The following is a 115,343-nucleotide window of genomic DNA, read 5'->3' as shown; positions in this document are numbered from 1 at the left end:
GCAATATGGAAAAAGCAAAAGAGAAGACGAAGAGCGATGCGTCCAAGGTCATTGACACGCAACTCGACGGCAAACCGCTAAAAAAGAAGGGTGGAAGCGCCTCCATTACGGGCCTTCTGAAAAAATGTCCAATACAACCATTTTACGTAGCGGTGGAACCGATGCTGGCTACGTTGGTCGATCGACCGTTTGACAGCGAGGATTGGCTTTATGAAGTGAAGTGGGACGGGTATCGTGCGTTGGCGTTCATGGATGGGGCCCAGGTGGACCTAAAATCCAGAAACGGTAAGAGTTTCAACGAAAAGTTCTACCCCATATATGATGAACTTAAGCAGATGAACCTGTCGGCCGTGATCGACGGTGAGGTCGTCGTGCTTCGGGAAAACGGACAGGCTAATTTCGGCGCCTTGCAGAATTGGCGAAGCGAGGCCGACGGTGATCTTGTCTATTACGTATTCGATATTTTGTGGTATGAGGGCAAGGATTTAAAAGAACTTGCGCTGACCGAGAGGAAGGCCGTTTTAAGGAAGATTCTTCCGTCAAGCGACACGGTGCTGATCAGCGAGGAGTTCGACACCTCCGGTACACAGTTTCTGGAAGCTGCGAGGGATATGGGACTGGAAGGAATTATGGCAAAACGGAAGGACAGCCGCTACCGCCTGCACGACCGGACCAAGGACTGGCTAAAGATAAAAGCGAGTAAACGCCAAGAGGTGGTGATCGGAGGATACACCTTGAACGAAGGATCTAAAAAGCTGTTCAGTAGTTTGTTAATAGGTGTCTATGACAACGGTACGCTTGTATATACCGGCAAGGTAGGAACTGGCTTTAACGGAAAGATGCAAGCGGAGATGATCGAGCTTTTTGAGCCTCTCGTCATCGATAAGACACCGTTTTCGGAAGAACCTGATATCAATAAACCCTCTAGGTTCCGTCATGATCCGCCGCACGCAACAGTGACGTGGCTACGCCCCGAGCTGGTGTGCGAGGTCAATTACACCGAGCTGACGGGCGACGGCGTAATGCGTCATCCCTCGTTCGAGGGGATGCGCACAGATAAGCGGGCTCAAGATGTTGTACTCGAGAGAGAAGAACATTCGGCTGGCGTTGTGCCGTCAGCCGGTCCGAACGTAGTGCCCTCACGGGGAAAGGCGCCGCGGAAAACGCTGCTCAATCCCAAGGACAAAACGCAGGTCAGAACGGTGAACAAACACGAGCTGAAGTTCACAAACCTAAATAAAATATTTTGGCCCGATGAAGGGATAACTAAACGTGACCTGATTAATTACTACTACCAGATGGCTCCGTATATTTTGCCTTATCTAAAAGATCGGCCTCAAAGCATGAATCGCTTTCCCGACGGGATCCGCGGAGAGGGCTTTTATTATAAAGATGTCACAGGAAAAGCGCCCGCATGGATGGAAACTTATCTTTATACGAGCGATTCCGATAACCGCGATAGGCATTATCTGGTAGGAAAAGACGAAGCGACGCTTTTGTATATGGCCAATCTTGGATGTATCGAGATGAACCCCTGGACAAGCACAGTGAAGAAACCGGAGCATCCGACATTTTGTGTCATCGACCTCGACCCCGATAAGAATTCTTTCGATCAGGTGATAGAAGCAGCCCGCGTCACAAAGGATATTCTAGACGACATGGGCGCTCCCTGTTATTGCAAAACAAGCGGCTCCACAGGTCTACATATCTATATTCCACTGGGGAATAAATACACATATGAGCAATCTAAGGAGTTTGCACGTTTGATTGTTACGCTCGTACACCATGAACTGCCTGAGTACACAAGTATAGAGCGTATTATAAAAGATAGGAAAGGGAAGATGTATCTGGATTTTCTGCAGAACCGCCCTCATGCGACGATTGCCTGCGCGTACTCGGTACGTCCTAAGCCCGGCGCGACAGTGTCGATGCCGCTTCATTGGGACGAAGTTAAGAAGGGGCTTAAGATAAGCGATTTCACCATTTTTAACGCCGTCGACCGCGTCCGTAGCGAAGGAGATATTTTTAAGCCGGTACTTGGGAAAGGAATCGACCTGAAGAAGATTACTGAGAAATTATCCGCAAAGCTGTAAGGGGTCTAGGGGGCGTCCAGCCCTGACGGAACGGAGGGGCGGTATCAGGACGCAGACACGTACGACGGGCCTCGGGTTATTGGTCATTATGAAGGCAGAGGTCGCGAATAAACAATGAAAAACTCATAAAAAACAGTCCTATGAAAAAATTAATCTATTTACTTGGTGTAACAAGCACGATGTGCCTGGCAGCCGCGTGTAACAACGGTGTCCGCAACGACAAATCGGATGCTGCAGATTCTAACTCGGTGGCAGTAGATAGCGGTGTCGGCGCCAACGCCGATAGCGCCGCGATCATTGCTGGTGATACGACATTTGCAACTAAAGCTGCTATTAGTGGTATGGCCGAAGTGGAGTTCGGGAAGCTCGCGTTGGAAAAAGCAGACCATGCCAAGGTTAAGGATTTTGCGTCAATGATGGTGCGGGATCACGACAAAGCGAATGAAGAGCTTAAAAGTATTGCTGGCGCCAAGCAGATTATGCTGCCCGCGACATTGGATCTGGAGCATAGTAACAAACTGGACCAGCTAAAGACAAAATCCGGTGCCGACTTTGATAAAGCCTATGTAGAAGCGATGGTCGAGGGACACGAGAAGACGTTGTCTTTAATGGAAGAAGGCAGTACAAAGTTAAACGACTCCGCGTTAAAAGCCTTTGCAGAAAAAAATACGCCGATCGTCCGGCATCATCTGGACCTTATCAAACAGATACGTTCCGAAGTAAAATAACTTTATGTCTGGCCAGCCGATCGGCTGGCCGTTTTTTTAATGATCAGGAGGCGGGAAAAAGTTCGGTATAAAGTCTCTTTAAGTGGTAGATGTCATTCGGTTCGATAGGGAAATCGTCCGTGAGCTCACAAAGAAGAGACCGTTGCGAAGCTGCAGCTTTGACAAACGCCAACTTACAGTCGTCTCTATCACTTTCAAACATGCCAACTCCCACCACGTCGCCTCCGAAACTCACCTGATAAATAGTTTTGGTAATAGTGCCGTCCCCACTTTTACTGGCCGACAGCTGCGGTCCAACTCTTTTTAACTCTTCGCGATTCATATTCACCTTTACCACAAAGATACGCAGTAGCTACCTTGAGAGACGAATTTGCCGAGTCTGATAAATACGGTAATAAAAAATATAGTACGCCATCCCGCTACGTATCTTTCCGCGTGTAACGCGTACAAACTAAATACAACATGGATTGAATTTTGCAGTTTATTCCGAAAGAGGAGGACACATCATGGCAAAAATAGCAGCACTAAATGACCTGATAGAACTTAACAATGATCGCGTCGCCGGGTTCGAAAAGGCAATGCAGGATATTGCCGACGAAAATGCCGACCTGAAAGAACTCTTTCAGCGTTACAGCGGGCAGAGCAGACGGTTTTCGGCGGAGCTAAATACGTTGGTGGCAGCCGTCGGAGGCGACATCGAAACAGGAAACACGGTGACAGGGACGCTCCATCGCGTATGGATCGACGTAAAGACACTGTTCGGAGCTAACGACCGGCTTAGCATCCTGCGTGAGGCTGAGCGTGGCGAGGATGCCATTGCAGACGCCTATAACAGCGTTCTGTCGGATGGCGCACTGGGCGGCGAAGCGGTGGCGCTGGTCAAGGAACAGGCGGTCGCAATTAACAACGCACACGATGAAATAAAAAGGCTTCGTGACGAGGCCGATCGGAGCCAAAACGCATAGAAAGGAAGCTTGTCCCAGAACCGGCTTCCTTTCTATAGGAGACATTAATCATGTTGATAAATGGCTCCCGACAATGCCGTTACGGGGAGCTCGCCCTGGCATTGGTGGGGGCTTACGGAACGGCCGCCCCACCTGGCATCAGCACTATCCCAGATCTTGGTCCACTTTCCATGGGGCAGCGGGAAGGTCTGATTACTCGTCGAGAAATTAAGAACGCATAGAAGTACAGAAGCCTCATGCGTCATAGTCAGGACGATTGACTGCTTTTGTGCTTCGTAGTCTATCCGCAGGTCCCGACGGTTGTAGTTCTTTAGTACCTGATTAGATGTGCGCAGCTGGATAAGAGCTTGATAGTACGCTAATATGCGCTTGTGTGGCTCTTCTGCTATCTCGTTCCAGTTCAGTATGGACCGTTCGAACGTGCTTTCCGATTGCGGGTCTGGTACGTCGCCCTCATGGTGGAAGTCGGCGAACTCAGCACGTCTGCCCTCCTGTACCGCTTTGATAAGTTTATTGTCGCTGTGGCTGACAAAATATAAGAATGGCGTCTTAGCAGCCCACTCCTCGCCCATAAAAAGGAGAGGGATGAAAGGGGACACAAGAACAGCCATAGCTGCCAGACGTTGCACGTCGGCGGTATAGAGCATACTGCTTCGCTCTCCGAGCATTCTGTTGCCAACCTGATCGTGGTTTTGTGAGAACACGATAAAGCGCTCACCGGCCAAGCCCTCCGCACTGCTTCCGAAGAATTTTTTGCGATGGGAGGAGAACGTTCCATCGAAGACATAAGCTGTGTGATACGCCTTTGCGAGATGCGACACAGGTTCAAATTCGCGGTAGTATCCGATCCGCTGTTCGCCGATGGATACACGTAGGGCGTGATGAAATTCATCCAGCCACTGCGCATCAATGGCAAACCCGTTCTTCTCCAAGGGCTCCAGGAAGCGCCGGTCATTTAGGTCGCACTCTACGAACAGATAATATGGACGGTCCTTCTGTTTGATGAGGTGATCCGTCGCTCTCCGTATGTCCTGTAAAATATGCGACGGACTGAAATCCCGGATAGCGTGTACAGCATCAAGCCGCAGGGCATCGATGTGGAAATCCCGAAACCACATACGCACGTTCTCCACCACAAAGTCGCGGATACCGACGTTCCAGGCATCGTCGTAGTTGACGGCCTGACCCCATGGTGTTTGATACTTGTCCGTAAAATAAGGGCCAAACGCCGGCAAATAGTTTCCTTCGGGACCAAAATGATTGTATACGACGTCCAGGACAACAGCTATTCCGTGCTTGTGGCAGGCATCCACCAACCTTTGCAAGGCTCCCGCGCCTCCGTAGCTGTACTGAACGGCAAAACTGAATACGCCATCGTAACCCCAGTTGCGCTCCCCCGGGAACTGCGAAACCGGCATAATTTCAATCGCATTGATGCCCAATGCTTTCAAATAAGGAAGACGTTCAATAACGCCATCGAAGTTTCCTTGTTGGGAAAACGTCCCGACATGCAGTTCGTAGATGATGAGATCGCGAGGGTGGGGCGGACGGAAGTCGTAGTCTGTCCAATCGTAGCTTATGTCGAGGACTGCTGATGGTCCATGCACGCCTTCGGGCTGTGAGCGGGAGGCCGGATCTGGTAACATGCGGCCATCGACCCGAAAATGATATTTCTGGCCGTCGTGCAGCTGATCCGATTTGCCGCACCAGTATCCGTGCTCGTCTTTCGCCAGCTCGACCTCAACATCTGGTTGATAGGCGTGTAGCGATACAGCCTCCGCCAGCGGTGCCCATACTTGAATATGGGCTGTTCCGTCACGTAGCGTTACACCTGGTTGTTTTCCTTTCGTAGTGTCCATGTTGCGTGTTATATTTTTTCAGTAGCCATAAGCACGACGATAGAACGGGGGCCGACCTTTACTTTCTGCTCGGCTTCGAATTCTTCCGATCGTTCAATCTTTTCGAAAGCCGTATCGAGTACCTTCACCCATCGTTTACTGTATTTCATGGGCGGCAATGTATACTCAATAGGTTCCCAAAAGGCGTTGAACATGATATAGAAGCTTTGATCCACGACTTTGGTGCCGTCGTCATTGAGCGATCGTATTCCCTGACCATTCAAAAATACAGCCAGAGAGCGGGCAAAGTCGTTTTGCCAGTGAGAGTCCTCCATCTCTGTACCTTCGGGTAGAAACCATGCGATGTCCTCCAGACCGGCACCTTTAATCGGCATGCCTTGAAACCACTTTCTGCGGCAGAATATAGGGTGCTCTTTGCGGAGGGCAATTAGCTGTTTCGTAAAGGTCAGAAGTTTCTCGTCCTGCTCTTTCCAGTTGAGCCACGATATCTCGTTATCCTGGCAGTAGGCGTTGTTATTTCCTTTTTGTGTGCGTCCGAATTCATCTCCTGCGACCAGCATAGGAACACCTTGCGAGAGAAAGAGCGTTGTCAGCAGGTTGCGTTTCTGCTGTGCCCTGAGCGCGTTGATTTCCCCATCGGTCGTTTCCCCCTCCACACCACAGTTCCAGGAGCGGTTGTGGCTATCTCCATCATTATTGTCTTCGCCATTCGCTTCGTTGTGTTTCTCATTATAGGTAACGAGGTCATGTAGCGTAAAGCCATCGTGTGCCGTCACGAAATTTATGCTTGCCGCTGGCGTCCGGTAATCGTCGCGGTACAGGTCTGAAGAGCCCGTGATACGATTGGCGAACTCGCCTAACATGCTATCCGCGCCGATCCAGTAGTCGCGTACGCAGTCCCGGTATTTTCCGTTCCACTCTGCCCAGCCTGGAGGAAATTCGCCCACTTGATAGCCTCCTTCGCCTATATCCCACGGCTCGGCGATGAGTTTAGCCTGTGATATGACCGGATCTTGGTGGATGACGTCAAAGAAAGAGCTCAATTTATCCACTTCATGTAGCTCCCGGGCAAGCGCCGACGCCAGGTCGAACCGAAATCCGTCGACGTGCATTTCCTGTATCCAGTAGCGGAGGCTGTCCATGATCAGTCGTAAAACGTTTGGCAGACGTGCGTTGAGCGTATTTCCGGTGCCAGTGAAGTCCATATAATATCGTGGTTCGTCGGCGAGACGATAGTACGCGGAATTGTCTATTCCCCGGAAGGATAAGGTGGGTCCCATCTCGTTTCCTTCGCCGGTATGGTTGTATACAACATCCAGTATTACTTCTATGCCGGCTTGGTGCAGTGCTTTAACCATCTCCTTAAATTCCCTGACCTGCTCACCGTGTGTGCCCGTGGCGGCATAGCGGACGTCCGGCGCGAAGAACCCTATCGTGTTGTATCCCCAATAGTTGGTAAGCCCTTTTTCCTGAAGATGTCTGTCCGTAATAAAATGATGCACCGGCATGAGCTCGATAGCGGTTACGCCTAAGGACTTTAGATAGGATATAGAGGCTGGATGCGCAAGAGCCGAATAGCTTCCCCGGATCGCCTCAGGGATGTCAGGATGTGTCGCAGTAAATCCCTTAACATGTGTCTCGTAAATAATACTTTTGTGCATGGGAATCCGTAGCGGTGTATCACCCTCCCAGTCGAAAGATGTGTCGATTACGACACACTTCGGTATAAAAGGTGCACTGTCTATCTCGCTGAAACTTAAATCGCCATCTGGATTTCCCACCTCATAGCCGAAAAGGGCATCGTTCCATTGCAGGGTGCCGTTGATAGCTTTTGCATACGGGTCGATTAATAGCTTGTGTGGGTTAAACCGTAAGCCGTTGGTGGGTTCATAGGCTCCATAGACGCGATAGCCATACAGCTGTCCGGGACCGATATCGGGAATGTAAACGTGCCACACCTGATGGGTACGTTCTTTTATACGTATCCGGGTAGACTCTTCGGCATCTGTGGGGCTGTCAAAGAGACATAGCTCTACCGCTTCCGCATTTTCGCTGTAAATCGAGAAGTTGACACCTTTGCCGTCAAAGGTGGCCCCTAAAGGGTAGGGCGATCCCGTGCGTGTTTTTATTTCCATAGTTATATTCTTCTAACGGTTGGGTTAAATCGAGAACAAATAGCTACGCAGCTAAGTTTTTTAAGGAGTACAATTTTTAGCTGCATGTTATCTGTCGTATACGTATGTGTACAGGCGAAGCTCTTTTTGAAGCTTTTTCCGGAACGCGTTCGGTAGCATTCGCCAGGTCCAATTACCAGCAGTAGTTGCGGGACTATTCATACGGTGCTGTTCGCCAAGGCAGAGGATGTCCTGCATCGGAATAATAGCGGTGATCGCAGGAGATGCATATGCCAGCCGTATAAGCGTCGCATTGATATTCATAGCATTTACGTGGTAGCCAACATATTTGGATATCAATTTTTTAGATTGTGAACTTAGCTCATTCTTGTACCAGCCTAGAACGGTATTGTTGTCATGCGTGCCGGTATATACAATGAAGTTCCGATCATGATGATGTGGAATGTTCTGTGAAACGGGCATATCGTCGCCAAAGGCAAATTGTAAAACCTTCATGCCAGGCAGCTGGTATGCATCGCGGAGCTCGTAAACCGGTTCGTCGATGTCGCCGAGATCTTCTGCAACAAAAGGAAGTGTTTTCAGGTCTTCCCGAAGCGCATTAAAAAGGTCCGCTCCGGGGCCATCTTTCCATTGGCCGTTCTTTGACGTATGTTCGGTTGCCGAGACCTCCCAATAGGCTGAAAAAGCGCGGAAATGGTCAAGCCTGGCGGCATCGAACATCCTGCAGTTGTGCCTGACACGTTGAACCCACCACGTGTATCCGCGTTGTTTTAATAGGTCCCAGTTAAAAACGGGCATGCCCCAGAGTTGTCCGTCCTCGTTAAAGTAGTCGGGCGGAACACCGGCTACTGCGCGTAAGCTACCATCCTTATCAATAGAAAAAAGATCTGGATTAGCCCATACGTCTGCTGAATTGTGTCCAACATAGATGGGAATGTCGCCCATAATCTGTATATCGAGTTGGTGGCAGTAGTCTTTCAGCCTTTCCCATTGTTGAAAAAAGACGAATTGCATCCATTTATGCTTGAGGATGTCCCTGCTGTGCGCTGCTTCGACTTCGGCGAGCGCCGTCTTTTTTCGCTTTTTTAGGTTATCCGGCCACGCATACCATGGCTTTTCTCCGTACTTTTCCCTTAAAACAGCGAAAAGGGCATAATCGTGGAGCCATGATTTTTCCGTTTCGCAGAACTGCGAAAACCGGGGAATATCTCTCGTGTCGAGTCGCCCGAAAGCTTTGTCCAGCAAGTGATATTTAACGGCTTCAACCTTTTCGTAATCGACCCGAGGGGAGGGCGTTGAATGCGCAGTTTTTAGATCTTTTTTTGTTAACAGTCCTTCTTCAGAAAGGGCTTCCAGATCGATGAATAGCGGATTTCCGGCCATTGCACTCCATGTGCTATAGGGAGAATAGCACTGCTCGCTCGACAAAGGGCCTAGTGGCAGCAGCTGCCACCATTTTTGTCCACTAGCATGTAGCTGTTCCGCAAAACGGTAGGCCTCCTTGCCGAGGTCTCCGATACCGTAGTTCGACGGTAAGGAGCTGATATGCATGAGGATGCCGGCACTCCTAGAGGTCTTTTTCTTCTGCAGCCGGATAACCGCCAAGGGCAGGTGTTTGAAGACTACGGATAGCATAAGTTCTGAGTCTTCGCCGGACATCGGTTGGAGCAGATGTTCCCACTTCGTGCCTATGCGCTTGGGCAGTACGACACGGGTGTCTGCCCAGGCGAGCTGACTGATATCTTCTTCTCCATCGGCGGAAGCTGCCGCGAGGTGCAGCGGGACGATGATAAGAAGTGCCTCGTCCCCATGTTGCCGGCCGTATGCCAGGACATGACGCCGGTATTTTCCCTTCACATCGATTTCAATATATTCTCCTTCGTTGAATAACGAAGGAGAATCTTTTCGCAGGGTAGCGAGCAGGTGTAATAACCATAATTTGATCTTTCCGCTATACCGGTCGCTCCATAAGGAAGGCAGGCGATCTGCCGGAGCAAGAGCGCGGATCTCATTGAGATAGCGCCGTCGTATATCAAAGTCTACCGGTCTTCTATTGTCGGGATCTACGAAGCTGAAATCCCAGAGCTCGCAACCTTGATATACGTCGGGAATGCCGGGGCACGTGAATTTTAACAGCAGCTGTACTAACGAATTGACAATTCCAAAATCGGCCGTAGATCGCAGGAAATCGTAAAAATCGCCAAAAAAGGTGCCATTTTTGTTTAACAGGAACTTCACAAATCGGACAGTCGACTCCTCGTAATCGGTGTCGGGCTGCGACCAATCTGACCGCTCTTTGCCTTCGCGTAGGTACTTTACGATATATTCCGTAAAGCGTTCCGTGTAAACTTGCCCAGACTCCATATGGACAGGATATGTAGCGTAGAGCATCTGCAAGATGGTATAGACATCATTGCTATGCGGAAGTGTGTCCGTATACTCGTGTTGTATTACGGCACGCCAACGATCTACTGCCGCAAACCATTGTTTAGGACGGGCGGTTAGGACGTGTAGACGGCATCGGGCATCTTCGCCACGTTTGGTATCGTGGGTCGCCGTCGCATTCATAGCTAGCGGCCATTCTTTTTGCCGTCGGCGCATGGCTTCATGAAAGGCTTTCTTTTTCAGACCAAACCGCGACGGATGGTCGCCCACTTCGTTGTGGGCCAGAAACCTATTGTAGGTATACATTAAGGTATCTTCCACGCCTTTAGCCATAGCGGGTCCGGTGAATTGCATACAGCGCAGTATGAAACGCATTGTCCGCTGGCTGAAGTCTTCGTCCTCCAGCCGCTGGGCCTTGGCGAGAATCTCCTGCACAATATCGATCTCTCCGCCGCACGCCGGTAGGTCATCTTTGATTGACGACAGCGTTGACGTAACTAAGGTATATACGTGCCGCGATAGGGGAAATGCGGTCTCGTAGATTCGGTACACAGGAAAATAAGCTAAAAATGCTTCGATGATTTTCCGCAGTTTACCATGGGACAATGGATGTTCGGTAAGCTGTAGCTCATGGAATAACAGGCAAAGATTTTCAATTTCGCCCCGCATATGTTGGGACAGTACGAATCTTTTCTTAGCTACCTGTTGCTGCCGCAGGGGTTCGTTGGCGTTGACGATCCGCTCATAGTATTCTGTAAAGGCCTTTTCGCTTTTTCTGAAGGTTAAGAGGTTGTTGCAGAGCGCAAGAAAATCGTAACCTGTAGTACCTTGTATAGGCCATACGTCAGGGAGGTGTTCGTCTTCTTCCAGTATTTTTTCCGCCACGATATAGGTGTCGGATCCACATAGTTTTCTGAGTTTCCCGACATATGTAGTGGGATCGTACAGACCGTCGATGTGATCTATGCGGAGGCCATCGATGATGCCATCAGCGACGAGCTTTCCAATCAGGTGGTGAAGGTCGTCAAATACGCTTTCGATGTGCGTATTCATACAGATCAAACCGTTCACCGTGAAGAAGCGCCTAAAGTTTATCTGTCCATCCGTCTCGCGCCAGTGGCAAAGTCGATAATGCTGTTGCTCAATAACCTCGAGCAGCCGCTCCTTAGCACTATTGAACTGAGCTGTCATCGCGGAGAGTTCCGTGTCAGCGGCCGCAGTCAGGATATCCGCGAATATCTTACTGCGGAGGTCGTCCCATCGTTTCGGGTCGCCTTCTTTATCGAGCTTCTTGATTTGTCTTTCAGTGCTTTGCGAAAGCTGATAGGTTGACGGTTCTACGACTGCCTTCAGCAAATGAATATAAGAACCGGGACGTATTGGAAAGCGGTTTTCAAAATAGCTAAGATAAAATTGTTCCTTTTCGTATACGATGTTAAGGTCGCCGGTATGTACGGCGTCCGGCAGTTCTTTTCCCAGGATAGGAACCATAAGTTTGTCGGCCGGAACGAAGGAATGTGCGTACAAGGTATCAAAATGGGAGCTGTAGGCAGAATATATACCAAACTGCAGCAGATCCGCGAGCCAAGGGTTGGCCGTGTCAAAGGCCATATGATTCGGAACGATATCTTGTAGCCACTTGAGCCCGCTCGCGGCCAGTCGCTTTTTTAGTGCGTAGAGTGCTTCAATGGTGCCCAGTTCAGGATTAATGACATTGGGATTAACGCCGTCATAGCCATGTGTACTTTCGCGGGCTGCCTGAAAGATAGGAGACGCATAGACCGTGTCGATGCCCAATGTCTGTAAGTAGTCAGTCACCTGTTCTAGATGACGAAACGTAAAATTCTTATGAAGCTGTAAGCGATAGGTTGAGTTTGGTGTCTTCATGGACGATATAAGGCAAAAAAAGGTTCTACATTTCTCATACATGAATAACGCCCCTTCATAAAATAAGTTCATGGAAAAACAATACAAACCTCAAGGTCTATAGCCGGTGTAATAAGCGTACATCGGTCTAGTGGAACCGTCGCAGGGGTGCGAAATTTTATAGAAATAAAAAGCAAAAAAACAAAACGAGTTGCGGCTATCTGCGTTCTATACATACTTGCAGATACAAATGCAACTTCCCGCCTGATTTCGGCGAATATATATCGTGCGTACCGTCATAATCCGATGAAAGTTAAATAAGAAAAATAAAAAGCGAATTTACGATGAAAATAGGAATCACTTTCTCTGCTTTCGATCTTCTGCACGCCGGGCATATCAAAATGCTCGAAGATGCAAAGGAACAGTGCGATTTTTTAATCTGTGGTTTACAGACCGACCCTACCTTGGACCGTCCTGAAAAGAATAAGCCGACACAGACTGTATTCGAACGCTATATGCAACTCAAAGGGTGCAAACATGTAGATAAGATTATCCCTTATGCGACAGAACAGGACCTTGAAGATATCTTACGTTCCTATAAAATACATGTCCGAATTCTGGGCGATGAATACATGTACAAAAGCTTCACCGGACGCGCATACTGCGAAGAGAAGGGGATAGAGCTGTATTTCAACAGAAGGGAGAACCGCTTCTCTAGTTCCTCTTTGCGGCGGATTATTGCGAATAAGCAGGAAGATAAGCAGAGTGGTGTGGTCCACCTAAAAGACAATGCAGAATTTCAGCTGCAGCGTGCTAAAGCATAGTTAGAGAGATAGATAAACAGAATAACTTTATGAGAATCGGAATTACTTTTGGGGTCTTCGACCTGCTGCATCTGGGACACCTGGTGATGCTGGAACAAGCAAAGAGACAGTGTGATTACCTAATTGTCGGTCTTAAAGCAGACTCGGCACATGCAGCTGATGGTGGTCTGCAGCCGGCGCAGACGGTGGTCGAGCGGTTTATAAAGCTGGAGGGATGCCAGTACGTGGATGAGATTATACCGTATGAATCGGATGATGATATTCTGGATATGCTGCAGTCGCTTTCGGTAGATGTCCGGTTTATTGGCGAAGAATACCGGATGATCGATTTCCCGGGAAAGGACTACTGTATTGAGGAGGGCATAGAACTTGTGTACATGAAGCGGAAACATCGCTTTTCAAGCCAGTCCTTACGGCAGGTGGTCAGCAGGAAAGAATCAATGAGACTACAGAAGGTAGAAAGTGATGCCAGGTCGCTATCAAAGAGCTTCCATGAAGAAGCGGCAAAAAGCCTGTATCCGCTGGAAGAATCAAAATGATACTATAATACGGGTGGCTACCTGTGTAGAACGAGCTTCTCCCTGACGGAGTAGCTCGTTTTTCGTATTGGAGCCCGCTGACTTCACTCGCCGGCGATTTGCCGAAATTTCAGTGTTATAATCATTATGTTAACAAAACTATTGATTACCTTCTCCGTTCTCCATAAACAGTTATAAGCTACGTAAACACGACAATTAGGTAAAGCGGATACAGCATGAACACGATCTCAGTCGGTATTATTAGTATAAATAGAAAGCTACGTTTTTGTTATAAGATGCTTCTTAGCCAATGTGCTAATCATTGTGTCCATGTTGTTTTGGAAGGAACGTCCATTCATGAGTTAGGTGGAGAAGGAGGGGCGTGGAAGAAGCTGGACGTACTGCTGCTAGATAGCGATCAGGTGATTGGCAGCAAGATCTATTTCAATTATCTCCGGGATATGTTTGACGGCGTTAAGCTAATCCTACTGTGTGATGATCCTGCGTGCGCGTCAGCCTACGGCAATTTGGTTGACGGAACACTCGACAGGCAATGTTCCGCCCACCAACTGGTGGCCGCCATCCGTAAAGCCGTGGTAGCTCCACCTGTCCCTACAGGTTAGCATGTACCATATTCTTGTCACCGTCGGGGCCGGTATCAAAGCTAGAACCCCCATGTGCTTACCATCCATTTATATCCATAGGGGCCTAGCTCTACACCCTTCTTAGCGGCCACTGGTCGCTTATATTTTTTATCGGAAAGGATAACCGAGTACCGGTCAATGTCATCAAGCTCTACTTTCGCGGTGATCGCTTCGCTGCTGAGATTGTGAACCATCAGAATGCTCCTTTTCGCGAGCTGGTAATGGTAGGCGAGACACTTGCTGTTGTTCGTCTGGATAACGGAAAAAGTCCCTTTGTGAAGACCTGTTTTTTTTCTCAGCTCTATAAATCTGCGGATGGTATGGAGAAGTGAACTACTATCTGACAGCTGTTGCTGTACGTTGATCTTCTTATAGCCGTAGTCCCCACCAGAAATGATATCGTCCTCTATTGCGCCGGTTATGACGTCAGAAAAGCCGCCATTCTCTGTGTCGTTCCATTGCATGGGGGTCCGTACGCTCGTTCTTCCGTCCCTTTCCAGGTCATCGCCCATACCTATTTCCTGCCCGTAGCGTAGAACGGGTGTGCCGGGCAGTGAGAATAGTATACTATACGCCATGGCTAGCCGTTGCCGGTTGTTCTTGAACATCGGCGGAAGGCGCCGTCGGATACCGCGGTCGAAGATGTGCATGTCGGGCTCCGGGGCGAAAGCAGCAAACACTTCCTGACGTTCGTTTTCGTCGAGTTGTCCAAGATCAAGTTCGTCGTGGTTCCTCAAAAAGTTAGCCAGCTGTTCTTCGGGTCCGAGGGATGGTATTTTCTCCAGTGCCAATGCTATGGGAGTTGCCTCTTCCCGGGCGAAAGCTAAGAAGAAGTAATTGTTTAAATAGAAGTTGAATAGCATATGCATCTGACGGTCCTGCTCCAGGAAGTCTGAATAGCGATTCGGGGGGACATCAACCTCGGCCAGAAAGATGGCATGCGGATTAAATTCTTCGACGCACGTCCGCCATTCCCGGAAGATGTCGTGAGGATCGTGCTTAAATCTATAGCTACCCTTTTCCCGTATGATATGAGGAGCAGCGTCGATACGGAAGCCATCCACCCCCAACTTCAGCCAAAATCGCATGATTTTCATGACCTCCTCAACGACTTTCCTGTTGGTCATATTCAGGTCAGGCTGGTCGTTATAAAAGGTGTGGTAGTAGAATGCGCCAGCTTCTTCGTTGTACGTCCAGTTGGTATAGTCCTGCTCTTCCGCAAGAATAGCATGTCGGCCGTCGTCTTTTGGCTTTTCCTTCGACCAGATATAGTAGTCGCGGTATGGCGAATGCGGATTTTTTATCGCATCCTTAAACCAAGGATGCTCCTTAGAAGTATGGTTGACCACCAGATCAATAATAACGTTTAGTCCAGCCCCTTTGGCAGCGTCTATAAATTCAATGAAGTCGCCCAGGTGCCCGAGTCGCCGATCCACGTCATAGTAATTCCGAACATCATAACCACCGTCTTTATTCGGGCTATCATAAAAAGGAAGCAACCAAAGGCAATCAACACCTAATATCTTAAAGTAGTCCAGCGTTTGCTGGAGTCCAAAAAAGTCGCCCCTGCCGTCGGCGTTGGAGTCTTTAAACGCATCAACAGCGAGCGCGTAAATGACCGCGTCTTTATACCATAATTTATTCATATTCCGTTCTGTTGTTTGGCAAATGGGAGAACATGGCTGCCCATGAAATCGATGAAAGCTTCTTGGTTCCGGTTTACATTGTGTACGATGATGCGGTCAAATCCTGCATCGTGATAAAAGCGAAGGGCTTCAATATAAGCCGCGGCGCTGGCGCTGGCCAGTACGGCGTCGCTTACGTGGTCGGTCGAAACGTGCATTCCCGCATGGTCGAAGTGCTGGGGCAAGGCCAGTTCCGCCTGAAGGCTCTGTCCCAGCGTATTGTTACGCCAGGACGTCCACGCCAAGGTCAATGCTTCTTCATCGGTTGCTGCATAAGAAACCTGGAGCTTCAGTGTAAGCTCTCCCTGGGGATTCACCTCCCGGAAGCTATTTACAATCTGCCGCACCGTATCCGTTTTTTGATTAACCGTAATCAGCCCTTGGGCCCAGCTAGCTACCCAGGACGCGGTCGATGGGGTAAGGGCGGCCCCGTAAAGGAGTGGCGGCGATTTCGGTTTGGTGTACAAAGTTGCGTTTTCTACTTCAATATGCCCGCTGTACGTGACCGATTCGCCCGTCCAAAGCCGTTTCATTACCTGTACCGATTCCTCAAGCCGTCTGTGGCGTACCTCTTTAGCCGGCCAGTTCCCGCCGGTAATTTTTTCGTTCAGCGCTTGTCCGCTACCGACGGCAATCCAAAAGCGGTTAGGAAACATATCGTCTAAGGTGGCAACGGCCTGCGCGATGATTGCGGGATGGTAACGTTGGCCCGGAGCGTTGACAATGCCAAATTCCAAACTTGTGGCCTGCATAGCAGCACCCAGCCAGCTCCATGCGAATCCGCTTTGACTTTGGTATTCGCTCCATGGATGAAAGTGGTCGGAAGAAAGTACGGCGTCGAAGCCGGCCTGCTCTGCCATCTGGACAAATGTCAGCAGCTCGCTTGGCGCAAATTGTTCGTGAGAAGCGTGGTATCCTATTTTCATTATATCAATATGCTTGGGAGTAAACTCGTTTTATGAACGGTCATACCCCTTAGATAGTTTCCGCTGAAATCACAAATTGAATGCGCTTGCTGTCTTATGTGCATCCGCCGGCAAAAGCAGTTGTTCCGCTAGATATCTTGAGCAGGTATTTCCATTAACTGAAAACTGTAACAGCTGTGCGCTGTTCATTGAAAGAAATATATAAGCTTTAAGTATTATGCAACGAGAACCTACACTTGAAAATCCCAGAGACAAATATCCTCGTCCGCCATACAAGCGGCAATCGCAACCGTTTCCTGCACTTGCCGGTAAAATGGATCCTATACCGGATAATGGCGAGGACACCTATGTGGGCTCAGGTAGATTGACGGATCGACGAGCCTTGGTTACCGGTGGCGATTCCGGTATCGGAAGGGCTGCCGCCATAGCATTCGCGAGAGAAGGCGCGGACGTCGCGATCAACTATCTCCCAGCAGAGGAGGAGGATGCTAAAGAGGTCATCGAACTGATCGAGCGGGCTGGAAGACGTGCCTTTGCTATCCCGGGGGATATTACAGATAGAGATTTTTGCGAGCAGCTGGTGAAGCGTGCCGTCGAGCAGATGGGAGGACTCGACATATTGGTAAACAATGCCGCTTACCAGCAGACTTACGAAACGATTGTAGACATCCCGGACGAGAGTTTTGACGCAACCATGAAGACGAACATATATGCGCCATTTTGGATTACTAAGGCCGCTGTTCCTCATATGCCCCCGGGCTCAAGCATCATTGTGACGGCCTCCGTACAGGCGTATGAGCCCGAAGCTGTACTGCTGGATTATGCGCAGACTAAAGCTGCGAATGTGATCTTAGTTAAAGCGCTGGCCAAGCAGCTTGGCGAAAAAGGGATACGGGTTAATGGAGTCGCTCCGGGACCCGTCTGGACACCCCTTCAGGTTTGTAGCAAGCCACCGGAGATGCTTGAAGACTTTGGTGCCGATACGGCCTTGGGAAGAGCGGGACAACCCGCAGAGCTGGCCTCCATCTATGTTCAATTGGCGGATAATCGGGCGAGCTATTCGACAGGACAGATCTTTGGCGCGTCGGGCGGCGGCGGACAGCCATAAAGAACGGCCGGTATACAAAAGCGACGGTCGCGACGGAGTAATGAACATATCCGTCGCGACCGTTTTGCCTGTTTAGATAGGCAGCCCGCGTATCAGCGGCCATTATTGCCTGCCGCGTTGCCGGCGATGTCGCCACCTTCGTTTTCTGTCTCCGAACGGTCGGATGTTTCGCGGACATTTTTGTCCACAGTTCTGCTTTCCGTGGAATCGGGGGTCAGATCGCTGTAATTCGCTTTCTCGTTTTCGCCGACTCCGTTTTCAATTTCCTTTTTTGTTTTGTTGTCTTTCGCTGTTCCCATGATATCTACTTTCTTTTTAATAGAACGCACCTTTTTCTAGAAGGTTCATAGACATCCACTTCAGGCAGGCATCGGCCACAGACAGAAGGACATCTGCGTCCCTTACCGCCGCAAAATTTTCTTCGTGGATTTTCCTTTCGCCAGCTCATCTATAAGCTTGTCCAAATAGCGAACCCTTTGCATTAGGGGATCTTCGATGTCCTCAACATTGGGATTGATCTGGGGAGCTTGTGTGAAGAACTGTTCAAAATCTGTCTTCTTGTTTATATGTTCCTGTAAAGCTTCGGCATCATATCCCGTCAGCCAGAAGATGATCTCATCTACTTCCGTTTTAGTACGCCCCTTTTTCTCCGCTTTAGCCATGTAATGCGGATAGACGCTCGCGAATGTCATCCGGTAAACTCTTGTATTATCCATAGTCATAAGTTTTATAGCAATGTTAACGGATTTTTGTGTTTTAAAGTCTAAATTTCAGCGGCGATGGAAGTTAGTATCCTGGGTTCTGCACAATATCAGCTTCGTTGATGTCAATGGCTGCTTGGGGGATAGGACGATATATTTTATCCGCTCCATCAAGTCCCCTAAAAGCCTCCTCAACTCCAACCTGCCTAATGTCGTAATTATAACGACCGCAAAACTCTTTTAATTTTCCTGTTCTCCGTAGTTCGGGCCATCGTATATATTCTCCAATAAACTCTTTGGCGCTCTCGATCAAGTATGCGTCTAGGGCATCACTTTGGCTGGAAGCTGCAGAAATGCTAACGAGCGGAGCCAATGTTTGTCCGTTTTTGCCATTACCCGGCCGTGCCAATACTCTGCCTACGTAGTCGGCAGCAGCTTGGAAGTCGTTAAGGCCAATACAAGCCTCCGCATAAATGAAGAAGCTTTCGGCCTTTCGAGCCAACACGATGTCCCGGACGCTAGCTTGCGTGTGAAAGACGTGTCGTGTGGTAGGGCTGTCAAATTTTTTAATAACAGGTGTGCTCATGTCAATTTGGTAGGCAGCTCTGTATGCCAGTTCATTGTTTCGGAATGGATAAAATCTAAAATTTGTTGGTATCTGATGCTCTTTCCCAGCTACCCACGCAAGAGAGTCGGCTCTTGTATAGTCGCGCCCCCAAACCCGGGGATAATGGGCCCGGATCGGGATAACGCTCTTGTCTTTGTTAGCATCGTAATAATCAAAGTATTGGTCATAGATTGTCAACATGAAAGTAGCGTCGTAGCGCGCATCGTTCTCCGTGTAATAATTGTGGAAACTCCAGGAAGGGATGAGGGCCGAAACCATGTATTTGTGGTTCAGTTCTGCTCCTCCCAAATAGGGACCAAAGAGCGACTGTTGGCTATTACCCGACCCCGTACTCGGGATAGATCCGGCGTCGTATTGAACGGCGAAAATAACTTCGTCGTTCATTTCATTGTTCGGTGCCCATAGTTGTTCATAAGGAATGTGGATAGTGTAGCCATCGATCGCCGCATGGGCATAGGCTTTGGCTTGTGTAAAGTCGTTGGCATTGCCGAGATCCCATCCTCTGGTTAAGTAAGCTTTTGCTAGGTAGTGATTTGCAGCGGTTCGATTGACGCGTGTTTTCTCTGTTCCCAGGTAAGGCAGGGCCGCTTCCAGCTCTGTTATTACGAAATCATAGGAGTCGGCGAGTGTCGCCCGTGGTAAATTCATCCGGGGGCGCTCTAGTGTTGGTTCATTGCTGATTACGATCCCGCCGAACTGCTCAATCAAAAGAAAGTGATAAAACGCGCGTAGGAAGCGTAGCTCCGCTAGCCAGGTCGCCTTTGTCGCGTCATCCACCTCCACAATATCATTATAATATATGCCTACGTTGATTGTCTGGATGGCGTTGTAGCAGTTGGTATAAAAGGTTAACACATCTGCATTGTCTGCATACAGCTGCGTGTACTCCATAAGTGCACGATTAGCCATTTCCCGATTCATCTGATAGGTGTCTGTTCCGGCCAGCAGTAGCCACGGGGTGCCTCCAAATGTAGTCCGAAGAGAACTATACGCAGCGGTCAAGAGCGTATTGTAACCGGCCTGCGTACGATAAAACTCGTCGTTGTTGGTACCTCCACGATTGTCTTCCTCAAGGAACTTAGCACAGCCGCTGAGCGATAATGTGCCGATAAGCAAAATATATAATAGTGTTTTCATGATAGGTTGTCTAATTAAAATCTAATATTTACACCGAGTTGGTAAGTAATGCTACTCGGCCCGTTCCCGTTCTCCAGCGCTGTCGTTGCGTATTCAGGGTCCCATCCTTCATAGTTGGTGAATACGAATGGATTTAGAATGTTCGCATATACGCGCAGCTGCGACATGTTCCATTTGCTAACTAGTGGTTGGGGCAGGGTGTAGCCGAGTATAATGTTTCGGAGCTTAACGAATGAGGCGTCCGTATAGCGGCCATTGTTCCCATAGTAGGGACCTTTATTTTGGGGATGGGGATATTTCGCATTTTCGTTTCCTTGGCCGCTAGTCCCCCATACAGCTTTTGGACTCCCATCGGGGTGTGCATCCCATTGGGTCCAATCATAACGCGGAACACCAGGAGGGATATAATAGTCGTAGTTGATTTTTGGTCGGCCACGTTGCGTATTGTTTGGCCCAAATTCGTCTAAAAATGCATCGCTCACAAAAACGCCTTGTCTGGTGTATAAATTGATGGAGAAGTCCCAGTTTTTAAAACGTAAGTTGCTGGTAAAACTTCCGATCCATTGCGGATCAGGGGAACCTAGTATCACACGGTCGTTTGGTGTAATAGTACCGTTGCCGTCGGTGTCGGCAGCGATAGCTTGTCCAGGCTGCTGCCCGTAGCGCGCCGCCTCCTGTGCTTGATCCATTCTCCAAAGTCCGACGATCCGATAATCATAGATCACGTTTATCGGCTGCCCGATAAACCTCGCTTCAGCTATTACATCTTCTTTTTTTCCGTAGAGGCTTCTGATGGCGTTTTTATTATGCGAAAACATAAAGGATGTCGTCCATTCCCAGTCGCCCCTTTGAATATTAGTGGTTTGTAAGCCTATTTCAACGCCGCGGTTATTAACAGACCCAATGTTGTCAATCATGTAATCAACCCCGGATTCGATGGCTAAAATTCGCCGCATCAACAAGCCGTCCGATAGTTTGTCGTACCACTCTATATTTCCGCGTACCCGATGGTTGAATAGGCTGAAGTCAAGGCCTATATTCAACTCGCGTGTTTTTTCCCAAGTAAGCGCGGAATTAATTGGTCTGCCGGTCGGGAATCCCACGGCGGGCTGCTGGTTAAAGTCATACCATACTAATGTTTCAGTCAAAGGGGTTTGCTGTGTGCCGAAAGGGTGGACACCGTTGTTGTTTCCGGAATATCCCAAGCTTACCCGTGCTTTCAGATCGTTGATCGCCGGGACGTCCATGAAGCTCTCTTCCGAGAGGCGCCATGCAAATGCTGCAGAAGGGAATGCTGCCCATTTATTGCGTAGCTTCGAGCTTCCGTCGTAACGGATGGTTCCCGTCAATAGATAGCGTCCTTTAAAATCGTAGTTGGCGCGTGCAGCAAAGGACAATAAACTTGTTTCATTATAACTGGAGCCCGAGCCGTCGGGAACGAGCGTTCCGCTGAAGAGGTTATACCACGATGACGGATAGGGTAACTCGTTGGACTGAACTTCAAGGTTCTCATATCGGGTTTTGTAAGCGCTTTGAATCAAGGTCAGATCAAGTCTGTGGTCCGGATTAAAATGGGCGTTGTAGTTGACAACGTTGTCCCATGTCCATTCTAGCGCTTCTTCGTTGTTTTGGTAGGCAATATCCTGATTGCGTTGGCCCGGGACGATGCCATAGTATTGACCGGTACGTGTCCTATTAAAGCGTGGTAAGAACGAACTCCGTACGGATAGATTCGGTAACGGCCGTATCTCCGCGAAAATGCTGGACAGGATGTCGTACTGCCGAACTTCCTCTGTACCACTGTTTATCTCGTTGAGGGGATTAGGGGAACTGGTGAAGTTGCCGATACCCTGAATTGAAGCGGCTATCCCCGGCTGCGCTATTAAGTTGCCATTGTCGTCATGTGCTTTCAAAATATTCGGCATGCGCAATATATCCCTATACCCGTATTGACTGCCGAAGTTGTTAATACCGTGAACGAAGTTGATACTTGCACCCGTGCTGAAAAGATCGGATACGCGATGCTCGACTGAAAGCTTTAGCGTGTAACGATCGAGATTCTCTTTAATAAAGTTGCCTTCTTCCTGTTGATAGCCCACACCAAGGTTGTAATTCATCTTTTCGGTTGCTCCGGCAATACCGATGTAATGATTCTGTTGATGCCCCCGTTTAGTACCGAGGGCCAGCCAGTCTTCGTAGTCTTCGTTGTATAGTCTAGACTCGAGCAGCGGGCTATTCTGCAGAATCGTTTGCGGCGTGGGCAAGCTATATTGTCCATTAGCATAGGCGTAAAAGGCGGATGTTCGAAAATCGACCCACGCCCGACCATCCATAAAATCGGGGATACGGGCTAGATCACGGACGCCGTAGAAACCGTCATATGTAACGGTCGTCCGGGTAGACCCCGGCTTGCCGGCATTTTTGGTTTTTACGATGACGACACCATTAGACCCGCGCGAGCCATAAATAGCGGTTGAGGACGCGTCTTTTAATACGTCGATCTGCTCAATATCTGCAGGGTTTAAAAAGTCTATATTGGACGTAGCGATGCCGTCGACGATATAAAGCGGGCTTCCCGACTGCAGCGAATTCTGCCCACGGATCTGTATATTAAAGGAACCTCCCGGACGCGCCGAATTGCTGCTGATGTCTACGCCGGGCACTGTACCTTGGAGTGCTGCCATCGGAGAGGTCGTCCCTCTAGCCTGCAGATCCTTGCCTTCCACTGAGCCGACCGCCCCGGTCAAGTCGGATTTACGAACGGTCCCGTAACCAACTGCTACTACCTCGTCTATGGCAATTTCCTCACTCGGGGATAGGACGACATCGATTCGCAATTCTTCGTTCACTGTTACTTGTTGAGGTCTGTAACCGATTAAACTAAATTGAAGCGTAGTCGCACCACCTTCGGGTATAGAAAGCCGGAATAAGCCGTCTGCACCGGTACTTGTACCTGTTGTTGTAGATCCGGCAATCCGCACACTGACACCGGGCAATGTCATTCCGCTCTCGTCGGTCACTTTGCCTTGGATCTCGCGCGTCTGTGCGTTAAGACCTCCTCCATAGAGCAGGAATACTAAAAGGATGATAAGTTGTCTCATAGGATATATAAATTGTATGGTTAGCGCGGTAACTAAATAAAGAAGAAGCCGTTCTCGATGAATGATATCGTGCGTTTAACAATGCAAAGTATCTGCTCATTTTATTTGTTTATAATGTCTTTCCGAAGCTAGATCGGAGATGATTAGCAATTTGAAAATACATAAAAAAGAGAATTAAGGAATATAATTGGAGCTACAATCTACGCAATCGTTGCCGGAAACTGCGCAGTGCGATGCGGATTGAAAGGCCCGAAATGTCGTCTTTCCGATCAAAGATGACATTACGGGCTGTCTGTCGTGCTTCGGTCGGGGGACGCGAAGCACGACATCCTATTCTAAGCGTTGTTGCCAAACCGGCGCCAACGCTGATTCTTCGGGCGCCACAAAGGAGGACTAGCGCTCTATATCTTTTAGACTACTCATTTTTTTGTATTCGAGGAAGCCTTTTATATCTTCAAAATGTTCGCGGACGCGCTTGTTGCCGAACTCAAATACTTTTTTGGCGAGGCCGTCGAGAAAATCACGATCGTGCGACACGAGGACTAACGTGCCGTCAAATTCTTGCAGCGCATCTTTGATAATGTCTTTTGTTTTCATGTCGAGATGGTTGGTGGGCTCATCAAGAATCAAAACATTGACGGGCTCTAGCAGCAGTTTGATCATCGCTAGACGTGTTCTTTCTCCTCCGGACAATACCTTTACCTTTTTTGTGGTGTCATCGCCGCTGAACATAAAGGCACCGAGGAGATCTTTAATTTTTACGCGGACATCGCCCACGGCAATCTGGTCGATGGTCTCGAAGACCGTCAGTTCTTCGTCCAGCAGGGCGGCTTGATTTTGTGCGAAGTAGCCAATTTTGACGTTGTGCCCGATCTTTAGGGTTCCTTCGAAACCTATTTCTCCCATGATGGCCTTTATCATGGTGGATTTTCCCTCTCCGTTTTTTCCGACAAATGCAACTTTCTCCCCGCGTTCGATGACCATCGATGCTTTCTCGAATACGACATGGTTGCCATACGCTTTTGTCAGGTCCTCGACAATAACGGGATATTGGCCAGACCGCGGCGCGGGAGGGAATTTCAGGCGCAGGGCAGACGTATCAACCTCGTCAACTTCTATAATTTCCAGCTTTTCCAGCATTTTTACACGGGACTGTACCTGTAACGTCTTCGAGTAGGTGCCCCGGAAACGATCAATAAACTCCTGGGTGTCCGCTATAAACCGTTGTTGTTCTTCGTACGCCTTCAGCTGATGCTGCCGACGTTCTTTACGTAATTCAAGGTAATGACTGTATTTCGCTTTATAATCGTAGATCCTTCCCATTGTCACCTCGATGGTGCGATTTGTGATATTGTCTACAAAAGCACGGTCGTGCGAAATGACGATAACCGCCTTTGCAGAATTTAGCAAAAAGTCTTCCAGCCATTGGATACTTTCGATATCCATATGATTTGTAGGCTCATCCAATAAAATAAGGTCAGGCTTTTTTAGCAGAATCTTTGCCAGCTCAATACGCATACGCCATCCTCCTGAAAAAGCAGACGTAGGCCGTGTGAAGTCGCTGCGCTCAAAGCCTAGACCTTTTAGTACTTTTTCGACTTCGGCATCGTAGTTGACTTCTTCGATCGAATAGAACTTCTCACTAAGTTCAGAAACGCGTTCAATTAACCGCATGTAATCATCCGTTTCATAGTCTGTACGCACCTCAAGTTGTTCGTTTAAACTATCGAGTTCATCCCGCATCTTGTAAACTTCTTCGAAAGCCTTGGATGCTTCCTCAAAGACAGTCAGGCCGTCCTGGGTCAAGAGGTGCTGTGGCAGATATGCTATAACGGCATCTTTCGGACCGCTAATGTGCCCGGACGTAGGTTTTCCGACGCCGGCTATTATTTTTAATAAAGTTGATTTACCTGCGCCGTTTTTGCCCATTAGGGCTATTTTATCGTTTTCGTTAATAGAAAAAGAAACGTCGCTGAAAAGAGTGGTGCCTCCGAAAGAAACGGAAACGTTATTTACGTCGATCACAATACTATTAATTTAAGTCGCAAAGATAATGGAATCTCCGCAGTTTCTGCACAGTTATGTCCTTAACGTGACGGGCAAAGAAGTCACCTTCTCATTGTCGTTTGATCTTTTTTAGGTTTAGGATATATTTTAAGTTTAATATTTAATTTCTTAAATTAGGAGTTGAGGTCTGTCCTGTTTGCACAAGCTTCCAGCCAGCGTCCATTATCCCGGCCGCGAAGCCGATGGACCGCCACTTTGTTTTAGATTTTTGATAACAAGAGCTTTACAAGGAATGCCATACTAACATATGCAACAAGAAATATTAGCTAAACTTGAATCATCAAGGAAAGAGCTGCTCGACCTGGGCATGCGTAATACCCTACTAAACTACAAAATGACTACGGCTAAGGGGCTGCATATCGTGCACGAAAAGTCATCTGCAGTATTTGACCTGTTGGTCCGTAAGAATAGAGCTATGACATTCCTTCCCCGAGTTGGGAACGACGGAGATGACGGGCTTCCGGAGCTGACGGAGCCTGAACTGACAGAGGTGCACAACGACACCCGACTTCAGACCGACGAGGTAGAACAAAAGCTCCAGACCCGTCTTTTGAATACGTTTTACTTTGCTCGAACAAGCATTGAGGAACAAGGCGTCAACATCTTGTATCTCGCCTTGGGCATGCTGAAATGGTACGAAAAAGGAAACGTTACAGACCCGCGGTTGGCGCCTTTAATATTGGTTCCCGTAAATCTCGAACGTTCGAGCGCCAGCGAGCGCTTCCGCCTACGCTATTCGGGATCGGATATCGGATCGAACTTGTCTTTACAAGCAAAGATGTCGGCTGAGTTCAGTATATCGATACCGGATCTGGACGACCAGGAGGAAATGGACGTAGATGCATACTTTGGTATGGTTAAACAGTGTATTGCAGGCCAACCGTCCTGGGATGTGCTGGAGGACAACATGGTATTGGGTTTCTTTTCCTTTGGCAAGTTTTTAATATATCATGATCTGGATGCAGCTGGCTGGCCCGAGGATCGAAAGCCATACGACCACGAGGTTATCAAGGCACTGTTTGCAGACGGCTTTAGGCAACCGCCACCGACAGTAGGGTCCGACGTACATTTGGACAATGAGCGTCTTGCACACGATCTGTCGCCCGTCGTCGATGCGGACAGCTCGCAGTTAATCGCTATGATGGCCGTCAAGGAGGGAAGGCACCTCGTTATTCAAGGGCCGCCGGGGACCGGAAAGTCACAGACAATAGCCAACTTAATTGCCGACGCCATCGGCGCCGGTAAGAAGGTGCTATTTGTTGCGGAGAAAATGGCTGCACTGGAAGTTGTAAAACGCAGGCTGGATAACATTCACCTTGGTGTAGCCTGCCTTGAACTCCATAGTCATAAGAGCAACAAGAGGGCACTGCATGAAGAGCTCAAAAAAGTGCTCGACCTTGGTAAACCAGCTGTGGAGAAGCTAGAACACGAAATACAGATGCTTGCCCCGCTGATTGAGGAACTGAATGGATATTGTAACGCTATTAATCGTGGAGTGTTAAAAAGTGGTCTTTCGGCGCAGGAGATTATCGGAAACCTGCTTCGTATAGCAAGGCATTATGGCGACTATAAATTTCCGAAAATTGGAAGTGAGGAGTCGCTGGACTGGGACATTGCGCGGTTGCTGGAAGCCGAGGCGTTGGCCGACCAAGTTCAGGCGCGTCTGCAAACTATAGGAGAGCCGCGGCACCTCCTGTTCTACGGTACGGCAAAAAACTTACTGCTGCCGGCAGAGGAGGCGGCGCTGAAAGAGCTGTTGGAGCAGGTAGAAAATACCGATGGGCAATTTGGTTTGCTTAAACAAGAGGTTGCGCAATTTCTCCTGCTGGATAATCCCGAAGACCGAAGCGACCTTGCCCGTTGTTTTGAACTGCTTGATTTGGCCAGGCAGAGCCCGTCATTGTCGGGGTTTTCTATAGACGCCAGGGAATGGGCAGATAACAAGGACGACATAATAGAGGTCGTCGAGGCGGGCAAGCGGCTGACCGGACTGCATGAAAAATACGCAAACGACATCATTCCAGAGGCATGGAATTTTGACGTCCTTCCCATTAGGATGGGGCTGGTTTCGCACGGAACAAAGTGGTATAGATTTGCCATTGGAGAATACAAAAGAAGTGTGCGGCAGCTGGCAGGGCTTTTGTCGTCGCCCGTACCTAAAGAGCTCGAAAAAAAACTGGAGTATGTGAACGCCATTCTGGAAGCGAAACGCCTTACGGAAAAGCTGGACGAATACAGGCCGCTGCTAAACAGGCTTCTGGACCACGATCATTCCATTAAAACGGTCCGGTGGGAACACTTCGGGCAGGCCGCCGACTACCTGTGCCCGCTTCATTTAGGCATCCGCACCGGAGCGAAGCCGATAAGTTTTCTTGCGGTACTAAGATATCCTGGTCTCACCGAAACTGCTTTGCGCTTTCACACAGGGCTATCAGAAATAAATAAGCTTAGGGAGGAACAGCTGCAGCAGCTTATCGATCGCCTCGGGTTTTCTGGCGAATTTTTAGTGTCGAACTACGCGGAACAGTCCGGAATAATTAAACGCTGGAAAGAAAGATTGCCTGAGTTGCATCGGGCAATTCAATGGAACGTACTGAAGGAGACCATGGTGTCCAAAGGGGCGGGTTACCTCATAGACGCCGTATTGGAGTGGCCGGATGCTCATAGCCATTTAAAAGTGGCACTGCAAAAAAACTGGTATGAGCGGCTGCTCGAAAGTGCGCTTGTTCATAGCCCTGAGCTACGTAGGTTTGAACGGTCGAGTCACGAAGAAATTTTAGCCCGGTTCAGACGTCTCGATGTGCTCAAACAACATTACAATCGTGTAATCATCGCGTTAAAGCACTACGAGAATCTGCCGAAGCTGGATGGAGGAGGGCAGATAAACGTGCTTCGCAACGAGTTTAATAGGAAGGCGCGGCATATGCCCATCCGGAAGCTAATGAAGGAGGCCGGAATAGCTATCCAGGCTATTAAGCCTGTCATTATGATGAGCCCTATGTCTATTGCTAATTTTTTACCTCCGGATAGCATAGCATTTGATCTTGTTATTTTTGACGAAGCGAGCCAGGTGCGGCCTGTAGAAGCGCTGGGAGCCATACTTCGCGGCAAGCAGATGGTTGTGGTGGGCGACACGAAACAAATGCCGCCGACGAGCTTTTTTGATAAACTGAATCTTGACATAGAGGAAGACGACAACGTCACGGCGGATATGCAGAGTATCCTGGGTATGTGCGACGCACAGGGGGCTCCACAGACGATGCTGCGCTGGCATTACCGAAGCCGTCATGAATCGTTAATCAGTCTCTCCAATCAGGAGTTTTACGAGAATAAGCTTGTGATCTTTCCGAGCCCGGGGTCGAAGCATCGCATGGGGTTGTGTTTTCACCATCTGCCGCACACCTACTACGACAAAGGAAAGACGAGGACAAACGAAAAAGAGGCCGAGCGTGTGGCCGACGCGGTCATAGAACACGCCAGAAAGCACTCTAAACAGAGTCTAGGGGTAGTAGCATTCAGTACGCCGCAGATGCAGGCGATAAATGCAGCTATGGAGGTCCGGCGACGTCTGAACCCTGAAGTCGAGGACTTTTTCCGCATGCACAGAGACGAACCGTTTTTCGTGAAAAATCTGGAAAACGTACAGGGGGATGAGCGGGACGTTATTTTTATCAGTATTGGTTACGGACGTACAGAGGCCGGATCATTGTCGATGAATTTCGGTCCACTGAACAATGAGGGGGGAGAGCGCCGCTTGAATGTACTTATAACGCGGGCCAAAACCCGCTGCGAGGTTTTTACAAATGTCACAGCCGATGACATCGTGGTAGGGCCCGCCACGAAGTTCGGAATCAGAGCGCTTAAAAATTTTCTGCGGTTTGCGCAGCACGGAAAGTTCGAAAGCGACAGCCTTCCAACAGGGGCTGTGTCGACACCGTTCGAAGAGGTCGTCAGCATGAGCCTGAAGGAACGTGGATACGTCGTTCGCGAGAGGGTTGGAAGTGCGGGGTATCACATCGACTTAGCCGTCGTGGATCAGAAACATCCGGGACGTTACATCTTAGGCATCCTGTGCGACGGGAAGTCGTATGCGTCGGCAAAGTCGGCTACAGACCGAGATCGGTTACGCAAAGAAGTCTTAGAAGGAATGGGATGGAAATTATATCAGATCTGGAGTATAGACTGGTATAGAAATCCGGCTGCCGAATTGCAATCATTGATCGCGCATATAGAAAAATTAAGATTGCAGGTCGAAGAGGACGACATGGTTGAACAGGAATTAGAACAAGAACTTCAAGAACTGGTGCGGGAGGCGAGATCAGAAGATGATACACAGAAGCCCTCTTTTTATGAGGTTGCCGTCCTTCCGGGGGATATTGCGCGGAGTGATCTATACGAACAATCTGCGGGCAACCTTGGGAGATGGGTTACGGAGGTTGTTTCGAAGGAAAGCCCGGTGCACCAAGACGAGGTTATAAGACGTCTGGCAGAAGCTTACGGTGTCTCAAAAATCGGGAGTAGGGTTCGGGCGGTCGTTAGCGACGCCATCCGGTATGCGGAGCAGGTTGGTATGATAGAACGGAGAGGCGACTTTTTATGGCTTCCGGGACATCGCGAGGTTGTTGTGCGGGATAGAAGCAACCTGTCGGCGAGTTCGCGGAAGGTTAGTTATATCGCTCCGGAAGAGCTGCATCATGCCCTGGCACAGGTAGTCAGAGAAGCTGTGGCAATACAGCCGCTCGCGGCAACGGTTCTAGTGGCAAAGCTGTTCGGTTTTGGAAGACTAACAGAAGACATACGGGCTCATCTGCTCGCTGGTATACAAACCGCGGTAGCAGCCGGATATGTAACACAGGATGGTGAGTTTCTGCGTGAAAGTAAATATGTTCAGGAACGGTAGTATAACAACGCAGAGGAGACAAAATGTCTCCTTTACGTTGTATTAAGGTCTACCTGTATGAGAAGTTGGAACGATCGCTTTTAGCTGCGTACTTCCCTGCGCATGAACACGAAGTAAGACAATGCGAAACACACGACAGTTGCTGCGGTGAGCCCGCTTACCTGAGGCCAGACGATCATCAGGCTGTCCCGAAATGAGAGGGGGGCAGGTATGGCTCCAATCATCTGCTCCATCGTGATGGGGCCTAGGCTGCGCACAGAAGGCGAGAGCAATGTGGTTGTTGCGTCGGTATAAAGCTGGCTTGGTGAAAGCCGTAGCATATTTAATATTAGCTCATTGTACTTTAGAAACTCCTGTTCGGATATATAGTTGGGATTAGGTAGAAATGATCGGACGATCAGATTAATGACGATAGGGAAGAAGACAGTAAAGAACAGCCAGATCCCTATTGCGGTCAGCGCAGAAGTTGCCGACTGCCTAAATTTTATAGACAGAAAAATAGACAGGCTAAGCCAGAAGCCGACATAAATCAAGCTGATCACGACAAATCCCGCGATGCGGATTACTTCCTGTGGCTCTATCCTCACTCCCGTGGAAATGAGTCCACCGCCCAGCATAAGCAGAACCAACGAGGTAAACAAGGTGCTTACTAAAATCATCGGCCCTGCGAATTTCGCAAACAGCAAGTTGTCACGATAGATGGGTTGCGCCATTAGTCTTGTTAATGTTCCTCCGTTCTGCTCCGCATTAACGGCATCAAATCCTAAAGCTATGCCGAGCAGAGGCGCAAGGAAGTTGAGAAACACATGAAATGGCGGAATAGAATTATCGGTTGTTGTCAGCAATTTCAGGTATAAAAACGATTTGTCGGGGTCCTGTGGGTTGCCAAAAGCACTCCGGAGGTTACCCGAAGATACGTACAGGGAAGCGACAAATGTCAAGACAACAAGTACGATCAGCACGATAAAACGCCAGCTCCGGATGTGTGCTGCCACTTCTTTGTTAATCAATACATTTATGGGTGCCATCGGCTCTATTTTTTTTTCAGACGTTGCTTTTTCTTTTCCTAAAAAGCGATTTCCCAAATAACCGATCGGATTTTTCATGCGTGTAGTTCTCCGTTTTGTTGTTCTCAAAATATTTTTCATAGATATCGTCCAATGCATAGTCCTTTTTATGGACAGCGACGATATCTGCTCCATTGTTTACCAGCGTGCGCACAATTTCCGGCGTCATATCGCGATCGCATACCGTCTCGATCACGTCCCCCCGAACGGCTACCGTTCGGACGCCCTCTAGATGATAGAGCGCAGATTCGAACAGTTGGGTATCTTGGTAGACCTCTTGAAGCGATACCGACGTTGTATAACCTTCTTTGTTTAAGAGGTTTCTCGCGAGCGTGTCGATATTTCCTTCAACCAGCAATTTGCCGCCGACGAATATTCCGACGCGGTCGCACACACGTTGCACCTGTTGCAGGTGATGAGACGACAGCAGAACTGTCAGTCCTTGCTGACGGCTTAGTTGTTTAATCAGCGCCAGAAACTCACTGACACCGCTGGGGTCTATTCCCAGCGTAGGTTCGTCGAGGATGACGACTTCCGGATCCTTAATTAAAACGTCAGCTAAACCAAGACGTTGTTTCATGCCTCGGGAATAGGCCCCCGTCTTCTTGTGGATGTCGTTTGACAGACCCACCTGTTCCAACATGCTGATGGCCTTTTTCTCGGCGTCGAGCGGGGCGTGCCCGTTAAGCCTTGCTATAAAGCTTAAATTCTCCAGTGCCGTCATGCTATCATAGAATCCAACATTGTCGGGTAGATAGCCAACTTTCTTTTTAACCGCAATGGGATTTCTGGTAGCATTTTTACCGCAGACATATGCCGTCCCCGCCGTGGGCTCGGTCAGTCCCAACATCATCAGTATGCTGGTCGTTTTACCGGCTCCATTTGGACCAAGAAGGCCGAAGATCTCTCCTTTGTATATTGTCAGGTCTAACTGGTCGACGGCCCTTACGGAGCCGTAACTTTTCGTCAAACCTTTCAATTCAATGATAGGTTCGTTCATTGTGTTTCGTTCTATTGTGATGTCATCTGCAATGGTTTAAAAAAAGCAGATCCATTGCCTGTAGTTTGTTAATGAATGTCGATGGGCGGATAGCTACCGACGGCCATACTTCCGTATGAGGTAATAAACTAGACCAATAGCCAGTAGAATAATGACGATACCGATCCATCCCGAAAGCAACGACGTCTTGACAATCGTTCGAAACGAAAGTTCAGCTTGTGCATTTGGATTTTTTACGCTTAATTTCGCAACATAATCCCCCGCGATCGTTTTTTCCGGTACTTGAACCGACGCTTTAACTTCCATTGATTGGCCGGGCTCGAGTTGCTTAATGTTTGCAGGCTCGAATGTCACTTCCCATTTGCTTGGTAGCTGTGAAGAGAGATCGAGACTGTTCAGCGGGAGTGTGCCTGTGTTTTTAACAACGAGCTTGATATCTTTGCTTCCGCCGGAGACAACCTCGTCGCTTAGACGGCCGGAGGGAGTCGTCAACTCGACGGCATACGATCCTTTTACAACAGCTTCCAAATCCAGCAATAAGGTGTCCTGTGCAGATATAGCCTGAATCGGAATATTGTATTTACCGGGTTTCGCTGCCAATGTCGAGTTAACCTCGATTCCGACGTCCTGTACTTTACCTGCTTCCATACGGAGGGAAGTAACGAGACTGCCGTCTACGCGGTAACTGATCTGCCACCCACTTGGTAGTTTAGCATGAAATTCATACACGAGTGGTTGCGACGTTCCGTTTGTCAGGGTTGCATTATAACGGAAAGTCTCGTTGGCCGGAGCCTCGATGTTTACAAGCCGTGCTGCAAAGCCTGATTTCGGCGTCGTAGACGCGTTCGGCGCCTGCGCGCAAACCGTGTTTGAAAGCGTAATAAAAAGGCCGATAAATAAGCTTAGAAAAGACGGCCGCTTTAAATTGGTAAATTGTAATCCTGTTAACATAATCCAATAACTAAAATTTATATTTTAATAGAATATTAGCTTTAAAAAATGTCGTTTGAATAAGTCTTACCTGATAAGTTTAAAATTTGCGCAAGATAAAAATCGGCCGTAATAAATTCAAGAGGGAAATGAAAAAAAAGTAAGAGCGCGTTAAATAGGGCTACACCTGGCAACACATCGTGCGGGTGAAACGTGTCGGGAGGCGATATAGGGCAGGTAGCTTCCATGATCCCCGCGGAACCATGGAAGCTGGAAAGAAAAGTGCTGGATGGCGAGTGCTTTAATCCTGAACATCCTCCCGTAGTTCTTTGGCTTCTTCCAGATGTCTTCTCAAGGCCGGAAGTTTACTTGCCGCAAAATTTCTCAAATCAACGTCTGCTACACCATCGTCATTTTCCGCCGCATCGCTAAAGAGATCGACAGCCTCCTCGTGTGAGTCTACCATCAGTTGTGCAAACTTCCTGTCAAATTCGTTGGTGGTTGCTGCCTGCAAGTCGGCGAGTTGGTTCCGATGTTTCTGAAGAAGTTCCGTCGGCACTGTCCAACCTTTTTGGGTCGCCAGGTTTTTCATCTCCGTTCCCACCGCGGTGTGATCTTCTACCATATGCTGTCCGTACATACGAACAGCCTCGCGCTGTCCTTTTGAAACGGCCAGTCTGCCTGCCTCTATCTCGAGCATATTGCTACTGGAAGCTTCCGAGACAAACATTTGGTTGTCCATTCGCCGGTCAGGGTTGTCATCGTCGTCGCAGGAAACAAGACCTCCCGACAGTGCAAGAGCGGTGGCAACGAAAAGTGTTCTGATTTTTAATAATTCTTTCATAGTGTTTTTTTTTAAAACTCTGTAGAACAACGGAGAAAGGAGCAGGAGGTTCACTCATTAAGTACCCGAATTAAAGAATAAATACGCATGCAAGGAGCGCTCAGGAGGCAAAATTCGCCGGAGAACAGGGCTGCCCGCCTCGTCGCGGTTAACACGCCTACTTTTTCTGCTTATACCTGTTATGTCCGGAAAAATACAGTATTCGGCTAATCGCTGAACCAAGCGTATGGATAGGTGTTCTATAGCCAGCGGCCCCAGATGGCTGCGGAAAATAGGAATGCGATGACCAAAATGAGACAAAGTGACGACAACAGGTGGATACCGATGACATCCGTTGCGAGCAAGACCGGTAAGGAAGTTGCCCCTGACGTGTTCTATTACACCAATCAGATTGTCAATGTGATAATGATTGGCCAGCCGGGTGGGGGCAATTGGATACTTATAGATACGGGGATGCCGCAGTGCGCAGAAGAGATTATGCACGTAGCTGAGGGACGTTTTGGCGAAGGTAATGCACCTACTGCCATCATTCTGACGCATGGACACTTCGACCATGTTGGCAATGTTGTACACCTGTCCGAAGCATGGGATGTTCCCGTGTTCGCCCATACGCTGGAATATCCTTATCTGACCGGCGAAAAAGGATACCCCGCTCCGGACACTTCTGTCGAAGGCGGTTTGCTGGCAAAACTTTCGGCATTGTACCCACATGAGGCAATCGATATCAGCAAACGGCTGTTACCGCTGCCCGATGGCGGGGCGGTTCCGTTTCTGGATGAATGGCGGTGGGTACACGTGCCCGGACACTCTCCGGGGCAAATAGCACTCTTCCGCGAGCGGGATAGGCTTCTGCTGTCGGCAGACGCATTTGTCACCGTCCGGCAGGACGCTTTGTATAAGGTGTTGGTACAGAAAGAGGAGGTGCATGGCCCGCCCCGCTATCTCACCACCGATTGGACGCAGGCAAGGGAATCTCTGCGTCGTCTTTGCGATCTGATGCCGGCGACGGTCATCGCAGGACATGGCCAATATATGGAGGGCGAAGCCCTGCAGCAGGGGCTGGATGAGCTATTACAGAACTTCGACGAATTGGCCAAGCCCGATCACGGGCGCTTTGTAGACTAAAAAAAGGAGGTGTTATTATGTCTTTGAAAGATCCCATTCTTGCCATTGTGAACAAAATATATGAGCCTTCCACGATGGTGGAACGAAAGTTCGGGCGTTACGATCTTGCGTTCAAAACCGACAGTGAAGGTCGACCGATTCTTCTTTTTATCGGTAAAAAAAACGAGCAGGGACAGATCGTCGGCGACCGTTACAGCCGTCGGCTGAAAACAGACGACAAGGGAAATCCTATCAAGGATCATTGGGAAAGAAAAGGAAAGTCGTCCTGATGACGGGGATTGGCCGGAGAGTGAGGAGAAGTTACAGTACGGCGGATGCCGGAAGGTCAGCTTAGACGGTTCATAGTATCGGGCGATGTCGATGATGAGCTACAGCAACATTCAGTAGCCCTAACAGCAGACACAATTAATTTAAATTATAACATATGAGAAAGTTTATTCCTACACATTGGCATGCGATTATGGATTATTTGTTGGTCTTGATCCTATTGGGAGGACCTTGGCTTTCCGGTTTCGATGATGTCCCGGCAGCCACCAAAGTTAGTATGTGGAGCGCAGCGGCTATTGCTGGCCTGTCGATCTTTACGTGCAATGAAGGTGGTATTGTTCGGGTGATTCCGATGAACATACACCTTATACTGGATATATTTTTAGGTGTCTTTCTGATTCTATCGCCGTTTATCTTTGGCTTCAGCGCGGAGGTCTATACATTCCATATGCTGATGGGCTTTATTATTCTAGGGTCAGGAATCTTCACGCGTACCTCGGTAAAAAAAAGAAGGCCGCCCGTTCCGGTGGGGCGTCGTACGTAGACTGGAAGGAGCTTCAGGCGCATGGTTTTTACGGCTTGCCACGGTTGTAATATCTCGGGATAAGGTACTAATACCCTAAACTATTAGTGAACGACGGAGTTCAATATTGCACAACAAAAGGTTGAATTAAAAATTATAGTTTATGTTTTATCACGAACCAAAATTACAGTACAAAGTGCGGGTCGACAAGCCGAATCCGCAGTTTGCCCGTCTTTTGCAGCAGGCGATTGGCGGAATCGAAGGCGAAATCAGAGTATGTCTGCAATACCTTTTCCAGGCATGGGGTGCCAGAGGGCCGGCTAAATACCGGGATATGTTACTGGAAACCGGCACCGAAGAAATATCTCATATTGAGATGCTCTGTACGGCAGTCGCTTTAAACCTCGAAGGCGCTAAGGGCGATCTAATCGACCGCGTTGTCTCCGAGAACCCCGTGGTTAAGGAAATAATGGGAGGGATGGATCCCCGGCACTATCTTTCCGCAGGGCTGGCAGCCATGGCGTCCGACGCAAACGGAGTTCCTTTCAATGGGTCATGGGTAGTGGCCAGTGGTAACCTGGCTGCAGATATGTACGCGAATGTTATGGCGGAGTCCACTGGCCGTCTGTTGGCTACACGGCTATGGGAGTCGACAGACGACCCGGGAATGAAAGATATGCTCGCCTTTCTGATAGCCAGGGACACCATGCACCAGAATCAATGGTTGGCCGTGCTTGAGGAACTAGGCGGTCCGACAGGGGTACATCCGATACCGAATTCTTTTCCGCAAAGTCAGGAAACGCAGGATTTCAGTTATACCTTCTTTTCTACCAACGTCAACAGGCCCGAACCACCAGCAGCACGTTGGGCATCAGGACCTTCAATAGACGGAAAGGGAGAGTTCGAATTCCGGCACGCAACTCCTTTTGGAGACGAACCGATCTTGAGTCCGCCAATCCCCGAAGCAAACGGGCAGGACGAACAGCAGCTTTAGCATGTTGCCGATAGTAATATATGATTAGCATTTTATTTGGAGTAGGCGTTATGCCTACTCTTTTTTATTTATCCGTTCCAGCGCTTAGTGAGAATCTGACCGAACCTGCAGCGCCTGACCGTTAGGGGAGTAGCAAAAATAAAAAATCCTGCGTTTTTGATGACGCAGGACAAGCAAACATTGTTTCAAGCATGTCACAAGCAGTGACATAAATAGGACGGAAAAAAAGGCAGATAGTTTTCAGGAAGAAAAAAAAATGCGACGTCGCAGCAACCTTTTTTCGGTGCACACGACGTCTCTTACGCTCCTCATACCAGCTGGTTGAACTGCGGATCTGGAGAGAGGGGAGGCTCTTTTTGGTTCGGATATTGCTTGTTTAGACAGGAGGTATTTATGAAAAGACCAAAGATATTTTCGGGGATGAGTAGACGGCAATATTGGGCTTTTAAGTGGTTCTTCGTTATTCCGGTATCCATATATCTTCTAGGAAGGCTGATTATGCTGATTGTCATTCTGCTTGACCGGTAGCATTGGACATGCTGAAACTACGAATTGTCCATCATTTGCTTTGTTTTATACATTGCCACACTGTAGATTTCATCGTTTTTTTGAAGAAATATTCAAAAATAATTAAGGATGATATCTTCTATACCCAAATGGCTCGGAAATCTGTTCGAGACTTCGCTCCGTCCAAACATGGACGTCGTCGAAACTACCTATGTCAGCACGCAAATAAAAAAAATACGCTTGCGGGGCGATATCTCAAAAATGAATTTTCAGTTGGGCTACGCCAATGTTATCCGCGTTAGCGAAACGGAATTTAGAAATTATACCGTCGCTGCTTATGACGACGCTGGAGGAACAATAGATATTCTATGCCACATCCACGGAAAAGGTACCGGCAGCCGTTTTATGGATGGCCTTCGTGCGGGAGATCAACTTTACATGAGCATTCCGAGAGGTAAAAAATTCTACGAGGGCGCCGCCAGTCAGTATGTTCTTTTTGGGGATGAAACATCGCTCGGGTTGGCAAACGCTTTTCTTCCAACCTTGAAGTCGAACAAACACGATTACCGGTTTTATTTTGAACTCGACGAAGAAAACAGACGGGCGCCGGACGCTCTTGAGCTAGACAACGTCGCTGTATTTCCAAAAGGTGGCATCTTCCGAAGCGAGCCAGAGCTGAGGACCCTGCCGATTTTTGCTTCAGATCGGTGGCAGGAAGCAAACTTCGTTCTGACGGGCAACGTAGCGTCCATACAAAATATCAGAAAAGTACTGAAAGGATGGGCACGTGGGAAGGTGTCGTTTCAAGGGTATTGGCTCGAAGGAAAGCAAGGGCTGTAGACGTCTGCCGACGATCGGGGCTATCCATGAGCCGACGAACTACCTGCTCTGTTCGAAGAATGTATAGCTGAACAGTTTGTGTGATGAATAAATTTTTATTTCTTTGTGAGGGATAATCGTATATTGATGAAGAAAGCTCAAGCCACCCGTTTAAATATACTTCAGAAAGCCTTCGAATTGATTTACGTCAGAGGCTATCAAACTACCAGTATAGACGATATCCTAGCTACGACAGACGTGACGAAAGGAGCCTTCTACTACCATTTCAAAAATAAAGACGAAATGGGAGTAGCGATCATTAATGAATTGCTTGTCCCTTCTTTTGAAAATATTTTTATAAGACCCGTCCAATCCAAGGGAAGGCCAGCTCAGGTTATCTACGATATGATGTATAACATCTTGATGGAGAATGATTTTTTAAAGGTTGAATACGGTTGTCCGGCCGCGAACCTTACCTTCGAGATGGCACCGTGGAACAGCGATTTCACGCGGGCCTTAAATTCACTGTCTAACAGATGGAAAAACGCGATCATTCAATGTATAAATAATGGAAAAGAGGAGGGGATGGTGCGTCATGATGTTTCTTCCGAAGGGGTAGCGACATTTGTTATGTCAGGATACTGGGGTATCCGAAATATGGGTAAACTGGTAAATAGTAAATCCGTGTACATAACTTATTTAGAGCAGCTTAAAGCGTTTTTGGACGGATTGGAATAATTTTTTTAAACAAAAACATACTGACTAGTATGTTTTATCCTATCTTTGTGTTGTAAATGCCGGTATCCGCATTCGGCAATATTTTTTTGTTGGAATAATTTTTACGTTCGGTTGTTCATGTCTTTTTTTCAAACGAAAATTCATGAAGGTTTTAACTGCTATAATGTGTTGTTATGTATCAATCAATTACACTTATCCATTCCTCATTACGGTGGCTCGTTCTGATCGCTCTGATTATTTCGATTTTCAGAGCTGCACGCGGCTATTATTGGAACAAACGCTTTACGAAGACCGATAATCTTACCAGACATTGGACGGCGACGATCGCGCATGTCCAACTTATGGTGGGGATGACGTTGTATTTCCAAAGTCCTCTGGTAAAGTATTTTCTAAGAAACTTCAAAACAGCGAAAGAAAGCATCGAGCTTTTATACTTTGGGTTGATACACAGTGTCGTGATGCTGCTTGCTATCGTGCTACTTACGGTTGGTTCAGCACTGGCAAAAAGGCAATCCATCGATAGGGATAAGTTCCGGACAATGTTTATCTGGTACACGGCTGCTTTTATTATCATCATCATGATCGTTCCCTGGCCTTTTTCTCCCCTGGCCCAAAGACCTTATTTTAGATAGACGCTATGAAAACACTGCTTTCAACACAAATAGGACGTCTGCGTCTCCTTGGATACATGGAAGGAATTTCGCTTCTTGTTCTTGTTGGTATTGCCATGCCGCTGAAGTATTGGGCCGGAAATCCGGAGCTGACAAAACTTGTCGGACCAATTCATGGAGCGCTGTTCCTCCTTTTTATATTTAACACGTTGGCGGTTGGGATAGTACAGCGCTGGAAATTCATGGAGGTCACCTGGAAGGTTATCTTTGCCTGCTTCGTGCCGTTCGGAACATTTTATATAGACTATAAGATACTACGTAGAATATGAAAGTTACGATAGTGCTTTTAGGTGTATTGTCTGTACTGTATATAGGATACCGTATTTTCCGGATATACACTGCAGAGCAGGGGCTCGGGAGACTGTTAGATGAGGGGGCTGTGGTATTGGACGTGAGAACGGCGCAGGAGTTTGAGAGAGGGCATATCAAGGGAGCGGTCAACATTTCTTTAGGAGAAATCAGAGATCGGTACGTTGAATTGGACACCTCGAAGGTTTATATTACTGTCTGTTCGCATGGGCTACGAAGTGTGAAGGCCGAAAATATTCTCAAAGATAAGGGTTTTCGTAGGGTGTACAACGGAGGTGCATGGAGCGATCTGCAACGGCATGTTAAGACGGAGTAGGGCGGTAGCCTTCCCATTGATTGATCGGTCGCGGAAGGCTAGCCGCACATATTTTTCGTGTGGTGGGTGTCTCCGTGTAGAATACGGATAGCCACTTCGCTCACTCGTTAGATCGAGGTAGCGGTACATACTGCTGAAGGTACTTGCCAAAAGTCGTTTGGAGTTTTATCGTTTTCTCCGGATGTTCGGGGGAGAGCCGATTTTCAATAACAGCCTGCGTCATATCAACGAGGTGTTGTGCTGTGTTTTCGGTGAAGCCCACGGCTAGCAGTGTGTCCAGCCAACGGTGTTTCGGTATCGGCTCTACGCGGACCGGCCGATTTAGCAGCCTCGAGAATGTGCCGGCGATATCAGCCGGGCTATATAGCTCCGGTCCTTCCAGCTCGTAAATCTGTTTGTTGTCCTGTGGTAACGGATCTGACAATATTTCGGCTGTAAATTTGGCAACGTCCACGGGTGATAACATGTTCATCCTTAGGGAAGCAGGTAAAAAAGTAGGGAGTACGCCCGATTGTCGGATGGTATCCAAATACGCTAACCAATTACTAAAATAATACGAAGGTCTAACATACACCTTTTCGACGTCTATGTCGGCTAGCTCCTGTTCCAGCATCTTCGACATCAGGACATTTCCGGTCTTTCCGTCGAGGTGGGCGCCGATGCAGGATAAGGCAACTACTTTCTTTATGCCCGCGGACCGGATTGCGGTTTTATAATTGTCGATTATCCGTTTCGTATCTTCGATGATATCGTCAGATGTCGGCGTTTCCGGCGTCAAAACAAAAATGCTCGTTCCGCCCAGGCAGGCCTTCGTTAACTCTTCTGCATTAAACATGTCTGCCTGTCTTGTTTCAACTGCCCTCTCCGTAAATCTGCGCACATCCCGTACGACCGCCCTTACGGGTTGTCCCTTTTTCTTTAGTTCGCTAACGAGTGTCGACCCTATCTGGCCGGAAGCTCCTAAAATTATATTCATAACGCTTCTTATTTTGGTTTATTTATTTAGACAGAACGAAGTTAAGACAGGCCGGTGACAGCTGTATGTCAGACCCCGACATTAGCAAAGGTCCTCAAATAGATCGTCCCAATAGATAACGGCGACGAACAAGTCCTGTTATGGGAAAATTGTATATAAAACGAATTATGTATGTTTGAAAAGACAACACAGTAAGCCGGCATTATTCGTTACCGGCCATCGTAACAACAGAACATGAAGAAGGAATTCAGACAGCATATAGAAGAGATCGTGACATTAAACGATGACGATTTCGAACGGATAGCATCGTATTTCGCTGCTCGGCGGTATAATAAAGGAGACTTCTTATTTCGACAGGGAGATAGGGTATACTACATGTATTTTGTGGTTTCCGGACTACTCAAGTTGGTATACAACGATGAATCGGGTAAAGAACATATCCTTTCATTCGCTATGGAAGATTGGTGGGAAACAGACTATTGGGCTTATTACAACAGATCGACGGCTTCCATGTCGCTGCAGTGCCTCGAAGACAGCGATATTCTTTGTATTACATTGAGCGATTACCAAGCGCTTTGCGCCGATCACCCAAAAATGGTCTCTTTTTTCCTCCAGAAAGCAACCTCCGGCCATATTGCCTCGCAGCAGCGCATATTATCCCTGTTGCGTGCTAGCGCCCAGGAACGCTATGAAGCGTTGCTTAGACGTTATCCCTCTTTATTTCAGAGAGTGTCTAAATCCTTGATAGCTGCCTATTTAGGCGTGTCCCGCGAAACATTAAGCAGGTTTCTTCCTAATTTCGGGGAGAACGCAAAATTGTGATCTAGATCACATCGGTGCAGGCCGCCCGTTTCCCATCTTTGCATTGTCTATTTAAAATGTAAAGTAAATGAAAAAGAAGGTTATCAATCCGTGGACGTGGCAGGAAGAAAGGGGCTATGTTCAGGCTGTCGAAGTTAAGAATTTTGAGGCAATACTGTATTGTGCCGGGCAGGCAGCGGTGCTTCCCGACGGGGCATCCAGCGAAAAGGACATGAAAACACAGATGCTCCAGGCGCTCGGGAATTTAGAAGAGGTAATCTCTCAGGCAGGATACGCCTGTAAAAACATTGTGCGGCTAAATGTCTTTACGACCTCGTCGAAAGAATTTGTTGAGAATTGCTTTGATCTGTATAAACAGTGGGTCAGAAAACATAGTGTAACAACTGCCGTGACATTGGTGGAAGTAAATGGTCTTTACGAAACGCTGTCGATTGAATTTGAAGCTACCGTCGTCAAATAACTCCGAATCTGATTGCGACAATACGACAATGGCGTCAGAGCCCCATGCCTCCTGCATCCGGGGCTTTGGCTTTTGTCGGCCAGCTTGAGGTAGCGCTTGTTTTTTTAGTAAATTTATCTGATATTTCCCGTGCTATGGCCATCCCTAAGAACAAGAACGAGTTACTGCAGGCAATCGATATGGCCTATGAAAGGCTGAAAATCGAACTACTGACCATTCCGCCGGAACTGACTGCTGCCGCAGAGCTGGAAGGACATGTCAAAGGGTCTGTAATCAGTGTAAATAATCTTCTTTCCTATTTGATAGGGTGGGGAGAACTGGTAATTAAGTGGTATACTAAAAAAGAGGCTGGCGAGGCAGTAGAATTTCCGGATACGGGGTACGGATGGAATGAGCTTGGGCGCTTGGCCCAAAAATTTTATAAAGATTATGAGGGACACGGTTTTCATGCGTTAACGGACAGATTAGAACAGGTGGTCTCCGCTATTCGGGATATCGTACAGCAGAAGTCGGATACCGAGTTATATGGAATGCCTTGGTATAAGCAGTGGCCGCTAGGGAGGATGATACAGTTTAACACGTCATCGCCTTATGGCAATGCGAGAGCCAGAATACGCCGATGGAAAAAAGCGCGTGGTATCCACTAAGAACTCCGTAGGCGATGTGGAACCGTATCCGTGAAGTCTAAGGCCGGTTCCATTCCCATTTTGAGCCAGTAATTTTTCTCTTGGATATCTTGTAGATTTTATAAGAAATTAACCTTAATTTTAAACGCGCATAATAATAACGTCGTTTATTTGACCATATAAAAACCTACGACCGTTTTAAGGATGTTGTTGAAGAGAAAGGCTTTTGATTTAGATACTTTTGTCCAGTTTCAATCTGGCGACGAAATCGCTTTTCGACAAATTTTCGACTATTACCAGCCCATTCTCTATCGCAAAGTTCTACAGTTCTGCAGGCTAGGAGCCGAAGCAGAGGAGGTCACCCAGGAAGCCTTTGTGCAGCTTTTTCTCAAGCGTGGGACAATTGATCAGCCGGACGGTATCTATCCATTTCTGTTGCTCGTTTCCAAAAGGCTATCGATTTCTCTTTTCCGTAAACATGTGTTGCAAGAGACGTATAAAAGTGAAGTGGAGGCAACGTGGAAGGAAGAGCATCTGCAGACCCAGCAGGAGATCGCCTATCGGGAGCTCCACGGCCTCGTCCACGAGACCATCCAACAATTACCTCCGCAACAGCAGTTGCTTTATCGTATGCACAAGCTGGAAAACTATAGCTATGCGGAGATAGCGGGTCAGGTAGGGCTATCCAAAAACACGGTAAGAAATCACCTAAACCTTGCGTGTAAGTTTGTCAGGTTCCGCCTTACGAAAATCATCGGCATGATCGTTCTGTTGGGCGTTTTTCAATAAGTTGCTTGTTACCTTCCCGGACCTTTGCGCCGGCTCCGAAAATTATTTTAAAAAAAGTCAGTTTTCCATTGGTACATTTTTCTGTGCGGTGCGATAATGATAATAGAAGCACAGATAAAGAATGTCTAAAATCGACGAATACAAATTTCTTATCAAACGGTTTTACGCAAAGGATGCATCCGATGCAGATCTCGCAAAGATTCGGTCTTTACTGAACGATGAGGATTTTCTGCAGGCATGGGAGGAAGTCTGGCTAGAGGAGCCAACTTCTCCGTCCGACGATTCGCACGGCTGGACAGAAGGCTCTATGTTCGAAAGGATAAAAGGCGACCCACGCGTAGAACCCCATCTCGTCAGGCGCGCGAGGCACTGGCCGTTTCGGAAATATGCCGCCCTCGCCGCCTCGCTCGTATTATGCCTTTCTTTCGCTTTTCTGATATACAAAAGGGGACACGTAGACCATTCTGTCCTGGTCCAAGAAGAAAAACAGGAGGATACTCCGGTCGTTCCGGGACGGGAACGGGCGCAGATCGTGTTGAACGACGGTTCGGCTATAGATCTGGAAACTTTAAGGGGCGATACTGTCATTCATATGGAGGGTTTCTCCATCTGTAAAAGTGCTGACGGAACAATTTCGTACCGCCTGGACAAAAAGATGGGCGATAAAAAGCGACTCGTATACAACCAGATCGTGACACCTAAAGGCGGGGAATATGCTTTGGTTCTGCCCGATGGAACGAAGGTCTGGCTTAATGCAGCTACCAGTTTGCGTTATCCCATCGCTTTTGCCGACGGCGAGCGCCTCGTACAAATGGAGGGTGAGGCGTTGTTCGACGTGCATAAACAGGAGAAAAACGGTAAGCGCGTGCCGTTTATTGTAGAAACGGGAACACAACGGCTGGAAGTCTTAGGGACCGTCTTTAATATTCACGCGTATGGAAAAAATGTGGTCACGACGCTGGTTGAAGGACGGGTTAGATTATCGTTTAGTCCGGCCGGTCTTGATGACAAATACCTGGAGCCAAACGATCAGGTGCTATTTGATAAAGAAAACAACCGTTATATACAACGAAAGGTCGACCCCCTCTACATCACGGCGTGGAGAGACGGGAACTTTTCGTTTAACAACGCGAGTATCCGCGACGTGATGGACGATATTTCCAGATGGTATGACGTAGATATACGTTACAAAGATGAACGTATCGATACCCGGTTCTCGGGCACCATCTCTCGCTACGCAGATATCGACAAACTGTTAGACCTGATTGCCCTTGCGGGGGGGATTCATTTTGAACGACAAGGAAGGAGGATATATGTTATAAACTAACCAAAAAAAGCATAAAGATCAGGAGCGTTGCGACCGCCCCTGAACTTAGTCTTGCAAAGACGTGTGATTGAACATTAAACGAAATAAATAATCAACCAGATGCAAAGTAACGAAAAAAATCTGGTAGGATATCCTTTTGCAAAAAAGGAAAAGACTACCCCTATTCCAATTTCTACATCTATGAAGCTGTCATTGGCGATACCACTCCTGCTGGCCGCCACTATACAAGTCAATGCATTTACGTTTGCACAACGTATAACATTGGAAAAGAAAAACGCGAAATTGAGTACAGTACTCAAAGATATACAGCGTCAAAGCGGTTATAATATCTTTTACTCCGAATCTCTGGTCGCAAATAGAAACAGGGTCAGCGTCGACCTAAAAAATGCGACGGTAGAACTGGCGTTGAAGTATGTATTGGCCGAGCAAAAATTAGATTACAAAATAGTCGACAAGAACATCATTCTTAGCGCGGCCAGGGCAACTGCGATCACGCAGAGGCAAAATCCAGAACCCAGCCGGACAAATGTCGTTCAGCAACGTTCTGTATCAGGCACCGTGATGGATGCCCAGGGACAGGCATTGGCAAACGTAACGGTCAGTGAAAAAGGGACAACCAACGGTACAGCTACGGACGCTAACGGACGTTTCGAACTCGCATTAGTATCATCGGATCCTGTGCTCGTACTCTCTATCCTGGGCTATAACACGCAGGAAGTCCGTATAAGCGGCAACCGTAATGTGGAAGTCCGGCTAACGGAATCTATACAGAATATGGACGAGGTGGTCGTCGTCGGATATGGTCAACAGAAGAAAGTGAACCTCACAGGCGCAGTTGACCAGGTGGGGCCGGAAGTCTTTGAAAACAGGCCGATCACTAATATAGCTCAAGGACTGGTCGGCGCCGTTCCGAACCTAAATATACAGATGCTAGATGGGAAGCCCACACAGTCGCCGGCCTTCAATGTTCGTGGTACAACGTCTATTGGTCAGGGAGGGAACGCCTTGGTACTTATTGATGGAGTTGAGGGCGATCCGCGCATGCTCAATCCTAACGATATCGAAAATATATCTGTGTTAAAAGACGCGGCGTCCGCTTCAATTTACGGGGCACGGGCGGCATTCGGAGTGGTGCTCATCACGACCAAGTCTGCTAAGGAAGGACGGACTTCCATCACCTATAACGCGAACATGTCGTGGAAGTCGCCGACAACCGTGCCGGACAATATCACCGAGTCCTATCCGTGGGCGCAGGGCTTCAGCGACGCCTGGTCCAGGTGGAACGATAGCGGAAGCACGCCTACAGCCGTCAATAAGACCCTGCCTTTTTCGCCTGCGTACCTAGCAGAAATAAAAAGGCGCTGGGAGGATCCCTCGTTGCCGAGAGTAGAAGTAAACCCAACTACCGGCGAATATATGTATTTCTATAGCACCGATTGGTACAGAGAGCTGTATAAAAACAACTTTATGGCCCACGATCATAACATCGCCGTGTCGGGTGGAACCGATAAAGTGGTTTACTACCTCAGCGGACGATATAACGGACAGGACGGCCTATTCCGCTATAATAGTGACAATTACAGCATGTACAACCTCAGAGCCAAAGGCGCTGTCAATCTAACGTCATGGCTGAAAGTTGACAACAATACAGAGTATTCAAATATGGCGTATTACCAGCCGATCAACGTCGGCGAGGGAAGCGGTATTTGGAGGAATATCGCCGACGAGGGACATCCGCTGGCCCCTCTCTTAAACCCCGACGGTACATTGTCTTTTTCTGCCGCCTATACCGTAGGTGATCATTATATCGGCAGGAACGGTATCAGCAGTGGACATCGGTTTCTGAAGAATAGAACAGGCGCGGTAGCAAGCTTCATGGATAATCGACTTAATCTGCGGGGCGACTTTACCTTCCAAACAACCGATATAGCATCGCAACAAAATCGTGTGCAGGTGCCTTACAGCCGTTTCGAAGGTGTCATCGGATATACGGGGACCAACACAAACGACCTCGAAGAAAGGAGGAGAACAACAGCTTATCTGGCAACAAATATTTATGCCGATTACAAGGTGTCCATCGAAGATGCCCACAACTTCTCGTTTTTATTGGGTTATAATTACGAGCAATCCCGGTATAGCAATTTGACCGCGAGAAGAAACGGAATCGTTTATCCGGATGCGCAAGATATCAACTTGGCCCTCGGACAAAGCATAGTTACTACCGGAGGCTTGCAGAAGTGGGCTATCGCCGGCGGATTCTTCCGGATGAATTATGATTTCAAAGAGCGGTATCTGCTGGAAGTGAATGGCAGATATGACGGTTCGTCGAAGTTCCCTTCCGATCAACAGTGGGCATTTTTCCCTTCGGCATCTGCAGGATGGCGGATCTCAGAAGAACCTTTCTGGAAGATTGCGCCCGCTTATGTCTCTAACGCGAAGGTTCGGGCATCCTACGGGTTGCTGGGCAACGGGAATATTGACCCATACACATTTATGGAGAACTTTTCCATATCGCAGTCGGGCCGGATTATTGCGGGATCCCGACCTCAAAGAACCAACCAGCCTAACGTTGTTCCGGCAGGATTAACCTGGGAGAAATCGGCAACGATGAACTTCGGGCTGGAATTTAGCCTGTTTAATAACAGACTGCAGTTTGTGGGCGACTATTACAAGCGTTTCACTACCGATATGTACACGTTAGGGCCAACGCTGCCGGCTGTGTTTGGGACGGCTGTTCCCAAAGGGAACTATGCGGATTTAGAAACAAGGGGATGGGAAATCAACACGACCTGGAAAGATAACTTCCGACTAAAGGACAAACCGTTTAATTACGATATCCGCTTTGTTTTAGCAGATTATACAGCTGAAATTACAAAATATAATAACCAAGATAAGTTGCTGACAGATTACTATGTCGGGCAGCGTATAGGAGAAATCTGGGGTTACAGGGTTGAAGGGCTTTTCAGGTCGGAAGAGGAAATCCAAAATTCAGCCTCCCAAACCAACATTCCTAACACCAATACCCGGCGGAATTATCCTGGAGACTTAAAATTCAAAGATCTGGACGGGGATGGCGTTATCTATCAAGGACTAAATCAGGCAGATAATTCGGGAGACAAGACGATTATAGGAAACTCTACCTCCCGGTATACGTTTGGGGTTAATCTAGGAGGTGATTGGAACGGGATTTTTGTGTCTGCATTTTTCCAGGGAGTGTTAAAACAGGGCTGGTATCCGTCTCCCGAGTCTCGTTTTTGGGGACAATATAACCGGCCGTACAATGCTTATCCGAGATGGCATGAAAATAACATGTACAGAGAGGAGCTGGGTAATTTCGACGCATACCTGCCGCGGCTCGTAGGCTACATCGCGCAAGGATCAGGCAGGGCGCTTAATGTTCCCAATGACCGATTTCTGCAGGATGCATCGTTTATCCGGCTGCGAAATCTACAGGTAGGTTATTCCCTGCCACAAACCGTGACGTCGAAAATTCAGGCATCGACCGTGAGACTATATATGTCTGCTGAGAATATCTGGACATGGTCGCCCATGTATAAGTGGACAAAAGATACGGATGTGACCAATATTTACGGATCAGATAGAGATTTAAGCGGCGGTACGAGTGGCGACGGCTATAACTATCCGATGCTTAAAGCAGTATCTTTTGGTCTTATGGTAGGTTTTTAAAAATGCAAATTACAGTGAACCTGCATGAATTGTCGTAACCAAAAGGACAAGAGCGATTTATGCATGCTTCATCTCCGATTAAGTAAAATTATACAGATGAAAAAATTAAGATATCTTTACGTACTGCTGGCCATGGCTGTTGTCTCCTGCGAACTTGACGAGGCACCGGTCGACACGGCTTCAAACCAGGCCATATTTGGGTCAGAAGCTGGTATGCAGCTATATGCCAATTCCTTTTACGATATACTACCTGGTACAGATGTCGGCGTCTTTCAGCGGGACGACGTATCCGATTTCGTTGCGCGTAACGGCGTTGATGCCTTGTTAGCCCCCAACGCACTAAGCCCGATTACAAGCAGCGGGTGGAACTGGGAGGACCTTCGCAACATCAACTATTTTATAGAGAACGCAGAAAATAGCCCCGTTCAGAACAAAGAACATTTTATTGGCCTTGCCCGCTTCTTTCGCGCCCTATTTTATTTCGATAAGGTAAAAAGATTTGGCGATGTGCCATGGATAGAAAACACAATAGCGATTGATAACGACGACGTGTTGTACGCCGGCAGGGACAGTAGATTCGAGGTGATGGAGAAAGTGCTGTCCGATCTGGATTATGCTATTGAAAATATAGCTCTCGAATCTGACGCCACCTCAACACGCATTACGAAGAACGTCGCGCGGGCCTACAAAACGCGCATCTGTTTGTACGAAGCATCCGTGCGTAAATATCATACCGGATATCAACAAACGGGTTCTGCCGATCGGTGGTACCGGGAAGTGATCAATACGGCCAATCAGATCAATGGCTTCACCCTGCACCGGGCAGCGAATTTGGAAAATTCATATCGCGAACTTTTCATAGCAAAAGTGCCTTATGCCGATGAGACAATCTTGGCCGTGGCATTAGATGCTGGATTGCAGGTTTTTAGCTCAGCAAACAGAAGGTTTATCAGTCCTACCTACGGTAATCGGCCGAGTTTAACGAGAGATTTTGTGAAGATGTATCTGAATCTGGACGGTTCAAGATTCACGGATGCTCCGGATCATCAGACAACGCCTTTTGCGGAAGAGGTGGAAAATAGGGATTTACGACTCAGGCAGACCATCCGTTCCGGTAATTATCACCGTACGGAAAACGGTGTTCCGGTCATCGCTCCACCCAACTTCTCGCAGACGTACACGGGATATCAGCCAATAAAGTGGTGCTACGATGAGCGTTTTCCATATGACGATGAAAGCCGGAACGATAACGCCCACATCATCATGCGGTGGGCTGAGGTGCTGCTTAATAAAGCCGAGGCTTTGGCAGAGCTAAAGGAAATGACGGATACCGAATGGAAAAATACAATTGGCGCACTCCGTGAACGTGCCGGTATCCCAGCAGCTTCTGCATCGGTTTTGCCTGTAACCGCAGATCCCTACCTGCTTACTTATTATAAAGGTAGGTTTACGGATCCTATTCTGCTTGAGGTACTTCGGGAGCGTGCTGTAGAGATGATTTTCGAAGGGCTGCGCACGGATGATCTAATTCGCTGGAGGCTCGGCGACCTGCTACAGTCGGCACGCATGAATGGCATGTATGTTCCCGCGTTAGGGGAGCACGATCTGAACGGCGATGGCGTTAACGACGTCTATTTCTATCAGGGTCAGCGTCCTACATCCTCTACGCCGGGAATAGCTTTTGTAAATGTGACTCCTTCCAATGCAGCGGGGCAGCTGCAACTATCGAACGGCACATCCGGAGAAGTTATCTGGAATCCGGGACAACGCGAGTGGGCCGACCGAAAATATCTATATCCCATACCTTTGGCAGATATTGAGCGAAATCCAAATTTAGGGCAGAACGACGGTTGGAAATAAGCAGAAAATAAGCAAATTATGAAGAAACTATTCAGTATTATACAATGCCTCCTTTGTGCTTTCTCCTTAGCGGCGTTTGCACAGGAGGCGGGCGTGGACGGGTTCAGGGTGGCTTCCTTTAATCTTCGTATGGACACACCGAAAGATAGTCTCAATGCCTGGCCCTACCGCAAAGAGATGGTTAAAAGCTTACTTGTGTTTCATGACATCGATATTGTCGGTACGCAAGAGGGATTCCTGCACCAGCTGCAGGACATAGGCGAAATCAAGAACCTTCGATATGTCGGCGTCGGTAGGGATGACGGCAAACAGGAGGGAGAGCATTCGGCGATCTTTTTTAACACGGACAAGTTCGAATTGTTAGATAAAGGAGATTTTTGGTATAGCGAAACACCTCATATCCCTGGGCTCGGCTGGGACGCGACCTGTTGTAACCGGATCTGCTCATGGGTCAAATTGCGCATAAAGCAGAGCGGAAAGCAGTTCTTTGTGTTCAACTCGCATTTTGATCATCAAGGGAAGATAGCGCGGGAAGAGTCGGCCAAGCTGCTCGTAAGGAAAATCAAGGAAATAGCCGGACAGCTGCCTGTTATCGCGACCGGCGATTTCAATGCAACTCCTGAGGCGGCCCCGATAGTCACGATAAAGAACCATCTGCTGGACGCTTATGAAGCGACGGAACAGCCGCCTTATGGTCCAGTCGGGACGACCAACGCTTTCAATTGGCATGCTCCGTTAAAAAAGCGGATAGATTATATTTTTGTTACGCAGGGCATCGGCGTGGAGAAGTATGGTGTACTCGTAGACGCATTAAACATGCGCTTCCCCTCGGATCATATGCCGGTTATGGCTAAGGTGCGTATGCCCTGAGAAGCTGAACGTGTGCAGTAAAGCGTAACGCTTTCCCATAGTAGGGGCTGTCCAAAAGCCTGACATCGCCGTCGTAGCCATCCGGAGGAACGAAGGTGATCGCCGAAAGCCGCTGCGAAGTGAGCCAGTGACGGCGATGTCAAATGAATGCAGGTTATTCGTTTGACATCGCCGTCAAATCATTCATGGGCTCTCTGCGTTCCATAGCTTCATCGATTTGCTCCGTACGATGACGCATTTTCGGGTTTTGCTTCCGTTTTGGACAGCCTCTGCTTACATAGGGCTTGCAACATGGGCAAAGCGATTTCTGTATTCTATGGGCGTTAGCCCCGTTATTTTTCTAAACGTGTCGCGAAAGGCTTTGGTATCAGTATAGCCCACATCGTACATTACTTCGGACACGTTCTTCCTGGACGCCTCAAAAAACTTCTTGGCAGCTTCTATGCGAACACGCTGCAGATACTCGATAGGCGTGTTGTTCGTCGCATCTTTGAATCTTCTCTCAAACGTCCGGCGGCCGGTGTTGATGAGCCTGGAAAGATCGTCGACAATAATTTTGCTGCCATAGTGCCGCTCGATATAATCCTGCACTTTCTGGATCTCGGTGTCGCCGTGGTTTCTTTGTCCTCTGAAAATAGCAAACTGCGCCTGACTGTCTCTGCTGATGTCCAGCGCAAAGTACTTGGAAATCAGAACCGCTGTTTCTCGATCTGCAAACTTTTCTATTAGATACAAGATTAGATTCCACAGGCTGTTTGCTCCGCCGCTGCTGTATATGTTGTCATGTTCTGTTATGATGGCTCCGTCTTCTACTTCGATCTCGGGATATCGTTCTCTGAAAGCACCAACATATGCCCAATGTGTGGAGCATTTTTTTCCGCATAATAGGCCGGTTTCCGCTAACAGAAAGGCCCCTATACAAAGGCTGGCGAGGCTGGCGCCCTTCTGGTAAAGGCCTTTCAGGTAAGGAATGGCCTCGGCATTAGCGCGGATGCCGGCGTCTATGTCTCCAAAAATCGGCGGAATAATTACTACATCCGTTTTGGTTACACGGGCAAGAAGTTCATGTGTCCTGACGGTATATTCGCCACCGTTGGCAGAGACATGCTCCTTGAGGCCAACATATTTCACGTCAAAAATGGCTTTCTTACCGAAGACAGTAAGAAATTCGTTGGCAGTCTGAAATGCTCTAAAGGCGGGTGTAATACCCTCTATAGCCCCGTGCTGAGGAACGAAAATGGCGATTTGCATGTGTATCTTTTATTGGTAAATAAAGATACACATAAGTTTGTCGCGATTCACCCTTGAAGTTGTCGTTTTTACAACATCTAAAATCGCGGAATCTATAGGATCTTTGTCTTGTCAGGAAGTGGAAAGCTACCGGAACGTCGACGCCAGCCCCCGAAAAAGGTCGGGCCTCCGACTACACGTAGAATAGCTTATAACGCAGAATGAGTAATTGTTAAACAAACTTAAAATAACATGAAAAAAAACAAAATTATCTTCTGGAGCGCCGTATCGCTCCTCGTCGTGTGGGAGGGCTTAATGCCACTCGCTACTGTATTGTTCGCACCGCAATATGTAAATGCCGGCACAAAGCCGTTGGGCTATCCCGATTATTTTGCCTACGCATTAATCATTTGCAAGGTGCTCGGAGTCGCCGCGATCAGTTATCCGAAAATGCCGGAAAAATTGCGCGAATGGGCATACGCCGGACTGACGTTCAATTTGGTCTTCGCGTTTATCAGTCACGCGTGCGTAGACAGGAAGGCAGAGTTTATGCTGATGCCGCTCGTCGTATTGGGGATCCTCGCCATTGCCTATATATATGATAAAAAGATAAAGAAGGCCGGCAAGGTAGAACGAGCGGGGGCCGGCACAAATGCATATCAGGAGGTGTCCGCCCTCTGAACCTCGCGCGATAAGTTTTTCGAAAGAATGTCCAGAAAGGGCATGACGTAGGAAGGATAAAAAAATGAAACTATTTACCTTTTAAAATATCAAAAAAAATGAAAACGAACAGTGTTTCCTTACACCGAATCATTCAGGCAGAGCCTGAAAAGGTATTCCGTGCCTTCGCGGATCCCGTGGCGCATGCAAGCTGGCTTCCTCCTTACGGCTTTGTTTGCTCTGTACAGCAGATGGATTTTACCGTCGGCGGACGGTTCAAGATGACCTTTGTCAACTTTAGTACGGGCAACGGACATTCTTTTGGGGGAGAGTACCTGGAAATAAGAGAAAATGAGTTTATTAAGTACAGCGACCGCTTTGATGATCATAATTTGCCCGGCGAGATGACAACAACCGTGTCGTTGACAAAGGTGTCCTGCGGGACTGAACTCCATATTGTACAAACGGGAATACCCGAGCTTATTCCGGTTGAAATGTGTTACCTGGGCTGGCAGGAGTCTTTGGAAAAAATGAAGAAACTGGTGGAACCGCAGATACCCGACGCGTAGGTTAATGAGACAGGATTGGAAGCCGAAGAGCGGCGTTTTTATTTCTTTCCCTGGAAATTGCCGTGAAGCGCTGACTTTTTATCAACGATGTTTTGGAGGTACGCTGTATCTCCAAAACACGAATGAAATCATTTACGGCCGCACGGCGCCGCCGCTGGTCTGTGGTTCCCTGATCTCTGACACCGTGGTGATCTATGGTTCAGACCTGCTGCACGACGATGGAAGAAAAATCGGAAACTACATATCGGTGTTTTTGTTGTGTAACGGCTTGGAAGATAGAAAATTAGTACTATCCAGATTAATGAACGGTACCGACGATGCGCTCCGCGACCGTACAGATGTTACCGACGCACTGGTCGAAGTGACAGATCCATTCGATGTCCGTTGGATATTAGGTGTCCCGGCCAGCAAAAAGTTTCCCTAAAGGTATTGTGAACAAAAGCCGCTGATAATTGTCTATATTGTACATTGCTTTATGATTATGACAAATATCAATTTTGACAGCCTGCAGCTGGAGTATCTCGAGAAAGATTCCAATATTCCGAAGACCGTCGAGGATCAGGTGGAGGAAACCTGGTTCGTTAAGTACAGAGACGAAATCGTAGGTGTTGGACTTTTTTTGCCGGATAGTGACAAGTGTGTTCTGGCAATTATTGGCGACAGTTACGATGACAGGATTGTCCTTGGATCTTATGGAACAAGCGATGAACAATATCAGCTGATTTACCAAGGGCTGGATATCGCGTTTCAGGCGTATCTCCGCTCGATAAAAGGGGACAGCGTAATAGAAGGGGACACATTATAGAGGAGTAATCTTTAGAGCCCGTGTTATCGCCGGGCTATATGCCGATGATAGTAAACTATATACAACTATGAACTTCAACAGGATCTTTCAGCATACACACAATGGAAATGTAATTAATTTCAGCGCAACCTATAATCCGCAAACCCATTTCTTTGACATTTCGGAAGACGATAACCTGCATTACGTCCTGATCTATAATCCGTCAACCAAAGTATGGTCCACGCAGGGCGGACCAGGACCCTCGATCCCTGTGGAGGTTCTCGCCGAGCTCGTTCAGCGGAGCTTCGGCGTCTACGTGGCTTAATCTCTGCCTGCGGTTTTTTTTTCGTTCTACACTTCCCGAAAGGCCTGAAGACGTGTCTTCCTTGCCATACATATGCCGTACTTTAAAAATGGCAATCGTTCTCGATACTCGATATCGTTGGATGGTGCCGTTTAGCGGCTCTATAAATCAGACCATAAATATGACACGAAATAATGCAAATAATTAACAATCTGCTGACAATTTCGTATTATTGCTCGGTTATATTTGCGGCATGTTGAGTTTACTGAGAGATGGGAACAAATTTCTGATTCGATTCATTAGCGTTTTTATCTTAGGCGTATTTCTGCTTAAAACAGGGAGCCTTCCCTTCAGTATTTGGGGAGGGAAGTGCTGGGTGGCTGCAGGGGCAGCGCTCGACGCGGCGGAAGAAGCAGAACAGGAAGAGCATAAAGAAGGAAACAAAAATTATAGTAAATTAGCTTGTTTAATAGTAGATGCCATGCCGGATATGCGGATCGCAGAACACTATAGAAAATTCAGCCGTGGCGGATACGAAACGCCGCGCGTGATTGAGCATTTCGATACAATCCCTTCTCCGCCTCCGGATCAGGGTGTCTAGAAATGCTTTTTTACGGTTATGAGCCTCATTGGCACATAGGAACCTGTACTAACTTTTTATATTAATATCTAATACACATATGACGCATAAAGAAGGCGGTCCTACACCTTTTCAGCGCTTGGTGAAGTTATTTCATCCCGAGCGGAGGACTATTAACTATATTTTCATTTACGCCATGGTTATTGGCGTGTTCAGTTTATCCATACCCGTGGGTATCACGGCGATATTTAACCTACTGAATAATGGGGCAATGTATAGTTCTACCTATATATTGATCGCCTTTGTTTTGTTCGGCATTGTTGTAGCCGGATTTCTACTAATAGGGCAGCTGAGCCTGGTAGAGTATCTGGAACAGAAGATTTTCTTAAAGACCGCGGTCGAGTTCGCCTACCGTCTGCCCCGGATCAAGCCGGCGGAACTGGAGGGAGAGAACCTTGTCGAACTCGTGAATCGATTTTTTGATGTTATCATTATTCAGAAGGGAATTATTAAGTTGCTGATGGATATCATGACAGCCGTTGTAACGATCTTTTTTAGCGTGGTATTACTTTCGTTCTACCACCCCGTGTTTCTTAGCTTCGGACTTGTTGTAATTGCTTCTGTCATCATACTCCTTGTGGTGTATTACAGGAGGGGGGTGGATTCCAGTGTTCTGGAGTCGCAACAGAAATATGAAGCAGTAGCATATCTGGAAAGTGTGGCGGCGAATATAGAGGCTTACCGGGGTAATCCGGAGAAGATGCAGGAAGTGGTGGCAAAGACCGATCACATTACGAGCAAGTATTTAACTTTTCGTAATCTGCACTTTAAAGTACTCAAACGGTTTTTTACAGGATCGATGATTATCCGTACGCTTTTGTTTGGAGCCATGCTTCTGTTGGGGTCCTACTTTGTTGTGGAACGGCAGATGACTTTCGGGCAGTTTGTTGCTGCGGAGGTTGTAATCGTGCAAATAGGGTACGCTATTGAGAAGCTGCTCACAAACTTAAGCACTATTTTCGATATGTTGACCGGCGCCGTAAAGCTCGGCGCTGTAACGGATCTTGCGTTGGAGGAGGGCGTAGCAGACTATGGCGAATAAGCATACGATACGCGAGTCAGTTAGCTGGAAGGATCTTTCCCGCGAAGCATATAAGCACCTGTTGCCCGAGCACGGATCCATCTTTCTGGGAAGGTTATTAACCATAGCGGCAGTCGTTTTTATAATTGTTCTTTTCCTTCCTTGGCGGCAGACCATCCCGGGCCGTGGCATTGTTACGGCATTACGTCCGGAGGACAGACCGCAGACCGTGCAGAACCAGATCGGTGGCCGCATTGAGCGATGGGCGGTTCGGGAAGGCGACGAGGTGGCCAAGGGGGATACTATTTTAGTGCTCTCCGAAACATCTCAGTCCTACTTTGACCCGGAGTTGCCAGAGCGCCTGCAGGAGCAGCTCCTTGCAAAACGCAACAGCGAAGAAGCGGCGTTACAAAAGATGAAGGCCACGGAGGCGCAGATTCAGGCACTTAATAGTGGCCTTCAGTACCAGCTAAAGGCGGCACAGAATAAAGTAGAGCAGGCCAGAAATGTAGTGAAAATTGACAGTGCAGAACTGCTGGCTGCGCAAAGTTTATATGAAACCAGTTTGGCAAGGTTGGAGCGTTATGAACAAGGATACAAAGATGGTCTTTTCTCGTTAACAGACATTGAAACCCGACGTCTAAATCTACAGAATGACCGCGCAAAAGTGGTCAGCGCAGAGAACAAGCTTACCAACTCGAGGCAGTCGCTGGTGAACGCAACGATTGAGCTGGATAATATACGGGCCAAGTACAACGAGTCCCTAGCTAAAGCCCAGTCGGATCTTGGTTCGGCGCTATCGTCGAAGGCCGCCGCGCAAGGCGACGTCTCCAAGCTTCGCAATGAAATAACCAATATCGATATCCGCCGCAGACTGTATGTCGTCAGAGCGCCGCAAGACGGCTTTATTGTTAAAACACTGAAAGCGGGTATAGGAGAGAATATCAAGGAAGGGGAGTCTGTGGTTACGTTGCAGCCCAAGGAACCGCTGTTGGCTGCGGAGCTGTATGTTAACGCCATGGATGTACCTTTAATCTTGAAGGAAAGCGATACACGCCTTCAGTTTGAAGGCTGGCCATCGGTCCAGTTTTCGGGTTGGCCTTCGGTTGCTGTTGGTACCTTCGCGGGAAAGGTCGCTGTTATCGATAAAGTGAGCAGCCCGAATGGGCAATACCGGTTATTAATAAAGCCTGCTGACCCCGTCCCCGAGGGCGACGAGCCTTGGCCGGTGCAGCTGCGGTTAGGTTCCGGCGTCTACGGCAGAGTGATCTTAAATGTCGTGCCGCTGTGGTATGAGATATGGAGGCAACTGAACGGATTCCCGCCCAGTCTGGAAAGGGAGCCCAAGGAGGAAACATTAAAATAATCGGACCGTATGATTAGGTTTTATTGTATCGTAGCCTGCTACGTGTTTTCCTTGGCGCTTGTCTATGCGCAGGAAAATAAACGGGGTATGCAGGGGGCTACCTTTACGGTAGAGGATCTTGAAGATCTGCTGATGGCAAATCATCCTGTCGTAAAACAGACCCGTCTATTGGGCGAATCCGCACGTGCGCAGGTCGCTCAGGCTCTCGGAAAGTTTGATCCTACTATATATGCGGCGTTTCAAAATAAACATTTTGGTAATACGGCTTACTACAACCAGTGGAATAGCGAGCTTAAGGTACCTTTGTGGCTGGCCGGGGCAGACTTAAAAGTGGCCTACGACAGGAATGTAGGTGCTTATACAAATCCGCAATCGGCGACAGGCCGGTCGGGATTGTCTGCCGTAGGCCTAAGCATCCCACTGGGTCAAGGCCTCTTTATCGATAGCCGCCGAAATACCCTTTGGCAGGCTAAGGCCATGCTTAGCTATGCCGAGGCCGAGCAGGTCAAGCAGATAAATGCGATTTGGTTTCAGGCAGTATCCGACTATTGGAACTGGTATTATGCCTATAAGCAATATCAGCTGCTTTTAGAGGGGGTTGAACTGGCGGAAACAAGGTTTCGCGCGATAAGCGAGCAGACACTATTAGGCGATAAGCCTGCCATCGACTCGGTTGAGGCAGCTGTCACCGTGCAAGAGCGGAAGATGGAACTTGCTAAATATGAAGTTGAGCTAAAAAATGCAAGGTTGATATTGTCAAATCATCTCTGGAACGAAAACGAAGTGCCGGTCGAACTGCCCGACAACGCGGTCCCCCAGGAGGTTGACGATAGAAATCTTAACCCAGAAAGCAAGTTGCTGGCAGATCTGCTGGAACAGGCTCAGGAGTTCCATCCGGAACTGCTTAAGCTGGAAAGCAAAGGGCAACAGCTCCTTATCGAAGAACGCTATAGAAGGGAAATGTTAAAGCCTAAGCTTAATCTTTCGGGCACGCTCATCTCGAGCCGCAGAGGTTTTGGTGAAACCATTCCTCCTTACTACGATTTTAACTGGAGCAATTATAAGTTCGGACTGGAGTTTGTCTTTCCTATATTTTTGCGGGCCGAACGGGGCTATCTAAAGGAAGTTCGATTAAAACAAGACCAGCTTCGTTACGATCAGGTCATTCAGAGAAGGGCTATTCAGAACGATGTAGCAACAAAGTACAACGACCTGACGGCTTACAGCCGGCAGATACAGCTGCAGATAGACAATATAGCAAATCAGCAGCTGTTGTTGCGGGGCGAACTTCAAAAATTTGAACTGGGAGAGACGACCCTTTTTCTCATCAATACACGGGAAAGTAAATTGATAGATATGCAGATAAAGCAGGAGGGATTGATAACGGCATATCAGAAAGCCCTCGCCGAGCTGTTCTATAAAGCAGGAACACGGTTGTAATTCAAAAAAAGGCGTGCCGTCCGAAAGTCGGCACGCCTACTCCAGCGGAGGTGGGCCTTCCGCATGGATGAGAAGCAGCTAGTTGTTGTTTCTCTTTGTAACAAAATAGTACTATACTAGTACTTCATCAGTACTTGACGGGTACTGCGTCTGTACTACAAGGTGGCATGTCGGTTTGCCGAATGGAGGTCCATCCGCCGTGGCCACCGCTAACGAGGAAAATAGATGAAAACAACTCTTGGACGAACTATCGTCTTGGTAAACGATTACGACGAAGCGTATGACTTTTACCGTACTAACTTTTTCTGTGAAAAGCTGTTTGATATGACGGTTTCTGACACGCTTCGCTTCTTGCATGTCCGCTTCAGCGATGATGATCAATCTGGTATCTGGTTTCTGAAGGCGACAGATGCCGAACAACAGCAGCTAGTGGGCCGGCAGACGGGCGGGCAGCCGTTACTGGTTGTTTATACAGACAACAGCAAACAACTGTTCGAACACGTAAAGAACAACGGGGTGGAGATTCTGGAGCCATTAGAGGAAACGGATGAGAGCTCATATTTCCATTGTGCCGACTTATACGGCAACCGTATCACTGTTGTCGAATTGCATTAATAAAGGTCAGATGAGGCGCTTCGGGGCGCCTCTCTCATCTCAATGGCGAGGCACAAGCTGCCATGTCTCTTGTATGCGCCCACGCTCGCGGAGCGCCTGTAGCTGTGCTTCGTCTCCATACTGGAATAACATCGGAACACTGCTGAGCTTTTCAAACTCCGGTTCATAGCGGTCGCGTACGGTGAAGCCGTTATCGTAAAAAAACTGTTCTGCCGCCTCGAAACTTGCAAAATAATTCTGGTTGACCTTGTTCTTTTGAAAGAAGGTGCCCCACTTTTTATCGCGGTCACTTCCAACAGTATCGGTGTCATGCCGCACGTAGATATCTGATGTAGTCCAGCTGCCGCCGTGTTCCTGCAATATCGCCCGGATGTTATTCATGATCCGCGCTTTCCCCTCATTATCGAAATACATCAGGAGACCTTCATTCACGACGCTTACAGGGCTGGACAGCGCGGGATAGGTCTCGGCCATGGTCGCGTCTATCCGTTTAAGATGTAAATTCGGGGGTAGGGGTATGCCCCATGTCTGCAGCATACGGCTTTTTTCTGCTACAACCGGAAATAGATCGGAATCTATGTATACGATATCCGGCCGCCGGAGACAGTGTTGTAGCCCCCGAAAAGCGTAGCCCGACGACAGCTCGAGTATATTCGGAACAGATGACTTTTCAATGAAATGTTCAATGGACCGAAAGCGCATTTCAAAATGGACGACGCTTGCCCAGAAGCCGAAATCTTTCAACGCTCCCTCGGGTGCGGCTAGTTTGAAGTGTTCGGCAACTTCCCTGGCGTAAGGGATTGTGGTGGTCTGCGCTTTAAAAATCATCAGCTCTCTAGCGGTGTCTGTAACGTGTGCTAACATATTTTTCTTTTTTAGTTGTCTGCTTTATCCGTTCCTCTCAACGGCATCATTGAAAGTGCTATGGTTCAGAATGCCATTAAAGTTCTGCCCGCCATCGTTGAAGGAGGCATGAGAAAAACGTTCACAAAGCTCCGTATTCAGCACCACGGAAAATTGGAAAAAATAGACCTTTTATCGAATAATGAATTGGTTTCCCAATGCGTTCATCTGCTCGAGGAAGGCTTTGGGCTTGGTCATGAAGATACGCTTAAAGTCTTGGATGAAGTGTGATTCGTCGTAATAGTAATCGTATAAGCTCGTTTTCTTTTCCCGACTTTTGTCCCGGAGAAAATCGTTGTACACACGACGGAAACGAACGATGGAGGCGAACGTTTTGGGCGTTAGCCCGACCTGAATTTTGAAAAGCTTATTCAGGTGACGTTGTGATACTGGAATCCCCTCCATTAGCAGACCGATCGGGATCTTTCCGTGGTCGTGTTCTATAGCATGTGCCAGTTCGGTTACCCACGGAGATGGTTGCCTTTTACGGTTCCGCCGGAGACTGTGGATGACGTTTTCCACAAGCGTACTGCTGTTTCCGTCAAATGTGGACGGGAAGCCGTAGCGTATACGTTCTTCCGGAGTAAAGGAGACGACAGCAGTAGGAATAGCGTCTCCGTCGTCCAGAAAAGCGTAATAGCCATAGGCACGGAAGGTGATACCCAGTGCATAGACAGGCTCGCTCCCGACCAGCGTTAAAGCTTGGGTATGCTGTCCGATGAGGTGAAGGTCGTACGGGTCGTGTACAAAGGTTTGCTGGCCCAGATGATGGCAGTATCCGCCCTTGTAGTTCCAGATCATCACACACCGTCCGTTGGGTATAACTGCGGCCCGCTCACGCTTATGTAACGTTTGCGGGCTTTCAAACTGCCATATGCGCTCGATGTAAGGCTGCAGATCTGGCGGGACGTCGTGATAGGTTAGCTTCATTATAGCACTGTTTTACGCAAAGTTAGCAATTTACCTCTGGAACATCGGAAATCGGCCTCCTGTCTTGGTTGCTGGGAACGGCGCATCGGCATGGAAGGAGTGGCAACCGCGGCTGCGCACCCCTTGCCGGCGGACGGAGGATAAAGATCATACCAGAAGAAATTGGAACAAAGCCCGTAAAATTATATATTCGGATAGCAGGGTGGCGACCGGATCGCAGGTTATGGCCACTTTTGCTGATAAGAACGGATCTCGTTTCGTTGAAATCAGACGTAGGTACGGGGAGAAACAACCGTCGCACGGTTTCTATTGGGCATGGTTATCGGATGTCGTCAGGAGGAATATTGTCGGTGATAACACGGTTATAACAATTTAAATAAAAGAGATATGATGAGCGTTTGGCACGGATTACTGTTGATATGTAGTGTGTTCCCACTGTCTTTACAAGGACAAACCGTCCGCAGCGAGTATATGTTGGAAAAAGGCTGGCGCTTCTTCAAGGGCGAGGTGGAGGGGGCAGCGTCAGTACGTTTTGATGACGACGGATGGACACCGGTTACAGTGCCCCATGACTGGGCTATATACGGTCCTTTTGACCGGTCGCACGACCTGCAGGAGGTGGCGGTTACGCAGAATGGAGAGAAGGTGGCTACCGTCAAGACGGGCCGCACGGGTGGGTTGCCATACGCGGGCGTAGGGTGGTACCGGCGCATCTTTGACGTGCCCGGCTTCAGGACTGGACAGAAACGGGTTGTGCTAAAGTTTGACGGCGCGATGAGCGAGGCCCGTATATATGTAAACGGGCGGGAAGCATGTTTTTGGCCCTATGGCTATAATGCCTTCCACTGCGATGTGACCGATCTGCTTACCGCGGACGGGCAACGTAACACGTTAGCTGTACGTCTGGAGAATAAGACGCAGTCGTCCCGATGGTATCCGGGCGCCGGACTGTACCGAAATGTTCATCTTATCGTGACGGAGAAAATTCACGTGCCTGTATGGGGTACATATGTCACAACACCCTTCGTGTCGGACAGTGTGGCATCCGTGCGGCTGGAGACCACGGTTGCTGGTGCAAGCGGGCAGCAGGTACGCATGGTGACCGACATTCTGGACGAGGAGGGGGCGGTTGTTGCGCACCGTGAAAATGAACAAAAGATCAACTATGATAAACCTTTCGTACAGCATCTCGATGTGCGGAATCCGTCGCTCTGGAGCCCGGAGGGCCCGAAGCTGTATACTGCCGTGTCACAAATTTATGTGGGCGACAAGCTTGTAGATCGAATAAGCACACGTTTCGGCATCAGGGAAATCCGCGTCGTAGCTGACAGAGGCTTTTTACTAAACGGTAAGCTGCGTAAGTTTCAGGGTGTGTGCAACCATCACGATCTGGGGCCGCTCGGAACTGCAATCAACGTGTCGGCATTGCGGCATCAGCTAACGCTGCTGAAGGATATGGGGTGTGATGCCATCCGGACGGCGCACAATATGCCTGCACCGGAGTTGGTGGAACTGTGTGATGAGATGGGCTTCATGATGATGATCGAACCTTTTGACGAATGGGATATTGCCAAGTGCGCGAACGGCTATCATCGTTTTTTCGACGAATGGGCAGAACGGGATATGATTAATATGATCCGTCATTTCCGTAACAATCCATCTGTGGTGATGTGGAGCATTGGCAACGAAGTGCCGACACAGTGCCGGCCCGACGGATATCGGGTTGCTTCGTTCCTGCAGGAGATATGCCATCGTGAGGATCCGACAAGGCCCGTTACGTGTGGGATGGATCAGGTATCCTGTGTATTGGAAAACGGCTTTGCAGCCTTATTAGACGTGCCGGGCCTGAATTACCGCGCCCATCGTTATGAAGAAGCTTATGCGAAGTTGCCGCAGAACCTGTTGCTGGGAAGTGAAACCTCGTCGACAGTAAGTTCAAGGGGTATCTATAAATTCCCGGTACAGAAGAGAGCGGATGCGTTGTATCCCGACCACCAGTCATCGTCATATGACATGGAACATTGTTCATGGTCTAACTTGCCTGACGATGATTTCGCGTTGGCCGAGGATCATCATTGGACAATGGGACAGTTTGTGTGGACCGGCTTTGACTATTTAGGAGAACCGTCGCCTTATGATACGGATGCGTGGCCCAACCACAGTTCCATGTTCGGCATTATCGACCTCGCAAGCATTCCTAAGGACCGCTACTATCTATATCGGAGCTTGTGGAACAAGGGAGCTAGCACGCTGCATATATTGCCTCACTGGACATGGCCCGACCGCACCGGCGAGGTAACGCCTGTTTTTGTCTATACCAGTTATCCACGGGCGGAACTTTTCGTGAATGGCAAGAGCCAAGGAGTTCAGACAAAGAGCAAGGCTTCTCTGCAGCATCGCTATCGGCTGATGTGGATGGATGTTCGATACGAACCGGGCGAACTCAAGGTGATCGCTTATGACGATCAGGGAAAGGTGGCCGAAGAGAAGGTTGTACGTACGGCAGGAAAGCCTTACAAGCTTGTGCTGGAGCCGGCACAGGACCATATTACAGCGGATGGCCGCTCGCTCGCCTATATCCGCGTGAAGGCGGTGGACAGGGAGGGCAACCTATGTCCGCTGGATACCTCGCTGGTGACATTTTCGGTAAAAGGGGCAGGAACCTACAAAGCAGCAGCCAACGGTGACCCGACGTCTCTGGAGATGTTCCATATGCCAAAAATGCGGCTGTTTGGCGGTCAGTTAACGGCCATTGTGCAATCGAGCGAGACGGAAGGCGTGATCAGGTTGATCGCAAAAGCAAAGGGATTGAAGACAGGCGAAGCTATCGTATCGACAGATACGGCGGAACCGCGCCGTACGGCGGGAACATCTGAATCAGCAGCGTCGTTGTAGCCGTATTTCTTACCGACTTGGTATACTATGGATCTCTTCTGCACAGGTGCCATGTAAGAGATCGGCCGCGCTATCTCACGGGCCCGCATATTCAGATCGAATGTCCCGCGCCAGCGGAATTAACATATATTTAACGCATTGAACTAGTGTTTTAAGTAATTAAAAGGTATATTTGTTACGTTTTCAACTTTTAGCCAATTAATGTCTAAAGCCCGAGACGTTTACTTTTTTAATATATTTTTCCCCCGTTATTGGTACAATGAAGTCATCCCCCAAATTTAACAACGGCAATACGTTGTTCTCCAAATCCCTTAAACTTAAAACAAACAACTACTTTAAACAGGCCGCAAAGGCAAGGACGGGCAACCGCAGGATTTTCCTGAAGGCAGCGATACTCTTGACGTCTTTTGTGGTACTGTATAGTCTCCTTGTCTTCGTACAGCCGCACTGGGCGATCAGCCTCGTACTGTGCGCCCTGTTTGGGGTCAACCTGGCCGCGATCGGCTTCAATATCATGCACGATGCGGGGCATAACTCGTTTTCGGACAACAAAAAACTTAATACATTCCTGTCCTATACGCTTAACCTACTGGGCGGAAATATTTATTTCTGGAAGCTAAAGCATAACATCGCCCACCATACTTACACAAATATCGACGGCGAGGACCACGATATCGAGATTAAGTTTATGCGCATACATCATGATCAGCAGCTTCGGAAACACCACCGGTACCAGCGTTTTTACTTTCCACTCTTGTACGGTATATCGTATCTCGCATGGATTTTTTATCAAGACTATGAGAAGTATTTTCGGCAGAAGCTGGGCAACCAATCAGACACGTTCGACTTTCCGCTGCGCGAAAAAGTGATATTTTGGGTCAGCAAGATCCTTCACCTGCAGCTGTTCGTTACCATTCCTGTGCTATGTGTCGGCTGGCTACCGACTGTAATCGGCCTTTTAGTGGCTGGAATTGTCTGCGGGTTGTGTCTGGCGACCGTGTTCCAGCTGGCTCATGTCGTGTCGGGAACGGAGTTTAAGACAGTGGAAGAGTCGCGCGTGGAGGAAGAGTGGATGGTTCATCAGCTGCATTCCACAGCAAACTTCGCGACAAAAAACAGGGTGCTTACCTGGCTGCTCGGCGGACTGAACTTTCAGGTAGAACATCATTTGTTTCCGAAGATCAGCCACGTTCATTACCCTGCAATAAACGCTATCGTTGTGGAGACATGCCGGGAATACAATATTCCGTATATTGAGTTTAATTCGTTCTGGCAGGCTCTACGTTCGCACGTCGCTGTGATACATCAGATGTCGAGATAGACGGAGATGACCTCGGATTTGTTCTAGATAAATAAAACAAAAAGCGCCGAAATCCAAGATATTATCGTTACCTTTGACCCATTATAGGCTCTGCCTGGCTTTTTCTGAGATCGTTTAGTTTGCACTTTTCCGTTATATCAGTCTTGGCTTATCAGCTGCCCATGGTCTTGACGATATGTTGTGTAAACGGAAGCTTTGCCCGCGGGGCGGTCAGATCTCACCGTAAACTACAGTATTTTCTTGTTCGGTTGGTACAGACTGTGTATCCACGAAGGGTACCTACAGTTGTACAGGGGTGTGTTCGCTGTCTATGTGCAGAGGCACGCTCGGTACTATATTGGAATCTTCAGCATGGCTGCGCGAAAGGCGATAAGCTTCTGGACTTCCTTAACATTTTTAATGATATTGTCCAGATGAAGTGGAATGTGTGTCTAGGCAAACACCTTCGTCTGTGATAATAAGAAAACGACTACATGAAATTTAACACATTAGGATTATCTGATCCTATTTTAAAGGCGATAACCGAACTCGGATATATTACCGCCACTCCAATACAGGAACAGTCTATGCCGGTTGTTCTACGCGGAGACGATCTTATCGGATGCGCGCAGACCGGTACAGGTAAAACAGCAGCATTTGGCATCCCTATTCTCCAACTTCTTTCGGTTCAGCAGAGGCGAGGCGAAAAGTGCCCCCAGGCGTTGATCTTGGCACCTACGCGTGAGCTTGCTATCCAGATCGGAAAGAGCTTGGAAGAGTATAGTCGCTATCTGCAGGTTAAGTGTGCTGTGATATTCGGGGGCGTTTCCCAACACAGTCAGACACAGCTACTAAAAGGAGGAGTAGACATTGTTGTTGCAACCCCCGGAAGGCTGCTCGATCTTATTAACCAGAAACTGTTGAGCCTTGCACAGGTAAAGACATTGGTGTTGGACGAGGCAGATACGATGCTCGATATGGGTTTCATCCACGACATCAAGAGGGTGTTACAGCATGTGCCGAAGCAGCGTCAGACGCTTTTCTTTTCGGCGACAATGCCGGCTAGCATCCGGAAGTTTGCGGATACCTTGTTAACCAACCCCGTAGAAATAAATGTGTCTCCGGTATCCTCAACAGCTACGACGGTCAACCAGTCCGTGTACTTCGTGGAGAAGAAAGAGAAGATGGCCTTGTTGTGTACGCTCATCGACGCACACCGGATTGAGCAATCGCTGGTGTTTACACGCACCAAACACGGGGCAGACAGGCTGGCAAAACAGCTTCTTAAGAAAGGAATTAAGACGGCCGCAATTCATGGTAACAAGTCACAGAATGCCCGGCAAAAAGCATTGGCCGATTTTAAAAAGGGGAGTGTAACATTGCTTATCGCGACTGATATTGCGGCCCGTGGCATCGATATAAGTGATCTACCCTTTGTCTTTAATTTTGATCTTCCGGACGACTCGGAGACGTATGTCCATCGGATCGGGCGGACGGGCCGCGCCGGAAAAGACGGTGTCGCGATTTCGTTCTGCAGCGAGGATGAAAAAAGTAACCTGAAAGGTATTCAAAAACTAATCGGTTTCCAATTGGAAATCGGCTCGATAATTGTAAACAAATTGATTCATTAATAAATAATAACAAAATGCAAGAAGGAACAGTAAAATTTTTCAACATTACTAAAGGTTTCGGTTTTATCACACCAGCTAATGGTGGTCAGGATGTTTTCGTACATACGTCAGGTCTTGTCGACGAGATCCGTGAGAACGACACCGTAACATTCGAAGTAGAAAACGGTAGAAAAGGTATCAACGCGACTAACGTACGTATCGTTCGTTAATAGTCAGCACTAGATATTTTTAACGAGGATAGCAGGCAACGGGATGTTGCCTGCTATTTTTTTGTTTTGTTTTGCCATGCGGAATAGCCTGTCGTGAGAGACAGTAACGGGCATATGCCGTTGCCAGGCCGCATGGGCGGTATGAAAATTATTTTGCATGGAGAAGATATTTTCGCTTTGTACACGGGCTTGCCATGTAGCAGCGATTGCATTCCATGTCTGTTGATAGGCTGCTTTTGTCTGTTACGCTCGTCACCAAGGCGATAGCTCCGTGCGTACACGTAAACTACCGTTTTGTGACAAATTTAATTTCCACGCTTTTTCACTGAAAGCGCCGTCCGTGGAGGACCGTCGTTTCACGCGCGGAATGGAAGTTAGATCAGCTCGACTTCGGTAACTTGGTTACCTTGTTTGCTGCGTACAAATTTGAATTTTACCTTCTGGTCGATCTGCAGGGTTTTTCCGACAAGTCGGTCGTTAAAGTATACAGTTTGTTTTGTCAGGTTGTCACGAATGAACCCGTAATGTCCCTGAGCGTTGTAATACGATACTTTACCAAAGCTGTATTCGTCTACGCTAACCGGATTCAACCGTCGTTGGATTTCTTCTTCGGTAGGCTTTTCGCGCTGATCCGGTGGTACTGTCGTAATGTTCCCAAATTCGTCAACGTAAGCGTACATTTCTTCTAATGTCTTCCCTTTGTCGTTGTTACTTTTTTTGAGGCTGCGTCGTTCTAGTTTATCCTGCTTTTTCTGCAGTTTTTTCTTTGCGAGTTCTTTCTTTTTAAATGTCAGTTGGTTTGTCGCCATATAATAAATTTGAATGAATAAAAAAATGTGTGGGTATTGATCTTAAAACAGCAGAGTATAGCTTTCGGAAAGGAATAGAGGCTTTTCTAAGGAATACATACAAATATACGCTTTTCTAGGATGAAAAGCAAACTTTTCTCCGGCAGGAGAACGGAGATTTAGGGCTCCTGATCCTGGACACGGAAAATCAGGTCCTGTATCCGCCTTTTGATTCGGGGAGGTAACTTGTTGAATGCCGCTTGATCGACGAGACGGACCGCTGTTCCGTCGGCTGACTGTTGGTAGAAATAGGGACGCAGACTGGGTTTCTCCGCTGCGCTGCCCTGGAAGTAGTAGGCATGCTCATGGTCAACGATTTCGATGATGTAGTCGAGCTGGCTGTCGCTTAAATTTGTGATATCCATACTTGTTCTCCCTTTTATTATGAACAATGTATATGGGTATTGGTTCAAACAGGTGGAGCTGAAGGATCGTTGAAGCAGGCGCTATTACTCTTCTATGGCTTCGATCCCTTGTTCCTTGAGCCGTTGAAGATGTTCCTTCATCGTTTGAAGTTGTTCCGGGCTATGTCCCTGCCACAGTTCTACCTTGCCTACGACCTTCAGCGGATGAGCGGTACGATACGATTGTGTTGGGTTACCCGGAAATTTCTTGTCAGTGAGATTGGGATCGTCTTCATATGGGCCTGTAGCCTCTACGAGGTAAATGCTTTCCGGACCCGTGCCCTGTGCGAGTTCGGCGCCGCAGATCGCGGCGTCCAGCGTAGCTGTAAAGTATACATATTTGGCTTCCCTGCGCTGACCGTAGTTGGACCGGTAGCCAGGGGTAATATGATCGCCGGGGCTCAGATCGGCCTTGGTGCCATGGTAAAAAGGTGTTGAGGAGCTTTCTTCTTTCATTGGTCGCTGTTTTTCTGCCTTCACGCTGCAATATCGTACAAATTAAATGAAACTGCCGGCGTACCTAATTTTTTTCGGATGGAAGCGGTGGATTCCGCGGACTTTATCTATGTTTGTGTTATGCGTATGAGACAAGATCGAATTTTTATTCCTCTTACGGTGCCCAAGACGGTGCTGGACAAGTATGACGGCCCCTATTTTTATCATCAAGGAGTTGCCTTGGAAGAAACGGTAAGGAATCACGAGGTTGAAAACTGCGTAGAGGCTATCTTTGAGGGGTTTGACGTGATGAGCCCGTTTGAACAGGATGCCTTCTTACAGCAAAAGCCGCATGAGGAAACGATCACCGCCAAGCTGTATTATACTGTTTTGATAGAGGACCGACGGTAGCACGGTGAATGACGCACCGATCGCCTTGCAATAAAGGTCTGTAATAAAGAAAACCTGAAGCGGGGAGCTCCAGGTTTACCAAACCAATTATTAACCTAAATTATGAAATTATGAATTTTCTTGTACCTATAAAACGGTGTTGTCGTCCGATTAGTACAGTAGAAATGTTCGTTTAACATTTTTTAACAACCTGTGTGTATCGTAGTTGCACAGGGGCGGTACGCGGGATAGCGATGCTGACATGCCGGAACGCCTTCAACCTTCGTAGAAGCTTCTGCCGGACGCTCTAGTGTAGGGAGGCAGCACGATAGCGTCTAAAGCGGGGGATAACTACGGAGCAAGTCCACGAAAAAACATTGAATAGAGGCGCGGATCGACCGCTCCTCTATTATCGACCTTGTAACTGGCCCAAAGAGGGAAATTTTCGCTGAACCGCTAGGAGAGTTCAGCGACGAAATTTCCGGTCTGGTTGATTATATCTCTTTTTGCTATGATTTCCTGCAGACTGATTTCCCCGATCACGTATTTGAAGTTTTCGCCATAGAATCGTTCGGATATCGTGTCGAAGTTGATTTGCTCGAGCGTGTTCTCCTCGGCGTACCGTAAATATATTTTCAACTTATAGTCGGTGCTATAGGCTACCTGACCGGCATCCAGATGCTTTTTGTATTCGTAGCGGTAGCCATAACGCAGGGCGGTTATGTCGGAGAGTACAGCTGATCCCGTCGGATGTCCGCCCGCGCCTTTACCGTAGAAGAACTGTTCGTCCGCAAAGGCGGCCTTCACGAGTACGCCGTTGTTTTCGTTCTCCACGTTGAAAAGGATATTGTCTTTATTGACAAACCGTGGAAGAACGTACAGTACTACCCGACGGTTGTCAATTTCCCGGGCTAATGGGAGAAGCTTGATCTTATAACCTTTTTCTTTCGCAAAGCGGATATCCTGTTCTCCCAGCTTGTCTATGCCAAGGTTGAGAATCGCTGTGGGATCGACGTAGATACCATAGGCGTGGGAAGCGACAATGGCCAATTTATATTTGGGGTCGTATCCACCGACATCCAAGGTCGGATCTGTCTCCGCAAACCCGAGATCCTGTGCCTTCTGCAGGGCAGCGTCGTAGCTTTGGTTTTCGTTAAAAATTTTTGACAGGATATAATTGGATGACCCATTGAAAATCCCGGTGACGGAATGCAGCAGTTCGTTGTCGTAATACTCTTCCAGATTCCGTATAATCGGTATACTTCCACAGACAGCTCCTTCGTACAGCAGGGAGGTACCAAATTCCTGCTGTATCGCTACCAGCTCCTCAAGGTGCGAAGCAATCATCTTTTTGTTGGCAGAAACTACATTTTTGCCAGATGTAAGAGCTCGTTTGGTAATTTCGAAGGCCGCGTCAGCATCGTCGATCAACTCAACCACCGTATTGATTTCTTTATCCGATAGGATCGCCTCTGCGTCTGTTGTGAACAGTTCCGCTGGTAGGCTACGTTGTTTGTCTGCGTTTTTTATGACAAACTTTTTGATTTCAAGATTTAATTTTTTTGTTTTTATAATATCGTACAACCCTTGCCCAACTACACCAAACCCGAACATCCCGATGATTAATTTTTTACTCATTGTTTCTCTCTATAATGTTGCTATATATGTTTTTTCTGTAATGTCTTTACCTGATTTACTTTGCGTTGTTTTTAGGAAGTCACTGATAACGGCTGTTAACGTGCCGGTTTCAATAAGAAAGCCGTCATGCCCATAGTCCGAATGCAGCTCGTAATAACGTGCACCGGGAATATGTGCCGCAATAAACTCTTGTTCGCTGGGCGGGAACAGGACGTCGGCCGGAATTCCGACGACGAGCGTCTGAGGACTAAATGCAGACAGTGTCTGCGCCACGCTGTCGCGTCCACGCCCCAGGTGATGGCTGTCCATCGCTTTCGTTAAATACCAATAGCTATAGGCATTGAAACGGCGGACCAGCTTATCTCCTTGATACCGTTGGTAAGAGGAGGCTTTGAAATCGTCTGTTTTGGAACTATCTGATTCTTCTTGCTTGAGGTTATACACTTCATAGGTGCGATAGGAGAGCAGGGCTACGCTACGTGCAGCCCTGAGCCCCTGCGCTCCGCCTTCTGGAAGACCTTTGTGGAAAGATGGATCCGCTTCGATGGCCAGACGTTGGCTCTCGTTAAAGGCAACACCCCAAGGAGAGGATTGTGCACATGTGCCGATGACAATCAGCTTGTCTATCCGGATGGTGCCTGCAGCCGTCCATTCGAGAACCTGTTGTCCGCCCAATGAGCCTCCAATCAAGATATCTATTTTATCGACCCCTAAGTGGTCTGCAAGCCGCTGATTTGCACGAACAATGTCGCGGATAGTAAACTGTGGGAAGTCTAGGTAGTAAGGCTCGCCTGTCCGCGGGTTAAGACTTAACGGATTCGTCGTGCCGTAGTGCGAGCCCAGTACATTCGCACAGATGATAAAATAGTCGTGCGGATTGAATAATTCTGTTTCTCCGAATAGGCCAGGCCACCAGTCGAACACATCTGAGTTTGCCGTCAAGGCATGGCAGACCCATACCACATTGTCCTTGTCTTCATTGAGCTCGCCATAGGTGTGGTAAGCAATCGTTAATTCGTCGATGCTGGCTCCGTTTTCGAAGAGGAAAGGGTCGGTAGATGTGTATGTCTTTAAGTGCATGGCGCTGTTTCGTGTTCCCGTAACGGAGTTTTATTTAATCTTGTCGAATGCTTGCTGAATATCTTCTTTGATATCGTCAATATGTTCGATGCCTACAGATAGGCGCAGCTGCCCCGGATATACACCGGCATTTTGTTGTTCCGCTTCGGACAGTTGCTGGTGGGTAGTTGCCGCAGGGTGAATGATGAGCGTTTTGGCGTCACCGACGTTTGCCAGATGGCTGATCAGCTCCAATGCATCTATAAATTCATTCGCCTTTTCGGCGCCTCCTTTTATTGTAAAAGACAGAACGGCGCCATATCCGTTTTTAAGGTATTTCTGAGCGTTTTGATGATGGGGATGGCTTTTCAGGCCGGGGTAGCTGACTTTTTCTACCTGTGGATGCCCTTCAAGCCATTGAGCGATTTCCAAAGCATTGTCCACGTGGCGCTGTACCCGCAGCGAAAGGGTCTCCAGGCCCTGCACCAAAAGAAATGCATTGAAGGGTGACAAGGCGGGGCCAAAATCGCGCAGCCCTTCCACGCGTGCGCGGATGGCGAACTGTATATTTCCAAAAGGACCGTTGGGGCCAAATACATCAGAAAATACAAGTCCGTGATAGCCTTCCGACGGCTCGGAAAATTGCTTAAACTTGCCGTTGCCCCAGTTATAGTTTCCGCCATCGATAATTACACCCCCAATACTTGTACCGTGCCCGCCGATCCATTTGGTCGCAGACTCGACAACGACATGCGCGCCATGTTCCAACGGCTTGAAAAGATACCCACCGGCACCGAAAGTATTGTCTACGATAAGTGGCAGGTCATGTTTCCGTGCGACGGCAGCTATTTTTTCGAAGTCAGGAATGTTGTAGCTCGGGTTGCCGATTGTTTCGACATAGATGGCTTTCGTGCGTTCGTCTATAAGTTTTTCAATATTGTCAGCGTCGGTGTCAGCAGCAAAACGTGCCTCAATTCCTAGCCGCTTAAAGGAAACCTTGAATTGGTTGTATGTCCCGCCATATAAGTTGGCGCCTGAGACGAAGTTGTCCCCGCTCTCGAGAATATTTGTAAGCGCGATAAATTGGGCTGCCTGCCCAGAGGCAACGGCTACTGCTGCAACACCTCCTTCCAGGGCAGCTATACGCTTTTCAAACACATCGGTGGTTGGGTTCATAATCCGCGTATAGATGTTGCCAAATTGTTTCAACGCAAACAGGTTGGCACCGTGCTCGGCATTTTCAAAGACATAGGACGTCGTCTGGTAGATAGGCAAAGCCCGTGAGCCAGTTGTAGGATCAACTTCTTGCCCGGCGTGGATTTGCAGGGTCTCAAACTTTAGGTTTTTATTTGTTGACATAGTATAAAGATTTATCGTATTAATGATGTTGAATAAACACTCCGCAAATGAAAGGTTGGTCGTCCGGTATGATGGCATGTAGATGGGATAGGAGTGATCCCATGCTTACAATACCACGAACGACTAGCGCATTCGGATACCTGTCGCAAAACAACAACAGGTAGTTCCCGTTGGATAGTATAATGCCGTACTGATGTGTTTCAAATGTAATGCTGTCATGTCTTATTTCATTTATATGCTCCAGCACGATATTATGCTGGACAGGAATTGGCACCTTTTCAATTTGCATTGAAGGTTGCCAGTGGGTCATCGAGCCAGTCTCTCGCCACTTCTTTATAAATCAAGACCTAGCCGTTGGAAGGTGTTGATTAGTGTACTACTTTCGAAGTACATGACAAATATAATTGTTTTTGCATACAATGCAAATTTTATTTGCTGCCAGGGGGACGGGTGTCGTATAGTGGAGAAAACAAAGATAGCTTGTAATGACGCTTAAACAATAAAAGGAAACAGGACGGAAGTGGGGCAGAAGGCTGTAGGTAAAAAAAAACCTTCTACTAAGGAGAAGGATTCGTGGTGCCAGCTGGATTCGAACCAGCGACACAAGGATTTTCAGTCCTTTGCTCTACCAACTGAGCTATGGCACCTCAAGTTTTTTTGAAATCTGTTACTTTCAGATTTGTGGTGGTGCCAGCTGGATTCGAACCAGCGACACAAGGATTTTCAGTCCTTTGCTCTACCAACTGAGCTATGGCACCTTACGTATTTTTTTGGAATCTGTTACTTTCAGATTTGGTGGTGCCAGCTGGATTCGAACCAGCGACACAAGGATTTTCAGTCCTTTGCTCTACCAACTGAGCTATGGCACCTGTTGCAACAGCTTTTTCCTTCTGTTGCGTTGCAAATCTAGGTTCTTTTTTTGAATTCTAAAACTTTTGTCACAATTATTTTTACTGCCTTTTTCAAGTGGTTGATTCCTATGGAAATAAATTCGCAATAAAAAGACCATATGGAATGTCCAGACTAAACTATTCGTGCTCGGTGATGTTTCAATAAGATGCATGCTGCCGGTATTTGGTAGGTATGAACATTTTTTTGATCGGGATAAAATTACATGAAATAAACACGGCTGTAGCCCAAATAAGCTATCTTTGCACTTCACAAAAGTATTATGAGTAAAAAAGGAAGAGTTTTGGTCGCAATGAGTGGTGGAGTAGATAGTTCAGTTGCGGCCGTCATGTTGCACGAGCAAGGCTACGAGGTCATTGGCATTACGATGAAAACTTGGGACTACGCCTCTGCTGGCGGTTCTTCTAAGGAGACGGGCTGTTGCAGTTTAGATAGTATTAACGATGCGCGGTCGTTGGCAGTGAGCTATGGTTTTCCTCATTACATATTGGATATCCGGGACGAGTTTGGCGACTTTGTAATTGACAATTTTGTCGACGAATATATTGCTGGACGTACACCCAATCCCTGTGTACTATGTAACACACACATCAAATGGTCGGCGCTGATGAAGCGGGCAGACAAGCTCGACTGCGAGTTTATTGCTACGGGGCATTACGCTAATATCCGCATGCATGATAATGGGCGTTATGTGATTTCCAAGGGGCGGGATGAGCATAAGGATCAGTCTTACGTTTTATGGGGCGTTTCGCAGGAGAACCTCGCCCGTACGCAGTTTCCTCTTGGCAACTTTACAAAAAAAGAAATACGGCAGATGGCTTTCGAGATGGGACAGGACGAACTTGCCAAGAAGTCGGAAAGCTACGAAATCTGTTTTGTACCGGATAACGACTACCGCGCTTTCTTACGGCATAAGAGACCGACGCTGGATGAGGAGATCGGTCCGGGAAACTTTATCTTGTCCGATGGAACGGTCGTCGGTAAGCATATCGGTTATCCGTATTTCACGATAGGGCAGCGTAAAGGCCTCGGGATCGCCCTCGGAAAGCCGATGTTCGTTATCGAAATATTGCCGGAAAGTAATTCGGTCGTATTGGGTGAGGAGCACGAGCTGGAAAAATCACAGGCCTTTGTACGTGATATCAACCTGATCAAGTATGCCTCTTTAGCGGAGCCGATGGAGGCCATCACCAAGATCCGCTATAAAGATCCGGGTGCGCACTCGACGCTTACACAGCAGGGAAATATCATGCAGGTGGATTTTGCGCATAACGTAAAGGGCATCGCACCGGGGCAATCGGCTGTTTTTTATGAAGGAAACGACCTGCTGGGGGGAGGCTTCCTGATGAAATAAGATAAGCGCCTTATAGGTGTTCGATAAAAAAAGGTTCGCTATCCGCGAACCTTTTTTATGATCTTATAATTTACCGATCTCTTGTGCAAGGTCGATGATTTTGTTGGAGTAGCCCCACTCGTTGTCGTACCATGATACCACTTTAACGAAGTTATCGTTCAGGGAAATACCTGCTTTAGCATCGAAAATAGATGTACGTGCGTCGCCGAGGAAGTCGGAAGAAACTACTTCATCTTCTGTATAACCAAGGATACCTTTTAATTCACCTTCCGAAGCTTCTTTCATTGCCTGTTTGATCTCTTCGTAAGATGCACCTTTTTCTAGACGAACGGTTAAGTCGACTACAGATACGTCGGCAGTAGGAACACGCATTGACATACCGGTTAACTTACCTTTTAGCTCAGGAAGAACTAATCCTACCGCTTTTGCAGCACCTGTTGATGAAGGGATGATGTTTTGATATGCACCGCGGCCGCCTCTCCAGTCTTTAGCAGAAGGACCATCCACCGTTTTCTGTGTTGCTGTAACCGCGTGTACAGTTGTCATCAGACCTTCCACGATACCGAACTTGTCATTCAATACCTTTGCAATAGGCGCTAAACAGTTTGTTGTACAAGACGCGTTAGATACGATCGTGTATTCTGCTTTCAATTCTTTATGGTTAACACCCATAACGAATGTAGGCGTGTCGTCTTTTGCAGGAGCAGACATAACCACTTTCTTGGCGCCGGCGTCGATGTGTTTCTGCGCAAGCTCTTTTGTTAAGAAAAAGCCTGTTGATTCGATGATAACCTCAGCGCCGACTTCGTCCCATTTCAAGTTTGCAGGATCTTTTTCTGCTGTAATACGGATAGTTTGTCCGTTCACGACCAGGTGGCCGTCTTTTACTTCGACGGTACCATCAAATTTACCATGCGTAGAATCATATTTAAGCATGTATGCTAGATAATCAGGCTCTACCAAATCGTTTATACCAACAATTTCGATATCACTGCGGTTGATCGCTGCTCTAAATGCTAAACGGCCGATACGGCCGAATCCGTTAATTCCAATTTTCATGTTACTAATTTTTATTAATATAATACTTTACTAGATTTTGAACTGGTTCTTTGATAATGGAACCTATATGCAGACCATATTCCGAGCCTAACTCGCGTAACCAATCCGCATAGTTGTTGGCCACCGACCCCGTGAAATTAAACTGGCTGTCGGGGTAGCTCTCGGAAAGAGGCAATAAATAGGTTTTTATATAAATTTCTAAGCCTTTCTTGATATGTTGTGTTATATAGGGCTCGTCTCTGTTTTCGTAAATGAAGTCAGCAAAACTTGTTAGAAAAAGGTTGGGGTTTGGATTGTAATAAACGCGGTCTAAGATTAGGCGTCGGTCGAGGTTGTACTTCTGTAGGAGTTTTTCCCTTATACCGGAGGGCATGGTTTCAGTCAGGAAGTCCTTAAGGAGCTGCCTGCCCAGCCAATTGGTTGATCCTTCGTCGGCCAATATATATCCCAGCCCATAATTATTGGGCAGCACCTTTCTGCCATTGTAGTACGCCGCGTTTGATCCGCTACCGATAATCCCGACAATGCCTTTTTCGTCGCCGAACGTAGATATTGCGGAGGCCAGCACATCATGGCTAGCTTTCACCTTTGCATTCCGAAAAAACTGCGCCAGCACGCGTTCTATTTTCTCTTGCCGGTCCGGCGAGGAAGCCCCCGCGCCGAAGAAATAAATTTTACGGATTTTCTCGGCGTTATTGATCAGGTGATTGCTCTTATTTAGCAACTGTAGTATATAGCGCTCGTCTTGGATGTACGAATTGATACCGGAGGTACGAAAGCCGTGTAAAACACGGTTTTTGTCGGCAATTCGCCAATCCGCATATCTCGATCCGCTGAAAACAACTACAATCATACCGTCTTATATAGCCATTATTTTTGCAATCTCCACCAGGTCTTCATTGAGTTTCAACTCTTTTTTACTCAGCGCTTCTTCCAAAGGTGTGGTAACGATTTCGGAACCACGGATTCCCACTGTAGAGCGGGTATTACCTTTTAAAAGCTCGTTAACAGCCGCATATCCCATCCGTGTAGCCAGCACACGGTCTGCGCTGCTGGGCGCTCCACCCCGTTGGAGGTGTCCTAATATACTAACTTTTGTGTCAAAATAATCAAATTTTTCCTTGACACGCTTGGCCACGTTGGTTGCACCGCCGTTTTTATCGCCTTCGGCGACGATCACAATCATGGATGATTTGTCGCGTCCGGCATTGTGTTCGAGCATCTCGATGAGCTCGTCGATTGCTGTCTCCTTCTCGGGCAACAAAATGGCCTCAGCGCCACCCGCAACGCCGGCATTCAGCGCAATGCAACCTGAATCGCGTCCCATCACCTCGACAAAAAACAAACGGTTATGAGAGGCAGCCGTATCACGGATCTTATCGATAGCCTCAATGACTGTGTTATTAGCCGTATCGTAACCGATCGTGAGGTCTGTCCCGTTAAGATCGTTGTCAATGGTTCCGGGGATACACATAACCGGGATGTCATATTCCCGCGAGAAGATTTCGGCACCGGTAAATGTCCCATCGCCACCAATCGCTACCAGTGCATCCACGCCGGCATCCTTTAGGTTTTCATAGGCTTGTGCGCGGCCTTCTGTCGTCTTGAACTCCATGCAACGCGCCGTTTTTAGTACCGTGCCTCCCTTTTGAATAATTGAACTTACCGAGCGGCTGTTCATATCGAACATCGAGTTTTCGATCATTCCCTGATAGCCGTGGTATATCCCTGTTACTTTTTTTCCATTGTATAAGGCCGTTCTTACTGCCGCACGTATTGCCGCATTCATACCTGGAGCATCACCTCCGGATGTAAAAACGCCTATTCTATTTATTTCTTTCACTCGATTACTCATTTTAGGTTTTACGAATATAGTGTGTATTTTCTACACTATTAAATTTTTTTTGCTTTTTTTGGATTATTGTGATATAATTGGGCAAGATTGATACAGAACAGAAATGCAGAGCCTGCTGAGATTTAGGTTTTTTTAACACAGGGGGGACGAAATCCCCGATGGTGGCCCGGGCCGGTCCCGCTAATTAACGCGGCCGTTGCCTACCAAGCCGCATCAAAATGACCAGATAAATCTTCGCCGGTTCTAAATACACTGACACACTTAAATTTGAGATTATTTTGCAGACTCATTTTACTATAGACTGTGTTATATACAGTTTCAACGAGGGGAAGCTCCAGGTATTGCTTACAGAACGGAATGAATATCCCTATAAAGACTGGTGGGCATTGCCCGGCTTTTTCGTTGAGAAAGGGGAGGAAATGGAGGACGCCGTAAAGAGGATCTTATATGAGCACACAGGGCTTAAGGATATTTTTATGGAGCAGCTTGGCGCATTTGCCGGCGTAAAGCGTCACCCACAGGGGAGGATTTTGACTGTCGCCTTTTCAACAATTGTAAAATACGAGGATGTGAAGTTTAAGATTAAGCCCATTACTTCCTACATGCGTCAGGCGAAGTGGTTTGCGATTGATGAGCTGCCCGAACTAGCATTCGATCATCATCAAATTATCCAGCAATCGCTACGCAAGCTAAAAGATTCGATCAACTACTCGACGGCTGTGTACGAACTATTGCCGGAGAAATTTACATTGACGCAGCTTCAGCAAGCCTATGAAGCCATTTTAGGCAAAACCCTTGATAAGCGGAATTTCCGCAAGAAAATCTCGAACTCCGGGTTTTTAAAAGAGCTGCAGGAGGTTCAGAAAGGCGTGTCTTATCGGGCAGCACGCCTATATAAATTCGATAAACGAAAATTTCAGAAACAGCTTGGAATAGAATGAAAATGTAGTCACAAACCGCCATCATGTGTTAAATTACGGTTAAATTACAATTCAGATTGAATTGTTTCTTTGTACCTATGTAGCTTTTTTATATTTTTGAACGTTTTTAGAAAAAAGTCAAAAAGTATAAAGGTAAAAAATGGATACGAAGAAGGATCAGATTGTCCAGATTGCACTCAAACGGTTTTCCCATTACGGTTTTAACAAAACGACAATGAGTGAAATTGCGGTGGATCTGAACATCACGAAGGCAAACCTCTATTACTATTATCCGGATAAAAATTCACTGATTAAGGACGTGCTCATTTATATCTCTGACGATATCGTAGCGAAGGAGTACAGTATACTGGATCAGTATGATGGTGATCTTTTGACAGTTTTATTTCAATTATTGGAACTGAGGGCAGCGTATTTAAAAGAGTATTACGTCCTGCATATTAGCGAGAATGTGGAATGGATAAGAGGACGCGGGGTAGGATTGGTTTTAGAACACATGCACTATAAAGAAGTGGAGGTCATGCAGGAGCTGTTTAAGCGTGCTGTGGCTCGAGGAGAGATAGCGTTGGATAATATCGATGAGGCGGCAACTTCTTATATGGAGGTCGTCAAAGGGTTGAGTCTGCTCCGGAGTGTGGCGGATGTCCTTTCTGGCATGCCTAACGCCGACAACGTAGATAAGATTTTGGAAAGTCAGAAGCGTGTGACAAATTTTATATTTAGTAATAAAGTAATAGTAAATACCAGTTTATAGATAATCTTTTTTTAAGATGAAGATCAAATTTTTAAGTGTTTTAGCGGCCGGATTACTCGTTCAAATGAACGAGGTTCGTGCACAGGAGACTTTGACGCTGCAACAGGCGATTCGGTACGCGTTGGAGAACAAAGTCGAGGCACAGAAAGCCAGGCTTGATGTAACAAACTCGCAATACCAGGTTGATGAAGTTCGATCAGGAGCGCTGCCTCAAGTGAGTGGTTCGGGTACATTGACGTACAATCCGATGTTACAAAAAAGTGCGTTGCCAGGCGATCTCATTGGGCAACCCGGTACGACTGTAATGGTAGCATTTGGACAAAAGTGGCAATCCAATGCGACACTGACAGTGAATCAGCAGATTTTTAATCAGGCGTTATTTACCGGCCTCAAGGCTGCTAGTACAACACGTGAGTTTTATCAGATCAACAAAGATCTCACGGACGAACAGTTGATCGAAAAAGTGGCTAACGCGTATTATCAGGTATTCCAATCGCGTTTGCAAGAAAAAACGATTGAAACAAACCTAAATAACACGGAAAAGAACCGTCAAGTGATTCAAGGCTTGGTAGAGGCAGGGCTGGCTAAGCGGATAGATCTGGATAGAACGACTGTTCAGGTGAACAATTTGAAGACGCAGCTTCAGCAGGCCAGGAACACGTTGGAAATACAGGAAAATGCGCTAAAATTTGCTATTGGTATGGATATCACTAATGAGATTGTTTTGCCAGAAGAAACGTTCGCTATAGATGCTTCGGTGCTGGAAACTCAATCATCGAATTTAAACAACCGTACGGAAGTCCGTCTCTTGGAAAAGCAAGCGGAATTGCTAGAGTTAGATAAGAAGGCGACGATAGCTGATTATTACCCTACCTTGTCTTTTACCGGTAATTTAGGTTATTTGGGTATGGGGCAATCGTTTCCTATTTTTTCTAAAGACGTTGGCGTTAATTGGTCTGGTTTTTCGGGGCTTGGCTTGAATCTTTCCATTCCGATTTTCAATGGAGGAAGAACGCGGGCACAAGTCAACCAGAAAAACGTGGAGATCTTACGGGCAAAGGCGGATCTAGAAGATACGAAACTAGCTTTAAGCATGGCGAACGAGAATGCCAAAACACAGATCAAGAATAGTCTCCTAACGATCAGCTCAAGCCAGGCCAATGTACAGCTGGCAAAAGAGGTGTTGGAGAACACACAGAATAATTACCGGAACGGTTTAGCAACATTGACAGAGCTATTGGATGCGGAGAACTCCTACGCGGATGCGCAGACCAACTACAACACGTCGTTGTTGAACTATAAAATTGCTGAGGTTCAATTGATTAAAGCAAAGGGAGAATTAAAAACATTAGTAAACGAATAACTAACTTATCATATGAAACGAGGAATTATTGCGGTTGTTATTATCGCAGCAGCATTGGCTGGTATCATGTTTATACTAAACAAAAACAAGGCAAAAAATGAAGAGCAGACCGCGGTGGTTGCAGTACAGAATGCGGCAGTTGCTGTGCGCGCAGATGTTGCCGATATCCGGGAAGTAAATGCGCAATATGTTGCCAACGGTGTTTTTGCGCCTAAACAAGAGGTTAAGCTAGCTGCTGAAGCCGGCGGACGTGTGGTTAAAGTTTTTGTAGATGAGGGAGATTTTGTTCGGGCAGGTCAAACATTGGCTATTGTTAATGGGGACAAGCAAACGGTAACGGTGAACAATGCACAGGCTGTCTACGATAATGCGAAGTCAGAGCTGGCTAGATTTGAGAATGCCTATGCTACAGGAGGTGTAACTCAACAACAGGTGGAGCAGGCGAGGTTGCAACTGGAGAACGCGAAAAATAACCTACGAAGTGCACAGATTTCTGCTTCGGATGTGAACGTAACAGCCTCCTTTGCGGGCGTTGTTAATAGACGTGCTATAGAGCCGGGCTCATACGTGAACGCTGGTACGGAGATGTTTGAGATCGTAAACGTGTCTACGTTGAAGCTGATGGTTAATGTTGACGAAAAGAATATCGGACAGGTAAAAACAGGACAGTCTGTCCGCGTGGAATCGGCCGTCTTACCTGATCAAAAATTCAACGGTGTTGTCAAGTTTATAGCACCTAAAGCAGATGCCAGTCTGAACTTTCCTGTTGAGCTGGAAATAAGGAATAACGCTAACAACGATTTAAAAGCCGGTATGTATGGTACGGCGTACTTCGGAGGCGAGGGGGTTGTAAATGTGCTGACAGTTCCCCGTACTGCGTTCGTCGGTAGTGTGAGCTCAAATCAAGTATTTGTCGTAGACAATGGAAAAGCTGTGCTTAAGCAGGTGGTTGCCGGAAGAAGCTTCGGAGACTATATTGAAATCATTTCCGGTATTGAACAGGGTACCCAGGTGGTCACCTCCGGACAGATCAACTTGTTAGATGGCACACCTATCGAAATCATTAAGTAATCAGAGAAAATCTAGTCGATGAAAATTGCAGAAATATCTATAAAACGACCAAGTATAATTATAGTACTCTTTATTATACTTACACTTGGTGGTATCTTTTCATACTCGCAGATGGGATATGAGCTGATACCGAAATTTGAGGTCAACGTTATTACGGTACAGACCGTATATCCGGGGGCGGCACCTTCTGAGGTGGAGACTTCGGTAACTAAAGTTATCGAAGACGCTGTGGCCAGTTTGGAGAACGTGAAGAAGATCGAATCGAAGTCCATGGAGTCGGTATCTGTCGTAATGATTACGTTGAACACGGGGGCGGATGTTAACTTTCTGTTGACGGATGCGCAGCGAAAGATCAATGCTGTGGTCAACGAACTGCCGGACGACGTGGAGACACCGGCTCTCTCGAAGTTCTCCCTCGACGATGTGCCGATCATGAATCTGTCGGTGACTTCAAAACTGTCCGAAAAGGATTTATATGATCTACTTGATCAAAAGATTCAACCTGTTTTTGCGCGTATCAACGGTGTTGCGAAAGTAGATATGATCGGCGGTGAGGAACGTGAAATCCAGGTCAGCGTGAATCCTGACAAGCTGGAAGGCTATGGTTTGTCCATCGTTCAGCTGCAGCAGACGATTGCAGCTTCCAACCTTGATTTTCCTACAGGAAACGTGAAGACCCGCGATAACCAGACGACACTACGTCTGTCGGGAAAATTTGCTTCCATCGAGGAGCTGCGCAATTTACCGATCCGGACACCGGGCGGCGTCATGGTTCGTCTGAGCGATGTTGCCGACGTGCAGGACGGAATTAAAGATGTCGAAAAGATTTCACGGATCGATCGTCGCAACACGATCATGCTACAGGTGTTTAAACAGTCTGATGCAAACGCCGTAGAGGTGTCGGAGTTGGTAAGGCAAATGATAGGAACAGTAGAGAAGGACTATCAGCAGCAGGATGTGAAAGTGGAGATAGCAAACGACACCACCGAGTATACGTTGACAGCTGCTGACAACGTTGTACACGATTTGATGATCGCGATCGGGCTGGTTGCCTTTATTATGTTGTTCTTCTTACATAGTTTGCGCGATGCGTTTATCGCGGTGGTAGCGATCCCGCTGTCGTTAATTGCGACGTTTATTTTCTTAAATATTTTAGGCTATACGCTTAACCTGATGTCCCTGCTGGGGCTGTCGCTGGTGGTCGGTATCTTGGTGGATGACGCAATCGTTGTTATCGAGAACATTCACCGGCACATGGAGATGGGCAAAAACAAAGTCCGCGCAGCTTATGACGGTGCCCGCGAGATCGGCTTTACGGTATCGGCTATTACACTCGTTATCGTGGTTGTGTTCTTGCCGATAGCACTGTCGTCGGGGCTTGTTTCGGATATTCTCCGTCAGTTCTGTGTAACAGTTGTTGTTTCCACATTGCTATCCTTACTGGTGTCATTCACAGTAGTGCCGTGGTTATATTCTCGGATAGGGAAGCTGTCGCACATCGATAAGCACACATTCTTCGGCCGCATCCTTCACGGATTCGAGGCGGGGCTGACGAAATTAACGCGTTGGATCTCTGGAATTCTGGAGTGGTCGTTAAAAGGACGCCTTAACAAGGTGCTTACGCTATTGGTTTCTTTAATCTTGTTGATAGCTTCGTTCGTATTGGTAGGTAAGGGGTACATCGGTTCCGACTTCTTCCCGGGAAATGATAAGGGAGAATTCTATCTGCAGATCGAGATGAACAAAGATGCTTCCCTGGAACAAACAAACTTTATGACCCAAAAGGCAGAAGAGTATCTGTCGAAAAAGCCGGAGATCCAACGGATGATCACCACGGTTGGGCAGGCATCTGACGGAATGATGAACGCGTCGGGAACTAAATACAAGTCGGAAATCCATATCATTTTGGCCGATGGGTTTAATAAGACAGAGCCTACAAAGGTATATTCTGCTAAACTACGCCGCGAAATGGAGAATGTGCTGGTTGGGGCAAAAGTTAAGACCGTCAACATGGGAATTATGGGGGCGGAACAGGCTCCACTGATGCTGACAATTATCGGCTCGTCGCAAGAGGACGCGTTGGAGACGGCGCGTACGTTTGCCGATCTTCTGCGGAAGGTTTCCGGTGCATCCGAAATTAAATTGACATCGGAAGATGGAAATCCCGAGATCAGCGTAAGGGTAGACCGTGATAAGATGACAACGCTTGGGCTGGATGTATCCACGGTCGGTATGACTATGCAGACCGCGTTCTCGGGAAATACAGATACCAAGTTCCGTGCCGGCGATACAGAATATGATATCAATATCCGTTTTGATGAGGTCGGACGCGGTAACATCGGTGATGTACAGAATTTGAAGTTCATCAATCAACAAGGACAGGCGATCCGTTTGGAGCAGTTTGCCGACGTTTCGTATACTTCTGGTCCGACATTGCTTGAGCGACGCGACAAGTCGCCGTCCGTATCGGTGCAGGCACAGGTAGTAGGTCGTCCGGCAGGTTCAGTAGCTGCCGATTGGCAGGCTGAATTCGAAAAGGTACAGCTAAAACCGGGCGTATCCTATAAGTGGGGTGGAAACATGGAAAACCAGGAAGAAGGTTTCGGTACCTTAGGGGTCGCCTTGTTGGCCTCCATCATTTTGGTATACCTCGTGATGGTTGCATTGTATGACAACTTTGTAACGCCGTTCGTTGTCCTGTTCTCGATTCCGTTGTCGTTCATCGGAGCCCTTCTGGCATTGGCACTCGCTAATCAGTCGTTAAATATTTTCACGATCCTGGGTATCATCATGTTGATCGGTCTCGTTGCGAAGAACGCGATTATGCTAGTTGATTTTGCCAACCACAAGAAAGATTCGGGTGCGAGCACTTACGATGCCTTAATTGCGGCTAACCATGCACGTTTCCGTCCCATCCTCATGACAACCATCGCGATGGTTATCGGGATGGTGCCTATTGCCCTGGCTCAGGGAGATGGCGCGGATATGAACCGTGGTCTGGCGATCGTTATCATCGGAGGACTGTTGTCTTCATTGTTCCTTACCTTGGTTGTTGTACCGGTGGTGTACTCTATTTTCGACAGTCTAGGTAGACGATTCGGAAAGAAGAAGAAACTAGATTATGCCGAGATGATGGTTGCGGAATACGAGGAAAACGAGGATTACGTTGACGAGATGGCGGTTAAGCATTAGAAAGAAGCAGACAAGCATATACATTGTTTAAGCCAGCGCCCTTGAAGCGCTGGCTTTTTTTTGATCAGAAGAGTAGAATTTCCGGTAGAAGACAACATAATGAATGGAATCCAGCGCGCGACACATCGATGATGAAATTGTTCCATATAGCCCGCCGGTAGTGGGTTCAGGAGGGGTATGGTCTGCATACATGAACGTTGTTGGCACGTTCGGGACAGAGCGGAAATGTGATACGTCTGGTAGGTTTTCGTATTGGAGCACGATTTTTGCTGTGGTTAGGCTATAAACCTGTCGTAGTACCATGTGGTGTGCTATAAAAATATTCGTTAACCAATAAAAGAGGAGGTCATATGAACCTGGTCCAAAAAATTGAACGTTGGGGCGACACCCATCATCCACGGTGGCTTGACATCGTACGTATCGTGCTTGGTATTATTATTTTTGCAAAAGGAGTGAGTTTTGTCGGCGATCGGGAAGCGGTAGCCGAACTTGTTCGACAGACGCACTTCCAATTGTCAATCTGGTCGGCAGTGCACTATGTTGTTTTCGCCCATATTGTTGGCGGACTGTTTATCATACTTGGTTTCCAGACCCGGCCGGCGGTAATTTTTCAGATTCCGATTTTGATCGGTGCTGTTTTCTTCATCAATATCACGAATGGCTTCGGCTTTCTAAACTCGGAGTTGTGGCTATCCCTTATTGTATTGATTCTGTTGTTTGTATTTCTTGTGGCAGGTTCAGGTAGATATTCACTCGACAATATGATGAATAAGCCTGGATATGCACGCGATATCTGATATCTAACGAAAAGAGGTTGTCTTTTTGGACAACCTCTTTCTTTTTTATTGGTGTTTTTCCATGATGATGGGCGGAAAGGTCCGCGTGTAGGACCTTGACTGACTTACCATATCTTGATACGTTCTTCTTTTGCTTTATACATCCTGTCGCCAGGTTTTGTATCAAAGGCTTCATGGAAGGCATCCAAGTTGATGATTGGAGCAAAGGCGCGGTACTGAGCAGGCGAGTGGGGATCAGTCTTCACTTGGTTTACCACGAATTCATCCGTAGTTTTTGTCCTCCAGATTGTCGCCCATGAAAGGAAAAAGCGTTGTTCTGGAGTAAAACCGTCGATCAAGCCGGGATTTCCTTTGTCTTTTAGGTACATCTTTAATGCATCGAATGCAACGGAAGAGCCACCAAGGTCGCCGATATTTTCTCCTAATGTGAAGCGGCCATTTACGAATACACCGGGGACAGGTTCGTACGATTCGAACTGTGCGACTAAAGCATTTGCAGCTGCGTCAAATTTCTCCTTGTCTTCGGGTGTCCACCAGTTGTTTAGGTTTCCATTTCCATCGTACTGCGAGCCGGAATCATCAAATCCGTGAGATAGTTCATGGCCAATGACCGCCCCGATACCACCGAAGTTCACGGCAGCGTCAGCTTTATAGTCATAAAATGGTACTTGCAAAATAGCTGCGGGGAAGACGATCTCATTAAACAATGGGCTGTAGTAGGCGTTGACGGTCTGTGGCGTCATGCCCCATTCAGACTTGTCCACAGGTTTGCCCTGTTTCGCCAGGTTTTGTTCAAATGCCCAACGGCTAATACTGCGGACATTTTCAAATAGCGAGCTGCCCACCGCCAGCTTAGAATAGTCTTTCCACTTGTCAGGGTAGCCTATCTTTACTTTAAACTTGGACAGTTTTTCCAAAGCTTTGGCCTTCGTTGCGTCAGACATCCAATCAAGGTTCTGTATATGCATGTTGAAGGATTTGATCAGGTACTGCACCATTTCTTCACATGCCGCCTTCGCTTCGGGAGGAAAGTTCTCCTTCACGTACAGCTTGCCTAAAAGCTCGCCTGCTGAGCCGTTTACAAACTCCAGTCCGCGTTTCTCGAGGTCGCGTTGTTCTTTCTGTCCACGTAGTTTTCGTCCGTAGAAGTCGAATGAAAGTTCATCCAATTCTTTAGTAAGATACCCTGTTGCATCGTTCATAACGTTAAACTTCAGGTATTCTTTGATTTGCGGCAGGTTCGAAGGCGATAAGATCTTGTCAAGGTTTTGATAATATTTTAGCTCGCCGATGATAACTGTATCCGCTGTAAAACCCAGCTGTTTGATGTATTTCGCAACGTCGATGTTTTTAACCATTTTTCCGAGGTCGGCTACCGCCACGGGGTTGTAACGCTTCTGCGCATCGCGCGATTCTTCGATTGTCTTTAGGTAAGATGCAATTTCCTTTTCGAACGCGACGATTTTAGGTCCTTTAAGATCTTTTGTACGTTGGTCGACCTTGCTATAAAGTGAAGAAACGAATGTAGCATATTGTCCTAGCGTCTCTGTGTTTTTGTCGTCAACCTTCTGGTAGTAAGACCGGCCTAGACCAAGACTTCCGCCGCCTAGGTACACCGCGTTTACGTCGCTGTTTTTCATATGGGCGTACACATAGGCACCAAAGAAAGGGTTTCCGCCTTCAGGGCCTACCTCCAATAAATAATTATAGAGGTCATCAAAGTTTTTAATGGCGTCTATTTTATCTAGGTATGGCTTTATAGGTGTTATACCTAGCTTGTTACGAGACTCAAAGCCAACATATGATTTATACAAATCGGCAATTTTTTGGCCGTCCGTTCCCTTTTCGAAGGTTTGTCCTAACGATTCTTTCAGAATCTTGAGTACAGCAACGTCGGTGTGTTCCCGCAGCTCGTCGAAAGATCCCCAGCGAGCCTTATCTGATGGTATTTCGACGGTTTTCATCCAGTTCCCGTTGACATAGTTATAAAAATCATCTTGTGGACGTACAGTTTTGTCCATATAGGACAAGTTAATTGCTTGATGTTCCTGGGCGAATAGGTATCCTCCTGATGCAGCCACAATGGCTGCCATAGCAAGAAATTTTTTCATCTGTATAATTTATTTTTTTTAAAAAATAATGAAGTTCTCAGGTTATTCATCCCCTTTATGCGGTTTGAATAAACCATGATGGGTTCATATGAAGTTATTTAGTTTATATGCAAACATAGTAAAAGAAAACCGAAAAAATCGTAACGACCTTGTATCAAAAACCTATTTTATGTAATTTACGCTTATGATTTGGGACATTGATGGCCAGGAAGTAGTAGTCAAGATAAAAGACGGAGGAGATGTTGAAGTTATACAATGGGAGGAAGATAAACGCGTAATAAGCGTGCCGGCATTACTATCCCGCGAGGAGGCAGCGTGGGCGCTGCGTTCGATTGTTCGCTCGGCATCCGTTTTGTCAGATCCGGTTTCGTCGGTCGATTCGCTTGAACTGTTCGATAAAGTCTGGCGGTTAAAACGCGAGCCTCATGTTCCTTCTCCCTTTATTAAGGGCGGTATAATATATTGTAAATCAGGTAAAAATACGCTTACATCTAAACAGAAAGAAGCCGTCCGGGAAGCTTTGTACCGACAGCGGTTGATGGATAGGATAGGCTACTGGGAAGAGCGCTTCAACGTACTGGTTCCACAGATAAATGTACGCCGTATCACACGATATCCATTCCGACTTTGTAACCGGGGCACCTATATCACTTTCGATAAGAAGCTTTGTGATCAGTCGGAGGAGCTGCTTGACTACTGCGTCTGCAAGGCTGTGCTGTTGTTTGCGAACAGCCCGGGGTCCGAGCGGGGTGCCGTCTTAAAAAAATACTTTCCCTCGTCGGCGTTTCTGGAAAAATTAATTGCGTATGCATATGGAACCGATATTCGTCATTAGACTGCCTCTGGCCAAGCCCTTGTTCGACCGCTGGCAGGCGCAGCCCGACCTGCTGCTCAGGCTGATGAGTAAAGAGCAGATGGAGGCGTTAGACGGTTTTATCGTCGACAGGCTAGCGGACAGGGACGGTGGTCCCGGAATTTCAGCACGGAATATAGACAAGCTACGCTTTGACGACGCCCTTCGAAATGGCTCGTTCCGCCTGCATTTTCAGATCGATCGGCGTTACTGCTGCTCGGATGTGACGAGCTGCAGCGACGACTACATTGATTTCACGTTTGATTACGATGGGGATGTCATAGTGGCGCAGGGCAGTTACTTCCAATGGGATTTAGATAACTAAGTTATTTTCATTTCCCGACAGTAAAAGCGGCGGCATGCTCTGACCGATATCGCCGGGCGTGCAGGGTTTATACAACGCCCCGGCCCGCTGATTCCCCTGTCGGAGCCGGTCCAAACATGACGACAACCGGTATATGATACTGATGTTTATCCTTTACGTAGGTATTTGGTTAGGATAACGATCGTCTGTCCTTCTATTTTACCTTCGACCTGTGCTACGTTGTCCTGCACAAGCCGGATGTTCTTGACCACGGTTCCCAACTTGGCCGTGACAGACGATCCTTTTACGTCCAGCGTTTTAATCAGAACGACCGTGTCTCCGTCATACAGACGTGTACCGTTGCTATCCTGGTGAAACTGAACGGTAGCATCCTGTTCATGATCGCCCGTTTTCTTAGCCCATTCCAGCACGTCATCATCCAGATAGAGCATGTCGAGGTTGTCGGCTGCCCAGCTCTCCTGGCGTAGCCTGCTTAACATGCGCCAGGCGACCACCTGTACCGCCGCATGGTCTGACCACATCGTTTCCGAGAGTGTTGTCCAGTGTGCTGCATCAAGCTGTTCCTGCTTTTCGATTTGGTCGATGCAGGTTTTGCAGGCTAAAATACTGTTGTCAGCAGTCTGCTGCTCCGTTGGAGGAACGGCGTACACCGACAGATTTTGGGCTGTTTTACATAGCTCACAGGTGTTGTGGCTTCGCTCTATTAGCAGGCTCTCTATTGTTGTCATAATCTGTTTTGCGGCGAAAATACGAAAATTAAATGGCTAATGGCTAATGGCAGATAGCAAATGGCATATAGCAGATGGCTATAAGCTGTAAAGGTGTTAATTTGTAAAGTCGTAAAGCGAGAGGCTAATGGCATATAGCAGATGGCTATAAGCTGTAAAGGTGTTAATTTGTAAAGTAGTAAAGTGAGAGGCTAATAGCAGATGGCTAATGGCATATAGCAGATAGCTAATAGCAGATGGCAGCTGTGGAGAGGCTGTGGAGGCGCAAGATCTTGCGTCTCCACTACCCACATCTAATATCTCAAATCTAATATCTCAAATCTCACTACTCACTACTCAAATCTCAATACTAATTTGTAATATTGAGTAACTAATTGACAGAACTATGAAATGGCAAGGCGGCCGCCGTGGCGGCAATATCGAAGATAGGCGTGGGATGAGCGGGGGGCAGAAACTGACGCTGGGCGGAATCGGCGGCGTCATCGTCCTGATCGTTGGTCTGATGATGGGTGGAGATCCGTCGCAGATACTTAGCCAGATGCAGCAGGGGAGCTCATCATCGGCAGCACCTGAGTCGTACGAATCATCGCCGGAGGAAGATCGGCTGCTTAGCTTTGCGGACGTCGTGTTGGTTAGCACCAACGACGTCTGGACAGGACTTTTTAAGGCCGAAGGACAGACCTATCCCGAACCGAAGATGGTGATATATCGGGAGGGTACCCAAACGGGAGGGTGTGGTTACGGGCAGTCACAGTTTGGACCATTTTACTGTCCGGGCGATCGGGCGATTTATCTTGATTTGGGTTTTAACAAAGAACTTTCGGAAAAGTATGGCGCGAAGGGTGAGTTTGCTTTAGCCTATGTAATTGCGCACGAAGTGGGGCACCACCTTCAGCATGTGTTTGGTGTGCTGGAAAAAACCAATGCGATGCGTGGCAAGGTGAGCGAACGGGAGTATAACAAGATTTCGGTTATGACGGAGCTTCAGGCAGACTTTTATGCCGGCGTCTGGGCGCACCACGTCAAAAACTACAGCAACATAGAACTGACATATGAAGATATTGTCGACGGAATGAGGGCTGCAGCGGCCGTAGGGGACGACCACCTGCAGGAGCAGGCATATGGGCACTCCAGCCCCGAGTCTTTCACCCATGGCACGTCGGAGCAAAGAGCGTACTGGTTTAAAAAGGGATACGATACCGGCGACATCCGTGCAGGAGACACGTTCAGTGACCCGAGCCTACAATAAAAAGCAGGTTTATTGTACCAATAGGTTGCAGCCGCGGATATCGCTATTGTCAAATCGTCCCAATACTTCAAATGAACCATCGGCATGGAGCTTGCCTAGATCCTGCGTCGCAATGAACGGGCACGAGTAAAGATTCGCCAGATCAATGACATTGATCGCCCCTGATCTGCCGTAAGCGACAAGGCTCAATGGATCGTTTGTATCGCGTATTAATATTTTCATCCAGGGCGGGAACCGGAAAAGTCCGTTTCCGAATGAGTATGCCTGCGACAGCAGTTCCGTCATCCCGTATTCGGAATGTATGGTCCCGACACCAAATCCGCTACATAATATCTGATGCAGCTCCTCACGTATCATTTCTTTACGTCTGCCTTTCATACCTCCGGTTTCCATAACGATGAGGTCGGGAAAGTCGGCCCGATAGCGTTCGCAGAAATCAAGCAGCGCATAAGTAACACCAATCAACAAGGTTTTGGTGCCCGTATTTTTTAGCTGGATCAGGGCGGCATATAGCTCGTCGTGATCGTACAGAAAATATCCAGAAGCAGGGTGTGTACTTTGTCTGATAAGGTCGTCGACCATATATATTAAAGAAGATCCGGCACGCTCCAGATAAGAGGGGAGAAGCGCGAGGATGGCCATATCTTCCGCCTTGCCATAGAATAGTTCGAAACAGCGGCGAAAGCTCTGCTCGTACCACCCAAGGTCTGCAACGTAGTGCTTACTCGTGGCCATGCCGGTCGTGCCCGAACTGCTGAATGTTATCTGAGGAACCCTGTCCGACGCATATATGCGTTGCGTTTTGAAAAACTCAATCGGAAGGAAAGGAATATCGTCTACGTCTTTTATGGCGGATACCTGCTTCCCAAGACAGTCGACGTACTGCCTGTATACCGCATTATGCTGGTATTGAAACCGGAAGGCTTCGAGACAGCAACGATTAAATTCCTCTTGATTGCCGATAGTAAAAACTTGTTTCTGCATGTCGTACAAACTTAGGTAAAGTTAGTAGTGAGATGTGAGTATCGAGAAGTGAACAGTTAGAGCATAGAATCTTTTTTAATTTTCACTTTTTTACTTTTTACTTTTTTTATAATAAACCCGTTGTGCGTAAAGTGATGTCTATCCTTCGACAATGTCAGGCTGCGCACTTCGGCAGGTTCAGTACAGGCCCGTCGAAGCCCAGGATGACACGGTAAATGCACAACGGGCTATAATAATAAAAATGCTTACAGCATACCACCATCTACCGGGATAACTTGCCCGTTGATGTATGCTGATAAATCGGATGCTAAGAAAAGACATGCGTTGGCTACATCTTCCGTTTCGCCGGCGCGTTTTAGCGGGATGTTTGCTTCCCAGCCGGCCACTACCTTCGGATCCAGGACGTCGGTCATTTCGGTACGGATAAATCCGGGAGCAACCACATTTGTGCGGATATTGCGCGATCCTAGCTCGCGCGCGACCGATTTAGAGAATCCTATAATGCCGGCTTTAGATGCGGCGTAGTTGGCCTGTCCTGTGTTTCCCTGTATTCCAACGACGGAGCTCATGTTAATAAAGGAGCCCTTGCGGTTTTTCATCATGACTTTGGATGCCGCTTTCGTTACGTTGAAAATTGATTTTAAATTAATGTTAATGACGTCGTCCCAGTTTTCTTCCGTCATCCGCATTAAGAGACCGTCTTTGGTAATGCCGGCATTGTTAACGACGATATCGATTGTGCCGAACGCGGCGACGATGTCGTTAATAAGCTGTTCAGCTTGATCGAATTGTGATGCGTCAGATCGGAAGCCTTTTACCTTGGTGCCGAATGCCTGTAATTCTTCTTCCAGTGCTTGTCCTTTTTCTACGGACGATAAATAAGTAAATGCAACGTTTGCTCCATGTTGAGCAAAGACCTCTGCGATTTTTCTGCCGATGCCTTTTGATGCGCCCGTCACCAGAGCCGTTTTGCCTTCTAATAATTTCATTTTATCTAGTAGTTCCTTTTTAAATAATCCCACAAAAATGTTAAATATCTATAATATAACCTAATTTTTTCTAATACTGGCTGATGGCAGATGGCAGATAGCTAATGGCAGATGGCTATAAGCGTAAAGGTGTTAATTTGTAAAGTCGTGAAGTGAGTGGCTAATGGCAGATAGCTAATGGCAGATGGCTATAAGCCGTAAAGTCGTTGATTTGTGAAGATGTAAAGCCGTGGGGCTAAACACAACAATTGACCTCGTAGAGGTCATATTTCAATAGAAAACCATGTACCCAATGACACGCCCCTGACGGGGTCGAATAAAAAGTCCGTCGTTTTTGATAGCAACGACCGTCATCTAACCATTCTAACCCACCTAACTATTCTCACTCCTAACTCCTAACTCCTAATTTCTGACTTCTAACTTCTAAAATGTAAAGTCGTTGATTTGTGGAGTCGTTGAGGAAAGCTAATGGCGGATGGCTATAAGCGTAAAGTCGTTGATTTGTAAAGTCGTGAAGTGAGTGGCTAATGGCGGATGGCTAATGGCAGATGGCTGATGGCAGATGGCAGATGGCTAATGGCACATGGCTAATGGCAGATGGCAGATGGCTAATGGCAGATGGCTATAAGCCGTAAAGTCGTTGATTTGTGAAGATGTAAAGCCGTGGGGCTAAGCACAACAATTGACCTCGTAGAGGTCATATTTCAATAGAAAACCATGTACCCAATGACACGACCCTGACGGGGTCGAATAAAAAGTCCGTCGTTTTTGATAGCAACGACCGTCATCTAACCATTCTAACCCACCTAACTATTCTCACTCCTAACTCCTAACTCCTAATTTCTGACTTCTAACTTCTAAAATGTAAAGTCGTTGATTTGTGGAGTCGTTGAGGAAAGCTAATGGCAGATAGCTAATGGCGGATGGCTAATGGCGGATGGCTAATGGCAGATTATAAGCCTACTGTACTCAATACTCAATACTCACATCCAATATCTCCCATCTAATATCTCACATCTAATATCTCCCATCTAATATCTCATATCTAATATTTGAAAGAATTTTGACATTTTCATTCGACTTAAATCGTTTCGAATGTTAATTTTGTACGGAATTTAAAAATCATGGGGAAAAAAACTACAAAATCTGAAGTCGATGTTGTACTGATTGGAGCGGGTATCATGAGCGCAACATTGGGCACATTAATCAATGAGTTAAGTCCTGATATCAATATTGAAATCATAGAACGGTTAGATGTGGTGGCTGCCGAGAGCTCGGATGCCTGGAACAATGCCGGAACCGGACACTCTGCCTTATGTGAATTAAACTATACGCCTGAGCGGCCGGATGGAAGCGTGAAGATTGACAAGGCTATCAATATCGCGGAACAATTTGAGATTTCGAAGCAGTTTTGGACCTATTTGGTTGAGAAAGATATTCTAAAAAATCCCAAGGAATTTATTCGTCAGGTACCGCATATGAGCGCCGTTTTCGGCGAGAAGGACGTCAAGTTCCTGCGCACACGTTTTGAAGCCATGGAAAAGGAAAATCTTTTCAAAGGAATGGTGTACACGGAAGATAAGTCTGTGTTGAAAGAGTGGATTCCGTTGATGATGGATGGGCGTGCAGACGACGAGGTAATGGCTGCCACGCGGATGGAAATTGGAACCGATGTTAACTTTGGTGCCCTGACGCGTGATTTAATTCAGCATCTGCAAGCGAAAGACAATGTTGAACTTTCGTTGAATCAGGAGGTGCGTGACATCGACCGCGAAGATGACGGCCGTTGGGAAGTTGAAGTGAAAGATTTAAAATCCGGGCAGCGACGCAAGATCAAAGCCAGATTCGTATTCATCGGCGCAGGTGGACGTTCCCTGTTATTGCTGGAAAAATCCGGCATCCCTGAAGCCAAAGGATACGGCGGATTTCCGGTTGGTGGACAGTGGTTGCGCTGCAAAAATGATGACATCATTAAGCAGCATCACGCGAAGGTGTACGGAAAAGCATCTGTAGGTGCTCCGCCGATGTCTGTGCCTCACCTGGATACGCGGTACATCGACGGCGAACAGGCCTTGCTTTTCGGGCCGTACGCAGGATTCTCTACTAAATTTTTAAAGAAAGGATCTTATTTTGACTTGCCGGCTTCCATAAAATTGTCGAATATCCGTCCGATGATTTCTGCTGGTCTAGACAATTTAGATCTCACAAAATATCTCATCACGGAGGTGATGAAAAGCCCCGCCGACAAGTTAGACGCTTTAAAGCAGTTTATGCCGACAGCGAAGATGGAAGACTGGGAAATTGAGATCGCGGGGCAGCGGGTGCAGGTGATAAAGAAGGATCCTAAACATGGCGGCGTACTGGAATTTGGTACGGAAGTGGTATCTAGCGCTGACGGATCTATAGCGGCATTGTTAGGCGCTTCTCCAGGTGCATCGACATCGGTAGCGATTATGGTTAATCTGCTAAAGAGATGCTTCCCTGAGCGTGCCAAGTCTGAAGAATACCGGAAGAAGCTGCGTCAGATCATTCCGTCATGGGGCAAAAGCTTAAATAATGATCCTGAGCTTTGTAACGAGGTGCGTCGTCGTTCGCAGGAAGCATTGCAACTGGCATAAGTGCCGCTTCATACATCCGCAGTTCGCCTTATAAAAACATGGTGTAAGGATGAAACGACAGCTGCGAAGGTACTTTCGTACCCTCTCTGACAGGGATGGGCGGCGCATCTGAAGGGTTATATTTGTCTGCATGTATTCCGTTCCCAGAAGTGCAACTGATAGGCAACAGGTTGTCCGGAGAAGTTTTCTGATGAATGGGCTTATTCCGCGTAAAAAGCGGGCGGAAGTTTGCTGCGTGATCCGTTTTATCTATAACAAACAAGAGATTTGACAGAAATCATTGATAAGATCTGGTCTGCGTTTCAGGAGACCTCCTGGCTGGAAAGAGCTGCCGTCGTTTTTGGTATAATACAGGTTCTTCTGTCCAGGAAGAATAAAATCTCAAACTACTTTTTTGGAATTCTGTCGATCATCCTGACGATATCCGTGCTATACGCTGCCCGGCTCTATGCCGAGATCCTGCTAAATATCTATTACCTGATCATGAGCTTCTATGGCCTATGGTACTGGAAATACAGGAACGTCGAGCTCCGAGAGGCGCCCATAACGCGGTGCGATAGCCGTGACTGGAAAATTGTCGGGGCGATTGCCATTGGGGGATACCTTGTGCTATTTTTCCTATTAACTTCGTTTACCGATTCCGACGTGCCAATGCTGGACGCTATCGTATCGAGCACGGCCTGGGCGGGTATGTGGCTTTTGGCGAAGCGTAAAATTGAAAACTGGATCTTGTTAAACGTCAGTAATTTAATCGCCATACCGCTATTGATTTATAAAGAACTGTACCTATTTGCCGCCTTGACGATCTTCCTTTTTGTGGTTGCCATTTCCGGATACCTGAAATGGAAGAAGATGATGGCGGCACAGCATACAACGATGCCATGTTAGACAATCAGCTCCAAGCATTGATCCGGGATGAAGTCCCACGGGCCATTGAACAGAAACGGTTAACGCCAGTACTGCTGGACCTCGTGTACAGACGGAATTGGTTTAATTTATGGGTGCCTAAGGACTACGGCGGACTCGGCTATGATCTGTCGGGCGGATGTAGGTTGCTGGAGGAACTCGCTTATGTGGACGGTGGATTCGGCTGGACGGTTACGCTTTGCGCAGGCGCCAATATGTTTGCGGGATATATTGATCCTGTTGTTGCTTCTCTGGTTTTTGCAGACGAAAAGGTTTGTTGGGGAGGTAGCGGAAAGCCTTCCGGACGCGCGGAGAGGGTCGGCGACGGCTTTGTGCTTAATGGGACCTGGAAGTATGCTACCGGCGCACCTCATTTGACTCACTTCACGTTGAACGCCTGGCTCTATGAGGAAGGGATGCCGGTCGTAGATACGGATGGTGAGCCCGTATACCGTTCTTTTTTTGTTGGTCGCGATCAAGTACTCATCCATTACGATTGGGATACGTTCGGATTGGAATGTACCGCGAGTCATAGTTTCTCGCTCTCGGATATATACGTTCCGGAAAATCATGCCTTTGATTTACAGCCGGACAACCGGACACACGGCGATCTATTGTACCGCTATCCTTTTATGACGTTTGCCGAGTGCACATTGGCTGTGAACTACATCGGCATGTTCAGACGATTTCTCGATCTTTTCGAACGCCTCCTGTTTTTGAAGTCTGCCGACCCGATCTGGGCAAAAGAAAGGGGAAAGGAGCTTTTTCGGCTTGTTGACGCTAAACGCACGACTTTCGAGCAGAAACATCAGCGGCTTTATTCGCTGATGGAACAGACCTGGGGCACCGAAGCGCCCGAAGAGGCGTTACTTACGGAGGTAGCCATGTTGACCAGAACACTGGTGCGCGCTATTAAGATGGATACGGTAGAGCTATTTCCTTTTGCCGGGATAGCGGGAGCCCAAAGGGACAATGAACTAAATATAGTATTCCGCCATATCTTTACAGCTTCCCAGCATGCGTTACTAAACACCTGATAAGTATGGATATGCCTCAGCAGTCGAACTGCCGGTGGCACTCGTATACTTCGAGCGTCTCGTTGTCCATCTTACTGGATAATACGATCAGTATGCGCTCTTCTTCGTAATCGCGCGGAGCCGATAGAATGAAATCCGGCTTTCGGTCGCCGTCAAGGTCGCCGACGAAAACAATACGTATAAAGGTGTCGTTAAAGCTATCCTCGGCTGCTAATGTGTATTGTTTTTGCTGGCGGTCAGTTAGGACCAGCCGATAGCCGGACACGTGGTGAAAGACCTGTGCATCTCCGTTGTCTGTGTAAGTATCGGTGGCGGTAATTTCTCCTTCGCCACGCAACGTATAGGTGTGGCCCATAAACTCAAACACTACCCTCTTTTGCGGCCATATTTGTTGCTGCTCTAACTGAACACAGGGAATCGTTCCTTTGTGTATTCCAGGGATATTAAAAAAGGCAAGGGTCTCCCGTTTTGATGTGACCACTCGCGTTTCAATCCCGGCACAGGTATCATAACCATTAGCAATTGAATACTGTGCATCATCAATCTTGAATCCTTCGTGTCCGTCGCGGAATAGTTGTAGCCATCCTTTTTTCAGGATAAGTCCCGGATTGTCTTTGGCCTCCCACATGCGGTAAGCGCCGGCGAGAAGACTGTGCCCTTCGGTATATAGAAGTTCTGCGTGTTGAAGACTGTCCGAAGTAGCAGGCTGTTTAGCGGAGGGCCCGTCAGCCGTATCGTATTCAGTTTGTGCGACCAGCTTATGAGCGCTCGAACCGATGTGCTGACAAGACGCCGCTATACATAGAAAGATGATGGCCAGGTACTTCATTTGATTAATTAGTTCAGTGCCTCTTTGATGATTTTGAAGGAGGCAAGTCTTTTTCCTGGGTCAAAGATATAATTTGTTGTCATTATTTCGTCTATTTTATAAGATTTTACGAATGAGGAGACTTCGCCGGCGATTGTTTCTTTGTCGCCTATAAACGTACAGGCTGTCATTCCGTAAACTGCTCTTTCGATTTCAGGTATGCCGTCATAGATAACTTTCTCGGTCGGAGGGGAAAGCGGTCGCCGGTGATTGGTGATGATGCCGGCAAATATATTAAATAGGCTTGTCGACAGAAATTTAGCCTCCGCTGTGCTTTCTCCCGCGACAATATTCACGCAGGCGATAAAATAAGGTTTGTCCAGATATTTTGAAGGTTTAAATTTTTCTTTATATATGGCTGCGGCCTGGGTAAACATGGCCGGAGCAAAGTGTGCCGCAAAAGCATAAGGGAGCCCAAGTTCCGCAGCGAGATGGGCAGAGTCGGTGCTGGAACCTAAAATGTATATCGGGATATCCAGTCCTTCGCCGGGGAAGGCGCGCACTTTCTCCGTCGGGTCGTCGTTTTCGAAGTAACGCTGTAAGGCCAAAATATCGTCTCTAAAATAAAATGATGTGTTAAGGTTATTCCGGCGTAGTGCCATTGCCGTTATCTGGTCGGTTCCGGGTGCACGTCCCAGCCCGAGGTCTATACGTCCCGGATATAGCGTTTCAAGCGTACCGAACTGTTCCGCCACAACAAGAGGGGAGTGGTTGGGTAACATGACGCCGCCGGATCCGACGCGGATTCGCGTTGTTTTACCCGCCACATGGCCGATCAACACGGCGGTAGCAGAACTGGCAATATGCTCCATATTGTGGTGTTCAGCCAACCAAATGCGTTCGTAGCCCAAGTCTTCTATATATTGTGCCGCTTCGACGGTTCGATCAATGGCATCTTGGACGGATTGTCCTTTACGTACAGTGGCCAGGTCAAGGGCCGAGAGTTTAAATGTATTCATAACCTAAAATTACGGTGTAGTTGGCGCACGATTGTAATCCTAGTGTAAATCGTCGCCACACGATAAAAAGCTTGACAATACGTAGACGATCGCCGGACAGCCGGGGATCTGACTGAAGAAGCAACGCCCGAAGGGAAGCTTCATTTACGAAATCTGGCGGATACCGTGTATGGCGACATGCTCGCCGTCGTGAAGCGTACAGAAATATAAAAAGTCATCTCCGCCGTCCCGGATGCCGAACTTTTTACGGAGATCATCCACGCGAAGGGGAAAATTTTTACTGACGACATTTGCTTTTTTCAGGAGCATCTCTTTTTTCAAGGCCCGTAACGGATGAACTGCGACAATTTTAAAACACTTTCCCGGGAAGGACGGGACGAGTTCGTCACTGGTATAAAGATGTGTATGGAGGCCTAGCTTGTGGAGTCCGTATCGGATACCGACCGTTTTAAAGGCACCCGCTTTGTTGATTGCCACGTCCGGATCGTAAAGAAAGGTCCGGGGAGGACTCAGAGGGACTTCGTGTTCTTTCTCCTCTGTATTGGTAAACGAGAGGTCTTGTGGACCGTCCGGCTGCAAACGCACAGCATGGATGGTGGTCTCTCCGTCGTATGCTTTCTGCTGTATAAAGAGAAGTTCCTTACAGTCGTTGTCTACGCTCACGACATAGACGTCGCGGACGTGTTCCAGTTGTTTTAAAGCGAGGTGAATGTCTAAAAGCGGCGCCAGTTTCGTAATGATACAGGTGGCCCTTTCGAAAAAAAGATCTTGTAGGGCTATGATGTCTGGAACACAGTCCTCCAGCCGGAAGACTTTCTTCTGGTTCACACGCCTCGAAGGATCGATGTAGATATAGTCGTATGTCTGGCTGCTTTGCCGGATCTTCTGCACGCCATCTCCAGAGAAACAGGTGATGTTAAACAGCCGGAGAACATCAAAGTTGTGGGCCACAATCGCCGAAAGATGTTCATTTATTTCGCAATGAGTAACCTCTAGCGCACGTTGGGCAAAATAGAAGCTATCTACGCCAAAGCCACCGGTGAGGTCGATGAGGCGGCTTCCGTGTTTAATCAACGACGCTTTGAATCCGCCTGTAGCCATGGAAGAAGCCTGCTCGAGGTTCAATTTGTCCGGAAAATAGAGCCCGGGCACGTTATGCCATTCCGCAACCTTCTTTTTTATCCGTTGCAAGCCATCTACCTGTGCGGCAAGTTCCCGGGACTGAACATTGTCAAAGGGGCTCTTCGCCAGCGCAATGGCGGCTACATCCTTATCTCGATTGGCATAGATAAATGCCTGTACGTCCGGCGACAAAATTGCTTTATTCATTGCGGGGTGATCAAAACGGGGTTACACTACGTGACGTTTTTTACAAGCAATTGACAGGTGTAGCTGTCTTTCAGTTCGCGTATTACTTCCTTATTAACCAATACCCGATCGATAGTTTCCTGATTGAAATAACGGATGGTAATTAATTCTAGCCCTTTTTCTACACTTAGCTTGTATCGCTTTTGCAAATCCTCCACGAGGGCGAGCACGTTCTTTCCTGTGTCATCCACGCTTACACAGAAGCTTATTGCACTGTTGTGCATCATGTTGATTTTGATGCGATGTGTATGAAAAAGATTGAAAATATGACTTAAATTGTCTTCAACGATAAACGAGAAGTCCAACGGCTGTATATTAATAAATACCTGATTTATTTTAAATATAAAAGAAGGTACAGGAAGCCCGTTATTCGTGGTGCGGATAAGGGTTCCGGGAGCCGCAGGATTGATAAACGAGCGTACGTTAAGTGCTATCTTCTTGTTTTGTAAAGGTTTAATCGTCTTGGGATGGATGACCGTCGCTCCATAGTAGGTGAGCTCGATGGCGTCTGTATAAGATAGTTCGGGAATCAGTTCGGTCCGGTCGAACCATTTGGGGTCGGCGTTGAGTACGCCGGGAACATCTTTCCAGATGGTTATGTTTTCAGCCTGAAGGCAAGAAGCGAAAATAGCCGCTGAGTAGTCGGAGCCCTCGCGGCCCAGTGTAGTGGTGAAATTTTCGGAAGTTGAACCTATAAAGCCTTGGGTAACCACGATCTGATTGGCCAGAATAGGCGGTAAATCGCGCGCGATTTTCTCTTCTGTTTTCGCCCAGTCGACGTTAGCTTCGCGGTATGTGTTGTCTGTGAAGATGTAGTCCCGCGCGTCAACCCACCGCACCGGTATGCCGGAGTCCGCTGCATAAGCTGCTAATATTTTAGAAGAAATAATCTCTCCCATGGAGACTATCTGGTCAAAAAGATAGTCGTACGAATCCTGTGGTTCCTCTTCGAGAATCCACTCAATTTCTACAAAGCAGTTAGCAACCTCATTGTATATAGGATGGTCGGTATTGTCGAATAGATCGTTCAAAATGCTTTGGTGGAATGCCTTTACCGGCTCTAAAGATTCGAATGCGTCGCCCGTCTGCTCGATATAACGAGTCGTCACCTCCATCAACCGGTCTGTTGTTTTCCCCATCGCGGAGACCACAACAAGAAGCTCATCTTTTTTATAGTCTGCAATTATTGCTGCGACATTTTTTACACTTTCCGCATCTTTCACAGATGCCCCACCAAATTTAAATACTTGCATGTAGATTGTACAGGATTATTTCTTCGCTGATATTTTTGATTTTATGTCCTTCCCTTTTTCTGTCAGGATATTGTCGATTTCCCCAAAGGGAATAATAAGGGTTGTAGGGCCTTCGGCATATGACTTTATTTCGTAGGGGTTGTAGTGGAAGAGGATTCCTTCTTTTGTCAGCCCAAAGTTCTCTGCGAGGGAAAAGGCGTTGTTGTCAAAGAAGTACGCGCCGTCGTATGATGCCGTGTCGCTAAGTTGTTCTTGTTGCCTAAAATGCTTTTCGGCCACGGACAATAGGGCAGAGGTATCCTGTACCACGTCGGCTAATGCCAGCTGTTTTCTTTCGCTGATATCGAAATTAGACCACAGCATCAGTTCTATGCCGTGCGCTCCTCCGGTATATTCCACGATATTGTTGCACAGGCTTAAGTAACCGGGGATGTTTAATACGACATGGCAATCCTGATGCCTAAACCATACCTGCGACGGTTGGTTTCCGCTTTGGATCTGTTCCTCGGCATACTCATTAAACCCCCCGATAAAGCTTTCCGCCACCTGCCGCACGTCGCTCTCGCCGTCAACGAAGATAGCTTTTCTGACCAGAGAGTCTACGTCATGCTTGAAGACAGGATAACGGGCAGAAAAGATTGTTGAATCTATCTGCGTATCTGTACCGGAAAAGTAGGGGCTAAAATCTTTGAAATACGTTATTTCGTAGGCGAGCGTATCGGTTACTGACGTAGACGACTGGCCCTGATCGGCCTGCTGCTGCGTTGATCGGTTCTCGGTAACACAACTCCATAAGGTAGAAGTCAGTACCACTAAAAAGCTATACAAATTACTTCTTTTCATCACTGGCGAAAGCTTAAAGACACGTTTATCCACTCCTCATCAAATTCGGCCTGGTATTTTTTATAGAAATTGATGGCTGGTTCGTTCCAATTTAACACCTGCCACATTATACCGCTGTAATTGGCTTCCCGCGCCCAAGCGATCGTACGATCCAACAATTGTTTACCGATGCCGTTGCCGCGTTCCTTTTCTGTGACCACGAGATCTTCGAGGTAAAGCCGGCGTCCCTTCCATGTTGAATAACGTATGTAATAAAGGGCTAGTCCTACAATTGTATTGTCGCGCTCTGCAACGAAAGCACCCCAAACGGGGTTGCTGCCAAAGCCGCTCTCGACGAACTCGTCCATGCTTACGGTAACGGCGTCCGGCGCCTTTTCGTAAGCAGCAAGTTCCTTGATCAGGGACATCATCGCTTCACAATCTGTACGTTCTGCACGCCTAATTGTCACCATCTTTTAGCTTGAAATGTTTGATAACCCTTTTGCCAAAAATCGTGCTGCCGAGCCGTACCATAGTACTGCCTTTTTCAATCGCCCATTGATAGTCTGACGACATCCCCATCGACAATGTGTCAAAAGAGCTGACAGAATTAAAGAAACTTGCTTTTATACCATCAAACAACATCTTCAGTTCGTAAAATTCCTCTTTGACAATTTTTTCATTATCTGTATTTGTTGCGATGCCCATGAGACCGCGTATGCGTACATGCTGCAACGAGGCGAACTCTTCACTCCGCAATAGCTCGATGAGGTCGGCGTGATCCAGTCCGAATTTTGTTTCTTCATCGGCAATATGTACTTGCAGAAGGCAGTCTATTACGCGCCCATGCTTAGCGGCATGCTTCTCAATCTCCTTCAATACCTTCAGAGAATCTACCGACTGGATCATGGTCACGAAAGGGGCGACGTATTTTACTTTGTTGGTTTGAAGGTGGCCGATCAGGTGCCATTCTATATCTTTCGGTAAAGCCTCATATTTGTCGACGAGTTCCTGCACCATATTCTCTCCAAAAACACGTTGTCCGGCCGTATAGGCCTCCATAATTTCTTCGTTAGACTTCGTTTTCGATACCGCCACCAGACATACGCCGATGGGTTTTAAGTCGAGTTGTAAGGATTCTATATTTGCTGCTATACTCATTGCGGTGTGATTTCTTTCTTTAATCAGAGATGGATGTACGACGCCCTTCGACAGGCTCAGGGTGACGTTGTCCTGGTAAGCACTACCCGAACCACCCCTCGACAAGCTCAGGGTGACATTGACAGGCTGTCGAAACCCTCTTCAACTGCTCGAGGTGACCTTGTCAGGCTGAGCACTTCGGCAGGCTCAGTACAGGCTCTGTCGAAGCCTCGGCCAAAAAAGATACCACTTTTTTCTGGAGCCGATTTTTGTTGTGCATCCATCCGTGATTATTCAGATGTGTTTTCGTAAATTTGTACAAACTTACAAAATGCAACGCTTATTACTCGTTATATTATCGTCGTTTTTTTTGTTCCAAGGTTGTAAAAAATCACTTCCCGAAGGCATTCTCCCCAAAAGGACCATGGTCGATTTAATGACGGAGGTACATTTGGTCGACGGCTATCTAAATACGCTGCCTCTTGACAGTACGCGACGCGTTGTGGAAAGTCTGTATGCGGAAGTGTTCCGCAAATTTAAGGTTGATTCGACCCAGTTTAAGCAGAATGTAGCTTATTACCTGGGCGATCCGGTGTTATCGAAAGAGCTCTACGTTACCATTAATAAGAAGCTGATGGACTACGACAACGCGTACCGCGTGGCCGACTCGGTCCGTAATGCGAAGATTGCAGATAGCGTCCGTGTCGTACAGCGTTTCATCAAGCTGAAAGACGCTGCACATAAACTTATACTTCAGGTGCAGAAAGACACCATTCCGTTAACACCCACCTTATATCGGACTGAATTTATGGATCGGGTGGGCCTTTATTTAAATGTGTATGATCCGTCGAAGATGTCCCCGCAACCGGGCCCGTCATCTCCGTTGGTTATGCCTGCTACGCCGCCCGGAGGAAGTGCAGCACGAACAGCAGATGAACATCCAAAGCCTACACGGCCTCCACTTAGGTTGGAAGAACAAGTTAGCCCCGTGGAGGAAAAGGAGCCTTCTGCCCAACATTAACAAGTAGAATTTTATATGATTTTTCCGAAAAACGCTATAGATAAATTAGGTTTTAACGAAATAAAGGACCTTATCAAAGAGAAATGTCTAAGTGAGCCGGGGAAGGAGATGGTAGAAAAGATCCAACCTCAGGTAAAGCTTGACCAGATTGACCGATTTTTGCGTCAGACGCAGGAATTTAAGGACCTGCTGGTACACGATGCGCCGTTGCCCGTCGATCATCTATACCCCATCAAACCAATGGCGGAAAAGGCCCGTGTCGAAGGCTCGTTTCTTGGTGAAGATGAATTTTACCGGATCCTGCTATCGCTACGTACGGTTTATGCCGTAATACGCTATTTTAAGGAACGAGAGGGGCAGTACGCCCATTTAGAACTTCTGTTCGAGCATTTACCGATCGAAATGAACATTATCAGAAGGATTGAGGCGGTGATTGATGAACGGGGGAAGATCAAGGACAGCGCGTCGCGTCTGTTGCTCGACTTGACGCAGCAGATTCTCAAAAGCGAGCAAGAAGCGCGGAAACGCATTGATCAGGTGTTCAAAACGGCGCAGCAAAACGGATGGACGGCAGATGGAAACCTGACGGTCCGTGACGGAAGGCTCTGTATTCCCATTTTGGCCGAGAATAAGCGCAAGCTCAAAGGGTTGATTCATGATGAGTCTTCTACAGGACAAACGGCTTATATAGAGCCTGAAGAAGTGTTTCACCTTAACAATAAAGTAAGAGATCTGGAATTTGAGCGGCGCCGTGAGATTATCCGTATTTTAACCGAGCTAACATCGGTGTTACGCCCACATGTTCCGTTGCTGATGGCTTACCACGGTTTGCTCAGTAAGTTGGATTTTGTTCGTGCTAAAGCCCTGTTTGCGATTGATATTGAAGCAGAGATGCCCGAGCTTTCCAAGGAAGCGGAGATCGATCTCGTAGGTGCAAGACACCCGCTGTTATTGATCAATGCTAAAAAGGACAGTCATCCTTCTGTGGTGCCGCTGCACATCAAGATTGACGGGAAAGACCGCGTGATTTTGGTTTCCGGCCCAAATGCCGGTGGTAAATCCGTCTGTATGAAGACGGTGGGTCTGCTGCAGCTGATGACGCAGGCCGGTCTTCTTATTCCAGCCGAACCGACCTCGCGGTTAGGTGTCTTTAAGCAGATATTCGCCGACATCGGAGATGATCAATCTATCGAGAGCGATCTCAGTACTTATAGCGCACATTTGTCAAAAATGAAGCATTTTACTGAATTTGCCAACGCACGTACCTTAGTGCTGATAGACGAGTTTGGTACCGGAACTGATCCATTGTTCGGAGGACCGATTGCGGAAGCGGTTTTGGAAGCGCTGAACAAAAAGGGGGTGCGCGGTGTGATCACGACGCATTATTCGAATCTGAAGGTGTACGCGAGCAATACCGACGGCGTGGAAAACGCCTCCATGCTTTTTGATAATGTGGAAATGCGTCCGCTTTATATCTTGCAGATTGGTAAACCCGGAAGCTCCTATGCTTATGAAATTGCCCAGAAAATTGGGCTAAGCAGGGAAATTCTGGAGGCAGCCAAGCAGAAGGTCGGGATGGAACAGAAAAAAGTGGACACCTTACTGGTCGACCTCGAGCGGGACAAGAAGCTGATACACGATACCAAAGTAGCGATCTCGAAAAGGGAACGGGAGCTGGAAAGCCTCAAGACGGAATACGAGCAGCTCCAGCAATATCTGGAAGAAAATAAGAAGCAGATTCTTCGGGAGGCTAAAGAGGAGGCTCGGCAGATTCTGAAAGATGCTAATCGTTTGGTGGAGAACACGATTGCAGAAATTAAGTCGGCGCAGGCCGATAAGGATAAGACCAAGGAGCTGCGCAAAGAACTGCACCGTGCTACCGACCGGCACGTCGAAAAAAGGCCACAGACCAAGACCGTGGAGACATCGCAGACAGATGATGTGTTCGAGGTGGGAGACTGGGTGAAGATACTGGACACCGGTACGGAGGCGCAGGTAATCGAAGTGTCTAAAGGGACAAATCTCGTCTTGGCTCTAGGGGATTTGCGCACAGTGGTCAAGCGGACGAAAGTGACGAAATTGAAGGGGAAAGAGCGCGCTAAAGTTGTACGTAAGAATAAAATGATGTCGACAGAGTCGGTAGCTGAGTTTCAGCCCGAGGTGGACGTCCGCGGAATGCGTACCGACGATGCGTTGCGCCAACTCGAGACCGTTTTGGATAGAGCGGTAATGATTGGTTATCCGACATTAAAAATAGTACATGGCAAGGGCGACGGTATCTTGCGTAAATTTATAAGGGACTACCTCCGTAAATATAACCACGTGTCTCATTTTGAGGATGAACATGCGGACAGGGGAGGAGACGGCATAACTTACGCCTATATTCAATAGTTCCGGATCTGGCCGTCCGGCCTATGGTATGCATTTAAAGGTTGTTAAATGCATACACATATTCGAGCGATATAATAGCGTCATTCGCGAGGCGGATGTCCTTTTTCTTTCCGGATATCTCATAAATAACGGTAAGGTGCTGTCCTTTTTTTTCGAGCCCTTTACGTATGAGCGACACGCGATGTTCTTTCATGAAGTTCTCAAATTCGCCTAAGTTTGACACCTGTATGTCCTGGAACGTCACGTAGATGGTCCGCATGAAATAAATATTGGCGAGGAGGTTTTCCATTTTCTGAAAAAGAGATAGAATGACCACCATCAGTGCGGTAAGAACCAAACCGAAGCTGTATTCCTCAAAGCCGATAATCATGCCTATGCCGGCCATGGCCCAGATGACGGCCGCTGTAGTCAAGCCCTGTACTGTAAATTTTCCCTGATAAATGACGCCTGCTCCCAAAAAGCCGATGCCGGTAACGATATTTGCCGCGATACGGTCGTCGGAGACATTTCCCATCCTCGAAAGCAATGTGAAGACGGTTGAACCGAAGCAGATCAGTATGACGGTGCGAAAGCCCGCCGACTTATTTTTATATTCACGTTCAAAGCCTACCACGGCGCCGCATGCGATGGATACCAATATGCTCTGCAATCTTGTATCTTCTAGCCACTCAAACATATGATTTCTGATTTTTAGTCCCGTTCGGGATAATGTTGCTAAATATAACGGATTTTATGAAGGAAAGTTTAAAAAACTGCGTTCGACCGTTATCCATTTTGTATAAAGTGAGAAGTCAGAAATTAGAAGTTAGACATTAGATATTAGAAGTGAGTATTGAGTATTGAGTATTGAGTATCGTAGGCTTATAGCTGCCAATCGCGAATATATTCGACCCCGTCAGGGTCGTCTGATGGATGTCACATTTTTCTATGAATATATGACCCCTACAAGGTTAATTGTTGCTCATAAGCTTACGCCTTCACAAATCAACAACTTTAACATTACGGATTAGCTTTACGAATCAGCAGCTTAACGACTTTACCGCTACCTATAGCGAGGCAGCCCTGTGTGGAGGGAAAGGACCTGCATCGGTTCGATTGCGTCAGCGGGCCGCCATAATAGCCGTTAAAAACCGTTCCTTGTCTGAACGCAGTGAGTTTGGAACGGTAGCCGCTATATGCCATCTGCCATTAGCCATTAGCCTCTCGCTTTACGACTTTACAAATTAACATCTTTACGGCTAATAGCCATCTGCCATTAGCCTCTCGCTTTACGACTTTACAAATTAACACCTTTACGGCTAATAGCCATCAGCCATCCGCTATTAGCCTCTCGCTTTACGACTGTACAAATTAACGACTTCACGATTCTCCCCCAATCGCGAATATATTCGACCCCGTCAGGGTCGTCTGATGGATGTCACATTTTTCTATGAATATATGACCCCTACAGGGTCAATTGTTGCTTATAAGCTCACGTCTTCACAAATCAACAACTTTAACATTACGGATTAGCTTTACGAATCAGCAGCTTAACGACTTTACCGCTACCTATAGCGAGGCAGCCCTGTGTGGAGGGAAAGGACCGGTATCGGTTCGACTGCGTCAGCGGGCCGCCATAATAGCCGTTAAAAACCGTTCCTTGTCTGAACGCAGTGAGTTTGGAACGGTAGCCGCTATATGCCACCTGCCATTAGCCATCAGCCTCTCGCTTTACGACTTTACAAATTAACATCTTTACGGCTAATAGCCATCCGCCATTAGCCATCAGCCTCTCGCTTTACGACTTTACAAATTAACACCTTTACGGCTAATAGCCATCAGCCATTAGCCATTAGCCATTAGCCTCTCGCTTTACGACTGTACAAATTAACGCCTTTACGGCTATTATTAGGAGTTAGAGTAGTTAGATGGGTTAGAATGGTTAGATGACGCTCGTAGCTATCAAAAACCACTTCACGATTTATAGCCATCCGCCACTAGCCATCTGCTATCTGCCATTCGCCATCTGCCATTAGCCATCAGCCATTAGCCATCTGCCATCGATGGTTGGAATAAATAAACGATTGGCTGTATTTAATAAAGAATGCGTTAACTCTGTATCGGACAAATTGTCTATTGGATCTCGAGGCGAAAGAAGTTTTCCACATTCCCTAACTGTTAAAATTTGTTAATTTGATAATGAAATCTATTATCTGTTATAACTTTTAAAATGAAAACGTGCAAAATAAACTAGAGTCGTTAACTACAGCTGCCTCTCCTCTTGTATACATTCGTTGAAAAGGCTTAAATATTTGTTTTACTGTGTATTAAGTTTATGTTAAGTTTAAGGAATATCAAGCGTGATTCCTAACTTTGCAGTACTAATTTTAAGACATCAAAAATTAAGTATGAAAAAATCTCTACTTTTCTTTGCCTTGGTTCTCGCCAGCTACGGGACCATTCAGGCACAGGTTACCACAAGTAGTATGACCGGGGTCGTCACCCAATCGACAGGACATGCTACAGCCGGTGCAACCATCAAAGCGACCCACTTACCTTCCGGAACAGTTTACTCAGGTTCAGCGAATGTAGCGGGTCGTTTTAATTTAGCAAACATGCGTGTGGGTGGCCCTTACCGCGTAGAAGTCACCTACGTAGGGCAGGATCCGGTCGTCTATGACGATCTGTACCTCCAATTGGGGCAGCCTTTCGTACTGAATCCGGTATTCGGCGAAAACGCCACTGCGTTAGAGGATGTGGTTGTCACCGGACGGGCAAATAGGGGACAAAAAACAGGAGCTTCTACAAGTGTTGGTCAAAAGCAGCTGCAGGAACTGCCGCAGATCAGCCGTAGTGTTACGGAATTTATGCGTTTGACGCCACAAGCTAATGGAAATTCATTTGCCGGACGTGATGCGCGTTATAATAACCTGCAAATCGATGGTGCTAACTTCAACAACGGTTTCGGTTTGAGTTCCAATCCGCTACCTGGTGGAAACTCACAGCCTATTTCGTTGGACGCGATCGAAGCTATTTCTGTTAATATCGCACCATTTGATGTAACGCAATCCGGTTTTACGGGAGCAGGTATTAACGCTGTCACCAAATCGGGTACGAATAAGGTAACCGGTACGGCCTATTATTTCTTGCAAAACCAGAATTTGCAAGGGCGTAAGATCGAAGACGTAACGTTGGAGAAAGTCGATGCGGCTAGGAGAAACTACGGTTTCAGTTTAGGCGGCCCCATCGTAAAAGATAAGTTATTCCTTTTTGTGAACGCGGAGCGTGAAGAAGCTACGGGAGGGAATGCCTCTGGATCGAATCTGTGGCGTCCGTCCGAAAATGGTGTTGCTGTTCCTGCAGAGAATATTGCTAGAACCACACGTGCTGACCTTGAGGCTGTACGCAATCACTTGATTAATCAGTGGGGTTGGGATCCAGGTCGTTACGAGGGATATGCTAACGAAGCTAAGGAATCTAGTACGAAATTCCTGGCTAGATTAGACTGGAACATCAACGATATGCACAAGTTGGCTATTCGCTATAACCAAGTGATAGGCGAATCGATGCAAGTCGCAAACGGGAACTCAGGACCTTATCCTCGAAGCCAGACAAATCGTGTTAGTCAGAATTCCATCACGTTCGAAAATGGTAACTATGGTGTCAAAAACGTCGTAAGGTCTCTTACTGCAGAACTAAATAGTAATTTCAGTTCGAGGTTATCCAACCAGTTCCTTGCTACTTATACACGGATACAAGACACCAGAACAACGCCAAATAGCCAGCTATTCCCGTTTGTCGATATCGGCGATGGAACACATAGTAACAATAGTTCACCTCACTCCAACTATATGAGTTTTGGTACGGAACTATTCTCGTATAACAACGACGTCGTTAATAATAACTATTCTTTTATTAACAACTTGAACTTACAGGCTGATAAACATAATTTCACTTTTGGAGCGGCTTTTGAAATCCAAAACTTCGGTAACAGTTATACCCGTATGGGAACCTCCTATTACCGTTACGCATCGGTAGAGGATTTCTTGAGTACTGGTGGACCAAATGAAAGAGCCCCGATTATGTTCGGGTTGACCTATCCTTACGAAGGTCAGGATACATACGCGCGTATCAACTTCGGTTTAGCGTCTTTGTATGCGCAGGACCGTTGGTCGGCGACAGAGAACTTAACAGTTACGTATGGTATACGTGCGGAGTTGCCGATTTACATGAATAAGCTGACTCCGAATCCATCTATTAATGAATTGCGTCTGCTGGATGTTAACGGCATGCCTAGGAACTATGATTCTGGTCTTTGGCCGAAATCCAGACTCTTGGTGTCTCCACGTTTAGGTATTAATTATGACGTGTTTGGCGACCGCTCATTGGTACTTCGTGGAGGAACAGGTTTCTTCTCGGGACGTGTACCTTTCGTTTGGTTGACCAATATGCCAACCAATGCAGGAGTACTACAGAACACAATTGAGCCAGGGTCTTACAATGATGTTACTGGTTGGATTGGCAATATACGTTTCAACCCAGATCCTTACTATCACCTTAATAATGTTCCTAACGGAGCAGAATCTGTATTTATCCGACAGCCACGAGACGGTGCTCCTAGCTCGTTTGCATTGGTAGATCGCAACTTCAGAATGCCGATGGTTTGGCGTACTAGCATTGGTGCGGATTACCAGATTCCAAATACTCCACTGGTGTTGACAGGAGATTTCTTGTACACAAAGGATATCAATGCAGTGTTCCAGTTTGGTGCTAATAGAGCAACACCGAATACATTCTTGGATTATGGGGCATCCGATGAAGCGGGCGATTACGGAGACAACAGAATATTTTATCCTACTGGTGTACAGCGTTATAATAGCGCGATTGGAGCGAACAATGCGACTGTCTTGACGAATACGAATGTAAAAGGTCACGCAGTGAGTGCAACACTGGGAGTAAGCGTTCCAAACTATCAAGGATTTAGCGGTAGTTTATTCTATACCTATTCAGATGCACGCGAAGTTAGTGCTAATGCGGGATCGAGTGCGAGCTCAGCATGGGGCGGATCGGCTAACGTAAACGGGCCAAACGATCAGATTTTACATCCATCTGCTTTCGCCACGCCACACCGATTAGTGGCAAACCTAAGTTACCGTGTTGAATATGCGAATTCGCTGGCTACGACCGTCGGCGTTTTTTACAACGGAGCGCATCAGGGTAGGTTCTCTTACGTTTATTATTCTGATATTAACCGCGACGGTATAAATAATGATTTAATTTATTTACCTAAAGATTTAGGAACGTTGAACTTCGTAGATCGGCCAAATGCCGACGGTACCGTAGCTTACACAGCTGCGGAGCAACGTGAGGCTCTACAGGCTTTCGTTAATGAAAACGGCTTGAGTAAATATCAAGGAAAATATTTGCCTCGTAACGGCTTCTTGATGCCTTGGTTAAACCGTTTTGATTTACGTGTATTGCAGGATATTTACAAAAATATCGGGCCACGCAGACATACTTTGCAGCTGAGCTTGGACCTAGAAAACTTTGGGAATCTTCTTAATAAAAACTGGGGTATTGCAAGCCGTTTGAACAATGGACAATTGTTGTATGGAAATCATGTCGTACCGGGGACGAACAGTCAGGGGCAGCCTGTTCTGAACACGTCTACTACTCCCGCTACGGGGATCCCGACGTTCAACATGAATGTTATAGATGGAGCATTACCAGTAACACCTTTCCAAAATGTGAGTTCATTATCGACGACATGGCGAATGCAGATTGGTGTAAGATATATTTTCTAATGTTAAGTTAGTGCACCAAATTAAAGAAGGCGTCTAAAAAGGGCGCCTTCTTTGTTTTATTATGGGCTTGTGGTCTGTAATGGTTTTAGGAGATTAGCCTAGGCCGCCAGCGGTTGATATGGGCAATTTATCCATGACTGGTCATAAAATAAGCGGATTATTGTATTTAGGTTCGTCGTTTGGTCCGGAGAAAGTTGTTTCAGGAGTTTTTTCGACCAT

Annotated in this window: 99 protein-coding genes, 3 tRNA genes and 1 riboswitch; of the genes, 57 read left to right on the top strand and 45 right to left on the bottom strand. The window is 47.4% G+C overall.

The window, feature by feature from the left end; all coding sequences use genetic code 11:
• The first annotated feature begins 5 nt into the window (after positions 1-5).
• Positions 6-2,093, top strand: a complete 2,088-nt coding sequence (gene ligD, locus BC792_RS05590) for a DNA ligase D (protein ID WP_246154866.1) — start codon at positions 6-8, stop codon at positions 2,091-2,093.
• Between the two features lie 140 nt (positions 2,094-2,233).
• A complete protein-coding gene (locus tag BC792_RS05585; protein ID WP_148908004.1) occupies positions 2,234-2,821 on the top strand; it encodes a DUF4142 domain-containing protein in 588 nt (195 codons plus the stop codon).
• Positions 2,822-2,864: 43 nt separating this feature from the next.
• Here BC792_RS05585 and BC792_RS05580 read toward each other — a convergent pair whose 3' ends face one another.
• Entirely contained in the window at positions 2,865-3,143 is a 279-nt protein-coding gene (locus BC792_RS05580) for a hypothetical protein (RefSeq protein WP_148908003.1), read from the bottom strand.
• A 184-nt stretch (positions 3,144-3,327) separates the two neighbouring features.
• Between BC792_RS05580 and BC792_RS05575 the strand changes: the two genes are divergently transcribed.
• Entirely contained in the window at positions 3,328-3,786 is a 459-nt protein-coding gene (locus BC792_RS05575) for a ferritin-like domain-containing protein (RefSeq protein WP_148908002.1), read from the top strand.
• A 44-nt stretch (positions 3,787-3,830) separates the two neighbouring features.
• Here BC792_RS05575 and treZ read toward each other — a convergent pair whose 3' ends face one another.
• From treZ to treY, 3 genes are all read right to left on the bottom strand, one after another.
• Positions 3,831-5,645 carry a malto-oligosyltrehalose trehalohydrolase gene (gene treZ, locus BC792_RS05570; protein WP_148908001.1) on the bottom strand — a complete coding sequence of 605 codons (1,815 nt, stop codon included), beginning with the start codon at positions 5,643-5,645 and terminating at the stop codon, positions 3,831-3,833.
• Positions 5,646-5,653: 8 nt separating this feature from the next.
• The gene (glgX, locus tag BC792_RS05565) at positions 5,654-7,780 is read right to left on the bottom strand and encodes a glycogen debranching protein GlgX (RefSeq protein ID WP_148908000.1); all 2,127 of its coding nucleotides are present in this window, start codon (positions 7,778-7,780) and stop codon (positions 5,654-5,656) included.
• An 87-nt stretch (positions 7,781-7,867) separates the two neighbouring features.
• Positions 7,868-12,052 carry a malto-oligosyltrehalose synthase gene (gene treY / locus BC792_RS05560; RefSeq protein ID WP_170249965.1) on the bottom strand — a complete coding sequence of 1,395 codons (4,185 nt, stop codon included), beginning with the start codon at positions 12,050-12,052 and terminating at the stop codon, positions 7,868-7,870.
• A gap of 323 nt (positions 12,053-12,375) precedes the next feature.
• Between treY and BC792_RS05555 the strand changes: the two genes are divergently transcribed.
• The 3 genes from BC792_RS05555 to BC792_RS05545 all read left to right on the top strand — a co-directional run bounded on the left by BC792_RS05555 (position 12,376) and on the right by BC792_RS05545 (position 13,996).
• Positions 12,376-12,855 carry an adenylyltransferase/cytidyltransferase family protein gene (locus tag BC792_RS05555; protein WP_148907998.1) on the top strand — a complete coding sequence of 160 codons (480 nt, stop codon included), beginning with the start codon at positions 12,376-12,378 and terminating at the stop codon, positions 12,853-12,855.
• A 29-nt stretch (positions 12,856-12,884) separates the two neighbouring features.
• Positions 12,885-13,394, top strand: coding sequence for an adenylyltransferase/cytidyltransferase family protein (locus tag BC792_RS05550; RefSeq protein ID WP_148907997.1), 510 nt, complete (start codon positions 12,885-12,887; stop codon positions 13,392-13,394).
• A 215-nt stretch (positions 13,395-13,609) separates the two neighbouring features.
• The gene (locus BC792_RS05545) at positions 13,610-13,996 is read left to right on the top strand and encodes a hypothetical protein (protein ID WP_148907996.1); all 387 of its coding nucleotides are present in this window, start codon (positions 13,610-13,612) and stop codon (positions 13,994-13,996) included.
• 41 nt (positions 13,997-14,037) lie between these two features.
• Here the strand turns inward: BC792_RS05545 and BC792_RS05540 are convergent, their stop codons facing one another.
• Together BC792_RS05540 and BC792_RS05535 are read right to left on the bottom strand one after the other, a co-directional pair.
• Positions 14,038-15,663, bottom strand: a complete 1,626-nt coding sequence (locus BC792_RS05540) for an alpha-amylase family protein (protein WP_148907995.1) — start codon at positions 15,661-15,663, stop codon at positions 14,038-14,040.
• Positions 15,660-16,628: a TIGR03885 family FMN-dependent LLM class oxidoreductase gene (locus tag BC792_RS05535; RefSeq protein ID WP_211357479.1), complete on the bottom strand. Its 969-nt coding sequence runs from the start codon at positions 16,626-16,628 to the stop codon at positions 15,660-15,662. The genes BC792_RS05540 and BC792_RS05535 overlap by 4 nt, the downstream gene beginning before the upstream one ends.
• Before the next feature lie 217 nt (positions 16,629-16,845).
• On the opposite strand from BC792_RS05535, the gene BC792_RS05530 reads away from it, so the two are divergent.
• Entirely contained in the window at positions 16,846-17,736 is an 891-nt protein-coding gene (locus BC792_RS05530; protein ID WP_148907993.1) for an SDR family oxidoreductase, read from the top strand.
• 92 nt (positions 17,737-17,828) lie between these two features.
• On the opposite strand, the gene BC792_RS05525 is transcribed toward BC792_RS05530, so the two are convergent.
• From BC792_RS05525 to BC792_RS05505, 5 genes are all read right to left on the bottom strand, one after another.
• Positions 17,829-18,035, bottom strand: coding sequence for a hypothetical protein (locus tag BC792_RS05525; protein WP_148907992.1), 207 nt, complete (start codon positions 18,033-18,035; stop codon positions 17,829-17,831).
• A gap of 102 nt (positions 18,036-18,137) precedes the next feature.
• Entirely contained in the window at positions 18,138-18,452 is a 315-nt protein-coding gene (locus BC792_RS05520) for a DUF2200 domain-containing protein (RefSeq protein ID WP_148907991.1), read from the bottom strand.
• 70 nt (positions 18,453-18,522) lie between these two features.
• Positions 18,523-20,202, bottom strand: coding sequence for a RagB/SusD family nutrient uptake outer membrane protein (locus BC792_RS05515; protein WP_148907990.1), 1,680 nt, complete (start codon positions 20,200-20,202; stop codon positions 18,523-18,525).
• Positions 20,203-20,216: 14 nt separating this feature from the next.
• Positions 20,217-23,303 (bottom strand): SusC/RagA family TonB-linked outer membrane protein, encoded by a 3,087-nt coding sequence (locus tag BC792_RS05510; protein WP_148907989.1) that lies wholly within the window; start codon positions 23,301-23,303, stop codon positions 20,217-20,219.
• A 393-nt stretch (positions 23,304-23,696) separates the two neighbouring features.
• Positions 23,697-25,328: an ABC-F family ATP-binding cassette domain-containing protein gene (locus BC792_RS05505; protein ID WP_148907988.1), complete on the bottom strand. Its 1,632-nt coding sequence runs from the start codon at positions 25,326-25,328 to the stop codon at positions 23,697-23,699.
• Between the two features lie 289 nt (positions 25,329-25,617).
• Between BC792_RS05505 and BC792_RS05500 the strand changes: the two genes are divergently transcribed.
• Complete coding sequence (locus BC792_RS05500) at positions 25,618-30,270, top strand: DUF3320 domain-containing protein (RefSeq protein ID WP_148907987.1); 4,653 nt, start codon at positions 25,618-25,620, stop codon at positions 30,268-30,270.
• An 80-nt stretch (positions 30,271-30,350) separates the two neighbouring features.
• Here BC792_RS05500 and BC792_RS05495 read toward each other — a convergent pair whose 3' ends face one another.
• The 4 genes from BC792_RS05495 to BC792_RS05480 all read right to left on the bottom strand — a co-directional run bounded on the left by BC792_RS05495 (position 30,351) and on the right by BC792_RS05480 (position 34,111).
• The gene (locus tag BC792_RS05495) at positions 30,351-31,298 is read right to left on the bottom strand and encodes an ABC transporter permease (RefSeq protein WP_170249964.1); all 948 of its coding nucleotides are present in this window, start codon (positions 31,296-31,298) and stop codon (positions 30,351-30,353) included.
• Between the two features lie 16 nt (positions 31,299-31,314).
• On the bottom strand, positions 31,315-32,337 hold the full coding sequence (locus BC792_RS05490) for an ABC transporter ATP-binding protein (protein ID WP_148907985.1): 1,023 nt from the start codon (positions 32,335-32,337) through the stop codon (positions 31,315-31,317).
• Positions 32,338-32,430: 93 nt separating this feature from the next.
• On the bottom strand, positions 32,431-33,288 hold the full coding sequence (locus BC792_RS05485) for a COG1470 family protein (RefSeq protein ID WP_148907984.1): 858 nt from the start codon (positions 33,286-33,288) through the stop codon (positions 32,431-32,433).
• A 280-nt stretch (positions 33,289-33,568) separates the two neighbouring features.
• A complete protein-coding gene (locus tag BC792_RS05480; RefSeq protein ID WP_148907983.1) occupies positions 33,569-34,111 on the bottom strand; it encodes a DUF4142 domain-containing protein in 543 nt (180 codons plus the stop codon).
• 282 nt (positions 34,112-34,393) lie between these two features.
• On the opposite strand from BC792_RS05480, the gene BC792_RS05475 reads away from it, so the two are divergent.
• From BC792_RS05475 to BC792_RS05435, 10 genes are all read left to right on the top strand, one after another.
• The gene (locus BC792_RS05475; protein ID WP_246154864.1) at positions 34,394-35,236 is read left to right on the top strand and encodes an MBL fold metallo-hydrolase; all 843 of its coding nucleotides are present in this window, start codon (positions 34,394-34,396) and stop codon (positions 35,234-35,236) included.
• Between the two features lie 17 nt (positions 35,237-35,253).
• Positions 35,254-35,505 (top strand): hypothetical protein, encoded by a 252-nt coding sequence (locus BC792_RS05470; protein WP_148907982.1) that lies wholly within the window; start codon positions 35,254-35,256, stop codon positions 35,503-35,505.
• Positions 35,506-35,660: 155 nt separating this feature from the next.
• Positions 35,661-36,047: an SPW repeat domain-containing protein gene (locus tag BC792_RS05465; protein ID WP_148907981.1), complete on the top strand. Its 387-nt coding sequence runs from the start codon at positions 35,661-35,663 to the stop codon at positions 36,045-36,047.
• Positions 36,048-36,189: 142 nt separating this feature from the next.
• Positions 36,190-37,020 (top strand): manganese catalase family protein, encoded by an 831-nt coding sequence (locus tag BC792_RS05460; RefSeq protein ID WP_148907980.1) that lies wholly within the window; start codon positions 36,190-36,192, stop codon positions 37,018-37,020.
• 393 nt (positions 37,021-37,413) lie between these two features.
• A complete protein-coding gene (locus tag BC792_RS18685; protein WP_262713435.1) occupies positions 37,414-37,548 on the top strand; it encodes a hypothetical protein in 135 nt (44 codons plus the stop codon).
• 108 nt (positions 37,549-37,656) lie between these two features.
• On the top strand, positions 37,657-38,367 hold the full coding sequence (locus BC792_RS05455; RefSeq protein ID WP_148907979.1) for a siderophore-interacting protein: 711 nt from the start codon (positions 37,657-37,659) through the stop codon (positions 38,365-38,367).
• 126 nt (positions 38,368-38,493) lie between these two features.
• Positions 38,494-39,084 (top strand): TetR/AcrR family transcriptional regulator, encoded by a 591-nt coding sequence (locus tag BC792_RS05450; protein WP_148907978.1) that lies wholly within the window; start codon positions 38,494-38,496, stop codon positions 39,082-39,084.
• A 173-nt stretch (positions 39,085-39,257) separates the two neighbouring features.
• Complete coding sequence (locus BC792_RS05445; RefSeq protein ID WP_148907977.1) at positions 39,258-39,716, top strand: hypothetical protein; 459 nt, start codon at positions 39,258-39,260, stop codon at positions 39,714-39,716.
• A 5-nt stretch (positions 39,717-39,721) separates the two neighbouring features.
• Positions 39,722-40,024 (top strand): DUF3817 domain-containing protein, encoded by a 303-nt coding sequence (locus tag BC792_RS05440; protein WP_148907976.1) that lies wholly within the window; start codon positions 39,722-39,724, stop codon positions 40,022-40,024.
• On the top strand, positions 40,021-40,380 hold the full coding sequence (locus BC792_RS05435; RefSeq protein WP_148907975.1) for a rhodanese-like domain-containing protein: 360 nt from the start codon (positions 40,021-40,023) through the stop codon (positions 40,378-40,380). The genes BC792_RS05440 and BC792_RS05435 overlap by 4 nt, the downstream gene beginning before the upstream one ends.
• Before the next feature lie 100 nt (positions 40,381-40,480).
• On the opposite strand, the gene BC792_RS05430 is transcribed toward BC792_RS05435, so the two are convergent.
• A complete protein-coding gene (locus BC792_RS05430; protein WP_148907974.1) occupies positions 40,481-41,356 on the bottom strand; it encodes an NmrA family NAD(P)-binding protein in 876 nt (291 codons plus the stop codon).
• A 234-nt stretch (positions 41,357-41,590) separates the two neighbouring features.
• Between BC792_RS05430 and BC792_RS05425 the strand changes: the two genes are divergently transcribed.
• The 8 genes from BC792_RS05425 (at position 41,591) to BC792_RS05390 (ending at position 51,797) form a co-directional block, all read left to right on the top strand.
• The gene (locus BC792_RS05425; protein ID WP_148907973.1) at positions 41,591-42,178 is read left to right on the top strand and encodes a Crp/Fnr family transcriptional regulator; all 588 of its coding nucleotides are present in this window, start codon (positions 41,591-41,593) and stop codon (positions 42,176-42,178) included.
• Between the two features lie 67 nt (positions 42,179-42,245).
• The gene (locus BC792_RS05420; protein ID WP_148907972.1) at positions 42,246-42,638 is read left to right on the top strand and encodes a RidA family protein; all 393 of its coding nucleotides are present in this window, start codon (positions 42,246-42,248) and stop codon (positions 42,636-42,638) included.
• A 134-nt stretch (positions 42,639-42,772) separates the two neighbouring features.
• Complete coding sequence (locus BC792_RS05415) at positions 42,773-43,285, top strand: ClbS/DfsB family four-helix bundle protein (protein ID WP_148907971.1); 513 nt, start codon at positions 42,773-42,775, stop codon at positions 43,283-43,285.
• Positions 43,286-43,474: 189 nt separating this feature from the next.
• Positions 43,475-44,053, top strand: a complete 579-nt coding sequence (locus tag BC792_RS05410; protein WP_170249963.1) for a sigma-70 family RNA polymerase sigma factor — start codon at positions 43,475-43,477, stop codon at positions 44,051-44,053.
• Positions 44,054-44,174: 121 nt separating this feature from the next.
• Positions 44,175-45,380, top strand: a complete 1,206-nt coding sequence (locus BC792_RS05405) for a FecR family protein (protein WP_148907969.1) — start codon at positions 44,175-44,177, stop codon at positions 45,378-45,380.
• A 99-nt stretch (positions 45,381-45,479) separates the two neighbouring features.
• Positions 45,480-49,067, top strand: coding sequence for a TonB-dependent receptor (locus tag BC792_RS05400; RefSeq protein WP_211357478.1), 3,588 nt, complete (start codon positions 45,480-45,482; stop codon positions 49,065-49,067).
• 96 nt (positions 49,068-49,163) lie between these two features.
• Positions 49,164-50,927: a RagB/SusD family nutrient uptake outer membrane protein gene (locus tag BC792_RS05395; protein WP_148907968.1), complete on the top strand. Its 1,764-nt coding sequence runs from the start codon at positions 49,164-49,166 to the stop codon at positions 50,925-50,927.
• A gap of 18 nt (positions 50,928-50,945) precedes the next feature.
• On the top strand, positions 50,946-51,797 hold the full coding sequence (locus tag BC792_RS05390; protein ID WP_148907967.1) for an endonuclease/exonuclease/phosphatase family protein: 852 nt from the start codon (positions 50,946-50,948) through the stop codon (positions 51,795-51,797).
• Between the two features lie 273 nt (positions 51,798-52,070).
• On the opposite strand, the gene BC792_RS05385 is transcribed toward BC792_RS05390, so the two are convergent.
• On the bottom strand, positions 52,071-53,048 hold the full coding sequence (locus BC792_RS05385) for a GlxA family transcriptional regulator (RefSeq protein ID WP_148907966.1): 978 nt from the start codon (positions 53,046-53,048) through the stop codon (positions 52,071-52,073).
• Positions 53,049-53,279: 231 nt separating this feature from the next.
• Here BC792_RS05385 and BC792_RS05380 point away from each other — a divergent pair, with 231 nt between their 5' ends.
• The 10 genes from BC792_RS05380 (at position 53,280) to BC792_RS05335 (ending at position 60,426) form a co-directional block, all read left to right on the top strand.
• A complete protein-coding gene (locus BC792_RS05380) occupies positions 53,280-53,708 on the top strand; it encodes a DoxX family protein (RefSeq protein WP_148907965.1) in 429 nt (142 codons plus the stop codon).
• A gap of 98 nt (positions 53,709-53,806) precedes the next feature.
• Positions 53,807-54,256 carry an SRPBCC family protein gene (locus BC792_RS05375; RefSeq protein ID WP_148907964.1) on the top strand — a complete coding sequence of 150 codons (450 nt, stop codon included), beginning with the start codon at positions 53,807-53,809 and terminating at the stop codon, positions 54,254-54,256.
• A gap of 4 nt (positions 54,257-54,260) precedes the next feature.
• Positions 54,261-54,680: a VOC family protein gene (locus BC792_RS05370; protein ID WP_148907963.1), complete on the top strand. Its 420-nt coding sequence runs from the start codon at positions 54,261-54,263 to the stop codon at positions 54,678-54,680.
• Positions 54,681-54,731: 51 nt separating this feature from the next.
• Entirely contained in the window at positions 54,732-55,061 is a 330-nt protein-coding gene (locus BC792_RS05365) for a hypothetical protein (protein WP_148907962.1), read from the top strand.
• Positions 55,062-55,128: 67 nt separating this feature from the next.
• A complete protein-coding gene (locus BC792_RS05360) occupies positions 55,129-55,365 on the top strand; it encodes a hypothetical protein (RefSeq protein WP_148907961.1) in 237 nt (78 codons plus the stop codon).
• 232 nt (positions 55,366-55,597) lie between these two features.
• Positions 55,598-55,945: a hypothetical protein gene (locus tag BC792_RS05355; protein ID WP_148907960.1), complete on the top strand. Its 348-nt coding sequence runs from the start codon at positions 55,598-55,600 to the stop codon at positions 55,943-55,945.
• A 79-nt stretch (positions 55,946-56,024) separates the two neighbouring features.
• On the top strand, positions 56,025-57,026 hold the full coding sequence (locus tag BC792_RS05350; protein WP_148907959.1) for an ABC transporter transmembrane domain-containing protein: 1,002 nt from the start codon (positions 56,025-56,027) through the stop codon (positions 57,024-57,026).
• Positions 57,016-58,371: an HlyD family secretion protein gene (locus BC792_RS05345; protein WP_148907958.1), complete on the top strand. Its 1,356-nt coding sequence runs from the start codon at positions 57,016-57,018 to the stop codon at positions 58,369-58,371. Before BC792_RS05350 ends, BC792_RS05345 begins: the two co-directional genes overlap by 11 nt.
• A 9-nt stretch (positions 58,372-58,380) precedes the next feature.
• Positions 58,381-59,811: a TolC family protein gene (locus tag BC792_RS05340; protein ID WP_148907957.1), complete on the top strand. Its 1,431-nt coding sequence runs from the start codon at positions 58,381-58,383 to the stop codon at positions 59,809-59,811.
• 225 nt (positions 59,812-60,036) lie between these two features.
• The gene (locus BC792_RS05335) at positions 60,037-60,426 is read left to right on the top strand and encodes a VOC family protein (protein WP_148907956.1); all 390 of its coding nucleotides are present in this window, start codon (positions 60,037-60,039) and stop codon (positions 60,424-60,426) included.
• Positions 60,427-60,465: 39 nt separating this feature from the next.
• Here the strand turns inward: BC792_RS05335 and BC792_RS05330 are convergent, their stop codons facing one another.
• Both BC792_RS05330 and BC792_RS05325 read right to left on the bottom strand, forming a co-directional pair.
• On the bottom strand, positions 60,466-61,290 hold the full coding sequence (locus BC792_RS05330) for a class I SAM-dependent methyltransferase (protein WP_148907955.1): 825 nt from the start codon (positions 61,288-61,290) through the stop codon (positions 60,466-60,468).
• A gap of 171 nt (positions 61,291-61,461) precedes the next feature.
• Positions 61,462-62,259 (bottom strand): DUF6597 domain-containing transcriptional factor, encoded by a 798-nt coding sequence (locus BC792_RS05325; protein WP_148907954.1) that lies wholly within the window; start codon positions 62,257-62,259, stop codon positions 61,462-61,464.
• A 387-nt stretch (positions 62,260-62,646) separates the two neighbouring features.
• On the opposite strand from BC792_RS05325, the gene BC792_RS05320 reads away from it, so the two are divergent.
• The 4 genes from BC792_RS05320 (at position 62,647) to BC792_RS05305 (ending at position 68,294) form a co-directional block, all read left to right on the top strand.
• Positions 62,647-65,154, top strand: coding sequence for a glycoside hydrolase family 2 TIM barrel-domain containing protein (locus BC792_RS05320; RefSeq protein WP_246154862.1), 2,508 nt, complete (start codon positions 62,647-62,649; stop codon positions 65,152-65,154).
• A gap of 259 nt (positions 65,155-65,413) precedes the next feature.
• Positions 65,414-66,475, top strand: a complete 1,062-nt coding sequence (locus tag BC792_RS05315; RefSeq protein ID WP_148907953.1) for a fatty acid desaturase family protein — start codon at positions 65,414-65,416, stop codon at positions 66,473-66,475.
• 473 nt (positions 66,476-66,948) lie between these two features.
• Positions 66,949-68,085 carry a DEAD/DEAH box helicase gene (locus BC792_RS05310; RefSeq protein ID WP_148907952.1) on the top strand — a complete coding sequence of 379 codons (1,137 nt, stop codon included), beginning with the start codon at positions 66,949-66,951 and terminating at the stop codon, positions 68,083-68,085.
• A 14-nt stretch (positions 68,086-68,099) separates the two neighbouring features.
• Complete coding sequence (locus BC792_RS05305; protein WP_148907951.1) at positions 68,100-68,294, top strand: cold-shock protein; 195 nt, start codon at positions 68,100-68,102, stop codon at positions 68,292-68,294.
• Between the two features lie 9 nt (positions 68,295-68,303).
• Here the strand turns inward: BC792_RS05305 and BC792_RS18300 are convergent, their stop codons facing one another.
• The 4 genes from BC792_RS18300 to arr form a co-directional block, all read right to left on the bottom strand.
• Complete coding sequence (locus BC792_RS18300; RefSeq protein WP_170249962.1) at positions 68,304-68,453, bottom strand: hypothetical protein; 150 nt, start codon at positions 68,451-68,453, stop codon at positions 68,304-68,306.
• A gap of 215 nt (positions 68,454-68,668) precedes the next feature.
• The gene (locus BC792_RS05300; RefSeq protein WP_148907950.1) at positions 68,669-69,103 is read right to left on the bottom strand and encodes a cold-shock protein; all 435 of its coding nucleotides are present in this window, start codon (positions 69,101-69,103) and stop codon (positions 68,669-68,671) included.
• 158 nt (positions 69,104-69,261) lie between these two features.
• A complete protein-coding gene (locus BC792_RS05295; RefSeq protein WP_148907949.1) occupies positions 69,262-69,507 on the bottom strand; it encodes a hypothetical protein in 246 nt (81 codons plus the stop codon).
• A gap of 84 nt (positions 69,508-69,591) precedes the next feature.
• Entirely contained in the window at positions 69,592-70,002 is a 411-nt protein-coding gene (arr, locus tag BC792_RS05290; RefSeq protein ID WP_148907948.1) for an NAD(+)--rifampin ADP-ribosyltransferase, read from the bottom strand.
• A gap of 126 nt (positions 70,003-70,128) precedes the next feature.
• On the opposite strand from arr, the gene BC792_RS05285 reads away from it, so the two are divergent.
• On the top strand, positions 70,129-70,392 hold the full coding sequence (locus BC792_RS05285; protein ID WP_148907947.1) for a hypothetical protein: 264 nt from the start codon (positions 70,129-70,131) through the stop codon (positions 70,390-70,392).
• Positions 70,393-70,827: 435 nt separating this feature from the next.
• Here BC792_RS05285 and BC792_RS05280 read toward each other — a convergent pair whose 3' ends face one another.
• From BC792_RS05280 to BC792_RS05255, 6 genes are all read right to left on the bottom strand, one after another.
• Positions 70,828-72,009, bottom strand: a complete 1,182-nt coding sequence (locus BC792_RS05280; protein ID WP_148907946.1) for a homoserine dehydrogenase — start codon at positions 72,007-72,009, stop codon at positions 70,828-70,830.
• A gap of 9 nt (positions 72,010-72,018) precedes the next feature.
• Positions 72,019-73,089: a homoserine O-acetyltransferase family protein gene (locus tag BC792_RS05275; protein WP_148907945.1), complete on the bottom strand. Its 1,071-nt coding sequence runs from the start codon at positions 73,087-73,089 to the stop codon at positions 72,019-72,021.
• Positions 73,090-73,119: 30 nt separating this feature from the next.
• Positions 73,120-74,427 (bottom strand): O-acetylhomoserine aminocarboxypropyltransferase/cysteine synthase family protein, encoded by a 1,308-nt coding sequence (locus BC792_RS05270; RefSeq protein ID WP_148907944.1) that lies wholly within the window; start codon positions 74,425-74,427, stop codon positions 73,120-73,122.
• A 228-nt stretch (positions 74,428-74,655) separates the two neighbouring features.
• Positions 74,656-74,769: riboswitch (SAM riboswitch) on the bottom strand.
• A 232-nt stretch (positions 74,770-75,001) separates the two neighbouring features.
• Positions 75,002-75,074 (bottom strand) — tRNA-Phe (locus tag BC792_RS05265).
• A gap of 35 nt (positions 75,075-75,109) precedes the next feature.
• A tRNA-Phe gene (locus tag BC792_RS05260) sits at positions 75,110-75,185 on the bottom strand.
• 35 nt (positions 75,186-75,220) lie between these two features.
• Positions 75,221-75,296: transfer RNA gene (locus BC792_RS05255), tRNA-Phe, on the bottom strand.
• 302 nt (positions 75,297-75,598) lie between these two features.
• Here BC792_RS05255 and mnmA point away from each other — a divergent pair.
• The gene (gene mnmA, locus BC792_RS05250) at positions 75,599-76,690 is read left to right on the top strand and encodes a tRNA 2-thiouridine(34) synthase MnmA (protein ID WP_148907943.1); all 1,092 of its coding nucleotides are present in this window, start codon (positions 75,599-75,601) and stop codon (positions 76,688-76,690) included.
• Positions 76,691-76,753: 63 nt separating this feature from the next.
• Here mnmA and gap read toward each other — a convergent pair whose 3' ends face one another.
• From gap to pfkA, 3 genes are read right to left on the bottom strand one after another with little or no spacing between them, the layout of a single operon-like run.
• Complete coding sequence (gene gap / locus BC792_RS05245; RefSeq protein WP_148907942.1) at positions 76,754-77,749, bottom strand: type I glyceraldehyde-3-phosphate dehydrogenase; 996 nt, start codon at positions 77,747-77,749, stop codon at positions 76,754-76,756.
• A gap of 4 nt (positions 77,750-77,753) precedes the next feature.
• Complete coding sequence (locus BC792_RS05240) at positions 77,754-78,602, bottom strand: hypothetical protein (RefSeq protein WP_148907941.1); 849 nt, start codon at positions 78,600-78,602, stop codon at positions 77,754-77,756.
• 6 nt (positions 78,603-78,608) lie between these two features.
• Positions 78,609-79,604: a 6-phosphofructokinase gene (gene pfkA / locus BC792_RS05235; RefSeq protein ID WP_425262447.1), complete on the bottom strand. Its 996-nt coding sequence runs from the start codon at positions 79,602-79,604 to the stop codon at positions 78,609-78,611.
• A 278-nt stretch (positions 79,605-79,882) separates the two neighbouring features.
• Here pfkA and BC792_RS05230 point away from each other — a divergent pair, with 278 nt between their 5' ends.
• The 5 genes from BC792_RS05230 to BC792_RS05210 all read left to right on the top strand — a co-directional run bounded on the left by BC792_RS05230 (position 79,883) and on the right by BC792_RS05210 (position 86,922).
• A complete protein-coding gene (locus BC792_RS05230; protein WP_148907939.1) occupies positions 79,883-80,545 on the top strand; it encodes an NUDIX hydrolase in 663 nt (220 codons plus the stop codon).
• A gap of 139 nt (positions 80,546-80,684) precedes the next feature.
• Positions 80,685-81,296 carry a TetR/AcrR family transcriptional regulator gene (locus BC792_RS05225; protein WP_148907938.1) on the top strand — a complete coding sequence of 204 codons (612 nt, stop codon included), beginning with the start codon at positions 80,685-80,687 and terminating at the stop codon, positions 81,294-81,296.
• Positions 81,297-81,312: 16 nt separating this feature from the next.
• Positions 81,313-82,659 carry a TolC family protein gene (locus BC792_RS05220; RefSeq protein ID WP_148907937.1) on the top strand — a complete coding sequence of 449 codons (1,347 nt, stop codon included), beginning with the start codon at positions 81,313-81,315 and terminating at the stop codon, positions 82,657-82,659.
• Between the two features lie 12 nt (positions 82,660-82,671).
• Positions 82,672-83,730, top strand: coding sequence for an efflux RND transporter periplasmic adaptor subunit (locus BC792_RS05215; RefSeq protein ID WP_148907936.1), 1,059 nt, complete (start codon positions 82,672-82,674; stop codon positions 83,728-83,730).
• Between the two features lie 18 nt (positions 83,731-83,748).
• Positions 83,749-86,922: an efflux RND transporter permease subunit gene (locus BC792_RS05210; RefSeq protein ID WP_148907935.1), complete on the top strand. Its 3,174-nt coding sequence runs from the start codon at positions 83,749-83,751 to the stop codon at positions 86,920-86,922.
• Between the two features lie 27 nt (positions 86,923-86,949).
• On the opposite strand, the gene BC792_RS05205 is transcribed toward BC792_RS05210, so the two are convergent.
• Positions 86,950-87,225, bottom strand: a complete 276-nt coding sequence (locus tag BC792_RS05205; protein WP_148907934.1) for a hypothetical protein — start codon at positions 87,223-87,225, stop codon at positions 86,950-86,952.
• Between the two features lie 47 nt (positions 87,226-87,272).
• Between BC792_RS05205 and BC792_RS05200 the strand changes: the two genes are divergently transcribed.
• Entirely contained in the window at positions 87,273-87,719 is a 447-nt protein-coding gene (locus BC792_RS05200) for a DoxX family protein (protein ID WP_148907933.1), read from the top strand.
• A 104-nt stretch (positions 87,720-87,823) separates the two neighbouring features.
• Here BC792_RS05200 and BC792_RS05195 read toward each other — a convergent pair whose 3' ends face one another.
• Positions 87,824-89,830, bottom strand: a complete 2,007-nt coding sequence (locus tag BC792_RS05195; RefSeq protein WP_148907932.1) for a M13 family metallopeptidase — start codon at positions 89,828-89,830, stop codon at positions 87,824-87,826.
• A 184-nt stretch (positions 89,831-90,014) separates the two neighbouring features.
• Between BC792_RS05195 and BC792_RS05190 the strand changes: the two genes are divergently transcribed.
• Both BC792_RS05190 and BC792_RS05185 read left to right on the top strand, forming a co-directional pair.
• The gene (locus BC792_RS05190; RefSeq protein ID WP_148907931.1) at positions 90,015-90,665 is read left to right on the top strand and encodes a M48 family metallopeptidase; all 651 of its coding nucleotides are present in this window, start codon (positions 90,015-90,017) and stop codon (positions 90,663-90,665) included.
• Complete coding sequence (locus BC792_RS05185; RefSeq protein WP_148907930.1) at positions 90,643-91,008, top strand: hypothetical protein; 366 nt, start codon at positions 90,643-90,645, stop codon at positions 91,006-91,008. Before BC792_RS05190 ends, BC792_RS05185 begins: the two co-directional genes overlap by 23 nt.
• 146 nt (positions 91,009-91,154) lie before the next feature.
• On the opposite strand, the gene BC792_RS05180 is transcribed toward BC792_RS05185, so the two are convergent.
• On the bottom strand, positions 91,155-91,736 hold the full coding sequence (locus BC792_RS05180; RefSeq protein ID WP_148907929.1) for a PhnA domain-containing protein: 582 nt from the start codon (positions 91,734-91,736) through the stop codon (positions 91,155-91,157).
• A gap of 385 nt (positions 91,737-92,121) precedes the next feature.
• Here BC792_RS05180 and ypfJ point away from each other — a divergent pair, with 385 nt between their 5' ends.
• On the top strand, positions 92,122-92,985 hold the full coding sequence (ypfJ, locus tag BC792_RS05175; RefSeq protein WP_148907928.1) for a KPN_02809 family neutral zinc metallopeptidase: 864 nt from the start codon (positions 92,122-92,124) through the stop codon (positions 92,983-92,985).
• A gap of 9 nt (positions 92,986-92,994) precedes the next feature.
• Here the strand turns inward: ypfJ and BC792_RS05170 are convergent, their stop codons facing one another.
• Both BC792_RS05170 and fabG read right to left on the bottom strand, forming a co-directional pair.
• A complete protein-coding gene (locus BC792_RS05170; protein WP_148907927.1) occupies positions 92,995-93,969 on the bottom strand; it encodes a LuxE/PaaK family acyltransferase in 975 nt (324 codons plus the stop codon).
• A gap of 245 nt (positions 93,970-94,214) precedes the next feature.
• Positions 94,215-94,958 (bottom strand): 3-oxoacyl-[acyl-carrier-protein] reductase, encoded by a 744-nt coding sequence (gene fabG, locus BC792_RS05165; protein WP_148907926.1) that lies wholly within the window; start codon positions 94,956-94,958, stop codon positions 94,215-94,217.
• 1,124 nt (positions 94,959-96,082) lie between these two features.
• On the opposite strand from fabG, the gene BC792_RS05160 reads away from it, so the two are divergent.
• The 3 genes from BC792_RS05160 to BC792_RS05150 all read left to right on the top strand — a co-directional run bounded on the left by BC792_RS05160 (position 96,083) and on the right by BC792_RS05150 (position 99,519).
• Positions 96,083-97,576 (top strand): malate:quinone oxidoreductase, encoded by a 1,494-nt coding sequence (locus BC792_RS05160; protein ID WP_148907925.1) that lies wholly within the window; start codon positions 96,083-96,085, stop codon positions 97,574-97,576.
• A 267-nt stretch (positions 97,577-97,843) separates the two neighbouring features.
• Positions 97,844-98,464, top strand: a complete 621-nt coding sequence (gene pnuC / locus BC792_RS05155) for a nicotinamide riboside transporter PnuC (RefSeq protein ID WP_211357477.1) — start codon at positions 97,844-97,846, stop codon at positions 98,462-98,464.
• Positions 98,419-99,519 (top strand): acyl-CoA dehydrogenase family protein, encoded by a 1,101-nt coding sequence (locus tag BC792_RS05150; RefSeq protein WP_148907924.1) that lies wholly within the window; start codon positions 98,419-98,421, stop codon positions 99,517-99,519. The genes pnuC and BC792_RS05150 overlap by 46 nt, the downstream gene beginning before the upstream one ends.
• 16 nt (positions 99,520-99,535) lie before the next feature.
• Here BC792_RS05150 and BC792_RS05145 read toward each other — a convergent pair whose 3' ends face one another.
• The 7 genes from BC792_RS05145 to BC792_RS05115 all read right to left on the bottom strand — a co-directional run bounded on the left by BC792_RS05145 (position 99,536) and on the right by BC792_RS05115 (position 105,950).
• The gene (locus tag BC792_RS05145) at positions 99,536-100,348 is read right to left on the bottom strand and encodes an integrin alpha (RefSeq protein ID WP_148907923.1); all 813 of its coding nucleotides are present in this window, start codon (positions 100,346-100,348) and stop codon (positions 99,536-99,538) included.
• An 8-nt stretch (positions 100,349-100,356) separates the two neighbouring features.
• Entirely contained in the window at positions 100,357-101,346 is a 990-nt protein-coding gene (locus BC792_RS05140; protein ID WP_148907922.1) for an LLM class flavin-dependent oxidoreductase, read from the bottom strand.
• Positions 101,347-101,490: 144 nt separating this feature from the next.
• Positions 101,491-102,675, bottom strand: a complete 1,185-nt coding sequence (locus BC792_RS05135; RefSeq protein WP_148907921.1) for a THUMP-like domain-containing protein — start codon at positions 102,673-102,675, stop codon at positions 101,491-101,493.
• A 26-nt stretch (positions 102,676-102,701) separates the two neighbouring features.
• Positions 102,702-103,967 carry an aspartate kinase gene (locus tag BC792_RS05130; protein WP_148907920.1) on the bottom strand — a complete coding sequence of 422 codons (1,266 nt, stop codon included), beginning with the start codon at positions 103,965-103,967 and terminating at the stop codon, positions 102,702-102,704.
• A 15-nt stretch (positions 103,968-103,982) separates the two neighbouring features.
• Positions 103,983-104,810: a DUF3298 and DUF4163 domain-containing protein gene (locus BC792_RS05125; protein ID WP_148907919.1), complete on the bottom strand. Its 828-nt coding sequence runs from the start codon at positions 104,808-104,810 to the stop codon at positions 103,983-103,985.
• On the bottom strand, positions 104,810-105,262 hold the full coding sequence (locus BC792_RS05120) for a GNAT family N-acetyltransferase (protein WP_148907918.1): 453 nt from the start codon (positions 105,260-105,262) through the stop codon (positions 104,810-104,812). The genes BC792_RS05125 and BC792_RS05120 overlap by 1 nt, the downstream gene beginning before the upstream one ends.
• The gene (locus tag BC792_RS05115) at positions 105,249-105,950 is read right to left on the bottom strand and encodes a YggS family pyridoxal phosphate-dependent enzyme (protein WP_148907917.1); all 702 of its coding nucleotides are present in this window, start codon (positions 105,948-105,950) and stop codon (positions 105,249-105,251) included. The genes BC792_RS05120 and BC792_RS05115 overlap by 14 nt, the downstream gene beginning before the upstream one ends.
• Positions 105,951-106,260: 310 nt before the next feature.
• Here BC792_RS05115 and BC792_RS05110 point away from each other — a divergent pair, with 310 nt between their 5' ends.
• Complete coding sequence (locus BC792_RS05110) at positions 106,261-106,950, top strand: DUF4296 domain-containing protein (RefSeq protein WP_170249961.1); 690 nt, start codon at positions 106,261-106,263, stop codon at positions 106,948-106,950.
• A 15-nt stretch (positions 106,951-106,965) separates the two neighbouring features.
• Positions 106,966-109,341 carry an endonuclease MutS2 gene (locus BC792_RS05105; RefSeq protein WP_148907915.1) on the top strand — a complete coding sequence of 792 codons (2,376 nt, stop codon included), beginning with the start codon at positions 106,966-106,968 and terminating at the stop codon, positions 109,339-109,341.
• 34 nt (positions 109,342-109,375) lie between these two features.
• Here BC792_RS05105 and BC792_RS05100 read toward each other — a convergent pair whose 3' ends face one another.
• On the bottom strand, positions 109,376-110,017 hold the full coding sequence (locus BC792_RS05100) for an MgtC/SapB family protein (protein ID WP_148907914.1): 642 nt from the start codon (positions 110,015-110,017) through the stop codon (positions 109,376-109,378).
• Positions 110,018-111,728: 1,711 nt separating this feature from the next.
• On the opposite strand from BC792_RS05100, the gene BC792_RS05095 reads away from it, so the two are divergent.
• Positions 111,729-115,124 (top strand): TonB-dependent receptor, encoded by a 3,396-nt coding sequence (locus tag BC792_RS05095; protein ID WP_148907913.1) that lies wholly within the window; start codon positions 111,729-111,731, stop codon positions 115,122-115,124.
• Positions 115,125-115,343 lie beyond the last annotated feature (219 nt).

The organism is Sphingobacterium allocomposti (assembly GCF_008124885.1).
Taxonomy (GTDB): Bacteria; Bacteroidota; Bacteroidia; order Sphingobacteriales; family Sphingobacteriaceae; genus Sphingobacterium; species Sphingobacterium allocomposti.
Note: the sequence above shows the minus strand (reverse complement) of the source record. Positions and strands in the feature narration are given on the sequence as shown.

Coding starts and splice junctions, on each gene's coding strand:
- ligD (WP_246154866.1), top strand. CDS start 6: ATGGAAAAAGCAAAAGAGAAGACGAAGAGCGATGCGTCCAAGGTCATT.
- BC792_RS05585 (WP_148908004.1), top strand. CDS start 2,234: ATGAAAAAATTAATCTATTTACTTGGTGTAACAAGCACGATGTGCCTG.
- BC792_RS05580 (WP_148908003.1), bottom strand. CDS start 3,143: ATGAATCGCGAAGAGTTAAAAAGAGTTGGACCGCAGCTGTCGGCCAGT.
- BC792_RS05575 (WP_148908002.1), top strand. CDS start 3,328: ATGGCAAAAATAGCAGCACTAAATGACCTGATAGAACTTAACAATGAT.
- treZ (WP_148908001.1), bottom strand. CDS start 5,645: ATGGACACTACGAAAGGAAAACAACCAGGTGTAACGCTACGTGACGGA.
- glgX (WP_148908000.1), bottom strand. CDS start 7,780: ATGGAAATAAAAACACGCACGGGATCGCCCTACCCTTTAGGGGCCACC.
- treY (WP_170249965.1), bottom strand. CDS start 12,052: ATGAAGACACCAAACTCAACCTATCGCTTACAGCTTCATAAGAATTTT.
- BC792_RS05555 (WP_148907998.1), top strand. CDS start 12,376: ATGAAAATAGGAATCACTTTCTCTGCTTTCGATCTTCTGCACGCCGGG.
- BC792_RS05550 (WP_148907997.1), top strand. CDS start 12,885: ATGAGAATCGGAATTACTTTTGGGGTCTTCGACCTGCTGCATCTGGGA.
- BC792_RS05545 (WP_148907996.1), top strand. CDS start 13,610: ATGAACACGATCTCAGTCGGTATTATTAGTATAAATAGAAAGCTACGT.
- BC792_RS05540 (WP_148907995.1), bottom strand. CDS start 15,663: ATGAATAAATTATGGTATAAAGACGCGGTCATTTACGCGCTCGCTGTT.
- BC792_RS05535 (WP_211357479.1), bottom strand. CDS start 16,628: ATGAAAATAGGATACCACGCTTCTCACGAACAATTTGCGCCAAGCGAG.
- BC792_RS05530 (WP_148907993.1), top strand. CDS start 16,846: ATGCAACGAGAACCTACACTTGAAAATCCCAGAGACAAATATCCTCGT.
- BC792_RS05525 (WP_148907992.1), bottom strand. CDS start 18,035: ATGGGAACAGCGAAAGACAACAAAACAAAAAAGGAAATTGAAAACGGA.
- BC792_RS05520 (WP_148907991.1), bottom strand. CDS start 18,452: ATGGATAATACAAGAGTTTACCGGATGACATTCGCGAGCGTCTATCCG.
- BC792_RS05515 (WP_148907990.1), bottom strand. CDS start 20,202: ATGAAAACACTATTATATATTTTGCTTATCGGCACATTATCGCTCAGC.
- BC792_RS05510 (WP_148907989.1), bottom strand. CDS start 23,303: ATGAGACAACTTATCATCCTTTTAGTATTCCTGCTCTATGGAGGAGGT.
- BC792_RS05500 (WP_148907987.1), top strand. CDS start 25,618: ATGCAACAAGAAATATTAGCTAAACTTGAATCATCAAGGAAAGAGCTG.
- BC792_RS05495 (WP_170249964.1), bottom strand. CDS start 31,298: ATGGCACCCATAAATGTATTGATTAACAAAGAAGTGGCAGCACACATC.
- BC792_RS05490 (WP_148907985.1), bottom strand. CDS start 32,337: ATGAACGAACCTATCATTGAATTGAAAGGTTTGACGAAAAGTTACGGC.
- BC792_RS05485 (WP_148907984.1), bottom strand. CDS start 33,288: ATGTTAACAGGATTACAATTTACCAATTTAAAGCGGCCGTCTTTTCTA.
- BC792_RS05480 (WP_148907983.1), bottom strand. CDS start 34,111: ATGAAAGAATTATTAAAAATCAGAACACTTTTCGTTGCCACCGCTCTT.
- BC792_RS05475 (WP_246154864.1), top strand. CDS start 34,394: ATGACCAAAATGAGACAAAGTGACGACAACAGGTGGATACCGATGACA.
- BC792_RS05470 (WP_148907982.1), top strand. CDS start 35,254: ATGTCTTTGAAAGATCCCATTCTTGCCATTGTGAACAAAATATATGAG.
- BC792_RS05465 (WP_148907981.1), top strand. CDS start 35,661: ATGAGAAAGTTTATTCCTACACATTGGCATGCGATTATGGATTATTTG.
- BC792_RS05460 (WP_148907980.1), top strand. CDS start 36,190: ATGTTTTATCACGAACCAAAATTACAGTACAAAGTGCGGGTCGACAAG.
- BC792_RS18685 (WP_262713435.1), top strand. CDS start 37,414: ATGAAAAGACCAAAGATATTTTCGGGGATGAGTAGACGGCAATATTGG.
- BC792_RS05455 (WP_148907979.1), top strand. CDS start 37,657: ATGATATCTTCTATACCCAAATGGCTCGGAAATCTGTTCGAGACTTCG.
- BC792_RS05450 (WP_148907978.1), top strand. CDS start 38,494: ATGAAGAAAGCTCAAGCCACCCGTTTAAATATACTTCAGAAAGCCTTC.
- BC792_RS05445 (WP_148907977.1), top strand. CDS start 39,258: ATGTATCAATCAATTACACTTATCCATTCCTCATTACGGTGGCTCGTT.
- BC792_RS05440 (WP_148907976.1), top strand. CDS start 39,722: ATGAAAACACTGCTTTCAACACAAATAGGACGTCTGCGTCTCCTTGGA.
- BC792_RS05435 (WP_148907975.1), top strand. CDS start 40,021: ATGAAAGTTACGATAGTGCTTTTAGGTGTATTGTCTGTACTGTATATA.
- BC792_RS05430 (WP_148907974.1), bottom strand. CDS start 41,356: ATGAATATAATTTTAGGAGCTTCCGGCCAGATAGGGTCGACACTCGTT.
- BC792_RS05425 (WP_148907973.1), top strand. CDS start 41,591: ATGAAGAAGGAATTCAGACAGCATATAGAAGAGATCGTGACATTAAAC.
- BC792_RS05420 (WP_148907972.1), top strand. CDS start 42,246: ATGAAAAAGAAGGTTATCAATCCGTGGACGTGGCAGGAAGAAAGGGGC.
- BC792_RS05415 (WP_148907971.1), top strand. CDS start 42,773: ATGGCCATCCCTAAGAACAAGAACGAGTTACTGCAGGCAATCGATATG.
- BC792_RS05405 (WP_148907969.1), top strand. CDS start 44,175: ATGTCTAAAATCGACGAATACAAATTTCTTATCAAACGGTTTTACGCA.
- BC792_RS05400 (WP_211357478.1), top strand. CDS start 45,480: ATGCAAAGTAACGAAAAAAATCTGGTAGGATATCCTTTTGCAAAAAAG.
- BC792_RS05395 (WP_148907968.1), top strand. CDS start 49,164: ATGAAAAAATTAAGATATCTTTACGTACTGCTGGCCATGGCTGTTGTC.
- BC792_RS05390 (WP_148907967.1), top strand. CDS start 50,946: ATGAAGAAACTATTCAGTATTATACAATGCCTCCTTTGTGCTTTCTCC.
- BC792_RS05385 (WP_148907966.1), bottom strand. CDS start 53,048: ATGCAAATCGCCATTTTCGTTCCTCAGCACGGGGCTATAGAGGGTATT.
- BC792_RS05380 (WP_148907965.1), top strand. CDS start 53,280: ATGAAAAAAAACAAAATTATCTTCTGGAGCGCCGTATCGCTCCTCGTC.
- BC792_RS05375 (WP_148907964.1), top strand. CDS start 53,807: ATGAAAACGAACAGTGTTTCCTTACACCGAATCATTCAGGCAGAGCCT.
- BC792_RS05370 (WP_148907963.1), top strand. CDS start 54,261: ATGAGACAGGATTGGAAGCCGAAGAGCGGCGTTTTTATTTCTTTCCCT.
- BC792_RS05365 (WP_148907962.1), top strand. CDS start 54,732: ATGATTATGACAAATATCAATTTTGACAGCCTGCAGCTGGAGTATCTC.
- BC792_RS05360 (WP_148907961.1), top strand. CDS start 55,129: ATGAACTTCAACAGGATCTTTCAGCATACACACAATGGAAATGTAATT.
- BC792_RS05355 (WP_148907960.1), top strand. CDS start 55,598: ATGTTGAGTTTACTGAGAGATGGGAACAAATTTCTGATTCGATTCATT.
- BC792_RS05350 (WP_148907959.1), top strand. CDS start 56,025: ATGACGCATAAAGAAGGCGGTCCTACACCTTTTCAGCGCTTGGTGAAG.
- BC792_RS05345 (WP_148907958.1), top strand. CDS start 57,016: ATGGCGAATAAGCATACGATACGCGAGTCAGTTAGCTGGAAGGATCTT.
- BC792_RS05340 (WP_148907957.1), top strand. CDS start 58,381: ATGATTAGGTTTTATTGTATCGTAGCCTGCTACGTGTTTTCCTTGGCG.
- BC792_RS05335 (WP_148907956.1), top strand. CDS start 60,037: ATGAAAACAACTCTTGGACGAACTATCGTCTTGGTAAACGATTACGAC.
- BC792_RS05330 (WP_148907955.1), bottom strand. CDS start 61,290: ATGTTAGCACACGTTACAGACACCGCTAGAGAGCTGATGATTTTTAAA.
- BC792_RS05325 (WP_148907954.1), bottom strand. CDS start 62,259: ATGAAGCTAACCTATCACGACGTCCCGCCAGATCTGCAGCCTTACATC.
- BC792_RS05320 (WP_246154862.1), top strand. CDS start 62,647: ATGATGAGCGTTTGGCACGGATTACTGTTGATATGTAGTGTGTTCCCA.
- BC792_RS05315 (WP_148907953.1), top strand. CDS start 65,414: ATGAAGTCATCCCCCAAATTTAACAACGGCAATACGTTGTTCTCCAAA.
- BC792_RS05310 (WP_148907952.1), top strand. CDS start 66,949: ATGAAATTTAACACATTAGGATTATCTGATCCTATTTTAAAGGCGATA.
- BC792_RS05305 (WP_148907951.1), top strand. CDS start 68,100: ATGCAAGAAGGAACAGTAAAATTTTTCAACATTACTAAAGGTTTCGGT.
- BC792_RS18300 (WP_170249962.1), bottom strand. CDS start 68,453: ATGCAAAATAATTTTCATACCGCCCATGCGGCCTGGCAACGGCATATG.
- BC792_RS05300 (WP_148907950.1), bottom strand. CDS start 69,103: ATGGCGACAAACCAACTGACATTTAAAAAGAAAGAACTCGCAAAGAAA.
- BC792_RS05295 (WP_148907949.1), bottom strand. CDS start 69,507: ATGGATATCACAAATTTAAGCGACAGCCAGCTCGACTACATCATCGAA.
- arr (WP_148907948.1), bottom strand. CDS start 70,002: ATGAAAGAAGAAAGCTCCTCAACACCTTTTTACCATGGCACCAAGGCC.
- BC792_RS05285 (WP_148907947.1), top strand. CDS start 70,129: ATGAGACAAGATCGAATTTTTATTCCTCTTACGGTGCCCAAGACGGTG.
- BC792_RS05280 (WP_148907946.1), bottom strand. CDS start 72,009: ATGAGTAAAAAATTAATCATCGGGATGTTCGGGTTTGGTGTAGTTGGG.
- BC792_RS05275 (WP_148907945.1), bottom strand. CDS start 73,089: ATGCACTTAAAGACATACACATCTACCGACCCTTTCCTCTTCGAAAAC.
- BC792_RS05270 (WP_148907944.1), bottom strand. CDS start 74,427: ATGTCAACAAATAAAAACCTAAAGTTTGAGACCCTGCAAATCCACGCC.
- mnmA (WP_148907943.1), top strand. CDS start 75,599: ATGAGTAAAAAAGGAAGAGTTTTGGTCGCAATGAGTGGTGGAGTAGAT.
- gap (WP_148907942.1), bottom strand. CDS start 77,749: ATGAAAATTGGAATTAACGGATTCGGCCGTATCGGCCGTTTAGCATTT.
- BC792_RS05240 (WP_148907941.1), bottom strand. CDS start 78,602: ATGATTGTAGTTGTTTTCAGCGGATCGAGATATGCGGATTGGCGAATT.
- pfkA (WP_425262447.1), bottom strand. CDS start 79,604: ATGAGTAATCGAGTGAAAGAAATAAATAGAATAGGCGTTTTTACATCC.
- BC792_RS05225 (WP_148907938.1), top strand. CDS start 80,685: ATGGATACGAAGAAGGATCAGATTGTCCAGATTGCACTCAAACGGTTT.
- BC792_RS05220 (WP_148907937.1), top strand. CDS start 81,313: ATGAAGATCAAATTTTTAAGTGTTTTAGCGGCCGGATTACTCGTTCAA.
- BC792_RS05215 (WP_148907936.1), top strand. CDS start 82,672: ATGAAACGAGGAATTATTGCGGTTGTTATTATCGCAGCAGCATTGGCT.
- BC792_RS05210 (WP_148907935.1), top strand. CDS start 83,749: ATGAAAATTGCAGAAATATCTATAAAACGACCAAGTATAATTATAGTA.
- BC792_RS05205 (WP_148907934.1), bottom strand. CDS start 87,225: ATGGTACTACGACAGGTTTATAGCCTAACCACAGCAAAAATCGTGCTC.
- BC792_RS05200 (WP_148907933.1), top strand. CDS start 87,273: ATGAACCTGGTCCAAAAAATTGAACGTTGGGGCGACACCCATCATCCA.
- BC792_RS05195 (WP_148907932.1), bottom strand. CDS start 89,830: ATGAAAAAATTTCTTGCTATGGCAGCCATTGTGGCTGCATCAGGAGGA.
- BC792_RS05190 (WP_148907931.1), top strand. CDS start 90,015: ATGATTTGGGACATTGATGGCCAGGAAGTAGTAGTCAAGATAAAAGAC.
- BC792_RS05185 (WP_148907930.1), top strand. CDS start 90,643: ATGGAACCGATATTCGTCATTAGACTGCCTCTGGCCAAGCCCTTGTTC.
- BC792_RS05180 (WP_148907929.1), bottom strand. CDS start 91,736: ATGACAACAATAGAGAGCCTGCTAATAGAGCGAAGCCACAACACCTGT.
- ypfJ (WP_148907928.1), top strand. CDS start 92,122: ATGAAATGGCAAGGCGGCCGCCGTGGCGGCAATATCGAAGATAGGCGT.
- BC792_RS05170 (WP_148907927.1), bottom strand. CDS start 93,969: ATGCAGAAACAAGTTTTTACTATCGGCAATCAAGAGGAATTTAATCGT.
- fabG (WP_148907926.1), bottom strand. CDS start 94,958: ATGAAATTATTAGAAGGCAAAACGGCTCTGGTGACGGGCGCATCAAAA.
- BC792_RS05160 (WP_148907925.1), top strand. CDS start 96,083: ATGGGGAAAAAAACTACAAAATCTGAAGTCGATGTTGTACTGATTGGA.
- BC792_RS05150 (WP_148907924.1), top strand. CDS start 98,419: ATGGAAGAAGATGATGGCGGCACAGCATACAACGATGCCATGTTAGAC.
- BC792_RS05145 (WP_148907923.1), bottom strand. CDS start 100,348: ATGAAGTACCTGGCCATCATCTTTCTATGTATAGCGGCGTCTTGTCAG.
- BC792_RS05140 (WP_148907922.1), bottom strand. CDS start 101,346: ATGAATACATTTAAACTCTCGGCCCTTGACCTGGCCACTGTACGTAAA.
- BC792_RS05135 (WP_148907921.1), bottom strand. CDS start 102,675: ATGAATAAAGCAATTTTGTCGCCGGACGTACAGGCATTTATCTATGCC.
- BC792_RS05130 (WP_148907920.1), bottom strand. CDS start 103,967: ATGCAAGTATTTAAATTTGGTGGGGCATCTGTGAAAGATGCGGAAAGT.
- BC792_RS05125 (WP_148907919.1), bottom strand. CDS start 104,810: ATGAAAAGAAGTAATTTGTATAGCTTTTTAGTGGTACTGACTTCTACC.
- BC792_RS05120 (WP_148907918.1), bottom strand. CDS start 105,262: ATGGTGACAATTAGGCGTGCAGAACGTACAGATTGTGAAGCGATGATG.
- BC792_RS05115 (WP_148907917.1), bottom strand. CDS start 105,950: ATGAGTATAGCAGCAAATATAGAATCCTTACAACTCGACTTAAAACCC.
- BC792_RS05110 (WP_170249961.1), top strand. CDS start 106,261: ATGCAACGCTTATTACTCGTTATATTATCGTCGTTTTTTTTGTTCCAA.
- BC792_RS05105 (WP_148907915.1), top strand. CDS start 106,966: ATGATTTTTCCGAAAAACGCTATAGATAAATTAGGTTTTAACGAAATA.
- BC792_RS05100 (WP_148907914.1), bottom strand. CDS start 110,017: ATGTTTGAGTGGCTAGAAGATACAAGATTGCAGAGCATATTGGTATCC.
- BC792_RS05095 (WP_148907913.1), top strand. CDS start 111,729: ATGAAAAAATCTCTACTTTTCTTTGCCTTGGTTCTCGCCAGCTACGGG.